The organism is Kovacikia sp. CALU 1929 (genome assembly GCF_056784235.1).
The window spans coordinates 56,245-171,587 of sequence record NZ_JBXBCF010000108.1 but is presented as its reverse complement, the minus strand read 5'-3'; the positions used below and the strand labels follow the sequence as shown (position 1 = coordinate 171,587).

The 115,343-nt window shown below is 49.7% G+C and carries 89 protein-coding genes and 2 pseudogenes (2 of these 91 only partly in view); 38 read left to right on the top strand and 53 right to left on the bottom strand.

All coding sequences use genetic code 11. The features are described 5' to 3' along the window. The 4 genes from AC1S52_RS30700 to apcA all read right to left on the bottom strand — a co-directional run. Positions 1-206, bottom strand: the 5' portion of a protein-coding gene (locus AC1S52_RS30700; RefSeq protein ID WP_482032852.1) for a 4'-phosphopantetheinyl transferase family protein. 589 nt of this gene lie to the left of the window's left edge; the window shows 206 of its 795 coding nt (coding positions 1-206); the start codon lies at positions 204-206; its stop codon lies off the left edge, out of view. 95 nt (positions 207-301) lie between these two features. Next, a complete protein-coding gene (locus tag AC1S52_RS30695) occupies positions 302-508 on the bottom strand; it encodes a phycobilisome linker polypeptide (RefSeq protein WP_482032851.1) in 207 nt (68 codons plus the stop codon). Between the two features lie 386 nt (positions 509-894). Continuing rightward, positions 895-1,383 (bottom strand): allophycocyanin subunit beta, encoded by a 489-nt coding sequence (gene apcB / locus AC1S52_RS30690; RefSeq protein ID WP_482032850.1) that lies wholly within the window; start codon positions 1,381-1,383, stop codon positions 895-897. Between the two features lie 105 nt (positions 1,384-1,488). Beyond that, complete coding sequence (gene apcA, locus AC1S52_RS30685; RefSeq protein ID WP_482032849.1) at positions 1,489-1,974, bottom strand: allophycocyanin subunit alpha; 486 nt, start codon at positions 1,972-1,974, stop codon at positions 1,489-1,491. 520 nt (positions 1,975-2,494) lie between these two features. Between apcA and cbiB the strand changes: the two genes are divergently transcribed. Genes cbiB through AC1S52_RS30670 form a run of 3 tightly spaced genes read left to right on the top strand, consistent with a single transcriptional unit; the run spans position 2,495 to position 4,422 of the window. Further along, on the top strand, positions 2,495-3,454 hold the full coding sequence (gene cbiB / locus AC1S52_RS30680; RefSeq protein ID WP_482032848.1) for an adenosylcobinamide-phosphate synthase CbiB: 960 nt from the start codon (positions 2,495-2,497) through the stop codon (positions 3,452-3,454). Continuing rightward, the gene (locus AC1S52_RS30675) at positions 3,447-3,650 is read left to right on the top strand and encodes a hypothetical protein (protein ID WP_482032847.1); all 204 of its coding nucleotides are present in this window, start codon (positions 3,447-3,449) and stop codon (positions 3,648-3,650) included. The genes cbiB and AC1S52_RS30675 overlap by 8 nt, the downstream gene beginning before the upstream one ends. Further along, positions 3,616-4,422 (top strand): ATP-binding cassette domain-containing protein, encoded by an 807-nt coding sequence (locus AC1S52_RS30670; protein WP_482032846.1) that lies wholly within the window; start codon positions 3,616-3,618, stop codon positions 4,420-4,422. The genes AC1S52_RS30675 and AC1S52_RS30670 overlap by 35 nt, the downstream gene beginning before the upstream one ends. A gap of 203 nt (positions 4,423-4,625) precedes the next feature. Here the strand turns inward: AC1S52_RS30670 and AC1S52_RS30665 are convergent, their stop codons facing one another. Both AC1S52_RS30665 and AC1S52_RS30660 read right to left on the bottom strand, forming a co-directional pair. Then, a complete protein-coding gene (locus tag AC1S52_RS30665; RefSeq protein WP_482032845.1) occupies positions 4,626-5,201 on the bottom strand; it encodes an Npun_F5749 family FMN-dependent PPOX-type flavoprotein in 576 nt (191 codons plus the stop codon). Positions 5,202-5,294: 93 nt separating this feature from the next. Then, positions 5,295-6,005: a M48 family metallopeptidase gene (locus AC1S52_RS30660; RefSeq protein ID WP_482032844.1), complete on the bottom strand. Its 711-nt coding sequence runs from the start codon at positions 6,003-6,005 to the stop codon at positions 5,295-5,297. Positions 6,006-6,321: 316 nt separating this feature from the next. Between AC1S52_RS30660 and AC1S52_RS30655 the strand changes: the two genes are divergently transcribed. From AC1S52_RS30655 to wecB, 3 genes are all read left to right on the top strand, one after another. Continuing rightward, on the top strand, positions 6,322-6,978 hold the full coding sequence (locus AC1S52_RS30655; protein WP_482032843.1) for a GNAT family N-acetyltransferase: 657 nt from the start codon (positions 6,322-6,324) through the stop codon (positions 6,976-6,978). A gap of 736 nt (positions 6,979-7,714) precedes the next feature. Beyond that, the gene (locus AC1S52_RS30650) at positions 7,715-8,089 is read left to right on the top strand and encodes a hypothetical protein (protein WP_482032842.1); all 375 of its coding nucleotides are present in this window, start codon (positions 7,715-7,717) and stop codon (positions 8,087-8,089) included. 157 nt (positions 8,090-8,246) lie between these two features. Next, the gene (gene wecB, locus AC1S52_RS30645) at positions 8,247-9,362 is read left to right on the top strand and encodes a non-hydrolyzing UDP-N-acetylglucosamine 2-epimerase (protein WP_482032841.1); all 1,116 of its coding nucleotides are present in this window, start codon (positions 8,247-8,249) and stop codon (positions 9,360-9,362) included. Here wecB and AC1S52_RS30640 read toward each other — a convergent pair. Together AC1S52_RS30640 and AC1S52_RS30635 are read right to left on the bottom strand one after the other, a co-directional pair. Then, on the bottom strand, positions 9,359-9,643 hold the full coding sequence (locus tag AC1S52_RS30640; RefSeq protein WP_482032840.1) for a DUF7219 family protein: 285 nt from the start codon (positions 9,641-9,643) through the stop codon (positions 9,359-9,361). The genes wecB and AC1S52_RS30640 overlap by 4 nt on opposite strands. Positions 9,644-9,765: 122 nt before the next feature. Continuing rightward, the gene (locus tag AC1S52_RS30635) at positions 9,766-10,281 is read right to left on the bottom strand and encodes a hypothetical protein (RefSeq protein WP_482032839.1); all 516 of its coding nucleotides are present in this window, start codon (positions 10,279-10,281) and stop codon (positions 9,766-9,768) included. 714 nt (positions 10,282-10,995) lie between these two features. Here AC1S52_RS30635 and AC1S52_RS30630 point away from each other — a divergent pair. From AC1S52_RS30630 to AC1S52_RS30620, 3 genes are all read left to right on the top strand, one after another. Further along, positions 10,996-11,334, top strand: a complete 339-nt coding sequence (locus AC1S52_RS30630) for a 2TM domain-containing protein (RefSeq protein WP_482032838.1) — start codon at positions 10,996-10,998, stop codon at positions 11,332-11,334. Positions 11,335-11,397: 63 nt separating this feature from the next. Next, positions 11,398-11,706 (top strand): DUF3181 family protein, encoded by a 309-nt coding sequence (locus AC1S52_RS30625; protein ID WP_482032837.1) that lies wholly within the window; start codon positions 11,398-11,400, stop codon positions 11,704-11,706. Positions 11,707-11,948: 242 nt separating this feature from the next. Then, on the top strand, positions 11,949-12,200 hold the full coding sequence (locus AC1S52_RS30620) for a hypothetical protein (protein ID WP_482032836.1): 252 nt from the start codon (positions 11,949-11,951) through the stop codon (positions 12,198-12,200). Positions 12,201-12,322: 122 nt separating this feature from the next. On the opposite strand, the gene murJ is transcribed toward AC1S52_RS30620, so the two are convergent. The 3 genes from murJ to AC1S52_RS30605 all read right to left on the bottom strand — a co-directional run bounded on the left by murJ (position 12,323) and on the right by AC1S52_RS30605 (position 15,784). After that, entirely contained in the window at positions 12,323-13,993 is a 1,671-nt protein-coding gene (gene murJ, locus AC1S52_RS30615; RefSeq protein WP_482032835.1) for a murein biosynthesis integral membrane protein MurJ, read from the bottom strand. Between the two features lie 105 nt (positions 13,994-14,098). Next, positions 14,099-14,425, bottom strand: coding sequence for an ATP-dependent Clp protease adapter ClpS (clpS, locus tag AC1S52_RS30610; protein ID WP_482032834.1), 327 nt, complete (start codon positions 14,423-14,425; stop codon positions 14,099-14,101). 84 nt (positions 14,426-14,509) lie between these two features. Beyond that, positions 14,510-15,784, bottom strand: coding sequence for an alpha/beta hydrolase fold domain-containing protein (locus tag AC1S52_RS30605; protein WP_482032833.1), 1,275 nt, complete (start codon positions 15,782-15,784; stop codon positions 14,510-14,512). A gap of 307 nt (positions 15,785-16,091) precedes the next feature. Between AC1S52_RS30605 and AC1S52_RS30600 the strand changes: the two genes are divergently transcribed. Then, a complete protein-coding gene (locus AC1S52_RS30600) occupies positions 16,092-16,649 on the top strand; it encodes a PTPA-CTERM sorting domain-containing protein (protein ID WP_482032832.1) in 558 nt (185 codons plus the stop codon). Between the two features lie 138 nt (positions 16,650-16,787). On the opposite strand, the gene AC1S52_RS30595 is transcribed toward AC1S52_RS30600, so the two are convergent. From AC1S52_RS30595 to AC1S52_RS30580, 4 genes are all read right to left on the bottom strand, one after another. Next, positions 16,788-17,690 (bottom strand): cytochrome c biogenesis protein CcdA, encoded by a 903-nt coding sequence (locus tag AC1S52_RS30595; protein ID WP_482032831.1) that lies wholly within the window; start codon positions 17,688-17,690, stop codon positions 16,788-16,790. 2 nt (positions 17,691-17,692) lie between these two features. After that, positions 17,693-18,622, bottom strand: coding sequence for a tetratricopeptide repeat protein (locus AC1S52_RS30590; protein ID WP_482032830.1), 930 nt, complete (start codon positions 18,620-18,622; stop codon positions 17,693-17,695). A 29-nt stretch (positions 18,623-18,651) separates the two neighbouring features. Further along, positions 18,652-20,889 (bottom strand): O-linked N-acetylglucosamine transferase, SPINDLY family protein, encoded by a 2,238-nt coding sequence (locus AC1S52_RS30585; protein ID WP_482032829.1) that lies wholly within the window; start codon positions 20,887-20,889, stop codon positions 18,652-18,654. 330 nt (positions 20,890-21,219) lie between these two features. Then, positions 21,220-21,486, bottom strand: coding sequence for a pentapeptide repeat-containing protein (locus AC1S52_RS30580; protein ID WP_482032828.1), 267 nt, complete (start codon positions 21,484-21,486; stop codon positions 21,220-21,222). 645 nt (positions 21,487-22,131) lie between these two features. Here AC1S52_RS30580 and AC1S52_RS30575 point away from each other — a divergent pair. Then, on the top strand, positions 22,132-22,851 hold the full coding sequence (locus tag AC1S52_RS30575) for a pyridoxine 5'-phosphate synthase (protein ID WP_482032827.1): 720 nt from the start codon (positions 22,132-22,134) through the stop codon (positions 22,849-22,851). 125 nt (positions 22,852-22,976) lie between these two features. Here AC1S52_RS30575 and AC1S52_RS30570 read toward each other — a convergent pair whose 3' ends face one another. The 4 genes from AC1S52_RS30570 to gcvT all read right to left on the bottom strand — a co-directional run bounded on the left by AC1S52_RS30570 (position 22,977) and on the right by gcvT (position 28,603). Further along, positions 22,977-23,654: an HAD family hydrolase gene (locus AC1S52_RS30570; protein WP_482032826.1), complete on the bottom strand. Its 678-nt coding sequence runs from the start codon at positions 23,652-23,654 to the stop codon at positions 22,977-22,979. Beyond that, positions 23,655-26,675 (bottom strand): aminomethyl-transferring glycine dehydrogenase, encoded by a 3,021-nt coding sequence (gene gcvP / locus AC1S52_RS30565; RefSeq protein WP_482032825.1) that lies wholly within the window; start codon positions 26,673-26,675, stop codon positions 23,655-23,657. Between the two features lie 192 nt (positions 26,676-26,867). After that, positions 26,868-27,257: a glycine cleavage system protein GcvH gene (gene gcvH, locus AC1S52_RS30560; protein WP_482032824.1), complete on the bottom strand. Its 390-nt coding sequence runs from the start codon at positions 27,255-27,257 to the stop codon at positions 26,868-26,870. Between the two features lie 227 nt (positions 27,258-27,484). Then, the gene (gene gcvT / locus AC1S52_RS30555; RefSeq protein ID WP_482032823.1) at positions 27,485-28,603 is read right to left on the bottom strand and encodes a glycine cleavage system aminomethyltransferase GcvT; all 1,119 of its coding nucleotides are present in this window, start codon (positions 28,601-28,603) and stop codon (positions 27,485-27,487) included. Between the two features lie 544 nt (positions 28,604-29,147). Here gcvT and AC1S52_RS30550 point away from each other — a divergent pair. The 3 genes from AC1S52_RS30550 to AC1S52_RS30540 all read left to right on the top strand — a co-directional run bounded on the left by AC1S52_RS30550 (position 29,148) and on the right by AC1S52_RS30540 (position 46,897). Further along, positions 29,148-35,132: a trifunctional serine/threonine-protein kinase/ATP-binding protein/sensor histidine kinase gene (locus tag AC1S52_RS30550; protein WP_482032822.1), complete on the top strand. Its 5,985-nt coding sequence runs from the start codon at positions 29,148-29,150 to the stop codon at positions 35,130-35,132. 408 nt (positions 35,133-35,540) lie between these two features. Further along, positions 35,541-40,829, top strand: coding sequence for a diguanylate cyclase domain-containing protein (locus AC1S52_RS30545; RefSeq protein ID WP_482032821.1), 5,289 nt, complete (start codon positions 35,541-35,543; stop codon positions 40,827-40,829). 41 nt (positions 40,830-40,870) lie between these two features. After that, on the top strand, positions 40,871-46,897 hold the full coding sequence (locus AC1S52_RS30540; RefSeq protein ID WP_482032820.1) for an EAL domain-containing protein: 6,027 nt from the start codon (positions 40,871-40,873) through the stop codon (positions 46,895-46,897). Positions 46,898-46,978: 81 nt separating this feature from the next. Here the strand turns inward: AC1S52_RS30540 and AC1S52_RS30535 are convergent, their stop codons facing one another. Then, positions 46,979-50,398, bottom strand: coding sequence for a DUF4347 domain-containing protein (locus AC1S52_RS30535; RefSeq protein ID WP_482032819.1), 3,420 nt, complete (start codon positions 50,396-50,398; stop codon positions 46,979-46,981). 512 nt (positions 50,399-50,910) lie between these two features. Beyond that, positions 50,911-51,225: a hypothetical protein gene (locus AC1S52_RS30530; RefSeq protein WP_482032818.1), complete on the bottom strand. Its 315-nt coding sequence runs from the start codon at positions 51,223-51,225 to the stop codon at positions 50,911-50,913. Between the two features lie 559 nt (positions 51,226-51,784). On the opposite strand from AC1S52_RS30530, the gene AC1S52_RS30525 reads away from it, so the two are divergent. Together AC1S52_RS30525 and AC1S52_RS30520 are read left to right on the top strand one after the other, a co-directional pair. Continuing rightward, a complete protein-coding gene (locus AC1S52_RS30525) occupies positions 51,785-53,230 on the top strand; it encodes a glycoside hydrolase 100 family protein (protein WP_482032817.1) in 1,446 nt (481 codons plus the stop codon). Between the two features lie 293 nt (positions 53,231-53,523). Further along, on the top strand, positions 53,524-54,747 hold the full coding sequence (locus tag AC1S52_RS30520; RefSeq protein WP_482032816.1) for a 1-acyl-sn-glycerol-3-phosphate acyltransferase: 1,224 nt from the start codon (positions 53,524-53,526) through the stop codon (positions 54,745-54,747). 60 nt (positions 54,748-54,807) lie between these two features. Here AC1S52_RS30520 and AC1S52_RS30515 read toward each other — a convergent pair whose 3' ends face one another. Further along, a complete protein-coding gene (locus AC1S52_RS30515; RefSeq protein ID WP_482032815.1) occupies positions 54,808-55,410 on the bottom strand; it encodes a TIGR02466 family protein in 603 nt (200 codons plus the stop codon). A 394-nt stretch (positions 55,411-55,804) separates the two neighbouring features. On the opposite strand from AC1S52_RS30515, the gene AC1S52_RS30510 reads away from it, so the two are divergent. Then, positions 55,805-58,258, top strand: coding sequence for an FG-GAP-like repeat-containing protein (locus AC1S52_RS30510; protein WP_482032814.1), 2,454 nt, complete (start codon positions 55,805-55,807; stop codon positions 58,256-58,258). Positions 58,259-58,416: 158 nt separating this feature from the next. Continuing rightward, positions 58,417-58,908: pseudogene (locus tag AC1S52_RS30505) on the top strand (ISNCY family transposase); the annotation flags it as partial. Positions 58,909-59,016: 108 nt separating this feature from the next. Here AC1S52_RS30505 and AC1S52_RS30500 read toward each other — a convergent pair. The 3 genes from AC1S52_RS30500 to AC1S52_RS30490 form a co-directional block, all read right to left on the bottom strand. Next, entirely contained in the window at positions 59,017-60,093 is a 1,077-nt protein-coding gene (locus AC1S52_RS30500; protein WP_482032813.1) for a glycosyltransferase family 4 protein, read from the bottom strand. Between the two features lie 170 nt (positions 60,094-60,263). Then, a complete protein-coding gene (locus tag AC1S52_RS30495; protein WP_482032812.1) occupies positions 60,264-61,418 on the bottom strand; it encodes a response regulator in 1,155 nt (384 codons plus the stop codon). A 267-nt stretch (positions 61,419-61,685) separates the two neighbouring features. After that, positions 61,686-61,832 carry a hypothetical protein gene (locus AC1S52_RS30490; protein ID WP_482032811.1) on the bottom strand — a complete coding sequence of 49 codons (147 nt, stop codon included), beginning with the start codon at positions 61,830-61,832 and terminating at the stop codon, positions 61,686-61,688. Positions 61,833-61,856: 24 nt separating this feature from the next. On the opposite strand from AC1S52_RS30490, the gene AC1S52_RS30485 reads away from it, so the two are divergent. Beyond that, a complete protein-coding gene (locus tag AC1S52_RS30485) occupies positions 61,857-62,765 on the top strand; it encodes an AAA family ATPase (protein WP_482032810.1) in 909 nt (302 codons plus the stop codon). A gap of 178 nt (positions 62,766-62,943) precedes the next feature. On the opposite strand, the gene AC1S52_RS30480 is transcribed toward AC1S52_RS30485, so the two are convergent. Beyond that, the gene (locus tag AC1S52_RS30480; RefSeq protein WP_482032809.1) at positions 62,944-63,318 is read right to left on the bottom strand and encodes a c-type cytochrome; all 375 of its coding nucleotides are present in this window, start codon (positions 63,316-63,318) and stop codon (positions 62,944-62,946) included. A gap of 427 nt (positions 63,319-63,745) precedes the next feature. Here AC1S52_RS30480 and AC1S52_RS30475 point away from each other — a divergent pair, with 427 nt between their 5' ends. After that, positions 63,746-65,122 carry a sensor histidine kinase gene (locus AC1S52_RS30475; protein WP_482032808.1) on the top strand — a complete coding sequence of 459 codons (1,377 nt, stop codon included), beginning with the start codon at positions 63,746-63,748 and terminating at the stop codon, positions 65,120-65,122. 18 nt (positions 65,123-65,140) lie between these two features. Here the strand turns inward: AC1S52_RS30475 and AC1S52_RS30470 are convergent, their stop codons facing one another. The 6 genes from AC1S52_RS30470 to AC1S52_RS30445 all read right to left on the bottom strand — a co-directional run bounded on the left by AC1S52_RS30470 (position 65,141) and on the right by AC1S52_RS30445 (position 72,825). Then, positions 65,141-66,793 (bottom strand): glycoside hydrolase family 3 protein, encoded by a 1,653-nt coding sequence (locus AC1S52_RS30470; RefSeq protein WP_482032807.1) that lies wholly within the window; start codon positions 66,791-66,793, stop codon positions 65,141-65,143. A 1-nt stretch (position 66,794) separates the two neighbouring features. Beyond that, complete coding sequence (gene rbfA / locus AC1S52_RS30465; protein ID WP_482032806.1) at positions 66,795-67,208, bottom strand: 30S ribosome-binding factor RbfA; 414 nt, start codon at positions 67,206-67,208, stop codon at positions 66,795-66,797. A 119-nt stretch (positions 67,209-67,327) separates the two neighbouring features. Continuing rightward, on the bottom strand, positions 67,328-67,531 hold the full coding sequence (locus AC1S52_RS30460; RefSeq protein ID WP_482032805.1) for a DUF751 domain-containing protein: 204 nt from the start codon (positions 67,529-67,531) through the stop codon (positions 67,328-67,330). Between the two features lie 224 nt (positions 67,532-67,755). Then, the gene (xdhB, locus tag AC1S52_RS30455) at positions 67,756-70,104 is read right to left on the bottom strand and encodes a xanthine dehydrogenase molybdopterin binding subunit (RefSeq protein ID WP_482032804.1); all 2,349 of its coding nucleotides are present in this window, start codon (positions 70,102-70,104) and stop codon (positions 67,756-67,758) included. 143 nt (positions 70,105-70,247) lie between these two features. Continuing rightward, a complete protein-coding gene (gene xdhA / locus AC1S52_RS30450) occupies positions 70,248-71,672 on the bottom strand; it encodes a xanthine dehydrogenase small subunit (protein WP_482032803.1) in 1,425 nt (474 codons plus the stop codon). Positions 71,673-72,444: 772 nt separating this feature from the next. Continuing rightward, positions 72,445-72,825: a cupin domain-containing protein gene (locus AC1S52_RS30445; RefSeq protein WP_482032802.1), complete on the bottom strand. Its 381-nt coding sequence runs from the start codon at positions 72,823-72,825 to the stop codon at positions 72,445-72,447. A gap of 492 nt (positions 72,826-73,317) precedes the next feature. Between AC1S52_RS30445 and dacB the strand changes: the two genes are divergently transcribed. Continuing rightward, a complete protein-coding gene (dacB, locus tag AC1S52_RS30440) occupies positions 73,318-74,805 on the top strand; it encodes a D-alanyl-D-alanine carboxypeptidase/D-alanyl-D-alanine endopeptidase (protein ID WP_482032801.1) in 1,488 nt (495 codons plus the stop codon). Between the two features lie 42 nt (positions 74,806-74,847). Here dacB and AC1S52_RS30435 read toward each other — a convergent pair whose 3' ends face one another. The 4 genes from AC1S52_RS30435 to AC1S52_RS30420 all read right to left on the bottom strand — a co-directional run bounded on the left by AC1S52_RS30435 (position 74,848) and on the right by AC1S52_RS30420 (position 77,955). Next, a complete protein-coding gene (locus AC1S52_RS30435) occupies positions 74,848-75,681 on the bottom strand; it encodes an Rpn family recombination-promoting nuclease/putative transposase (protein WP_482032800.1) in 834 nt (277 codons plus the stop codon). A gap of 65 nt (positions 75,682-75,746) precedes the next feature. Further along, a complete protein-coding gene (locus tag AC1S52_RS30430) occupies positions 75,747-76,088 on the bottom strand; it encodes a DUF952 domain-containing protein (protein WP_482032799.1) in 342 nt (113 codons plus the stop codon). Continuing rightward, a complete protein-coding gene (locus AC1S52_RS30425; protein WP_482032798.1) occupies positions 76,085-76,264 on the bottom strand; it encodes a hypothetical protein in 180 nt (59 codons plus the stop codon). Before AC1S52_RS30425 ends, AC1S52_RS30430 begins: the two co-directional genes overlap by 4 nt. Before the next feature lie 101 nt (positions 76,265-76,365). Next, the gene (locus AC1S52_RS30420) at positions 76,366-77,955 is read right to left on the bottom strand and encodes a gamma-glutamyltransferase family protein (RefSeq protein ID WP_482032797.1); all 1,590 of its coding nucleotides are present in this window, start codon (positions 77,953-77,955) and stop codon (positions 76,366-76,368) included. Between the two features lie 213 nt (positions 77,956-78,168). On the opposite strand from AC1S52_RS30420, the gene AC1S52_RS30415 reads away from it, so the two are divergent. Beyond that, a complete protein-coding gene (locus AC1S52_RS30415; RefSeq protein WP_482032796.1) occupies positions 78,169-78,564 on the top strand; it encodes a peptidoglycan-binding domain-containing protein in 396 nt (131 codons plus the stop codon). A 273-nt stretch (positions 78,565-78,837) separates the two neighbouring features. Here the strand turns inward: AC1S52_RS30415 and AC1S52_RS30410 are convergent, their stop codons facing one another. Both AC1S52_RS30410 and AC1S52_RS30405 read right to left on the bottom strand, forming a co-directional pair. Continuing rightward, entirely contained in the window at positions 78,838-79,035 is a 198-nt protein-coding gene (locus AC1S52_RS30410; protein ID WP_482032795.1) for a hypothetical protein, read from the bottom strand. An 11-nt stretch (positions 79,036-79,046) separates the two neighbouring features. Further along, positions 79,047-79,274: a hypothetical protein gene (locus AC1S52_RS30405; protein ID WP_482032794.1), complete on the bottom strand. Its 228-nt coding sequence runs from the start codon at positions 79,272-79,274 to the stop codon at positions 79,047-79,049. A 108-nt stretch (positions 79,275-79,382) separates the two neighbouring features. Here AC1S52_RS30405 and pdeM point away from each other — a divergent pair, with 108 nt between their 5' ends. From pdeM to AC1S52_RS30390, 3 genes are all read left to right on the top strand, one after another. Then, positions 79,383-80,030, top strand: a complete 648-nt coding sequence (gene pdeM / locus AC1S52_RS30400; protein ID WP_482032793.1) for a ligase-associated DNA damage response endonuclease PdeM — start codon at positions 79,383-79,385, stop codon at positions 80,028-80,030. A gap of 144 nt (positions 80,031-80,174) precedes the next feature. Next, positions 80,175-81,125 (top strand): branched-chain amino acid ABC transporter permease, encoded by a 951-nt coding sequence (locus AC1S52_RS30395; protein WP_482032792.1) that lies wholly within the window; start codon positions 80,175-80,177, stop codon positions 81,123-81,125. A gap of 137 nt (positions 81,126-81,262) precedes the next feature. Continuing rightward, complete coding sequence (locus AC1S52_RS30390) at positions 81,263-83,173, top strand: ABC transporter ATP-binding protein (protein ID WP_482032791.1); 1,911 nt, start codon at positions 81,263-81,265, stop codon at positions 83,171-83,173. Positions 83,174-83,331: 158 nt separating this feature from the next. Here AC1S52_RS30390 and AC1S52_RS30385 read toward each other — a convergent pair. Both AC1S52_RS30385 and AC1S52_RS30380 read right to left on the bottom strand, forming a co-directional pair. Beyond that, positions 83,332-83,445 (bottom strand): annotated as a pseudogene (locus AC1S52_RS30385) (type II toxin-antitoxin system HigB family toxin); the annotation flags it as partial. Positions 83,446-83,470: 25 nt separating this feature from the next. Then, a complete protein-coding gene (locus AC1S52_RS30380; RefSeq protein WP_482032790.1) occupies positions 83,471-83,788 on the bottom strand; it encodes a hypothetical protein in 318 nt (105 codons plus the stop codon). A 389-nt stretch (positions 83,789-84,177) separates the two neighbouring features. On the opposite strand from AC1S52_RS30380, the gene AC1S52_RS30375 reads away from it, so the two are divergent. The 3 genes from AC1S52_RS30375 to AC1S52_RS30365 all read left to right on the top strand — a co-directional run bounded on the left by AC1S52_RS30375 (position 84,178) and on the right by AC1S52_RS30365 (position 89,455). Further along, complete coding sequence (locus AC1S52_RS30375) at positions 84,178-85,827, top strand: NupC/NupG family nucleoside CNT transporter (RefSeq protein ID WP_482032789.1); 1,650 nt, start codon at positions 84,178-84,180, stop codon at positions 85,825-85,827. A gap of 165 nt (positions 85,828-85,992) precedes the next feature. Then, positions 85,993-87,651, top strand: a complete 1,659-nt coding sequence (locus AC1S52_RS30370; protein ID WP_482032788.1) for a DUF2079 domain-containing protein — start codon at positions 85,993-85,995, stop codon at positions 87,649-87,651. Positions 87,652-88,000: 349 nt separating this feature from the next. Further along, the gene (locus AC1S52_RS30365) at positions 88,001-89,455 is read left to right on the top strand and encodes a NupC/NupG family nucleoside CNT transporter (RefSeq protein ID WP_482032787.1); all 1,455 of its coding nucleotides are present in this window, start codon (positions 88,001-88,003) and stop codon (positions 89,453-89,455) included. Positions 89,456-89,520: 65 nt separating this feature from the next. On the opposite strand, the gene AC1S52_RS30360 is transcribed toward AC1S52_RS30365, so the two are convergent. From AC1S52_RS30360 to AC1S52_RS30335, 6 genes are all read right to left on the bottom strand, one after another. After that, a complete protein-coding gene (locus tag AC1S52_RS30360) occupies positions 89,521-90,213 on the bottom strand; it encodes a hypothetical protein (RefSeq protein WP_482032786.1) in 693 nt (230 codons plus the stop codon). Positions 90,214-90,245: 32 nt separating this feature from the next. Beyond that, complete coding sequence (locus AC1S52_RS30355; protein WP_482032785.1) at positions 90,246-92,699, bottom strand: tetratricopeptide repeat protein; 2,454 nt, start codon at positions 92,697-92,699, stop codon at positions 90,246-90,248. A 175-nt stretch (positions 92,700-92,874) separates the two neighbouring features. Beyond that, complete coding sequence (locus tag AC1S52_RS30350) at positions 92,875-93,552, bottom strand: DUF6391 domain-containing protein (protein WP_482032784.1); 678 nt, start codon at positions 93,550-93,552, stop codon at positions 92,875-92,877. Between the two features lie 157 nt (positions 93,553-93,709). After that, positions 93,710-94,522, bottom strand: coding sequence for a hypothetical protein (locus AC1S52_RS30345; protein ID WP_482032783.1), 813 nt, complete (start codon positions 94,520-94,522; stop codon positions 93,710-93,712). Positions 94,523-94,630: 108 nt separating this feature from the next. After that, complete coding sequence (locus AC1S52_RS30340) at positions 94,631-94,888, bottom strand: hypothetical protein (protein WP_482032782.1); 258 nt, start codon at positions 94,886-94,888, stop codon at positions 94,631-94,633. A 14-nt stretch (positions 94,889-94,902) separates the two neighbouring features. After that, positions 94,903-95,478: a hypothetical protein gene (locus AC1S52_RS30335; RefSeq protein ID WP_482032781.1), complete on the bottom strand. Its 576-nt coding sequence runs from the start codon at positions 95,476-95,478 to the stop codon at positions 94,903-94,905. Between the two features lie 948 nt (positions 95,479-96,426). Between AC1S52_RS30335 and AC1S52_RS30330 the strand changes: the two genes are divergently transcribed. The 3 genes from AC1S52_RS30330 (at position 96,427) to AC1S52_RS30320 (ending at position 100,122) form a co-directional block, all read left to right on the top strand. Next, positions 96,427-97,488 (top strand): cytochrome c oxidase subunit II, encoded by a 1,062-nt coding sequence (locus AC1S52_RS30330; protein ID WP_482032780.1) that lies wholly within the window; start codon positions 96,427-96,429, stop codon positions 97,486-97,488. 174 nt (positions 97,489-97,662) lie between these two features. Further along, complete coding sequence (gene ctaD, locus AC1S52_RS30325; protein WP_482032779.1) at positions 97,663-99,330, top strand: cytochrome c oxidase subunit I; 1,668 nt, start codon at positions 97,663-97,665, stop codon at positions 99,328-99,330. 162 nt (positions 99,331-99,492) lie between these two features. Then, a complete protein-coding gene (locus tag AC1S52_RS30320; protein ID WP_482032778.1) occupies positions 99,493-100,122 on the top strand; it encodes a cytochrome c oxidase subunit 3 in 630 nt (209 codons plus the stop codon). Between the two features lie 126 nt (positions 100,123-100,248). Here AC1S52_RS30320 and AC1S52_RS30315 read toward each other — a convergent pair whose 3' ends face one another. The 4 genes from AC1S52_RS30315 to AC1S52_RS30300 form a co-directional block, all read right to left on the bottom strand. Continuing rightward, positions 100,249-101,022, bottom strand: a complete 774-nt coding sequence (locus AC1S52_RS30315; protein WP_482032777.1) for an ABC transporter permease — start codon at positions 101,020-101,022, stop codon at positions 100,249-100,251. 278 nt (positions 101,023-101,300) lie between these two features. Further along, the gene (gene uvrB, locus AC1S52_RS30310; RefSeq protein WP_482032776.1) at positions 101,301-103,364 is read right to left on the bottom strand and encodes an excinuclease ABC subunit UvrB; all 2,064 of its coding nucleotides are present in this window, start codon (positions 103,362-103,364) and stop codon (positions 101,301-101,303) included. A 204-nt stretch (positions 103,365-103,568) separates the two neighbouring features. Continuing rightward, a complete protein-coding gene (locus AC1S52_RS30305) occupies positions 103,569-104,033 on the bottom strand; it encodes a hypothetical protein (protein WP_482032775.1) in 465 nt (154 codons plus the stop codon). A 236-nt stretch (positions 104,034-104,269) separates the two neighbouring features. Continuing rightward, the gene (locus AC1S52_RS30300) at positions 104,270-105,076 is read right to left on the bottom strand and encodes a sensor histidine kinase (protein WP_482032774.1); all 807 of its coding nucleotides are present in this window, start codon (positions 105,074-105,076) and stop codon (positions 104,270-104,272) included. Positions 105,077-105,581: 505 nt separating this feature from the next. On the opposite strand from AC1S52_RS30300, the gene AC1S52_RS30295 reads away from it, so the two are divergent. From AC1S52_RS30295 to AC1S52_RS30275, 5 genes are all read left to right on the top strand, one after another. Next, complete coding sequence (locus AC1S52_RS30295) at positions 105,582-106,253, top strand: ATP-dependent Clp protease proteolytic subunit (protein WP_482032773.1); 672 nt, start codon at positions 105,582-105,584, stop codon at positions 106,251-106,253. 20 nt (positions 106,254-106,273) lie between these two features. Next, positions 106,274-106,939: an ATP-dependent Clp protease proteolytic subunit gene (locus tag AC1S52_RS30290; RefSeq protein ID WP_482032772.1), complete on the top strand. Its 666-nt coding sequence runs from the start codon at positions 106,274-106,276 to the stop codon at positions 106,937-106,939. 122 nt (positions 106,940-107,061) lie between these two features. Next, complete coding sequence (locus tag AC1S52_RS30285; RefSeq protein ID WP_482032771.1) at positions 107,062-107,655, top strand: ATP-dependent Clp protease proteolytic subunit; 594 nt, start codon at positions 107,062-107,064, stop codon at positions 107,653-107,655. Positions 107,656-107,717: 62 nt separating this feature from the next. Further along, positions 107,718-108,353 carry a J domain-containing protein gene (locus AC1S52_RS30280; protein ID WP_482032770.1) on the top strand — a complete coding sequence of 212 codons (636 nt, stop codon included), beginning with the start codon at positions 107,718-107,720 and terminating at the stop codon, positions 108,351-108,353. Between the two features lie 353 nt (positions 108,354-108,706). Then, positions 108,707-109,201, top strand: coding sequence for an ATP-binding protein (locus tag AC1S52_RS30275; RefSeq protein ID WP_482032769.1), 495 nt, complete (start codon positions 108,707-108,709; stop codon positions 109,199-109,201). A gap of 30 nt (positions 109,202-109,231) precedes the next feature. Here AC1S52_RS30275 and AC1S52_RS30270 read toward each other — a convergent pair whose 3' ends face one another. Both AC1S52_RS30270 and AC1S52_RS30265 read right to left on the bottom strand, forming a co-directional pair. Then, a complete protein-coding gene (locus AC1S52_RS30270) occupies positions 109,232-109,915 on the bottom strand; it encodes a GvpL/GvpF family gas vesicle protein (RefSeq protein WP_482032768.1) in 684 nt (227 codons plus the stop codon). Positions 109,916-109,961: 46 nt separating this feature from the next. Beyond that, positions 109,962-111,797: a hypothetical protein gene (locus AC1S52_RS30265; RefSeq protein WP_482032767.1), complete on the bottom strand. Its 1,836-nt coding sequence runs from the start codon at positions 111,795-111,797 to the stop codon at positions 109,962-109,964. A 260-nt stretch (positions 111,798-112,057) separates the two neighbouring features. On the opposite strand from AC1S52_RS30265, the gene lgt reads away from it, so the two are divergent. Both lgt and cobM read left to right on the top strand, forming a co-directional pair. Beyond that, positions 112,058-112,936: a prolipoprotein diacylglyceryl transferase gene (gene lgt, locus AC1S52_RS30260; protein WP_482032766.1), complete on the top strand. Its 879-nt coding sequence runs from the start codon at positions 112,058-112,060 to the stop codon at positions 112,934-112,936. 267 nt (positions 112,937-113,203) lie between these two features. After that, entirely contained in the window at positions 113,204-114,115 is a 912-nt protein-coding gene (gene cobM / locus AC1S52_RS30255) for a precorrin-4 C(11)-methyltransferase (protein WP_482032765.1), read from the top strand. 210 nt (positions 114,116-114,325) lie between these two features. Here the strand turns inward: cobM and AC1S52_RS30250 are convergent, their stop codons facing one another. Then, positions 114,326-115,343 carry the 3' end of a glycerol-3-phosphate acyltransferase gene (locus AC1S52_RS30250; RefSeq protein WP_482032764.1) on the bottom strand. Its footprint extends 1,961 nt past the window's final position, so the window shows 1,018 of its 2,979 coding nt (coding positions 1,962-2,979); the start codon falls outside the window, past its right edge; the stop codon is at positions 114,326-114,328.

The following is a 115,343-nucleotide window of genomic DNA, read 5'->3' as shown; positions in this document are numbered from 1 at the left end:
CCCCGCCCCCCAATAAAGCGATCTCGATCCCGATCAAACCGAAACCTCGCTGCCCGCTGTCTCTCATCGGGTGAAAGTGTTTGAGCAAGTTTCTGAAGGGTGCTTACGGATAAGGCAAGCCCAACTCTCCAGATATGAACATTTTCCCCTGGCAACTCCAAAATATCTGGAGGATTGATCCATTCAGGACAGTTGAGTGAAACCATAAGTCAGCCGGGATCCAACAAAAAAGAGGTCATCAGACCTCTTTCGGTTGCATGATTGAATTGAAATTGAACCCTTGCAACAGCCCCCAATAGAACTACAACAGCCCAGTGTTTGTATAAGGCTTACCCGTTGCCAGTTCTACCTTGACAATCTTTCCACCCATTTTCATGATGCGTTGCTGCTCACGAAACCAGTTGTCAAAGGGCACTAACTTAGTAAAGTAGGTGTTCTGAAGTTCGCGCTGCGTGCGGGTACGGGTCAGGCTGGGAACGCAGGCAGTCACTTTAAAATATCGCGCCATAGGAATGATCTCTCCGGGATAGGGTCAAGAAATTTTGGATGTGAAGGAAAAGGTCAGTATTGGTTGAATTGATTCAATGCCTCTAAAGCAGGAAATCTTGTATTGATTTGCTGCAACCGAATCCAAGAAACTGTTCCAAAACCTACAATTACTATCTCATGTAATTGTCTCATTCAATTAGCCTGGAAAGGTTTCGGGTTAAATCAAAAGCAAGGTCGGAAGTCGAGAGCCAATGTTAGACCGCTAAAGCTAACCTGTTTAACTAAGGAGCCTTTGACGAGCTAACACTCATTCTAGACTTCCAGACCTCACAGAAGAAGGTTTCAGGTTCCAGGTTTCAGGTTTCAGGCTTTCCCTGACACCCGAACCTCACCCCTGACACCTGGTTAGCTCAAGCCAGAGCTAATGTAGTCGAGGTAAACACCCAGTTCTTTACCAGCGTCAGCACCAACCAAACCAGCGGCAACTTCTTTGATTGCTTGAATTGCACCAACGGTAGCACCAACGGGCACGCCCAGGGAGTTGTAGGTTTCTTTCAAGCCATTGAGGACGCGCTCATCCAGAATGGAAGGATCGCCAGCCAACATCGCGTAGGTGGCATAGCGCAGGTAGTAATCGAGGTCGCGGATGCAAGCAGCATAGCGACGGGTGGTGTACATGTTGCCACCGGGACGGGTGATGTCAGAGTACAGGAGAGACTTGGCAACGGCTTCTCTGATGATTGCAGAGGAGTTTGCTGCGATCGTGGCGGCTGCGCGAACACGCAGTTCACCAGTTGAGAAGTAAGCTTTGAGCTTATCCAGAGCAGACGAGTCCAGGTACTTACCCTGAACATCAGAGGAGTTAATAACAGCAGTGATTGCGTCTTGTGCCATGATATTGATTCCTTAAATCACGTAATCTTACAAAGTGCTTTGCGGTCTACTGAGAGTAAAAGGCACAGATAGGTGTCTGATTGCCCGTTACTGATCGCTTGTTGCTTAGCTTAGCGCCCCAATCACGTAATCAAAGTAAGCGCTGGCTTCAGAAGCATCCTCACCAGATAGCAGGGAGCTGGCTGATCCCTTCAGTGCGCGTACACCTTCAGCAACCGCTTCAACCGGGGTGCCGAGAGACTTGTACATTTCCTTAACACCAACGATGCCAATTTCTTCGATGGGGGTGACATCGCCTGCAACCACACCGTAGGTAACCAGGCGCAGGTAGTAGTCCAGGTCACGCAGACAGGTAGCGGTCATTTCTTCGCCGTAAGCGTTTCCACCAGGAGAAACAATATCAGGGCGCTTTTGGAACAGTTGGTCGCCAGCTTGCTTGACGAGACGCTCACGGGAATCGGTCAGAGCTTGAGCGATCCGCAGTCTCTTCTCGCCGGAAGAAACAAAGCTCTTGATCCGGTCGAGTTCACCAGGGCTGAGATAGCGAGCCTCAGCGTCTGCATTCACGATTGACTTCGTGACAATACTCATTGATGGATTCCTCCAGAAGAATGTAACCAATTGTGTTTAAAGGGGAGTTTCCCCAACTGGGTTCCTAAGCATACCTTGAAACCTGACCAAAACCCTGGAGACATTAGGTTTCCCAGACTCCTCCGGGTTTGTTGGGAACACGTTTCTGAACAACCATCAAGCTCAACAGCTTACGACTGCTAAAGCCTGTGTTGACCAGTACAGATGCCCGAATACTGCTAAAAGATAAGTACCCCGGCAACTAAACAGTACAGGAGCTTAAGACTCAGTTACCTTCCGAAAACATTTTGCGGCATTGGGTTCACCGTCCTGATTCTCTCGTAATAGTTTGTAATAATCTTTTTCATGTTCTAAAGGGAGGAAGGCGTTGAAAGTTCAAAGTTTTGAGTTTTCAGTTTTGAAGTTTTAGTCAGGTAATGAGTGTATGGCTTTGCCGTTCCCGGAGGGTAGGCAGAAGGCAGAAGGCAGAAGGGGCTACACCTCACACCTCACACCTCACACCTCACACCTTGTAACCCTTATGAACCCAGCTATCTTAGTTTTAGCGATCGCGTCTCTGTTGGATTTCCTGATCGGTGACCCGGTGGGGTGGTTGCATCCAGTGCAGGTGATGGGGTGGGCGATCGCGGATTACAGTCAAATCGTTCTGGCTCGCCTGAAAACTCCCCTTGCCCAAAGAATCGCGGGTGTTTTGCTGGGTTTGGGTTTGATCCTGGGCAGTGGCTTAATGGGGTGGCTAATGGTTGAAATGGCGCGGCGATCGCATAGCTGGCTGGGGATCGCTGTTGAGAGTATTTTGCTGGCAAGCTGTTTTGCCGCCAGGAGTTTAAGAAACGCAGCAACAGATGTTCTGCGACCTTTGCAGGCAAATGAGTTGGAGGAAGCTCGATCTGTTCTGAGTCGCTATGTGGGGCGCGATACGGAAAATTTGTCGGAGCCGGAAATTTTACGGGCAGTGCTGGAAACCGCGACCGAGAATGCCACAGATGGTGTGATGGCTCCGCTGTTCTATGCTCTGGTCGGTGCTGCCCTGCCAGGAGTGGGCAGCGTTCCGCTGGTACTGGCATACAAAGCCGCCAGCACCCTGGATTCGATGGTGGGCTACCGGGAAGCCCCCTATACTTATCTGGGTTGGTTTAGTGCCAGAGTGGAAGACCTTTTGACCTGGCTACCCTGTCGGCTCACGGTGCTTACCCTGGCATTGCTATCTGGCAGACCATTTCAGGTCTGGAGGCTCTGTCAACGGGATGCTCCTAAGGACCCCAGCCCCAACTCTGGCTGGAGTGAATGTGCCTATGCCGCCGTCTTAGGAGTGCAGGTTGGCGGAGTCAACTGGTATCGAGGAGTCGCAAAGCATAAACCTTTGCTGGGTGATGCCATTTCTCCGATTACTCCCCCGGTAATTCATCGAGCCTTACAACTCACCCGCCATTGTTTCCTGCTCTGGTTAGCAGGAGCGTTTTTGTGGATGAGTGGATGATCCCCCTCTTCCCCCTCTCCCCCCTTCCCATCCCCCATCCCCCATCCCCCATCCCCCATCCCCCATCCCCCATCCCCCCTTCCCATCCCCCATCCCCCATCCCCCATCCCCCATCCCCCATCCCCCATCCCCCTGCGAGAGTGGTAAGTTTGAAGAACTGAATGACTCTGGAACGGTTCATGGATTTAGCGGGTAGGAATAAGCCGGTAGTCAATGGCGCGATCGCTGTCCAGTTCGATCATGTAGGATTTTCAGTTGATGGACGTAGCCTGCTGTCCGGGTTAAACTTTGCCATTGCCACCGGAGATTTTTTGGTACTCCTGGGACGCAGCGGCTCTGGCAAAACCACAACCATGAGGCTAATCAACCACCTGAATCTGCCAACCAGTGGCGAAGTCCAGGTTCAAGGCAAAGCAACCACTGATTGGGATCCGATTCAATTGAGGCGGCAGATTGGTTATGTTATCCAGGAAGTAGGATTGTTCCCTCACTTCACAGTTGAGCGTAATGTCGGGCTGGTACCTGCCCTGCAAGGATGGAAGCCCCTTCAAATCAAGTCTAGAGTCCATGAATTGCTTCATTTAGTTGGGTTAGATCCAGCCCAATTTGCCGATCGCTACCCCCACCAGCTTTCCGGTGGACAGCGGCAGCGGGTTGGTGTTGCCCGTGCCCTGGCAGCCGATCCACCAATTTTGCTCATGGATGAACCCTTTGGCGCACTGGATCCCATTACCCGTCTCGACTTGCAACAGGAATTCAAACGCTTACAACAGGAGTTGGGCAAAACCGTTGTTTTAGTCACCCACGATATCCAGGAAGCATTTGTACTGGCATCTCGAATTGGTTTAATGTGCGCAGGCGAACTGGTATTTTTAGGCTCTCCAAAAGAATTTTTGAACGCAGTTCACCCAGAAGCCCAAACTTTTCTCCGAACCTTACAAACCATAAAACTGACCACTGACTCCTGATTAACAACCATCAACTAACGCGATGTGCAACTAATGTGCCCTCATCCCAACCCTTCTCCCCAAGGAGAAGGGCTTTCGGACATTTCTGGTTCCCTCGCCCTTCGGGAGAGGGCTAGGGTGAGGGTAGTCTTTGCAGGCGTTCTATAAAAGTCGCACATCGCGTAACTAACAACGAACAACTCCCTCCCCATTCCCCTCTTGCTTCAAGGATTGACCTCCTGAACAGTCCAATTTTCTTCCTCATACTGGTAAATCCAACGGTTTTGAGGGTTACCTCTCAACTCCAGGTGATCAACCTGCTCCGGCTCCAGGAGCAACAGGCAAAAGTGAGGCAAGGGAGCCGTCGCTTCGGGGGGAGACACGTCAAACGCTGCATCACTGACTCTGGGTTTTCCAGGGTCTGCCCAGGCAAACTGGCTACGGGCGGCTTCTGAAAGTTCTTGCCAGGAAATCTGCCGCGCTGTTTGCAGCGAAAAGTCAGTATGCTCTTCATTCACCAGGGTGAGATTCCCCCCCAAACGGAACTGTTCACGGGTCTTAGTGAAATACCAGCAAGCTTCTCCCCAGGCACATTCCCTGATTTGGTCTACTTTTTCGCTGCGGGCATCGGTGACAAACCTTAACTGATTGGTGCCCTCTAAAAAGCCACGAAAAACAACCGTGCGATTGGCAGGGCGGTCTCCTGCCCTTACCGTTGCCAGTTGTAAGTAGCGACTGTGGGCAAGGGAACGGTTGCGGTGCAGGGCACGGGCAAGGGGCGATCGCCAGGGAGCAAGCATTTGAAGGCTAAAGGGTGAAGATGAAAACGTAAAGAAACTTTATACTTCATCCTTTATACTTCATCCTTTAGCCTTCCTCCCCACTCCTTTGACTCACTCCTCCATCCAGAGTGGTACATAGCCCCGCGCATCTCTTAAGCCATCGTCAAATTGTTGATAGTCAGGTTCATAGCTATCCACCAGTGCCCAAAATCGCGACGAGTGGTTGAGATGAATGGTATGACACAGCTCATGGATGAACACGTACCGTACCAGTGGATGGGGTAGAAATAAAAGTTTACAGTTCAGGCTAATGGTCTTGGTCGAAGAGCAGCTTCCCCAGCGAGTTTTTTGTTTTCGGATCAGAGCTTTCCCAAAGGGAAGATCCAGTTCTTGACTAATGGAGCGTAGCCAGGGAAACAAGTGAAGCTGAGCTTTGCGGCTTACCCATCGTTGCAGTGCGACTTTGCAGGTTTCTTGATCGCTGATGTTGCCAAATAGGAGCAGGTTAGAATTGGGTTGTTCCACCACTCTAATACCGGGAATTTGGGTCGTGTGGTACTCAACCTGCCAGGTCTCGGCGATCGCTCTTAAATCAATCTGCTCTGGCAGCGCGTTTGTAGTGTCCAGCCCAGCCAGCACTTGCCGGTCTTCCATCCGCCGGGTGACCCGTTCAATCCAACGCTGCTTACGTTGAACAATCGCCGGAATGTGTTTTTGGTCAAAGCCCTGGGGAACAATAACTTCTAGATTGCCTGAAACCGAAATTTTCAGTGAAACATGCTTTGCCTTGCGGCTTTCTCGAACCGTATATCTGGGTAGCATTACCGAATCGTTCAACTTGCTTTGACATTACCAGGACTTACCCTGGTCAGAGGTAATTGGGTAAGAGGAAAGGGTGAGTTTAATCCATGCCCATTACCTGACCTTCAAGACCTTTGTGCATAAGTCCTGCATTCCCCTATTAATGCACAGACCGCTGGCATCGGGTCTCATTTTTTGGGCTGATCTCACCCAAATTTTCCGCCAAATATCCCGTTTGAAAGCCAACTTCTAAAAGATGTCCCTTCAGAACAGGAATTATTGAGCAAGACCCACTAGACTGATTAACGGAAATTTACTAAAAGCATCACCGCTCACCATGAGTTCTTACTCAGCCGCCCATTTGTCCCTGATTCAAAACGTGACTCTGCGTCCGGCGATCGCGGCTGATGTCGATTGGGCAGTTCCCCTCCTACTGGCAACAGGACCAGCCCTGTTTAGCTATGTGTTTGCCTCTGCCCCGGACCAGACAGCCCCCATCCTTCAGAAAGCTTTCACTCGTCCACAGCACGCTTTTAGCTACGAGCACACCCAGGTAGTTGAGGTGCAGAATCAGCCCGCTGGACTGATAGTGAGCTATCCCGGCTTTATCAAACGACAGGCAGACGAAAAAGTACAGCAGGTGATGGCAGGCATTCTACCGTTACGTAAGTTACCTAAAATTTTGGTCAATCTCGCAGACCTGACCCGGATTAAGCAGGATGTTGCCCCTCACGAGTACTACATCTTGGGGCTGAGCATTTTGCCAGAGTTCCGTAATCAGGGTTTAGGCAGTTATTTGCTGAATCAAGCCGAGAAACAATCCCACGCCTATGACTGCTCTAGCCTTTGTCTGGATGTCACATACATCAATACCTCGGCTAGAGCTTTGTTTGAGCGAGTCGGCTATCGCGTAACGTGCAGTAAAACAACTTCCAGGTTTGAACAAATCACCCGGTCTGGTGGAATTCATCGCATGACCAAAACCTTAATCTAGAGTGAAACCCTGATTGACTAGCGAATCTTTTCACCCTGACAGTTGAACCGCTGCTACAACTACAAGACCCATCTTCGCGGATGACCAAAATGGCTGTGGAGTCTGCGAATACAGGCTTTGCTTGTGTAGGCATGGTTTCAACCGCCAGCCCCATCCAAAAAGTCTGAATCATCAGGGCGCGGCAATCACGCAGACAGTTTTTGAGTAGGCTTTGAGCCAATATCAAATCACCTATCCCCTGAGTTGCACGTAGCGAATTCGCAAGACTTTGGAATTGGTTTTGTTTTTTCCACTTTGTAGTTTGATATAAATTCTTAGCCTCCAGATTCAACCAATGACCAAAACTCGTTGAAATCCAGCATTCAATTCTGAGAAAATATATGGATATTCCTAAGAAAAGTTAAGTATCCTTCGGCAATGGCTTTGTATCCAATTGTAGAGAAGTTATACAGTAGAACTTTTGATCGACTCGTAAGGCTGAATCTCTCTCCTGCCTGGACTTTGAGTCAATATGTCTAGACAGGTAAGAAGGACTAATTAACTTAAAAACCAAACTTCTTACCCAAAATCAAGTAAACAATTCACATTGACTGTAAATTTATTCAACAAAGCCTCATCTTTTGGGGTGGTTTCCCTATACTTAATGGAACCAACCCCGATCCCGACTTTGGGGATCGCTAGAAAGCATTCTGAATTAAACACCATTACTGACTAGTTCCCCCCAGGAGGCAGAGGCATGGCATTATCTCAAAGCCAGAGCTTTAGAAAGTTCTATTATCTATTAATGCTCCGGAGTTTCCTTATTTGGGCATTTACACTAGCAGTTTGCTTGCTAGTGATTGGTTTTCCCCTCGTGATTTTGATGGTTACGATTGGTTCGTTGTTGGCGGTTGTTTTGCAATCTGTTTTGCCCGTCAGTGCCGTTCTAGTTGTTGCAGCAAGTATTCTTAGCATCAATCTTTTGGCGGTGATGGTAGGGGCAGCGGCTCTCACATTGAAGGGTGTGCATCCTCAAGAAGTGAGCTGGCTACGGTGGCTACATGGTGAGGAAGACCCTCGTCATACTTCGGTATACGCTTCCTGCCCATTAACCTGTGAGATGAAACGTTAAAAACACGTTAACCCCTTAACTCACCCGGCAAAAGCCGGGTTTTTTCTTTTTGGAAGCTAAGCTTTCAGGTTGACGGAGTTCTTCCAAAGGATATAGCCTGTCTGAGGAGTTTCACTATCGCCATCACCTTCTCAGATTATTTTGGAACCGAACTTCCATGCCACACCAACCCGTCCTTATCAATATCATTTTGGGAACCCGTCCAGAGGCAATTAAACTGGCTCCTGTGATTCAAAAGTTCAAATCCTGCGCCGATTTTGAGACCCAGGTGATTTTGACTGGTCAGCATCGGGAGATGGTGGACCAGGTGATGCAACTGTTTGACCTGGAAGCCGATCGCGACCTGGCAATCATGCAGCCTAACCAAACTCTGACCGATATCACCTGCTGGAGTTTACGCGGTCTGGAAGATCTGTTTCAGCAACTTCACCCCCAAATGGTAATTGTCCAGGGAGACACCACCACTGCCTTTGCCGCAACCCTGGCTGCCTTCTACCATAAAATTCCGGTTGGGCATGTTGAGGCTGGATTGCGTACCAACGATATCTATAATCCCTATCCCGAAGAAGCAAACCGGCGGCTCATCTCCCAACTTACCCAGCTACACTTCGCTCCTACTTCGCTGGCAGTCGAGCACTTGCAGCGATCAGGGGTATTGGGTGAAATCCACCAAACCGGAAACACTGTGATTGATGCTCTGTTAGCCGTTGCCAAGCGCCAGCCAGGCTGTCCTATTCCTGGACTGGACTGGAACCAGTACCGTGTCATTCTGGCTACGGTGCATCGCCGGGAAAACTGGGGACAACCACTCAAGGATATTGCCATGGGCTTTTTGCAAGTCCTGGAAAAGTTTCCTGACACTGCTTTGCTGTTACCTCTCCATCGCAACCCTACCGTGCGTGAGCCTTTAACCGCACTTTTGGGTGAACATCCGAGGGTCTTTTTAACAGAACCCCTGGACTATACTGCTCTGGTCGGTGCCATTCAACGGTGCTACTTGCTACTGACCGATTCCGGTGGCTTACAGGAAGAAGCCCCCAGTCTGGGAAAACCCGTCCTGGTACTGCGAGAAACAACCGAGCGTCCAGAAGCTGTCACAGCGGGCACCGCTAAATTGGTAGGAACAAGCCCGGAGCGCCTTGCCGCTGAAGCGATAGAGCTACTGAGTAATCCAGGCACCTATCAGGAAATGGCAAACGCAGTTAATCCGTTCGGTGATGGACGGGCGAGCGATCGCATTCTGCAAATTGTGAAAACCTACTTCCAGGGCTAATTCCCATCTTCAGGTAAATCGGGTTTCTCACGATTTACCTGATCTAATAACTCCTGCTTCGATTTTTTGAGTTGTTGCCACAGATCCTTAATTTGCTTGTAAGCATCTTTAGAAGAAATCTTACCGCCAGTTTCTAATCCACAAATGAGTACAACTCGTTGGGCAAACTCTTGCAGGTTTGAATTGAACGCTAGATGCTCCGGAGTAAACTCACCCCGATAGCGGCTAGTCGGGTAAAAAAACTTTTCTTTTTCTCTGCTGATATCTTGACTATCTGTCACAGAAGATAACCCCCATAGAGGAACCCTACTATTGGCTAAAGACTGAAGGGCAAACCTTCTATCCAGCCTTATTAATCTTAATACTTCAGCAAAGATTCAACTAGCCATTGAATCAGGACTGGTTAATGAGGACTGGGTGCAGAGTAGTGACTTAAAACCTCCTGTCCCCAGCGAACCAGTTGCTCTGGTCCTTCCATCATCAAAAGGTAGCGTCCCTGGTCGAGATGATGACGATAAATGCTGGCTGTGCTGCCCTCACCCAAGAAGCCAAACAATGCCCCCAGTAATGCGCCACACACTCCACTCAACAGGGCAACTAAAGGCACGAGCGCTAACAGGCTCACCTCCACCCTACCGATGAACGTAATTACCAAGCTAACAGCAGAACCGACAATTGCTGAAACCAGCGCGTAAATCAGCGCTTTACGAACAGCAATCTGGCTTGGCTGCATCAGCCCTACCCGTTCAGGGCTACTGTAGCCAGTTCCCACGATCGCCAGATGCTCTGGTGAAATACCGTGGTAATGAAGCAAGCGATATGCCTGAAAAGCAGCAGCTTCGTTAGGCAGAACAACAACGGCAAGATGGGTTGATCTCCGTTTCAGAGCGCTTCTGCGAAAAAATCGTGCGATAGTCACGAATGGAGTCCGGTGTGAGAAGAGGGGTATGAAAGGAATGCTGTTTGAATTCTAACCTTAGTTTCCAACGGACAGAGCCAATCCTTTAGTGCAACTTAATCAATTCTTATGACTTTGAGGCGCAAGAAAAAGTTTGAGGGGGGAGTTTTGAGTTTTGATACCGATTTAAACGGACTTGTGGGCACATCAAAGTTTAGGAGAGGCTTGGCAGTGCCAAGCCCGTACCGGGATCTGCTGTGGTTTCAATTCAAATTAGTATGAGCTAAGAACTTTGAGTTTTGAGTTGAGGGATTTGTCAAATTTTTGTGTCAAGCCTGAGAGGATGGTTTAACAGCCTATCCCCCTGTCGACTTGGCGACTATTCGCGAAGCGTTCCCGCAGGGTAGTCGCGGCTATACGGACACTAGCGAAGCCCATACTCGCAGGGTTATAACCTGTCGATGCAGGTGACGGAAATCCCTCATTTGCCTAAGTCCCCGTAGGCGGATCTTGTTTGCGTAGGCGCGGTTTTAACCGCCGGACTCTGTTCAAACACCCTATAAAAAGGGAGTCAAGGGAATCAAGGGTGCAAGGATTTGGGGCAATGTTTTTAAGCCTACCCAGTTTAACGTTGCTCATTTCTCCGCGCTTCACTCTCTACTCCTTCTCTTCTCTATTCATTGGGAAGTCAATCCGATATCGTAGAGTTAGAAGATTCATATTTATTTTTGACCTATGCCTCCACGTTGGCCCCGTAAACCTGATCGTAAAGACTCTGCTTACCGTCGTTTAGATGACCGGATGAATTTTGCCTTGCATGTAGCGCTATTTGCACTGGTCAACTCTGGACTCTGGTTCTTCCGGATTCTGGGAGACGCGACTGAATTTGGTGCTCCAGATCGGTTGCTATGGACACCATTGGTAACAGTGGGATGGGGATCGATTTTGGTTGCCCACGCTGTTTTCATCTTTGCGATCGCTAAGTATGAAGACACCCTATCGACTTCTACTCCGAACTCAGGCACAGGTTTTCAACCCAAAATTGAGAAAAAACCTCCCAAAGCGAAACGTTAAATTAGACGAATACTCCCTCTGTCTTAAACTTCTTTGTTCTGATCAAATTTAAGGATGGTTCTGATGGCAAACATTAGCGCGGCTGAAGCGATCGAATCCCTTGCCGCTGAGATTGGAGAAAACATTTATATTGATGTGGCAAAATGGCATCTTTATCTTTCAGATGCTCACTTGCATACCACTCTGGCAGAGCGCCTTTACCCCATGCTGACCTCTCGCTCATTAGATGAGGATGCCGTTCTCAATACCCTACAAAATATTTCCGTCAAGTTGGGTGGGGGCAAGCGCGAGGTGTCACTGGCAGATCTGCTCCCAGTCCAGTGCCAGGTAAACCTGATGGACATTCTCGAAGAGTTTCAACGCAAGATTTAGAGTCTAACAATATTTCAGCATCCCCGAATTTCTTTAATTCAAAACTCAAAATTCTCAACATCTGCCATCCACCATTCCGAAGCAAATCTTGGGTTAAGATCTGGTTAAGAAACGCGAATACCTGCGTTAAGGCTTGAGTTTCCTGAATAGGGAGATTAGAAGCCTCTGATACTTTGGGCTTTTAAAGGGCTAAAGTTTAGTGGCAGAAAATTAAGCGTTTCAGCAACCCAGGAGTTTAGCTGATGAAAATAGGCGACGTTGTGCGCCTCAAGCAACCGTTTAGCCCCCAACTGAATAATCCCAAAGAATACTACTTTGGGATTATTACTGGTCTGGCTCAGGATCGGAGCGAGGGGACAGAACAGCTCACGGGATTAGAACCCAATGAAATTTTGGTTCATCTATACGATCCTGATATGTCCACCGTCTTTACTGATGAGATGGGAGTTGAAGCGATTTTTTCATTCCACCTGAGTGAAGTAATCGTAGAATAATTTTTTCCATACTCAGCAAGGTCAACCCCTCGTTTAAGGGTGGTGCTGAATAGCCGTATGAATTGGAACGAAGTTTCAATTCATACGGCTCTCAATTCATACCCAAATTCAGCAACGCCCGGTTAATTTTGTCTGAAAAAGCGTTGACGCAGGCGATTAACGAGCAAATCTACTTCTGGCAATCGTAGTTGGGTTACAAATAGGGCAAATACAATAAGCCCCATAGACCCAGAAATGAGCAGTTGTGCCAGTTGAATCAGTAAGCCTTCAGTGCCCAACATTTGTTGGGTTGCCCAGAGCGTCCCCCAACAGACAAGCCCGGCGATCGCGCTTCCTGCAACCAAACCCAGTCCAGGAACGCCCCACTCCCGCAGTGGTAGCCCATTCAATCGACGGTTCAAAATCCATAACATAGCGACCATCGAGACCAGGTTAACGCCAACGGTTGCCAGCACCAAACCTGGGGCACCGAACGGTCTGACCAGCAGAAAATCCAGCAATGCATTTAGAAAAATATTTGCAATGCTGATGCGAAATGGAGTGTCGGCATCTCCCAACCCGTAAAACACACGCACCAGCACATCCCGCCCCAGGTAAACAAACATACCAATCGAATAAGCAACCAGTACTGATGCCGTCAGGTAAGAGTCCTCGACCGTGAAAGCATAGCGCTCATAGACAACCCGTGAAATCGGCAGTGCCAGAGCAATCATAAACGCACTTAATGGCAGCATCGTTATAGCTGTCATCATTAAGCCCTGGCGGATGCGCAGCTTCAGTTCGTCCCAATTCTCCGGTGCTGCTAACCGGGCAAAAATGGGCATCAAAGGCACCAGAATCACGTTGGACAGAATGCCCAACGGGGTTTGTACCAGCAATCCGGCATAGCTCATAGCAGATACCGCTGCGGCTGGATTGGGAATGAAAGAGGCAAAAAACAAGTCTGTCCAGACGTTGATTTGCATCATGCCCGATGAGAAGGTGGCAGGTCCCATAATTCGGATGACTTCCTGCACTTCCGGTTGACGAAAGTTAAACCGTGGGCGCAGACTGCCCAACCGAGCCTTCCACTGCACTGGAAGCTGCACTAACCATTGCAATACGGCTCCGCCCAGGGTTGTCCAGGCAAGCACGGCACCTCCCAACAGGGCATACTGAGGCAAGGTGATCTGACTACCCAGGGACAGGGCCAATCCGCCAAGTCCAATCAGAACAGTGACGCTGGAAAACAGGGGGCTAATGGATGGTAGCCAGTACTGATCTGCTGCATTCAGGGTGCCAAAGCCGATGCCAATCAGCCCTGCCAGTACTGCCATGGGAGCCATGATCTTAAACTGCTGGATCGCAATCTCGCGGGTCTGGCGGGTTAGCTCGATCGCGGCTGGCTCTAGCCCCAACTCTTTAGTCTGCTCTGGAGTCAGAAACAACCCAGGAGCCACCAGATGCATCAGAGGTTCTGCAAAAATGATTAAACCAACGGTGACTAGCAGCAAAATGCAGATAACCAGAGTAGTGATGCTCTCGACAATCGGAGCGACTTCTTCCCGCTTTTTCTTTGCCAGGACACTCACGATCGCACTATGAAACGGACCATTGATCCCACCCAGCAAAATCAACAGAAAGCCCGGAATCACATAGGCAAAGTTGAATGCCCCAAAGGCAGGACCGGAACCAAAGGCAGCCGCGATCGCCTGTTGCCGCACCAGCCCAAAGATTTTGCTAATCAATGTGGCAACTGCCACAATTCCAGCAATTCCCATTAGAGAACGGGAAGGTTTGTTCGATTCAGTCACGCGCAGGACAAGAGATTAAGGAACCTTCTTATTTAACCGTGAATTGGCAGGTGGGCGCAGTGGAGTGGAGGGGGCGCGAGGGCGAGGCGACCGGGGATAGGATCACTATGCCGCCTCTAAAGGAGCCATGGTCAACCCCTGCATGCCAAGCTGCATATGATAAAGCTCTGCCTGCTCCTGAGGACCCACCCAAACGATTGCCTGCCCCTCAAAGTGGATCTGGTTGGTCAGTTCCCAGGCGCGATCGGGGGTCATCCCTGGAACATAGGTGACCAGACATTTGGCAACATGCTCAAACGTGTTGAAGTCGTCATTGAGCACAATCACCTTGTAATTGGGATAGCGTTGCGTCGTCACTTGACTGGACTTTTCTGGCGCTACGGTTGGGGCGGCAGAGATTGCATGGGAAACCACAGGAAATGTCCTAGTCATAAGCGATTACCGGAAACACTGATAGTAGGAAAATAGCTTAACTTTGTATCTCATCCTAGCCAATTTGCTGTTTTTTTTCCTGGCTCATTCGTCAATCTGGGCTGGCATCATTGTCTGGGCTAAAAAACGCTCTGTGTAATAAAGCACAAGTTGATTGCTGACCCCAGTAAAAACTGCATCAAAAGCGTGCTCTGCCCACGGGATGTTGAGCCAAACCGCCGTGTTGTTGGTTTGCTGCAAATGATCGTAGAGCCTTTTGCCAAACTTTGGCAGCACGAGATGGTCCCGTTCGCCATACACCAGCAGTGTCGGTGGTAACGATGCCGCCACGTAGGTCATGGGTGATGCCTGCCGATACAAATCAGGCAATTCATCTGGAGTGCCTCCCAGAAATGACCGGAGAACAGCACGGGTATCAATGGGATCGGGAATAGGAGGGTCTTTATAGCCAGCAATCAGATCAACTGGTCCGTAGTAATTCACCACTGCCTGAATTGGCAAAGCTTCCCGTTGATAGGCTACCAGCATTGCCAGATGTGCCCCCGCCGAGCGTCCCATCAACGCCATGCGGGTAATATCAATCTCCCATTCATGCGCATGGTCTTGAATATAGGCGATCGCGGTTTTCACATCCTCCACCTGTGCCGGAAAGCGGTATTGGGGAGCATGGCGGTAGTCAACTGCCACAACTACATAGCCCTGGCCTGCCATGTATTGGCTGAACAACTCGTCATTATCGGGACTGCCCTCTTTCCAGGCTCCGCCGTAAATCACCACAATGACCGGATACTTTCCCCTCGTCAATGGCTGGTAAACATTCAGCTTCAACGCAACTCCATCCGGACTGGCAAACCCAACTCCCTTAAAAGTGCGGACTTCTCTAACGGGGATTCCCTGCCAAATATCTCCCAGAACAAACGGCCGGGGGCGCATCTTGGACTGCATCTCGGCAGGAATTCTGTCCAAATAGTGAGTTCCGAAAGCTCTCTGCATTTCGGTGGCAAAACGGACATTTGTAGACGGTAGCTGAATCAAAGGTAGGCTACTGAAAATTAAGCCCATCAGGCTCAAAATCAACGCAATGCTATATAACCCGCTTTTAGAAAGTCCCAGTATTGCCAGCAGAAGGGCGATCGCATTCACCGCCACCAACCACGGGCTAATTTCCGGTGCGCCCACTCCCAGCGGTAATAGAGACAGCGTCGGAGCCGGAACCACGATCCACAGGCTAAGAAAAAGTCCGACCAGGCTCAAAAGAAAGGGAATAAATAGGGAAGTGGCAACCCCAATCAGCAGGACAATCTTTCGTTTGGCTGGAGGTTTTCGCCGATTGTTAGGGGGTTGAGAGTGGAAAGTCATCGGGTAAAACCGGAATTTTACAGCAGAAAATAGGGTGTTGCTGAATAGCAGTATGAAATGGAATGAAGTTTCAATTCATACAACCTTTAATTCATACCCAAAATCAGCAACGCCACATGGATAAGGTTTAAAAAGGACAATTTGCAAGCTGGTACAAAGATTGCAGTAACCATAAAGATTTATCAACTAGTTTAATTAGAGTAGGTTCGCACCTACCGATTGATGAAATCTTGAGGATTTGCTGATTTTGCTTCCAAAAAAAGGGGACTCTACCACCCAATGTTCATCTTTTTTGGAGGAATCAATAATGACAACCTCAACCATAGTGAAAAAGCTATCGGTTGCTATAACTGGTGCAGCCTGTATTGTACTGGGGACCGCTAATCTGGAAGCCGCACCGGCTCAAGCGGCGATCTTGTCTGCTCCCCTGAGCATCAATATCGACTTAGGGTCAGGATCTGTTAGCAGTACTGCTGGCTCAGTGACTTTCGACGATAGCTTCCTGACAGGTGCAGGGCTTGAATTCTTAACAACTGGAAGCGGATTGCAGAGCTTAAATCTCACCCTTCTGGGGAATGATTACACGGCAGCTTCCGATCCCCGTCCAGCCAGCTTCTTTCCCCGGCTTGTGTTTAACAGCGGGACATTGCTGGGCGTTAACTTCCAGTTCCAAGAGCTGACTACTGGTACCCTTGTCCAGTTAGACGATCTAACCGAGCAGGTATTCACCGCAACTTCTGGTCCGATTGGGACTTACGTGACAGGTGCCCCCACCGCCATCCCAACTCCGGCACTACTGCCAGGACTTATTGGATTGGGCATCAGCATCACCACACTCCGTAAGCGGCAGGCTGAAAAAGCTTAGTAAGCTTAACCCAATCTCCAGGGTGTTTCTCGACGTTTAGGGTGTTTCTCCTTTGCATTCCTGGCTCACCCCAGGAATACGGCAGGTGTAATTTAACGACATTCCGCACCAACGTGGTTGTTGGTGCTTTTTTATGCCCTAAACCATTAGCGTTGCAAATACCCATCGGCTACCATCTACCAGATAGAAGCCGCCGATCAGCAGCAGCAGCACACTGGCAAAACGCACAATCGTTTCTGAATGGGTCAGCAGGCTACGGGTTTGTTTTGCCAATCCTGCAAATAGGCTGGCGAAAAAGATAATCGCGGTATATCCGATCGCATAGCTCACCATTGTCAATACACTCAGCGCTTGAGAGCCAGTCGCCGCCCCAGCAGCCAAAACCGCAAACATGACTGGGCTGGTACAGGGAGAACTAACCAACGCAAAGGTTAACCCCACGCCATAGGGTCCTGCAAATAATGCCCGCACTCGACCCATTAGCCAAAATGGAGTTCTTTGGGATTGGGAGTCTGCTTGATTACCGACACTAACGAACTTTTGACGGGGCAAAGGCAACTTGATGAGTCCCGCAAGACTCAAACCCATGACCAAAATGATGACTCCCACCAGAATGTGAAAATAGCCTCTAAATCGAATGAGGACGATCGCCGCCAGGGAAGAAAACAAACCAAACAGGCTGAGAATGGTGATCACCCCCAGAACAAAAGCCCCCGCCTTAAAAAAGGCATCTCGACGGGATGTAATTTCGCGGGTGCCAATGTAGGTCAGGTTGATTGGTAAAAGGGACAGAATGCAGGGGGAAATGCTGGCAACTAACCCTCCGGCAAAGGATAAAACCAGCAACAGGGGTAGGTTATTGGTATTCTGTTGCTGAAACCACTGGCGGTAATTACTACCAAGAGTCGTCACAAAATAATCAAATGTCCGCAGCGCCCCCATCTGGTTGACCTGTTCTACAACCGCCACCAATAGCGCTACCCCAATACCCAGCAGTAGGAGCAGAAACAGCTTTGTCCACCGGGAAGCCGCCACACTCATCTTTACCCCCCAAAATTACGAGGACCTTGATATTCCGAAATATTTGCAAGCTCCTGTAAAGGATACCCGCCCGGCGAAAACAAGCGACCATTAATTTCCCAGGTAGGGTAGGCAGCAATATTTGCCTGGTTGCATCGGTTGACTTGAGGATTGGCACCCTTCGGATCACACTCAACATAGGTAATCTGGCTGAAAGCCGCTTCGCCAAACTGCTCTCGCTGCCAGTTGCAGACGGAGCACCAGTAGGTGCCATACATTTTTGCGCCTGCCTGTCTCAGGTGCATTGCCAGCGCCATTTTGGGATTGCTGGCTACGGAAACCGCACCCGGTGGAGGGCTGGAGGCAGGGGTGATGGCGGCTGGAGGCGGTTTGAGGTCTTCCATCCGGGCTTGGGCGAAGCGAACATTTGGCTGATTGCCCTGTTGCTGGAAGAGTTGGGCAGCCCGGTCAAAATCTGCGATCGCTTCTTTGCGTTTACCCATTGCGGCATACTCATCTGCCCGATTGAGATATGCCTCGGCAAAATTGGCATCCAGCTTAATTGCCTGATTATAGTTCTGGAAGGCTGCCTGTCTCTGACGCAATCCTGAATGGGCAATTCCTCGACCCAGATAAGCTTCTGCCAAGTTTGTGTCAGCTTGAATTGCCTGGTTAAAGGTCGCCAGCGCCTTACTATAGTCTCCTTTAGCTAGCTGATTGACCGCTTGATTGTTCAAGGCGACGGCTTGCGGGTTAGCCTTTCTGATAGCTTTTACACGAACTTCTGGACTGGCTACTGCGGATGGACTGGCTTCTACTGGAGACGAAACTTGCGGTTGAGGGCTTTGAGGTGTATCCGTCTGCGATACTTCCCCTGGGGTGGAACAGCCCGCGATCACTGCCATTAGACAGATTGCGCCTAGCTTGGGCAAAGGTTTTTTCAGGTACATCATAGGGATTTTAGTACATATTTAGTACACAATTACTGTTTTAACCGATAAATTTCCCACATTTTTTCATAGGCATTCTCCATTTCACGGGTAAACGCCCTGGCATTCCACAAGGGAGAGCTACGCCGTGACTGCCATAGTTTCCAGGTAATTTGTTTACGTAGTTCGGCATCCTGCCCCAAGCGCACGCCCCACTCCACATATTCTTCGTGGGTCCAGGCAATGCCCTCCGTGATGCCTGCGTTCTTCATCATCGTGTAGCTGTTACGGCTGGAAAAATGTTCACCTACCCGTGTCACCATTGGAATTCCCATCCACAAGGTTTCGAGCGTGGTGGTGGCTCCGTTGTAAGGGTAGGTGTCTAGCACAATATCCGCGATTCCCAGGTTTGCCCGGTGAGTTTGCTCCTCTGCCACGTCGCCCAAAAACCTTAAGCGTGATTGTTCTACACCGATCTCGTTGGCTACTTGGAGAAAGGATTGCTGGACTGAGCCTTCGTCATTGATTCCCTTAATCAAGAAATAGCTGTTGGGAACCGCTTTGATAATTTCCAGTTGCGATCGCACCGTATCGGGATGCCGCTTATAAGCACTCTGCCCACTCCAGTAAATTACAGCGTCCTCCGGAATGCCTAGCTGTTCGCGTCGTAGATTTGGAATTCCAACCTCAAATCCATCTACTGCAATATAAGTTTGGGGCAAGCGCCAAATTTTTTCGGCATAGTGGTCTTCGGCATAGTCTGGCAGCACATAGGGATCGGCAATATAGTAGTCCACGGCTGGAATACCAGAGGCATCCCAACCCAGCCAGGTGACCTGGACGGGGGCAGGTTTCAACATCATGACTTCGCAGACAATATCGGCAGTAATACTGTCTAGATCTACCAGGATGTCAATTTCATCCTCGAAGATACGATTAGCAATCTCCTGGCTATCCCGCCCCAAAATCCTGGCATGGTGGACATGCTGCATAAACCACTGTTGCAGAGTATCCCGCACCGGCTCCTGGGAGTTCCAGAAGTAGCCATAGAGGTGAAACTGCTGCCGGTCATGATGTTCAAACAGCCAGCGACTTAACCAGCCAACGGAGTGCCGCCTCATGCAGTGAGACACATAGCCAATCCGGAGGGGACGGGTTCTATCCCGCTGAGTTGGTCTTGTGGCAAACCCCTGCTGATAGCGATCGACCAGGTTATGAGAGTAGGACTGCACACTGGATTGGCACACCTCCATCAGTCGGTTCTGGTTCAGGCGATTTTTGACCAGGGAGTCCCGGATATATGGCTGGCAGAAGGTCGAGGTTGTCAGTTGCAAGATCGTATTGGGATCGAGCGCATCAGGGTGGGTATGGATCAGGTCTTCAATCAGGGTGTCCTGGTGTTCAAAAATTGGGAAAATACGATCCCAGTACCCCCCTGCCCGCAGCAGCGATCGCAGCATGACAAACGCTCCAAAAACCTGGTCAGGTATCGCCCGTGCCAGTGTGCAGTACTGTCTTGCTGTTTCAATTCCTTCCGAGTGCTGGTTTGCATTCTGGTAAAGGTGTGCCAGATGTCCCAAAATTGCCAGATCATCCGGCAACACTTCCAGGCAAAGTTTCATGTAGCGAATCGCAAGTAGAGGGTTGCCCAAGTTATTGCCGATCTCGATCGCCTGATGCATTAACACCAGCACAAACTCCAACGGATCAGAGCTAACCTTCAAGCAAGCCGCTGCAAAGTCAAATGTAATGGCTTCAAAGGGAGCAATGGTTAAAAGGCGTTTGAGCAGCTTGAGCAGGACTGCTGAATCAACAATTTCCTTCGCCGATTCTGACTCAAGCAGGGCAACCACACCCAGGTCAACCATGCCCTCAACGGTAAACCGATCTAATTCGATCAGCAGATCAACCAGATGCAGAAGATTCGTCAGGTCTTCCGGGGCAATTTCTCGCATATGTTGGCGAATGCCACAGGCAACTGAATAATCACCGGCGGACTCGCGCCGCGCCGCCTCAGCCGATAAAACCAGGATTAGCTCTATCGTCCACTGCTGCACCTGGACGGTGTCACCGTCTACCATTGCCAGCATCCAGACTGTTTGAGCCTCGGCTTCCTGCTCTTGCAGCAGCATTGTCAAACCTAAATTCCAGTAATGCTCCCTAACTTCTGGTTCAACCTCAATCAACCCCTGGTAGAGGTCTGCTGCCTGAGCATAATTTTTTGCCTTCAGCCCTGCGGCTGCCTGCCGTTGCCGCTCTTCTACATCAACAGGAACCATCTCAGCCATCATCGTTTTTAGAAAATCTAACTCTACTGGATACAGTTCCCAAATGGCATCAAATTCTTGCTATGGGTGGTTAGGTAATGGCTGTGAAGGGAGTTTCAAAAAAATTTGTCGGTCAACCAGGTTCAGCCAGGAGCGATCGCAGAATGACCTGAATAGGGCAATTCACCCTGCAAAGAGCTATTTCGCAGTGAATGGAAACTAGATACAAATTCAAAAGATCACACAGAGCGCTAGTGTTTTGTCAGGAAATTTTGACGGATTGCAGACCCTCAAAATTCAACCCTGATTAACTTCCTGGGTGTTCCCTAACCGTTAAATTATACTTAACCAGTACTAGCGGCGTATGCCATAAAGATTGGCACCTCTCAGATTGGCACCGGATAAATCAGCCCCTCGGAGATCGGCATATCTTAAATCTGCATTCCTGAGGTCGGCACCTCTTAGATTCGCGCCTCGCAAATCAGCACCACTTAAGTCACAGTTAGGACAGGCGTTGGTATTGAGTAACCGTCTAACATGGTCTGGATTTGCCGCCGCGACAGAACTACCCAGCACAAAGGTAGCGATTAATGCAGTAGTCCCTAGAATGTTTAGCTTCATCTTTACTTAACTCCTTGAGCGAAATACACTCCCATGCTTATGCCTATAGTTCAACTTCAATCTAGCCTTAAGTTGAAGAATTTCACCCAATCCATTCACAATACGGTTCCTTGTCTGAGAACCTTTTTAATTATCCTTTGATAGCTTTTAAGACTCCGCTTAAACGGTTTAAGTTCCTTAGAAGCCTATTCGGAAAGCCTTAGCCGCTCAAGCCCAGTACCGGACCCTGGTGGTTTATGGCAGAAGTCTTGCGCCAGTGGAGTGGATGGAGGATGGGGGATGGGTCATCCTGAGGTGGACCCAATCGGTTGGACAATTCTAGAAACTGATTGAGAAGCCCCCGGCGAGGACATCCGCCTTTGAGGTGGTCACACTCATTAAGCCACCGGCTTCGCGGGGGGTGTCTGACTGGTCAACCTGTTTCCCTATAAGGTAACATGATCCCCCTTGCAGCCTTGGCTCAACCCTCTGCTTAGGTTAAGTATTATTTCGCTAACAGCATTGCGCAGCCGTAACGCATTGTCTTTTAATTCAACCCACCTACTGACCGATTACCGATCGCCCATTACCGATTACCCAAAAACTCAACTCTCAACTCCCTGACCTCGCTTTAAAATCAATCTATCCACCTACGGAGACATACCCTTGCCTACACTCGGCGTAAATATTGACCATGTTGCTACGATTCGGCAGGCTAGACGAACTGTTGAACCTGATCCGGTGGCTGCGGCTGTCCTGGCAGAACTAGGCGGGGCAGACGGGATTACCGTTCATTTACGGGAAGACCGCAGGCACATTCAAGACCGGGATGTGCGTGTTCTGAGGCAGACAGTTCGCACACACCTGAATTTAGAGATGGCGGCAACGGATGAAATGGTGGCGATCGCCCTCGACGTTCAACCCGACTACGTTACTCTGGTTCCTGAACGACGGGAAGAAGTCACCACGGAAGGCGGATTAGATATTGCGGCTCAGACAGACCGGATGACCGATGTGGTAGATACGCTTCAGTCGGCTGGAATTCCTGTCAGTCTGTTTATTGATGCTGATCCGCGCCAAATTGAGACGGCGGCTGAGGTTAGAGCGAAGTTTATTGAATTGCACACGGGGCAATATGCGGAAGCACAGGATGAAGCCAACCAGGAAAAGGAACTAAGGGTTCTGGCGGAGGGATGCCGATTGGCGATCGCAGCAGGTTTACGTGTCAATGCCGGACACGGGCTAACCTACTGGAACGTCTATCCTGTTGCGGCTCTTTCTGGCATGGAAGAACTTAACATTGGGCACACCATCATCAGCCGTGCTGTTCTTGTTGGCTTAGAGCGCGCCGTCCGTGAAATGAAACAGGCAATTCAAGGCAGCTAATATCGTCGCCCAGCAAAACCAGATCCCCGCCTGCTTGATTGATTACGGCAATCTTACCCATGCCAATGAATATACCCAAGACCTGTGCAATTGCTCAAACTCTATCAACCACACCATCCCAACGCTCACCCTTCCCCCAAAAACTCCCACAGTTCCGGTACAGAAAAATCAACCACCACCAGTGCTGCGCCCACCTCATAAAGCCTCTGTGGCTCCTGCGTGGAAGCAATTCCAATGGTTGGGATGCCTGCCCCCACCGCTGACCGCACACCAGAAGGGGAATCTTCAAACGCAATTGCCTGGTTGGGGGCAATGCCAAACTGATCCAGGGCGTATTGGTAAGGAGCAGGGTCAGGCTTGCCAATCCCTAGAAGATCCGCAATCACAATCTGAGCAAACTTACCTTCTAGGTGCAGCGCTTTGAGCGTGTGGTGAACATTTTCAAAAGGAGCATTAGTCACCACTCCCTGCTTCAACCCCCGCTCTTCAGCCCAGGTCACAATATCAGACAGCCCAGCCAAAGGAACCAGATGGGGAGCCAGTTCCCGATAGCGAGCTTCTTTCTGCTCAATAAACTGCCCTTTAGCGTCCGGTGTCAGATGGGGCAGCAAATCATCCACGATCGCCGGGTTTAACCGCCCACTAATCCGGGTTTTGTAAAAGGTTTCATCAATATCAAAGTCATAGTCCTGCAACTGTTCCTTCCAGGCGCGGTAGTGGAAGGGGTCGGTGTTAGCCAGCGTGCCATCCAAATCAAACAGGAGAGCCGCTAAACGAGTAGGGTAGGCGGAAGCGATCATCATTTAACTATACGCTTCCATCGACGGGCAGGTGCAGACCAGGTTGCGATCGCCATACGCCTGATCAATCCGTCCCACGGCTGCCCAGAACTTATTCTCGCGCGTCCAGGCATCGGGATAGACTGCCCGTTGGCGGGAGTAGGGATGGTTCCACTCATCAGCCGCCAGGGCAAACGCCGTATGGGGCGCATTTTTCAGTAGATTGTTTTTCCGATCTGCCTGCCCCTGCTCAATCTCCCGAATCTCCTCCCGAATCGCAATCATGACATCGCAAAAACGGTCTAACTCCTGCTTCGACTCGCTCTCGGTGGGTTCTACCATGATGGTGCCAGCCACGGGCCACGATACTGTGGGTGGGTGAAAGCCATAGTCAATCAGACGCTTGGCAATATCATCGACCTCAATCTCAGCCGTTTTCTTGAACTGGCGCAGGTCAATAATGCACTCATGGGCAACCAAGCCATTTTTCCCTTTATACAGAACGGGATAATGCTCTTCTAACCGCTTGGCAATGTAGTTGGCATTCAGAATCGCAACTTCCGTTGCTTGCTTCAACCCTTCTGCCCCCATCAGTGCAATGTAAACCCAGGAAATCGGCAGGATGCTGGCACTACCCCAGGGGGCTGCCGAAACTGCCCCAATTCCCTGCTTACCCCCGACAGGAACCACTGGATGCTGAGGCAGGAAGGGCACCAGATGGGCAGCGACACCAATCGGACCCATGCCAGGACCGCCGCCGCCGTGGGGAATGCAGAAGGTTTTGTGCAAATTCAGATGACAGACATCTGCCCCAAAGTCGGCAGGACGGCATAGCCCCACCTGGGCATTCATGTTGGCACCATCCATATAAACCTGGCCCCCGTTTGCATGAATCAGGGTGCAGATCTCCTGAATCGGCTCCTCAAACACCCCGTGGGTGGAAGGGTAGGTCACCATCAGGGCAGACAAATTATCTCGATGCTGTTCGGCTTTTGCCTTTAAGTCTGCCAGGTCAATGTTGCCGTCACTATCACAGGCAACTGCCACCACCTGCATGCCTGCCATCACCGCACTGGCGGGGTTGGTGCCGTGGGCTGACTGGGGAATCAGGCAAACATTCCGGTGGCGATCTCCCCGCGACTCGTGATACTGGCGAATCACCAGCAGTCCGGCATACTCCCCCTGGGAACCCGCATTAGGCTGAAGTGAAATACCTGCAAAGCCCGTAATTTCCGCCAGCCATTCCTCCAATTGTTCAAACAGAAGTTGATAGCCCCTGGTCTGGTCTAGCGGTGCAAAGGGATGGAGTTGGCTGAATTCTGGCCAGGTAATGGGCACCATTTCAGCCGTGGCATTCAGCTTCATGGTGCAGGAGCCGAGGGGAATCATTGCCGTGGTCAGCGACAGATCCTTTGACTGTAAGCGGTACAGGTACCGAAGCAACTCCGTTTCCGAATGGTAAGAGTTGAAGACCGGGTGCGTCAGATAGGTACTGGTGCGGCAAAGGGAGGCAGGCAAGCAGGGCACCGGACAGTGGGATAGCACATCTTCCGGGGTGAAGTGGGCAATTTGTTCTCCGGCAAAAATCTGGAACAGGGCAATCAGGTCGTCGGACGAGACGGTTTCATCCAGGGAAATGCCGAAGGTGCGATCGTCAATCTGGCGCAGGTTGACGTGGTGGGAGTGGGCACGTCTGACCACATCCTTTGCTTTTTCAGGGGGAACCGTGACCCGCAGCGTATCGAAGTAGGATTCTGTGCCCAGGGAATAGCCCAACTTGTGCAAGCCTTCTGCCAGAATCCCAGTCATACAGTGAACCCGTTCTGCTATCTGACGCAATCCCTGGGGACCGTGGTAGACCGCGTAGGTACTGGCAATAATTGCCAGCAGCACCTGAGCCGTACAGATATTACTGGTCGCTTTGTCGCGGCGAATGTGCTGTTCGCGGGTTTGAAGTGCCAATCGCAGGGCAGGGTTGCCATGCACATCCTTAGAAACCCCAACTAAACGACCGGGCAACTGGCGTTTGAAGGTTTCTTTGGTGGCAAAGTAAGCCGCATGGGGACCGCCATAGCCCAGGGGCACCCCAAACCGTTGAGTGTTACCCACGGCAATGTCAGCACCAAATTCACCAGGAGGTTTCAGCAGGGTGAGACTGAGCAGATCCGCTGCCACGGTGACCAGTGCCCCGGCAGCATGGGCGCGATCGCAAAACGCCTGGTAATCATAAATCGCCCCGTCGCTGGCAGGGTATTGAAGCAGCACCCCAAACACCGGTTGGTCGAACTGGAAGCTGCGGTGGTCACCGATCACAATCTCGATCCCTAACGGATGGGCGCGGGTTTGCAAGACCTCGATCGTCTGGGGATGGCACTCTGCCGATACCCAGAAGATTTTAGACCCTGTTTTGCTGACCCCGTAGCTCATCGTCATGGCTTCCGCTGTGGCGGTTGCCTCATCCAGTAAAGAAGCGTTGGCAATTTCCAGCCCAGTCAGGTCCGTTACCATAGTCTGGAAGTTAAGCAGCGCCTCCAGACGACCCTGGGCAATTTCAGGTTGATAAGGCGTGTACTGGGTATACCAGCCAGGGTTTTCCAGGATGTTGCGCTGAATCACGGGGGGGGTGATGCAGTTGTAATACCCCATGCCAATGAAGGAGCGATAAACCTGGTTTTCCTGGGCAATTTCCCTTAGCTCTTGCAGCATTTCGTACTCGCTCTTCGCCGACTCCAAATGGAGCGATCGCTGCATCCGAATTGCCGCAGGCACCGTTGCGCTGATCAGAGCTTCCAGACTATCAAACCCCATCAGGGACAACATCTGGTGAATATCATCCGGGCTGGGTCCAATGTGCCTGCGCTCAAAAGCGTCAGTATATGCCAGAGGATTCGCTGGAAACGGAGGGCGCGGTATCGAGTGGGAGGTTTCGGTATGGGGGGAGCCATTGGCAGCACCGGCAGCCCCATTCATTGAGGAGGAATTAAGATTGCCCGTTGTGGAGCCATTCACACTCGCGCCAGTTTGATCCATAGAACGCTCTAGCATAAAAATTGTGGTAAAGAAACAGTCACATTACAGCCGATCAGCGATAACCATCTTCACAGACTTTAACAAATATTCTGTGCTGATCGGCTTGACTACACCATTTAGCCAGTGACCGTTCAATATCACTGATCCTTTGGGCTGCGGTGAGCCTCAACGGTAAATGCGGTTGCTATTTGCCGCGATCGCACCACCCTACTCTCCTTCTACCTGTTCCCGGTACTCGCTGGCAGAAAGGGTATCGTCCAGATCTCCGAGATCATCAACCCGCACTTTAATCAGCCAGCCTTCACCGTAGGGGTCTTCTGCCAGATCTTCTGGGGCATCCATCAGGGGAGTATTGCACTCGATAACCGTTCCCGTAACGGGGGAATTCAAATCTTCAACCGCTTTAACGGACTCAACCGTGCCAAATTTCTCGCCTTTCTCCACCGCATCACCAACTTCAGGCAATTCTAGAAAAACAATATCGCCCAGTTGATCCACCGCAAAGGCGGTAATTCCAAGCGTAGCAATTTCTCCTTCCAGGCGGGCGTACTCGTGGGAGTCCAGATATTTCAGATCATCAGGATATTCAAATGACATTGGGATTCCTTAAAATTTTAGGTAGGAGGTACAGAGTACGGGGTGCGATTTGAGGGTGCGGAGTACAGGGTGGATAGTTCAGGCAGATTTAGAGTTTCGAGTATAGATTTTACGGTAGTTTGCATTGACGCGAAATACGCTTTCTCACCCATCGATTTGAAAGCCTTCCCAGACCTGGGATTTCCAAAAACCTCCCAGGTCTAAGCCTGACGATCTTCCTGAATCACCTACTTCCCTCTCCGATAAAACGGCTTCTTCACGACGATCGCCGGGTAGCGTTTGCCCCGAATTTCCACTTCCAGGCTCTGGTCAGGTTTGGAGAGTGTGGTAGGAACGTAGGCAAGGGCGATCGCCTGTCCCAGGGTAGGGGACTGGGTGCCGCTGGTGACTTCGCCAACAGGTTTGCCATCGTGGAATATGGGATAGCCATGACGGGCAATAGCGCGTCCCTGCATTTGTAACCCAACCAGCCGCCGTTGGACTCCCGCTTGCTTCTGTTGCTCCAGAATGGGTCGCCCAATGAAGTCACCCTTACTATCCAGATGGACAAGCCAGCCCAGTCCCGATTCCAGGGGGGTGGTTGTATCGTCAATGTCCTGCCCATAGAGTGCCATTGCCGCCTCTAATCGCAGGGTATCGCGGGCACCTAAACCACAGGGAGTCACCCCCGCATCAAACAACGTCTGCCACAGATCGACTCCCACAGTTGGAGCGGTCATGACTTCAAACCCATCCTCTCCCGTATAGCCCGTGCGGGCAAGGAAACCGGACTGTCCTAAAACGGTGCCTTCCAGGTGCCCAAAGGGTTTAACGCCTGAGAGGTCTTCCTTAACCAGGGATTGCAGGCGATCAACAGCTTCAGGTCCCTGAACGGCGATCAGCGTTTGGGCAGTGGAGTTATCTTGAAAATGAATCTGGTTCAGGTCTAAATGCTCCAGCATCCAGGACTTATCTTTTTGAGTGGTGGCAGCATTCACAATGACCGTCCAGCGTTGTTGCCCAGTCGGGTCTATTGCCTGGTAGTAGAAAATCAGATCATCGACAATGCCAGCCTGGGGATTCAGTAATACTGTGTACTGTGCCTGACCGGGTTGTAACCGGCTGAGGTCAGAGGGTACAAGTGGTTGGATCTGCCCCAGCACATCGTTCCCGATCAATTGAAATTTGCCCATGTGGGAGATATCAAACATGCCCGCTGAGGTACGGACTGCCTGATGTTCACGGGTAATGCCACTGTACTGTACTGGCATTTCCCAGCCCGAAAACTCAGTCATCCGGGCATTGAGGTTGAGTGAAAGGGTGTAGAGAGGAGTACGCGCCAGTGGGGTCGTTTCAGATGGGGTCACAGTTCTGGGATTTCACAACAGATGGACAGTTTAATCCTACTTCCAATTAAACCCCGACTATAGCCATTATCAAATCAGCACAACTCATCAAGCGGAGCCAGGAAGTTACGGGCTGGGGGGTGATGAATCCTCCTAATGCATATTCAGAAGAGTTTTGTGCAAGCAATCATTCAACCCTCATCCCCAACTCTTTTCCCTCAGGAGAAGGGAGCGATCTTCAAAGTCCCTCACCTGTGGGAGAGGGATTTAGGGTGAGGGCAAGTCAGATTTATGCACAACAGGTTTCCTGAAACTGCACTAAGGAAAACCGTTATATAGCTGTCGCCAGGTTGCTTAGTACATTGGGGGGTTAAAGGGGGTGTGGGGGCAGCGCCCCCAGCCAGGGGTTCCACCCCTGCACCCCGTCCTAAATCAGGTGACTATGGCTATATCTCGAAATCGGTTGGTTTGGGAGCTACTGGAAATGCTTTAGGACTAGAGTAGAAGATTTCTGGGCACTCTAGGAAATAATCTTATATCTCCTACAATCATTTGCCTGGATCCTATGGTAGTCCCAGCAACCCCTACGCCCCAGATTGAGCTTTCCATTTCTGGCTATAACATCGTTGAGCAAATTTATGCAGGTTCTCGAACGATCGTTTATCGTGCCCTGGAAAATTCTTCTCAGCGTTTGGTAGTGATCAAATTACTGCAACAAGCTCATCCTAGCTTCAATGAGTTGTTACAGTTCCGCAATCAGTACACGATTACCAAAAATTTGAACATCGCCAACATTATCTGCCCCTACAATCTGGTACCGTGCGGCAATAGTTATGCCTTAGTGATGGAAGACTTTGGTGGTATTTCCTTGAGGCAGTATGTCCAGCAGCATTCGCTGTCCTTGCTGGAGATATTAGGAATCGCCCTGCAACTGACTCATATTCTGCACGATCTGCACCAGGCGCGGATCATTCACAAAGACATTAAACCAGCCAATATTTTGATTCAGCCAGCGTCTCAGCAGGTCAAATTAATTGACTTCAGCATTGCTTCGCGGTTACCCAAGGAAACTCAGGAAATCAAAAACCCGGGTGGATTGGAGGGAACTTTAGCCTATCTGGCACCGGAACAGACTGGTCGGATGAACCGGGGGATCGATTACCGGGCAGACTTCTACGCCCTGGGTGTAACCCTGTTTGAGTTATTGACAGGGCAATTACCCTTTCCATCCATTCACCCAATGGAATTGGTTCATTGCCATATTGCTAAGCAGCCGCCTGCTTTACAAAAACTCAACCTTAAAAATTCAAAATTCCCAGTTCCAGTGACGATCGCACAAATCGTGCTGAAACTGATGGCGAAAAATGCTGAAGACCGTTATCAGAGTGCATTGGGATTAAAGCATGATTTGCAGAATTGCCTGACGCAATTCCAAGAAACCGGGGCAATCCAACCATTTGAACCGGGGGCACGGGATGTCTGCGATCGTTTCCTGATTCCTGAACGGCTCTACGGTCGAGCCACCGAAGTGCAAACCCTACTGAATGCCTTTGACCGGGTTGCCAAGGGCAGATCGGAAATGATGGTGGTGGCTGGTTTTTCGGGAATTGGCAAAACCGCTGTTGTGAATGAAGTTCACAAACCAATTACCCATCACCGGGGTTACTTCGCCAAAGGCAAGTTTGACCAATTCAATCGCAACCGTCCCTTTTCTGCCTTTGTGCAAGCCTTACAAGATTTGATTGGGCAATTACTATCAGAATCTGATGCCCAACTAACCCAATGGCGCACTCAGATTCTGGAAGCTTTGGGAGACAATGGGCAGATTTTAATTGAGGTGATGCCAGAGCTAGAGCGCATCATTGGCAAACAACTGCCAGTTCCAGAATTGTCGGGAGTCGCTGCCCAAAATCGATTTAATTTATCGTTCCAAAAGTTTATTGCAGTTTTTACAACACCAGACCATCCGTTAGTGATATTTTTGGATGACTTACAATGGGCAGATCTGGCTTCGCTTCAGTTGATTAAACTGCTGATGGAAGACGAAAGCCATCTGTTCCTATTGGGAGCTTATCGAGACAATGAGGTGTCACCGACCCATCCATTGATCCTGACATTGGAAGAACTGAAGCAAGCGGGGAAGACGGTCAATGCAATTTCCCTCACTCCCCTGAGCTTCCAGGATACAAATAAGCTATTGGCTGATACATTGCATTGCTCAACCGAGCGATCGCGTCCCCTAACAGAACTGCTCAATCTGAAAACCCAGGGGAATCCCTTTTTTACGATCCAATCTCTCAAAGCGTTACATAACGATGGCTGGATTACCTTCAACCCTGACCAGGGCTGCTGGGAATGTGATATGACCCAACTTCATGCCAGTTCACTCACAGACGACGTGGTGGAACTGATGGCGCAGCAATTGCAGAAACTTCCATCGCAGACGCAGCAGGTGTTAAAGCTAGCGGCTTGTATTGGCAATCAGTTTAATTTAAAGACTCTGGCGATCGTTTCTGAGCAATCTCAAACGGAAACCACTGCGGCACTATGGCAGGCACTTCAGGAAGGTCTGGTTCTTCCCATCTCTGAAACCTATAAATTCTTTCTCGATGCGGCAGGGGAGGAGTCAGACGACGATCTATCCATTCTCTACCGCTTCTTTCACGATCGCATTCAACAGGCTGCCTATTCATTAATTCCAGAGGCAGAGAAACAACGGACCCATCTCACCATTGGACAATTGCTGTTGCAGAGTTTGGATGAAACGCAGCAAGATGAACCTATTTTTGAACTGGTTAATCAACTCAACTGTGGCATTTCACTGATTACTTCCCTTGCCCAGCGGCAGCAGTATGCTCAGCTCAATCTCAGCGCAGGTCGCAAAGCCAAAGAATCCACTGCCTATGGAGCCGCTGCCCATTACCTTGACTATGGTATGCAGTTTTTAATGCCAGGTGGTTGGCAAACGGATGCCGATCTGATGCACCGCTTACATGAGGAAGCGGCAGAGGTTGCCCTACTGACGGGTAATTTTGAGCAGATGGAGGCGCTGATTCAGGAGGTGTTGCAACATAGCAGCACCTTACTGGATCAACTAAAAGTTTATGAACTCAAACTTCAGGCATATCAGATACAAAATCAGCAACTTCAGGCAATTACCGTTGGGCGAGAAATTCTTCAAAAGTTGGGCGTTATGCTGCCTGAATCGGTTAGCCCATCTGCAATTAAACGCTTTGTAGAGAGAACCTTGGCGGCAATACCGGATGGGGCGATCGCGAACCTGGTGAACTTACCCCAAATACAGGACATCAATGCTTTAGCGGCATTGCGAATCATGATCAGTCTGGTTCCATCCATTCATCAGGCGGCTCCCCATCTTTTCCCCATCATTGCTTGTGAAGAAGTCAATTTATCACTGAAGTATGGGAATTCACCCCTGTCCGCACCGGGCTATGCCGATTTTGGAATTGTAGTCAGCACCGTATTAAATCAGTTGGAAACAGGCTATCAAGTGGGTCAATTAGCCCTCCGCATCATGGATCAATATTCCGAGAAATCGGTTAAAAGTATGGTGCAATTTAAAGTTGCAGCCTTTAATCAATCAAATCGACAAAATATTCAGCAGGCAATTCAGTTATTAAAGGAATCCTACCAGGTGGGTTTAGAAACAGGGGATTCAGTTCATGCGCTGGTTTCTACTTCGTTTAGATTGCTCTACACCTACTTATGTGGAGCAGAAGATTTAGAAGCCTTGTTAGAAGAAGTAGAAATTTATCAGTCAAGATTTTCGACCAGTCAGCATTTCTTAACCTGGGCACACATCCTGCGGTGTTCGATCAAAACCCTGATCCAGTTCAGTGAAACCCCAGCCTATCTGGGTCGAGACGCTGAAGATGAAGAGCAACGCCTATCAGCCCTGCTTCAAGAAAATGATGAGCTGACACTCCATCTGTTTTACCTGAACAAGTTAATTCTGAATTACACATTCGGGCATACTGCGGCGGCAGTTGAGACAGCAAACCAGGGAGCAACATACCTGAAAGCGGGTATGGGAATGCCTTCTGCTCCAGTTTACTACTATTACGATGCATTAGTTCATCTTAGCCTTTACCCCACGGCTGAGCCTCCGCAGCAGCAAGAACTCCTCTCCCAAGTGGTCGCAACTCAAGAAAAACTGAGAATTTATGCCACTGCTGCGCCCATGAATTATCAACACAAATATGATTTGGTAGAGGCGGTGCGATGTCATTGCTCAGGGAATCGCCTGGAGGCTATTGATGCCTACGATCACGCCATAGCAGGAGCTAAGGCTAACGGCTATTTCCAGGACGAAGCCCTTGCCAACGAACTTGCGGCACAATTTTACCTGGACTGGGGCAAAGCAAAAGTTGCCGCTGGCTACATGCAGGAAGCCTACTACGGTTACACTCGCTGGGGTGCCAAAGGCAAAACCGATGACTTAAAAAATCGCTATCCCGATTTGCTGCACCCCATTCTCCAGTCGGCTACGCAACCGGTGAAGGTACTCGAAACGCTGGCAACCATTGCCTCTCCCAATCTCTCGATTCATCAGTCCACTGATTTGAGTGATTCTTCCAGTACGAACATTAATACTGCCCTGGATTTTGTCACTATCTTAAAAGCCTCCCATAGCTTTTCTGGAACGATTCAACTGGATGAACTACTGCATCAACTGAGTCAGGTGATTTTGCAAAATTCGGGAGGCGATCGCTGTGCCTTGATTTTACCCAACCATGCGAATGAATGGGAAGTGAAAGCGATTGCCACGCCTGAGACGACAGAGCTATGTGCAGAACCGCTGGAGGGCAACGCTAATCTGCCCCTCAAACTGATTCAATATGTCAAAAACACCCAAGCTGTGGTGATGATTGATGACCTCTACACCGACTTGCCTGTCATTGACGACTATCTCCGCCAACGACAGCCCAGAAGCTTACTTTGTCTACCCATTCTCAATCAAGGACAATTAATTGGAATTCTGTATTTGAAAAATCGATCAACCAGCGGTGTATTTACCAGCGATCGCATTCTGATTCTTAACTTCCTCTGTACCCAGGCTGCCATTTCCCTGGAAAACGCCCGCCTTTATCAAGCATCTCAAGCGAATGCACAGCAACTAGAACAATCACTGGTGCAACAAAAAATCCTGTTTAAAGTGGTTACTCAGATGCGAAAGTCTTTAGATTTAGAGACTATCTTTCAGTCTGTAACCCAGAACGTTCGCTCAACTCTCAAGGCTGATCGGGTCGGTATTTATCAGTTTCATCCAGAGCAAAATTATGAATACGGTGAGTTTATTGCTGAGGATGTGCAGCCTGAATTTCCTTCTGCCTTAGCCACCCAGGTTCGCGATCATTGCTTTGGGGAAGACTACGCGGTTCTCTATCAGCAGGGACGTATCTGCGCCCTGAGTAATGTGCAAGCAAAGGAGATACCGGACTGCCACCGGGCAATTTTACAGCAATTTGCGATTCAAGCTTCCCTGGTGGTACCAATCCTGCAAGATGAAAAACTGTGGGGGTTACTCTGCATTCACCAATGCGATCGCCCGCGCACCTGGCAACCAACAGAGATTCAATTTGCCCAACAAGTCGCTGCCCAGATGGGAATCGCGTTGCAACAAACCGGGTTACTCCTTGAAACTCGTCGTCAGGCAACTCAGCTTGAACAAACCTTACAGGATTTGCGGCAAACCCAACTTCAAATGGTGCAAAAAGAAAAAATGGCATCCTTAGGCAACCTGGTGGCAGGAGTTGCCCACGAAATCAATAACCCAATTGGTTTTCTGAATGGCAGCATTAACAATGCTACCGAGTATGTGCAAGACCTGCTCGAGCATCTGACACTCTATCAGGAAAACTATCCTCAGGCAGCCGCAACCGTACAAGCTCATGCAGCAGACATTGATCTGGATTTCTTGCAGGAAGATTTGCCCAAACTGCTAAACTCAATGAAAGGCGCGACCGATCGCATCAAGGCGATCAGCACCAGCCTTCGTACTTTCTCCCGTGCCGACACCGAACATAAAGTCAGCGCCAACCTGCATGAAGGCATTGATAGCGCCCTGCTAATTCTCAAATATCGGCTTCAAGCCAATCAGCATCGTCCTGAAATATCGGTCATCAAGGACTACGGTGAGTTGCCACCAATTGAATGTTTTCCGGGACAGTTGAACCAGGTATTTATGAATATTCTGGCAAACGCGATCGATATGTTTGATGAGATGGCAAAAACTGAAATCTGTACAAATCTGGAAGCGCGTCCTCAACAAATTACAATTCGCAGCAGAACCAGTTTAGACCAGGTTCAAATTCAAATTGGTGACAATGGTAAAGGAATACCTGAAGACATCAAAGCGAAGGTTTTTGACCATCTGTTTACGACCAAGGGAGTCGGTCAGGGGACAGGGTTGGGATTAGCGATCGCCCGTCAAATCGTGGTAGAAAAGCACCAGGGGAACTTGTGGTGTGACTCTGTACCTGGGCAAGGAACTCAGTTTTTCCTTGAAATCCCACTGTATTCAAACTAATCTTTAGTTGTAATTTCACCCCCCTAATCCTTCAATTCTGAGGGGACTGTGAATGGTTTGGTTCCCAGAATTGGGGGTTTGGGGAGCAGTTCGCCAGCCATTTGGCTGGATTTGATCACTTGGGTGTATGCGGTAGCTACTATGTTTGGTGCCTTGCCGGAGCCAGGGCTTGATACGCAGATCCGGCATCCATTAAGACGTGAAGAAATACCCTTATCGAATAGATAAAAGACTCCCATTGGGTATCCTTTGGTATGAGGGACTGATATATGGGGCAACCTGCCGGTTGCGAAAGCAAGGCAGCACCATCACAGTGGACTGTCCCATCTAGCAGAAACCTGAACCCATCTCTTTCTCTGAAACCATGTATGCATAGCAAATATTTATGCTTAGTTCTTTAGCGTCACTATGGATACGGACACAGGTTTAACTCATGCCATTCCAGGCTACTATCTGCACGAACCCATTTATTGCAGCTTTAAGACCGTGATTTATCGTGCAGTTCGTGAGTGTGATCAAAGCCCGGTTGCGATCAAACTGCTGAGACCAGAATGTGCTGCTTTCAATCAATTATTTCAGGTGTGGAAGCAGCAGATCCGGAACCACTACGCGATCGCCAAAAACATCCACCATGCAGGCATCATCCATCCCTACCATCTGGAGCCTTTTCGCAACAGCCACGCGCTGGTGATGGACCACTTTGATGGCATTTCTTTAAGGCAGGTTACCCAGGAGCGATCGCTACCCCTGGCAGAACTGCTAGACATCGCCCTGCAACTTGCCGACATTCTCGACGGGTTATATCAGCATCAAATTATTCACAAAGATATTCAACCGGCTAACATCCTGATTCACCCAGAAACCAGGCAGGTTAAGCTCACCGACTTCTCCCTTGCTTCGCGCTTGCCTAAGGAAGTGGGGGAAATTCAAAACCCAAATCTGTTAGAAGGAACCCTCGCCTACCTATCTCCCGAACAAACTGGACGAATGAACCGGGGGATAGACTACCGTACTGATTTCTACGCCCTGGGAGTGACGCTATATGAGTTGTTCACTGGACAGTTGCCCTTCCAGTCAGAGGATCCGATCGAACTGGTTTACTGTCACATTGCCAGACAACCCATTCCTCCCTATCAGATTGCACGGCAGTCAGCCGCGAAACCGGGCGATCGCCCAACGCAATCCCAAATCCCAGCGCTGCCCAAGCCCATTTCGGACATTGTCCTCAAACTGATGGCAAAGAATGCGGAAGATCGTTACCAGAGTGCGTTAGGACTGAAACACGATTTAGCAATCTGTCTCCACCAATTCCAGGCAACGCACCAGATCGTCCCCTTTACCATTGGTACCCAGGACATCAGCCATCGCTTCCTCATTCCCGAAAAACTCTATGGACGGGAAGATCCGGTTGCCGAGTTACTGGCAGCGTTTGAACGGGTGGCAGGGAATGGGGCAACCGGGACACAGGAGAACGAAGCAAAAGCCTGTCCTCACGTCCCCATCCCCTCTGGCTCACACAGCGAATTTATCCTGGTTGCAGGCTGCGCTGGTGTGGGCAAAACGGCTGTCGTCAACGAAGTTCACAAGCCCATTGTGCGCCAGCGCGGGTATTTCATTAAGGGAAAATTTGATCAATTTCAACGTCATCTGCCCTTATCGGCATTTGTCCAAACCTTGCGAGATTTGATGGGCTATTTGCTATCTGAAAGTGATGCCCGTCTGGCTGAATGGAAACATGAAATACTGGCTGCCCTGGCGAATAATGCCCAGGTGATCATTGAACTGATTCCCGAACTAGAACAGATTATTGGGCAACAACCTGCGGTACCGCAACTGTCAGGCAACGCTGTACAAAACCGCTTCAATTTATTATTTCAAAGGTTTATTCAAGTCTTTGCGACTAAAGAGCATCCGTTAGTGATCTTTTTCGATGATTTGCAATGGGCAGATTCTGCCTCTTTGCAGTTAATTCAGGTTTTGCTCAACACTTGTGATACGGTCCATCTGTTGTTAATTGGCGCTTATCGGGATAATGAAGTTTCCCCGGCTCATCCACTCATGCTGAAATTGGATGAACTCAGGCATGCAGGGATTCCGCTCTATACCGTTACCCTGCCCCCCCTGCAGGAATCTCACCTGAATCAGTTAATCGCCGAGACCCATGCCTGTGACCGTGAACGGGCATTGCCTCTAACCCAACTGGTGTATCAAAAAACCAGTGGGAATCCCTTTTTTGCCGTGCAATTTCTGAAGGCACTGCATGACGAGGGACTGATTGTCTTTAACAAAAGTGAGGGGCACTGGCAATGCGACATTACTGAAATCAGGGCAAAGGCGTTAACTGATGATGTGATTGAATTGATCACGTTGCAATTGCAGAAACTACCATTTCAGACTCAAACAATCCTTAAGCTAGCCGCCTGTATTGGCAACCAGTTTGACTTGAAAACATTAGCTATCATTTCACAGCAAACGCCATCCCAAACCGCTACGGATTTGTGGAACACCTTAGAGGCAGGGTTGATTCTGCCAATGAGCGAAATCTACAAGTTCTTTGACGATGAATTGGCAGCAGATGAATGGCAGGAACCTGCTTATCCGGCTGTTGCATCCCCTATTCCAGCGATCGCCTATAAGTTTCTCCACGATCGCGTCCAGCAAGCCGCCTATTCGCTGATTCCTGAGGACCAAAAACAACTGACGCACCTCAAAATTGGTCGTTGCTTATTCAGTCACTGCTCAGAATCAGAACTGGAAGAACGCATTTTCGATATTGTGAATCAGTTCAATTATGGTTCTGCCCTACTGACCCAGTGCCAGGAGCGAGAACAACTGGTGCGGTTGAATCTAATGGCTGGACGCAAAGCCAGAGCTACCACCGCCTACACCGTTGCTGTCGAGTACTTCAAAACTGGAATCGCATTTCTGCCCGGTCACAGTTGGGAAACCGATTACCCTTTAACGTTAAGCCTCTATGAGCAGGCGATTGAAGCGGCTTACCTGGCAGGCGATTTTCAACAGATGGAATGCTGGCAGGAGCAACTGTTGGCAAAGGTTGAGACAGTGCTCGATCGCGTCACCACCTATGAAGTGCAAATTGCGGCATGTATTGCCCAAAATCAACTGCGCCAGGGAATTGATATTGCCCTGTCAGTCCTGAGTCAACTCGGTATCCACTTTCCCACCCAGCCCAGCCCAGCGGACTGGATAGCGGGCATTGAGGAAGTGACTCGCCATTTAGGAGACCAATCCATTGCCAGTGCTCTGGATTTACCCCCGATGAGCGATTCCCATAGTCAGGCGGCACTGCGCCTGCTGTTAAGCATCGATGCACCCGCCTACCTCTGCTTCCCAGACATTTTGCCCCTCACCATTTGTAAGCAAGTCAGCCTCTCGCTTGAGTTTGGTAACACCGTCGGCACGGCTAAAACCTATGCCAACTATGGGTTGCTGCTCTGTTCTGGGCTGGGAGATCTGGAGACGGGCTATCAATCTGGACAGGTGGCACTGAAGCTGCTGGAAACCTTGGATGCCAGAGAAATCTATGCCCGCACCTCTTTCTTAGTTAATTTTTTAGTTCGCCATTGGAAAGAGCCTTTACGCCACACCCTGCCATCACTCCAGAATGCCTATAGTATTGGGCTGGAAACGGGAGATTTAATTCATGCTGCGATTGCGGCTGAAAAATATTGCTACCATGCCTATTTTGCTGGACAGGAACTCACTTCTCTGGCGCAGGATATGAGCATCTACGCCGAAAAAATGGTGCAGCTTAAACAAGATGTGGCGTTATGTACCCATAAAATTCACTGGCAGTCCATTCTCAATTTGTTAGGGAAAGCCCAGGATCCCTGTTGTCTAGCAGGTCAGGTTTTAGATGAAGCGGTTTGTTTACCCTGTTTTTTAGAAACGAATGCCAGAACCGCGGTTTATTACCTCTATTTCAATCAACTCCTGCTCTCTTACCTGTTCAGTGATTATACCCGTGCGCTAGAACAGGCAACCCTGGCTGAGCAATATTTGGATGGAGGTAGAGGTCAATTTATTTTTGCCCTGTTTTACTTCTACGATTCCCTAACCCAACTGGCGGTCTATTCCGATCTGCCAGCCCAGCAGGCGGAGCAAATTCTGACCAGAGTCGCTGAGAATCAAGAAAAACTACACCATTGGGCGCACCATGCTCCTATGAACTTTCAGCACAAGTATGACCTGGTACAGGCAGAATGGCATCGAGTTTCAGGACAAAAAAGTGAAGCGATTGAACAGTATGATGCGGCGATCGCAGGGGCAAAACAGAACCAATACCTTCAAGAAGAAGCCCTGGCAAATGAACTGGCTGCCAGGTTTTACCTGGGGTGGGGCAAAGAAAAAATTGCCCAAAGCTATTTACTCACCGCCTATGACAGCTATACCCGCTGGGGCGCAACCGCCAAATTAGCTGATTTAGAAACCCGTTACCCCCATTTGCTTCAGCCCATTCTGCAACAAAAACACTCCCATCCCCCCACTCTCCCAATCATGGCTCCCTTCCCTCCAGCAGGGAACCTGCTTTACTCCTCACCCCAACAATTTACCTTTAGCAGCAGTTTGATTGCCCTGGATTATGCAGCCGTATTCAAAGCAGCCTACGCTCTATCCAGTGAAATTCATTTAGATCAATTGCTTACCACCCTACTCAATATTGTCATCGCCAATGCTGGAGCCAGCAAATGTGCCCTGATGTTGCTATGGAATAATCATTTACGCATAGAGGCGGTGACTCAATTAGGACAGCATCCTAAAGTATTACAAACTACACCCGTCGATGATAGTGCCGATATTCCGATTAGTCTGATTTACCGGGTCAAACACAATTTAAAACCTATTGTAATCAACAATGCCGAGCAGGAAGCGACTCTGCTGGCAGATCCCTATATCATTCAACACCAGCCCAAAAGCCTCCTGTGTACTCCGATTCTGAATCGGGGCAAATTAATTGGCATTTTGTACCTGGAAAACGAGCAAACCACTGGAGCCTTTACCGAAGGACGGGTGGAAATTCTCAATCTCCTTTGCCGTCAAGCCGCTATTTCTCTGGAAAATGCCCGACTCTACGAACAGTTAAAAGACTATTCCCGCCAATTGGAAGTCAAAGTTACCGAACGCACCAGGGAGTTGGAGAAGGTAAACCAGGAGCTTTACCGGATGGCGACCCTGGACGGTTTAACCTTAATTGCCAATCGCCATCATTTTGATGTCTATTTACAGGAGCAATGGCAGTGGCTTTTGTTAGCCCAGCAGCCTCTAGGGCTGCTATTGTGTGATGTGGACTATTTCAAGCGTTACAACGATTATTATGGGCATCAGGCAGGTGATGAATGTTTGAAGTTGGTTGCCCAATTGTTGAGCCAGCTTGCTCAGCGACCAGGGGATCTGGTTGCCCGTTATGGGGGAGAAGAGTTTGCCATGATTTTGCCCAATACGGATGAAGCAGGAGCCAGCCATGTAGCGGAACGGATTCGGTTAGAAACCCAACGCCTGCAATTTCCCCATGCCAACTCCCCGATCGCAAGCCACATTACCGTCAGCGTTGGGGTATCCAGTTTCATTCCCTGCTCTGGCAAACATCCGGAAACTTTGATTTCCAAAGCCGATCTTGCGTTATATAAAGCGAAGGAAATGGGGCGAAATCAATATTGTATCTATGGACATTTTTAACCTACAAACTCATTACTGATTAGGATGCTAACGACTACAAGATGACAACTTCTATGGTGGAACTGATTGGTTATCAAATGCTTGAACCGCTTTACGCTAGTGCTAAAACACTGGTCTATCGAGGTAAGCGGCACTCCGATTCCCAGTCAGTTATCATCAAACTGCTCCGCAACGAGTATCCCAGTGTGGGGGAGTTAGTCAAGTTTCGTAACCAGTATCATATTGCTAAAACCCTGAACCTGCCAGGGATTATTCAACCCTACAGCCTGGAACCTTACCTGAATGGGTATGCCCTGATCATGGAGGACTTTGGCGGAATTTCCCTCAAACAGTGGTTGGGCAACCGATTGCAGAAAGAGCAAACAAATTACTTCCGGCATCTGGATGGGTTTTTCAATACCGCTCTCCAACTGGTGGAAATTCTGAATGAACTCTACTATAACCAGGTCATTCATAAAGACATTAAACCCAGTAACATTCTGATTAATCCAGAAACTCAGCAAGTTAAACTGACTGACTTTAGCCTTGCCTCCTTGCTGGCGCGAGAAACTCAAATCCTGCAAACCCTCAATACCCTGGAAGGAACGCTGTCCTATCTGTCACCCGAACAAACCGGACGCATGAACCGGGGAATTGATTACCGGACAGATTTTTACTCGCTGGGTGTGACGTTTTACGAATTATTGACTGGAGAGTTACCCTTCCCATCCCACGACCCGATGGAGTTGGTTCATTGCCACATTGCTAAGCGGACTCCCCCTCTGCAAAGCCACAATCCCAACATTCCCCTGGCTTTATCGGCGATCGTCAGCAAATTAATGGCGAAGAATGCAGAAGATCGCTATCAGAGTGCACTGGGACTCAAATACGACTTAGAGCAGTGTCAGAGGTTCTGGCGAGAGCACCGCATTATTCCTGAATTTGCAGTAGGGCAGCGGGATGTCAGCGATCGCTTTCTCATTCCCGAAAAGCTTTATGGGCGAGAGCAAGAAGTTGCTGAACTCCTGGCAGCGTTTGAACGGGTGACGGCAAGTGAAGCTGTTGAGCATGGGCAAGGGGAAGAAAGAAGGGAGCAAGAGAGCGGATCAGAAAGGGATGAATCACCATCTCCACCGCTATCCCGCAGTGAACTCGTCCTGGTGACAGGCTACTCTGGCGTGGGCAAAACAGCGGTTGTGAATGAAGTACATAAACCGATCGCCCGACAGCGGGGCTACTTCATCAAAGGTAAATTCGATCAATTCAATCGCAACCTCCCTTTTTTTGCATTCGTGCAAGCCTTTCGCGGCTTAATGGAACAATTGCTGAGTGAACCTGAGACAGAACTGCAAAACTGGAAAACCAGAATTTTGCTCGTATTGGGAGATAACGGGCAGGTCATTATTGAAGTCATTCCAGAATTAGAACGAATTATTGGATCGCAACCGCCAGTAACGGATCTGGGCGGAACTGCCGCTCAAAATCGGTTTAACCTGCTGTTCCAAAAATTTATCCAGGTTTTTACCACGCCAGCACATCCCCTGGTCATCTTTTTAGATGACTTGCAATGGGCAGACTCGGCTTCTTTACGGTTGATGCAGTTGTTGCTGGATGAGTCTGCCAGGGGCTATTTACTGCTTATTGGTGCCTACCGAGATAACGAAGTCTCTGCTGCCCACCCCCTCCTGGCAGCCATTCAGGAAATTTGCAAAACAGCCGCCCCGATTCATAGAATTGGACTGGCTCCATTGAGCGAAGCCAGCCTGAACCAACTGGTGGCAGATACGCTCCATTGTTCGCCCACCATTGCCCAACCCTTCACAGAGTTGGTTTATCAAAAAACGAAGGGCAACCCCTTCTTTAGCACTCAGTTTCTCAAAGCCTTGTATGAGGAGGCGTTGATCAGTTTCAACTCTGAACTGGGTTACTGGCAATGCGATCTGGTACAGATAAAAGCCTTAGCTTTAACGAATGATGTGGTTGAGTTAATGGCAATGCAATTACAGAAGTTGCCAGTCCAGACTCAAGCGGTGCTTAAATTTGCCGCTTGCATTGGCAATCAATTTGACCTGGCGACGCTGGCGATCGTCTGTGAGCAATCAGACCGTGACATTGCAACGGTGCTATGGCAGGCGTTACAGGACGGGTTGATCCTGCCCCAAAGTGAAGTCTACAAGTTCTTTAGTCATGGATTGGAAACCAGCCAGATCGATAGTGTAGTTGGATCGTCTGATTTACCCGTGACTTCTACGATTGTCTATCAGTTTCTCCACGATCGCGTCCAACAGGCAGCTTATTCCCTCATTCCAGAAACCGAGCGGGCGATCGCCCATTACCGGATTGGACAACTCCTACTGCAACGCATTTCGCCCGCCGCCCGGGAAGAACGCATTTTTGAACTGGTGAATCAACTCAACTATGGCATTCCCTTGATGACAGCGCCTTCGCAGTGCGATCAACTTGCCCAGTTAAACCTGCTGGCGGCGCGTAAAGCCAGAGGGGCAACTGCCTACCAGTCTGCCTATGAATATGCAACGGTGGGACTGTCTCTGCTGGGAAGTGACTCCTGGCAAGCTGATTATGAAATGTCCTTAGCCCTGCATGAACTGGCTGCCGAAGTCGCCTCGTTAAAGGGGGATTTTGAGCAGATGGATCGCTGGCTTGAAACGGTGATGCGTCAAGCCCAAACCCCGCTTGATCGGGTGCAGTCTTACCAGATCAAAATCCAGGCGTTGAACACTCGTAATGACTTTTTAGCGGCGATCTCCACCGGGCTATCCGTTCTGCAATCGCTGGGGGTGTCCTTGTCTGAGCAGCCTACACCCGCAGATATACAACAAGCGAAGCAGGACATTGACCAACTGATTGGCGATCGCCCCATCGCTGAATTAATTCATCTGCCTAAAATGGCAAACCCTGAGCAGCTTGCCATTGTCAGAATCGCCGATAGCATCTCCCCTTCGTGCTACATGACTGGCTCATCCCTCTATTTCTTAGTGATCGCCCTCCAGGTGAAGCTGTCGATTCAATATGGGAACAGTCCCTTTTCTCCGGTAGGGTATGTCAGCTATGCCTTTCAACTCCACATCCGCTGGCAGGAGATGGCTCAGGTGCAGCAGTTTGGGCAATTAGCCTATCAACTGGCGGCGGAACCCCAGGCAAAAAACACACGAGCAGCAACTTTTAATATATTTGCGGGATATATTCACCACTGCACTGCCCATCTCAAAGAAACACTACCTATTTTTCAAGATGCCTATCAAGCTGCACTGGAAACGGGCGATCTTGAATTCATTGTTTACATTGTCCAGGTATTTTCTTTAAACGCCTTCTGGTTGGGGCAACCGCTGACAGAACTGGCGACTCACATTCGCACCTATCATCAGCATTTACAAGAACTTAAACGAGACACCAGTGCCAAGCATTATTTAATTTACTGGGAAACTGCCCTGATTTTATTGGGAGAATCGGAGGACGAGTTTACCCTGCGCCAGAAATCCTATGAAGACAGGCTGATTGCTGAAGTCAACCTTTCCAGGGATGGGTTCCGGCTCTGTATTTTTTATCTGCACCGATTTATCTTAAATTTCTGGCTGGGGAACCTGGATCAGGCAGAACAGGATGCCGCTCAAACCCGACAGAATTTAACCGGATGTGTGGGTACGATGATTGAACCCGTTTTTTACTTTTATGATTCTCTGTTAGCCCTTGCCCTATTCACCGAAGCAACCACTGAGGAGGGCGATTCTCCTTTGGAGAGGCTTCGCCAACGCTGGCAGCGGATAGAGGAAAATCAAGCCGCTCTTCAGCATTGGGCACACCATGCCCCCATGAATCATCTGCATAAGTGGCAACTAGTGGAAGCTGAGCGATACCGGGTGCTGAAGCAACCGAAGGAGGCAATTGAACTCTATGATCTGGCAATTCAGGGATCTCAAACTAACGAGTATGTCAATGATGAAGCCCTGGCAAATGAACTGGCAGCGAAATTTTATCTGAAGTGGGGGAAGGAACGAATTGCTCAAGATTACCTGCTCAATGCCTACTATTGCTACGCCCGTTGGGAGGCGAAAGCAAAATCGCAGGATCTAGAACAACGGTATTCCCATCTCCTCCAACCGGTTCTAACTTCAGGTAAAAATCGTTCAGAGCACCAACCCAATCCGCGATCGCAGGTTTCCAGTGGTTCGAGTGGTTCGAGAGAGGTTTTAGACTTGGCGGCTGTGATTAAAGCTTCCCAGGCTATTTCCGGAGAACTTAAGCCCGATGTTCTAACCATCACACTAATGCAAATTGTGCTGGAAAATGCCGGAGCCGAACAGGGATCATTGATTCTGCTGAAGTCAGACCAGTTAGTCATCATGGCTCAATGCATTAGTGGTCAACGGTGTGAGCTACAATCCACTCCCCTTGAAACCAGTCAAACCGTTCCCATTGCCCCCATCCACTATGCCTTTCGCACAGCGGAAGTCGTCGTCATTGATGACATCAAGACAGAGACGCGCTTTGCTGCCGATCCCTACCTGATTCAGCAGCAACCAAAATCGGTGTTGTGTCTGCCGCTGCTTAAACAAAGCCGACCAATGGGTGTGATTTGTTTGGAAAATTATTTAACAATGGGCGCTTTCACCAGTGATCACGTTCAAGTTTTAAATCTCCTGTGTGCTCAAGCGGTCATTTCCTTTGAAAATGCCAGCTTGTATGAGAATTTACAAACATCAAATCAGTCTTTACACCGGTCATTAGAAATTCTGCAACAAACTCAAGCACAGTTAGTCCAGGCAACTGAAAAACTCCAGTATGATGCTTTGCACGATACACTGACCCATTTACCCAATCGCTCCTGGTTCGTCAATCTGCTAGATCATGCGATTCAATTCAGCAAGCGTCACCCCAACATGCTCTATGCGGTACTATTTATCGATCTGGATCGATTTAAAATGATCAACGATAGTTTGGGGCACGCAATTGGCGATGAGTTTCTTAAATGTGTGGCTCAACGACTACAAACCTGTGTACGAGCTTCTGATGCCATTGCTCGATTTGGGGGAGATGAGTTTGCCATCTTGTTGGAGGATTTGAATCAGGCAACCGAAGCGATCGAAGTCGCTAAACGCATTCATCACCAGGTTTCCTTACCTTTTCAGGTGGAGGGATATGAAGTCTTCACGGCAGCCAGTATTGGCATTGTTCTGAATACAACAGACTATCAAGAAGCCGCACAGGTTCTACGGGATGCAGATACTGCAATGTATCACGCTAAAACCCAGGGAAGAAATTGCTACGCTATATTTGATCCGGCAATGCAAACCCATGTCACGGTTCGATTGCAATTAGAAAGCGATCTGCGGCGGGCGATCGAAGCCAGGGAATTTCACCTCCAGTATCAACCGATTATTGCGCTACCCAGCGGAAACTTAAGAGGATTTGAAGCACTGGTGCGATGGCATCATCCCACACGGGGAATCATTTCCCCGGCTGAATTTATTCCCGTTGCCGAAGAAACTGGCTTGATCGTGCCTTTAGGTTGGTGGATTTTGCAGGAAGCCTGTGAAAAGTTAAGTACTTGGCTCGTTCAATTCCCCCAGACTTTTCCGCTGATGATGAATGTCAATCTTTCAGCGATTCAACTAAAACAAACCGATTTATTAGAACAACTAGATGCCATATTGCAAGCCACTCAAATCCCCAGGGATTGCTTAAAACTCGAAATTACCGAAAGCTGTATTCTGGAACCGCTGACCCCCGAAGCTCAGCGCTTGAAACAATTAAAAGACCTGGGTGTTCGGTTATGTATCGATGACTTTGGCACGGGCTATTCCTCTCTCACCCGTTTGCGTGAATTTCCCATCGATACCTTGAAAATTGACCGCATTTTTGTCCATCGTCTCACAACAAATTCTAATCAGATGGTTCAAATGATCATCTCTCTGGCTCACAGCCTGGGAATCGATGTTGTGGCTGAGGGAATAGAGACTGAAACTGAACTAGAGACTCTTAAAGAACTGAGATGTGAGTTTGGGCAGGGATACTTGTTCTCTCCTCCAATCCATCCCCAAGAGGCAGAACAGTGGATAAGGAAAGGATGAGACATCAGTACTCCACAGCACAAGTCTGGCAGAGCTATTATTCTGGGGTTTTCAAGCTATCAAACAATTTTTGGCAGCCTATTAGCGCGATCGCCAATTCCTATCTACCGTTGGCAACGTTGCAATCGAGAAAATGGACAGCTCATCCAGCAGCCAGATGCCATTCTCTCCCGTTTCATCATTGCGCCAGAAAAGATCTAATTCACCATCGCGATTATAGTCTGCAATACCTGCCACTCGCCAGGTCTGGTCTGGAACGGTGGGTAACACACCAATTGAACTAAGGGAGATGCCATTCATAAACCAAACACCATTTTGTCCATCGTTCTTGTTGCGCCAGAGGATGTCTACTGTGCCATCACCGTTAAAATCTCCGACACCTTCAATCTCCCAATCGAGGGGAACGGCAGGAGTTAGCACGTCGATCGACGCAATGGTGGTGCCATTCAAAAACCAGAAGCCTGTACTGCCACTGGCGGTATCGCGCCAGAGTAGATCCAGAAAACCGTCTTGATTGAAGTCACCCACACCGTAAATTTGCCAATCAGAAGGTGCTGAAGGGAGCACCGCTATCGAACTGATTGACAACCCATCCATCAACCAGATGCCAGTTACCCCAGCGGTCCGGTTGCGCCAGAGAATATCAACCTGCCCATCTTGATTGAAGTCGCCGGTTCCCCGAATTTCATAATTCAGGTCACTAACGGTTGGCAGCAGGGCGATCGACGCAATGGTGGTGCCATTCATGAGCCAGATACCGTTTTCTCCGCTGACTGTGTTGCGCCAGAGTAGGTCAGTGAAGCCATCGCCATTAAAATCGGAATGCACCACTGGTGAGAACAACGTGGGATCAATTGTAATGGTGAAGATCTGGGAGAAGGAGGTATCCTGTCCACCATTGGCAGTACCGCCACTATCTCGAACGGTCACCTCAAAGGTGGTCGTTCCCGCAGCACCTGTTGCTGGGGTGTAGGTAAGGGTGCCATTGGGGGCGATCGCCGGTCCCCCGCCTGTGGCAAACAGGGCAGGATTGGAAATATTACTCACCAGGTAAGTTGCTGTCTGGTTGGACTCATTCGCAGCCCCCGGATTAAAGACTGCCCAGTTGGGAACCACCTGGGACCTTAGACCAGAGCCAACAGGTGGATTGGTGGCAGTGAAACTGGGGCGATCGTTGACGGGGTTAACCGTAATCGTGATCGTGCGGATTGCCGTTTGTGGGATACCACCTGTTACACCACCATCATTGGCAGTCACGGTCAGGGTATCGGTACCAAAGTAGTTGGGGGTTCCCTGATAGGTAAGGGCATTGGCACTGATCAGAGTCCGGTTAATCTGGGTCAGAGTACCGCTCAGGGTGACGGTTGAGGTGCCGTTGTTGGTCAGGTTGACACTAGTCAACCCACCGGAAATGCCTGGATTTACGGTTAAAACTCCGTTGGCGGCAGCGAGGGTAACGCTAATAGGGCTGGCATTGGCATCAATGTCGCCTATGTAGCCAATAGGAAACGTCAGCGGTGTATCCTCATTTACACTGCGGGCAGATAAAGGACTATTGGTCGCCACGGAAATCCCATTAATTCGGACTGCTGCTTCAGCCGAGGGGGTGCCATCTCCCAAAAAGATGAAATTGCTCAGTTCATAGGGATTGGGTAAGGTAACACTAGTTTGCAGAGGTCCCACGGTTAGGGTAGGGGGAATAAATGCTGTGTAATCGCGTAACTGACCGCTCAGGATCGGGGTGCCATTGCCAAACAGGGTATACAGGTTGCCCAGAATTGCCAGGTCGTAATTGATCAGAGTCGTTGTGTTGATATTGACAAACTCTGCCTGGGTAAACAGGGTTCGGGAGTTGCTGGCGGGTGGACTGTCTGGCTCTAATGCCGGATTACTCTGGGTGGTGCCGTCTTCCTGTGCCCAGATCCGGTCTTCCCAGAAGCCCAATTCGATGCCTCTCCGGTCATTGCCAAGCACAGTGACGCTGAAACCGGCGCGATCGTCTTTGCCATCGTTGTTCTTATTGGCAGTTGCCGTGCGGTTTTCGTCAATTACCTGGGCGGTAAAACTGAGGACATAACCCGCTGTGCGATCGAGCGTGGGAAAAGCAGCGCCATTAATTGGCTCAGGTGTAAATGTTATGCCGGTCAACACATTACCGCTTTGGTTAAATCGGTAGTTGCTGTACCCAGCATAGATTGGAAAGTCGGTCGTGAGGGTGGTGCCTCCTCCACTCGCAAATTGGGTCGCACTACCACTCAGGAGGGAGGTATCCCGGTAGGCAAACCAGGGTCCACCTGGAGCGGAACCAGCGGTGGTTGGCAACAGGTTGGTGCTACCGTCGTACAGCGTCAGTTTATTACCAATAAATGGAGCATCATTGACACCCGTTACACTAACGGTCTTTGTTGCTGGCAGGCTGATTTCCCCAGTTCCATCATTCAGAACGATCGAGATCGTGCGGCTTCCAGTGGCAGGTAAATTATCGGAAACGCTGGCGTAGGTGAGGTTCCGCAACAATGCCTCAACTGCTGTGGGCGTAGCAGCACTGTTGAGTGAAATAACCAGGTTTTCGTTGCTGATACCGCCTGTGAAGGTGCCAATTTGGGTTCCGCCAAAGTTAATGATTCTACCATCCAGCCCAATCTGTCCGGCACCGTTGCCCTGATGACGAATGGCAAGGCGATCGGAGGCAATTCCACCCCCGGTGAAGCTGACCGTCAGGATGCCGTTGTTGAAATTAGCGGGGTTGTCGGCATCGATCACCGTTGCGTTGCTATCAACTAAAACGGCAGCGGCATTTTCGGTATAGGCGATCGTTCCACCTGGTAAGGTAATCACCGGACTCACCAGCAGGTACCCGTACATCGACCGGGCAGCAGCACTCAAGACTAAGGAAGATGCGATCGCCCCAGTGGCAACTTCCAGTTCCCAATTGCCGCCCAGGTCATGGTTTCCAGTGGGGTCAATACTGGCAGCAATATCGGCTCCCGTCAGTTGCGCCAGTTGTTGCACAAAGGCTAACCCCAGTTCCCCCTGTGCCACATTGCAACCGTAGAGCAGAATATCGGCATCGGTAGTCAGCGCTTCCGCCCAGGACTGTAACTCGCTGGTGTAATGACTCAAGTTATCCCAACTCAGCCCGGTTGCACCCAATTGCAAACTGCCAGAGGCTCCGTGGGAAAGAATATGCAGGCTAGAAATTCCCCTGTACTGAAATAACGTCTGAGTGATTTGCTGCACGGCATCCTGAAGTGGGTCGAGGACATAGACTGCCGTACCGGGTTCCACATCAGCAAGCAAATTCTGATAATGGATGACTTCAGGATCGACAAAAATAAGCTGGGAGGGTGAACCACTGCTACTGGAAGAAAACCAACCTGCTTTGAAGGATGACAGCGCCTCTGCCGGATTGGTCAAGCCGTTGAATGTAGCACTGGAAACAGACAGCAAATCTCCGGTAACGGAAGGGGCTACTGAAAGACCTAATTTATTGATTTCCATAACCACATTCCTTAAAAACTGCAAATAGGGGCACCGAAAAGGGGATGGACTACGAACGTTATGAGCCTTTTAATGAATACTCTCCTTTCCATCCCTGCCTCTCATCCCTGAACCCGATCGCTTGCTCCCTTAATTTCTCTTGCCTGGTTCCTTTCTAGGTGTATTCCTCCGTTCAGTAAAAGAAAAGTCAATTCAGGATGTCTTGTCAGTAAATTCACGGAAAATTCATAAATCAATCCAGTAGCTTTCTAAACTCGAATGAGATTAACAACCAAAGTTCCTTTAGTGAACCATCAGTAGAGCAATCTAAAAGTTCTGCAACGTAGGTTAGGGAAGCGCCAACGAAACCCAACATTTTCAACATTCAGGGGCTGTAAAATTAAATACTCACTGCACTAGCGCTCCTAAGTGGATTGTGAGAAAGCATGGCTGAAAAATCTTCACCGTATTTTTTTAGATCCAGGCATGTCCTGATAAAAACTTTACTGTGCGGAACTTTCGGAGGGATTAGGCTAAATATATGCAGATTTAGTAAATTTTGCTTCTACTCTAAGTAATTCTAAGGAAACGGGGTTAATAAAGAATAGTACCGACTCCAGCAAGTTAGGTTGCTGGAGTTGGCTACTTTGAGAAAGGATGAAACTTTCTGGAAACGTTTGTCCCCTCGTTCTTGATGCTTGACAGCCGATTTCATTGGCATAAACTACAGCCGATACCGAACATCCGTTCCCAAGATCGGTCGTTAATCCATTTGAGAAATCAGTGTAATGAGGTAGTGGCAAATTGCTCAGATTTTGAGCAACCGTTTGAACCGTTAGAAGTATCATCCTGTCACTTCCTTTTCAAAGGAGCGTTGCTGAACAGGATGATGAACCTCATCCCCACCCCTTCTTCCAATAGAGGAAGGCGCTAGAACTCTTCCTCGTCCTTTGGGAAAAGGTTAGGGCGTAGCTTGAATCCTCGGCAATCTGGTACTTTCGTTCAGGGTGACGATCACAACTTCTCAATTAGTAGTCTGCCAAGCAAATTTTGAAGGGGGTTGCAACCCCTTCAAATCCTCGCAAATTGGTTTTTCTGAGTTTAGATTACCAGGCAAAGTTCCTTTGGTGAACCACTAGTGTTCCGTCAGGAAATTTTGATGGGTCGTAGACCCCCAAAATTCAGCCATCATTAACCTCCTGGGTATTCGCTACCTGTCAAATTTAATTTGACAGAGCGTTAGTACTCACAGGCGGAAATCTGGATACGCTGATCTACTGCGCACTCCGACTCTCTGGACTGGCTGAACCAGGGGTGCCGCACTTCGCCTTGCTGCGCTAGATCCTGCTCTAAACAGCTAGGGTTTCACACCTTATTTTTGCCCAATTTTGTAACTGTACACATCCTATGGTTGTTGATAAGAGCATCCGAGTCGAACCGGATTTACAAGCGGAAACCCCTCTGATAAAAGAGGCTTGGGAGTTGTTAGAGGATTCGATTGTTTACTACCGGGGTCGTCCGGTGGGAACAGTAGCCGCACGGGATCCCTATGTGGAAGCGCTGAACTATGATCAGTGCTTTGTGCGTGATTTTGTTCCCTCTGCGCTGCTATTTCTGATCAAGGGACAAACGGAAATTGTTCGCAACTTTTTGATTGAAACCCTGGGGTTACAGAGCAGTGATAAGCAGATGGATTGTTTCAATGCCGGTCAGGGATTAATGCCGGCTAGTTTTAAGGTTGAAACCTGGGAAGGACAGCAGTATTTAACGGCAGACTTTGGGGAACACGCGATCGGGCGGGTCACACCGGTAGACTCCTGCCTCTGGTGGTTGATCCTGTTGCGGGCGTATGTGAAAACAACGGGAGATCTGGATCTGGCTCACCGACCCGATTTTCAGCAGGGCATTGTGTTGATTCTGAAATTGTGCCTTGCCGATCGCTTTGATATGTATCCCACGATGCTGGTGCCGGATGGCGCATTTATGATCGATCGCCGCCTGGGCGTATCTGGTCATCCCCTGGAAATTCAAGCCTTGTTTTATGCAGCTTTGCGATCGGCGCGGGAATTGCTATTGCCGAACCGGCGGGGTGAGGTTTATGCCCAGTTCCTCAACCAGCGGTTAAGCACACTAAACTATCACATTCGTGAATATTATTGGCTTGACCTGCGGCGGTTAAATGAAATCTACCGTTATCGGGGGGAGGAGTTTGGTGCAGCGGCGGTCAATAAGTTTAATATTTATCCCGATTCCATTCCCCTATGGCTAACTGAGTGGATGCCAGAACAGGGTGGCTATTTGGCAGGTAACCTGGGTCCAGCCCAAATGGACTTTCGTTTCTTTACCCTGGGCAATTTGATGTCGATTGTGTCGTCCCTGGCGAGCGATCGCGAATCCCTCTCCATCATGGATTTGATTGAACAGCGCTGGCATGACCTGATTGGTTATATGCCGATGAAAATTTGCTTTCCCGCCGTTGAGGATTTAGAATGGCGCATTCTGACTGGATGTGACCCTAAAAACGTTCCCTGGTCATACCACAATGGCGGCAATTGGCCCGTCCTGCTGTGGGCACTGGCCGCGGCGGCTCAAAAAACTGGCAGACCAGAACTGGGCTGGCGGGCAATTGAAATTGCCGAACATCGTCTCAGCCAGGATGAGTGGCCCGAATATTACGACGGCAGAAATGGCAGATTAGTGGGCAAAGCTTCTCGCAAATATCAAACCTGGACAATCACCGGATATCTGCTAGCGCGGGAGATTATGACCAATCCAAATCATATTGACCTGTTCAGTTTTAACGAAGATCAGGAGATGATGGAATGGATGGGCATGATTCGCGAAATTAAATAGCCCATGAAATCCTGGAGATTAATTTCTCTCCCATTTCTTAAGTTATACGAAGGAATGAGAATTAAATAACATCTACTTTTGGTAAGTTGCGGTTGAGTTTACGAAACCCAACATCTACGGGAGCGTTGGGTTATCCTGTGGGAAGCAAGCTACATCCTTCAACCCATCCTACGCAAGTTAATTGATCTACAATCCCAAAGGCTTGTCATGAAATAACTACCAACGCCTAACACCAAACCCAGGAAGTTTTCGGATAGGCTTTAAGTAGATTCTCGATTTGAGTGAATGTTTTAATGCCTGCCCCATCTGAAGCTTCTGGCTTTTATTCCATTCGGCTAAATCCCTTCCTGCTTTGGTTTATTCAAACGATCGCGGGTTTTGGCTCCCAATGGCGTTATCAGCTCAATTTACAAGTTGAGCCAGAGGATTTAAAGCGTCTACAAGAACTGAAGGGCAAACAACGGCTGCTTTTACCAAACCACCCCACTTTTCAAGACCCGATCGTGGTTTTCCTGCTGTCAGCTAAGTTAAACCAAACGTTCTACTATCTGGCAGCCTATGAGTCGTTTAAGGGACTTTTAGGATGGTTTTTGCAGCATATAGGTGCTTACTCTATCCGACGTGGGATTGCCGATCGCCCCAGCATTGCCTACACATTAGAGTTGATGGCGCTGCCAGACTGTTGCCTGGTTATCTTTCCAGAGGGCGGCTGCTCCTTTCAAAACGACACCGTTATGCCGTTTCGAGTGGGTGGAGTACAGATTGCATTCCAGGCAATGAGTCGATTTGCAAAACGAGGCGAAACTCCGCCTGATTTTTTTGTAGTGCCCATCAGTATCAAGTATCACTACACCGAGGATATGACCCCAGCAATTCAGGCAAGTCTCAACCAGTTAGAAACCCAACTGGGCTTACCCAAAAAGGGAAGTGCGTATGAGCGGTTACGGGCGATCGGGAAACAGGTATTGATCAATCTGGAACAGGAATATGGTCTCCAGACTCCCCAGGCTGAGCAGGAGTCCTGGGATGACCGCATTGCCGCCCTTAAAACCCATGTTTTGCAGGAATGTCAGCAGCGTCTGTCGATTCAGCCCTCACCAGGGGAACCGATCCGGGAGCAGGTTTACCGAATTCAGTACGCGATTCAGACAAAGGACGAACTGTTAGAGGATAGCAATGATCAAGAAGCGGTTCAGGAAACTATCTGGACACTAGAAGCGGTTCAAAAGGCAATGTTTCGGCTGCTCAACTTTGATGCTATTCAGGATAGCTATGTGGCAGAAAACCCAACTCAGGAACGTTTTTTGGATACGCTCACCCGTCTGGAGCGAGAAGTATTTAACATTGATCAACCTTCTCCCAAGGGACATCGCCAAGCCAGAGTGAAAATTGGCAACCCGATTAATCTCAAAGACTATTTTGAAGACTACCAACAAAATCGTAGCCGCACTATTAATCAACTTGTGCTAGCAGTACAGCAGACTGTTCAAAGAAATCTAAATCAATTGAATGAATAATGAATTCAGGGCTAGGGTGGATAATACCCATCAGCCATTTTCCATCCCAAACCCTCAGCTTTAACCAAAGACATAGTTAAAGCTAATGCTTACCCGTTCCTCATCACTCAAATTAGGCTCCACTCCATGCTTTAACCAGCTTGGAAAAATAAGCAGTAGTCCTGCTTCGGCAACATGGGCAACGGCATCTGCGGTATAAGCTGTAAAGGTTTGAACGTTAGGCTTGTAAAATGTCCTTGCACTACGGGGGTCATAAAACATCAAACTACCACTGTCTTTTGGAGTTTTAACGTAATAAACGCCACTGAAAAGGCAATTGGCATGATCGTGAATTTTGTTACTGGCATATTTTGGATTCACATTTGCCCAGCAATTAGCCGCAGCAATCCTGACATTTCCATAGCCAACAGCCTGAGCAACCTGGGCGATCGCTTCATCCACAAGCTGCTTAAATGGCTTCACTTCTTCCAAATCGAACAGATTTGATTTGCTATGCCAACCTAAAACATTAGAAGCCACATACCCTGGATCGGACTGCTTCAAACCGAAAATTGTCTTTAGCAACTGCTGGTCAAGCTTCTCATGGTCTTTGAGATTAAATACAAATAGAGCCGTTGGAAATAGATTGTGGCAGGAAGCAATCCATTTCTCTTGATCAGTCATATTCCCACTCGCTTAACAACTTAGATCCGTAGCTACCCTATATCAATCAAGTAAGAACCATCAAAAAAATTTTAAAGTTGTCACCAAAGTAAATTCTGATTCCCATTATTAGGCTACTCAAGTTGGTATTCAAATTTTTAGCAGGACTTATGAACTTATCAGTATGCCTGTAATCAAGTCCTGGTGTTCTAAAGAACCAACCCCAGGAAAGCAGTATATTCCGCAATAAAGTCCTGATTTCAGTGTATCCTAAGCAAAGAAAGTTTAAGTATAAACACTGCCGGAGCCGAAAAAATCAGGCATTTTCAAAGTTCCTGTAAACTTATTGTTGCAGTGCTCATTAATTTACCGTCATTGGGAAAGCTAGCTTTGCGATCGCCGGAGGCAAAAGTAAATGGCTGACAATCCTCAGTTTCCTGATAATAGTCTTGCAACCACCCGAATTATTAATTCGAGTTCTACGTCTCAACTTTTTTCTAACTCTGGAGCAGATACCAGCTATTCCCTTGACCCCGGTGACACCCAGGACTACTTCCTGCTTCGACTCAGTCAGCGCAGCAGCGTCGTCCTTGCCCTAAATAATTTGACTGACAATGCCGATCTAGAACTTCTAGATAGCGGTGGAGTTTTGGTCGGCTCCTATAATACTGGAACCCTGGCAGATGCGCTTACAACAGAGCCTCTAAACGCTGGTGACTACTACATTCGGGTTTTCCTGCCTGACCCCAGTAGTTCCACCAACTACTCCCTGAGCGTCAGTACAATTAGCGGTGCGCGCGCTGATCTGCTGTGGCGCAACTACTCTACTGGACAGAACGGTGTCTGGCTAATGGATAACACCAGCATCGGGAGCGTGCAGCTTACCACGACCGTTAGCGATGTCAGTTGGGTGATTGAGGCTGCCGCCGATATGGATGGGGATTCCATCCCTGATTACATTTGGAGAAACTACTCAAGCGGTCAAATCGGAATTTGGATGATGGATGGCAATGGTGCTATTCGCTCTGTCCAAGCCTTGACACCCCTGACTGATCTGAACTGGAGGATTGAAGGAGCCGCAGACTTTAATGGTGACGGCAAAAACGATCTGCTCTTGCGCAACTATTCTACATTTGATAATGGTATCTGGTTCATGAACGGTACGGTCTATAGCTCTGCTACCTTCATCCAATCAGTAGCAGGTGTCTTTATGAAACCTTCTGCCATAGCGGATTTTAATGGAGATGGGAATCCAGACATTTTGTGGCGCAACCTCTTTACAGGGGACAATTTCATCTGGATGATGAATGGAATCGAAGTAGAATCTACAGTTTCAATTTCATCCGGCGATGCCAGCTATGATATTGCTGGAGCCGGAGACTTTGATAGAGATGGCAACCCAGACCTGATCTGGCGTCATCGCACTACAGGTGACAACTTTGTCTGGTACATGAACGGAACTTCCCTTGCCAGTGTTGGGGTACTGCCTCCAATTGGTGACTTAAACTGGCAAATTGGGGCAGTTGTAACCAGTACCCCAAAAGTTGATCTGGGCGGTGATACCATGACTTCCGCCCTTGACATTGGTACGGTTGGGAACGCGACCGGCATCTATAGCGATAAAATAGGCGGTGCCACTGACAGAAATGACTACTACAAGTTCACCCTGGGAGCACCCACGACTTTTAACCTGGCACTGACCGGATTGACTGGTAATGCAGATGTATGGCTGATTCAAGACCTTAACAACAATGGCATTGTTGATAGTCAAGCCGAGATTGTTGCTACTTCAGTTAATCTGGGGACTGCCAATGAGCAGATTAGCAACTTGTCCCTTGGTGCTGGTGCCTACTTCCTGCGGATTTTCTCACCAACGGGTGAATCTACAGAATATGCTCTAAACATTGGCGGCATTCCTGCCCAGCAAATTGACCTGCTCGTCCCAACCACGAACCCGGCTTCATTCAGAGTCACCAGAACTAATAACAACGCGTTACCCACTCAAGTGAGTCTTACAGTCGGGAACTCAAACTATCTACCGACTATTCGCGTGTATTATGGGGTACGCAACAATAGTGTCAACGTGACTCCAGGGGAGTTTCGGGTCTCCTTCTACATATCACGGGATAACGTGATTACATCCAGCGATCGCCTCCTGGGCACCACTGACCCTAATACTGGCTTCAGCAACCTGGATGTCCTCATTAGTGGACTGGCATCCGGTCAGACTCGCAGTGGTTTTGTCGATATTCCGATGCTTCTAGCAGAAGATCAGTGGTGGGGAGGAGACCAGACCTACTATATTGGGATGATCATTGACTCAACGGGTTTGGTTGCCGAGTCAAACGAAATTAATAATGCGGTTGCCTTCGCCATTGGAATTAGGGATACCATCCGACCAGACATCCTGGGCGATGGGCTGAATGCTGTCCAAACCGTGTCATCACCTGGTCAGGCAATCCGTTTGACAGGTGCAATTAAGAACATTGGCAACGTTTCTACAGGGTCAAGTAGAATTATTGTTAACTACTTTCTATCGAATGACGACATCTACGACGGTAGTGACTACTTTATTGCTCAATCCAGTATCGCCCCACTTGCTAGAAGAGGCACTACAGGTGACCGGATTGTCTTCGATAGCAACATTACAACTATCGGTTCTACTGCCTACTTCACTGTGCAACCTACGTTGCCCAACCTGCAAGACTGGGAAGGATGGCAGGGGAATGGACGGTACTACATCATGATGCGAATTGATATCTTAAGTTCAGTGCAGGAAGGTTCAGGTGGTAAGGAAAACAACTCCAACTACGGTAGGTTGATTGGTTCGTATATTGATTACGATTTCATTGACATTACGGGATTGTAGAAATCGTTAAGAAAGCATTCCAGCATCGAGATCCAAAGGCTTTCCGTAGAATTTCGTGCTGGGATGTTTTATGGGGTAGTGTTTCAAATATGTGGTTGGATCTGGTAGGAGCATTGCAGTGCAATGCTCCTACGGAATATAAACAACAGGTCTAGAACACTACCCGCTATCTCAACGGAGTGCCTCTGAAGAATAGCGATGATGCCCTGTTGGTTAACTGGTGTGAACTCACGGTAAGCCGTCCTGACGGTAAGGTAACTTACAAAAATTCGTTTGCCACCAATCACTTCATTAACGATGACACTGTAGCAGCAGTCGTCTTGGCAGGTCGTACCCGATGGAAGGTGGAGAACGAGAATAACAACACCCTCAAGACCAAGGGCTATAACCTGGAACACAATTTTGGGCACGGAAAGCAGCATCTTGCCTCGTTCCTGGCGACCCTCAACATCCTGTCTCTCCTATTTCATACGTTGCTAGAGTTGCTCGACCAGAAGTACAAGCTATTACGAGCGCACCTGCCCACGCGCAAGTCCTTTTTCGATGATCTGCGGGCTTTAACTCGTTACATATATTTCGATAGTTGGGATCATTTACTCACCTTCATGCTTAAAGGACTAGAGCTAAATATCCCACCGAATACCAGTTGAATTTCCATAATGAGAATTGCTGGTGAGAGGTGTAGTGTTGGATATTTTGTTTGCCCAGTGATATCCTTCAGCCTGTTGGTGAGTTTCAGAATCATTTGCTGAAGTAGCTTACGCCCTATCTTCGTACTTGCGTAGTATTTCAGCCGTTGCCTGTCCGGTCTTTTGCCAACTGAATTGCTGGGATCTGGCAAGACCGGCGTTACGAAGGGCTGAACCCAGGTTGGAACTGGTTGCCAGGGTGTTCATAGCTTCTGCGATCGCCCCAATTTGATAGGGATCCACCAGAATGGCAGCATCTCCGGCAACCTCTGGCAGAGATGCCAGATTGGACGTAATCACAGGCGTTCCACATGCCATGGCTTCTAGCACAGGCAACCCAAACCCCTCCCATAAACTGGGAAAAACCAGGGCGATCGCCTGATTCAGGATGATGGGCAACGCTTGATAGGGCACATAATCCAGAAATTTGACCCGATGATTTAACCCCAGTTCGTCTATCTGGGACTGGAGTAGCGGTCGATAGCGCCTGTCTGAGGGACCAGCCAGCCACAGTTCATAGTCCAGGCGATCGGGCAGTGCCGCAAAGGCAGCAATCAGCCGCTGTAGGTTTTTGTATGGAGTAATTCGCCCCAAGTACAGGAAATAATTTTGGGTTGGCAGATCAAGAAACTGAAAGTTTTCTGCGTCATAAGCTAAGGGAATGGGGGTAATTTGGGTTGCCGGAATTCCACAGAAATGAATGATGTCACTGGCGGTCGCTTCTGAGTTGCAGATAATGTGTTGTGCCTGCTGCAACACCTGGGGAATGTAGTGTCGGTTATACAAGGTGGCAGGGGACAGGCGTTTGAAAAACCGCAGCGGAATCAGGTCATGAACAGTCACCACAAAGCGGCAATTAGACCAGAGGGGGGCTTCGGGGATAGGGGAAAATAGCAGCCGCGAAGTCAACTGGCGATAAAGTTTGGGTAGTTGGAACTGCGTCCAGAGCAGGCGCTTTAAGTGCCCTTTCAGTCCATAGTCAGCCGTCAGGTCGGGGGGCGATGGATGAAAGCGGTGCCCGCTCACTTCAAATGGAGCCACAATATCCAGATCCAGTGCGCCAAATTCTTTCACTAAGTTGAGGCTATAGGTCGCCAGTCCAGTCGGTTTTGGCAGAACTGAAGCCAGGTTGATCAGAATCGTCATGGCGATCGCGCACTCACACCGCAAACAGCAACACTTGCTAAAGAGTCTATAGCGAGTCAGCAGCCAGCGGCCAGCAGAACAGAAACTCTCTGCTACTGGCTCCTCAATTCTCACTGCCAAAAATTCCCTATGCCGGAGAATGGCTATCTAATCAAGATTTGAATCTACAGTCAATTAACTGGCATTACCGATCCCAGATGACTTTGAACCAGGTTGATCATGGTTTGCGGCTCTGGCGGTTTGCTTAGAAAATCAGTCGCACCAGCTAACCGGGCGCGGGTGCGGTCTAGAATTCCATCCTGGCTGGTAAGAATAATGATGGGGGTATTTTGGAACGTGGGGGTTTTGCGCAGAAAGTTACAAAGGTTGTAGCCACTGGTATCGGGCATGATCAGATCGAGAAAGATTAGATCGGGTTTATGTTTAACCAATGTGGCAATTCCCGACAGCGGGTCCTGGATATTTACAACCCGATACCCGGCAGGCTCCAAAATAGCTGCCAAAACCTGACCGACTGTGGGGCTGTCATCAATACAAGCAATCACAGGTCGGGATTTTCGCTTTCCAGCCATAGAAGGACAGGCGGCTTGTCTAAGGGGAAGGGGAAAATCAGGTATCTCTTCTAAGGCGATCGCCCCCTGGTGCAGCCAGGGCAGCAAAAAGCGGGTCACTGCCGTGATCGGACGCTGGGCATGGGCAGCAATATCCCAAACGGTATGTTGTCCAGCCAAAAACGGGTTGAGTTTATCCGGTAAAGGGGGCAGGTTAGCCTGATCGACGAGGGCAGACTGCCTTAAAATCGGCGATCGATAGGGACTAAGGGCATCCAGTTCGAGCGCCTTCCATTGTTTCCAGAGATCCTGCGATCGCTGCAACACCTGTTCCACTTGAGGCGAAGACAGCAACAGACTCAGGGCAGCATTATCCTTCAGGGCAAAGCGCTGCATGGCAAGCCAGTCGCTGGTCATGACTGGATTGCTGACCAGGGAAAATAGCACTTCTTCCAAGCTGGTCTTAATCACCGTTTGAGCCTGGACAACATTGAGATGATTCTGAGCGACACGATGGCTCAACAGGTGATATTCCCAGGGTTCTTCCTGGGAAATGCAGGAGACATTCCAATTAGGCTGATATTGCTTAATCGCCCGATACCACCGCCTGACCCGGTGAAGACTGCCCGTTCCATATACCAGCCGCCCATGAAAAAAGTACAGCTTCCACTGGCGATCGCCACTACTCAGCGTTAATTCACCCGTTGCTCTCTGTTGGGTTAGTGATGCCAAAGTACGGGCAGCATTGGCATATCCAATCGATGCAGAAGTCATCACCCCAAATATCGCCTGATTGGTTACAAAATGAAATCCCACTAAAACCTATCCGAAAAACCTCAACCGCTAAAGCCCAGGGCTAAACCCAGGAAATTTTCGGACAGCCTTTACTTAACGCAGTTTAATCATTCCTGAACATCCCAATAATGGGAATTTCCCTGAAATACAAAACGGAAGGAAAAAATTCTAACGGTACGCCCTGCTCCCTCTCAACGGGCAAAAACAGAATAATGAAGCAAGACTGGCGCTGGCAGACGAATCTAATCAGTAATAGATCGGAGTCAGTAAGCCTGTATTTTTACGGATGCTATCCATCAAAACGGTGGGTTGACTGCCCAACCAGTACTTACATTTTCTGAAAATGCGTCCATCGCTCTCTAGAGAGGGCACACTGAAGGAGCAGCTATTCATCCCTCCTGAGAGATTACATCCAGCATGAGAGACCGTATTCAGTTACTCATCGAAAACCTGGGTCAAACCATTGTCGGCAAGCAAGAAGCCATTCGTCTGGTGCTCGTTGCACTGATCGCCGGTGGTCATACTCTTTTAGAAGATGTACCCGGTGTTGGCAAAACATTACTTGCCAAGTCTCTGGCACGCTCCATCGATGGTAAATTTCAGCGGATCCAATGCACGCCTGATCTGATGCCTACCGATGTGACTGGAACCAATATCTGGAATCAGCGGACGGGAGAATTTGAGTTTTTAATGGGTCCAGTGTTTACCAATGTGCTGCTGGCAGATGAGATTAATCGGGCAACTCCCCGGACCCAGTCTGCTCTGCTAGAGGTCATGGAAGAACATCAGGTCACTGTGGACGGAGTGACCCGTAAAGTACCCAGTCCCTTTTTTGTGATTGCCACTCAAAACCCGGTGGAGTATCAGGGTACTTTTCCTCTGCCAGAAGCACAAATGGATCGGTTTACCCTATCCCTGTCCCTGGGATACCCCACTGAAGGGGAAGAATTACAAATGCTACAACGGCTTCAAGAGGGTTTAGGGGTAAGTGAATTACATCCCTGCATTTCCCTGGAGGAGATTCAGGAACTTCAGCGGCTCAGCTCGCTGGTGCGGGTAGAGGCATCGCTGCAACAGTACATGCTGAATCTGGTACGGGCAACCCGCCATGACGAAGAGATTACGCTTGGTATTAGTCCCAGGGGATCTGTGGCTCTGTTTCGGGCGGCTCAAGCCCATGCCTACCTGGAGAACCGAGATTACACCATTCCCGATGATGTCAAGTATCTTGCACCCCACGTCCTTTCTCACCGAATGATCCCGGCGGGGGGACGACGGGCAAAGGCGATTGTTGACCGGCTACTGCACTCGATTCCAATTCCCTAAAAGCCTTTCCGATAAACCACAACGGCGCGTGGATGAGTCGAAGGTGGTGCTGAATAGCCGGATGAATTGGAACGAAGTTTCAATTCATCCAACTCCCAATTCATACCCAAAATCAGCAACGCCACGGCTAAAGGCAAATTGTGGGAACGTTTTACGAATAGCCGCCCATGCACCTGCCTCAAAGACTTTCCAAATAACTCAATAAATCTGCCATTTCCTGGGGCGTAGGCTGAAACTGGGGCATTGGGGGTGTTTGACCACTAATAACCTGGTGGATCAGGTTAAATTTTGATTTTCGTTCAGAAACACTAAGCAGGCTGGGACCAACCTGACCATCTGCCTCTAGCCCATGGCAACCTGCACAATTCATCTGAAAAATGGCATGACCCTGCACAGCATCTCCTTGTAAGGAAAGAACAGTGCGGATATAAGGGTCTGAGAGGCGAACCTGGTGAACTCCAAGCAAAACCAAGCCAACAGCAAGCAGGATTGCTAAAACTGCCAGGGCAATCCGCTGAATCAAACCTTCGTTTTTAAGCAGTTGGTTATCCAAAAGAGTTTGTCAAAAAAATCGGCAGAAAAAACTTTGACTTCAGGTTTCTGTTATTCAAAGGCTTTGGCTAATAGACTTCTATACTTTAAAGCTTCTTTAGATAACTTTGCAATTTCGTAAAGGCTTGTGTGACTCAAAAATTTACACAGGGTGGATAGGGTAAGGGGGAAGGGGATAAGAGGCTATAAGAAACTTGACCGTTAAGGGTTATTCATGTAGAACGATTAACCTTCTTCTAGAAAAACTCATTTTGCACCTGGAGAGCAGGTTGACTTAGACTATGCTGCGCTAACTAACCGCAGTCTCGCCGACCTGGGCGCAAATTTTTGATTTAAACGAAGGGTGGCATTAGCCAAATCCGCTTAAGGAGTGCTATAGAACGAGAGATGGTGATCAATTTCATTGCATTATCGCTCAGTGGTGAAAGATGAATAGCAATCTAGCTGCCAGCCCCAATATTGATATTTTGATTGTGGATGATACTCCTGATAACATCCGCTTTCTGTCTGCCATGTTGGTAGAGCAGGGGTACAGCGTTCGGAAGGCACTGAATGGAGCGATGGCATTGATTGCAGTTCAAACCCTACCTCCCGACCTGATTTTGCTGGATATTACGATGCCCGCCATGGATGGCTATGAGGTTTGCAAAAAGCTGAAGGAAAACCCTCAAACCCAATCTATTCCAATTATTTTCCTGAGCGCGCTAGATGATGTGATGGATAAAGTTAAAGCCTTTCAGGCGGGGGCTGTCGATTATGTGACTAAGCCCTTTCAGTTTGAAGAAGTGCTGGTTAGGATTCAAACCCAGGTTACGATCCGGAGTTTGCAATATCAGCTTCAAGCTCAAAATGCTCAACTGCAAACGGCATTAAATGATCTCAAACAGACCCAGGCAGAACTGATTCAGAAAGAAAAGATGGTGGGTTTGGGGCAGTTAGTTGCGGGGGTGGCACACGAAATTAATAATCCCATTAGTTTTATTGGGGGCAATCTTTCCCACGCTAACCGATACATTGAGGATTTACTGCACTTAATTAGCTTGTATCAGGAAACTTACCCCCATCCGGCGGTTGCGATTCAGGAGGCGATCGCAAACATGGACCTGGATTTTCTGATTCACGATTTACATAAACTGATGGGATCGATGCGGACGGGGGTTGACCGCATCTGCACCATCCTGCTTGCCCTGCGCATCTTTTCTCGCCTGGATGAATCAGACATTAAACTGATCAATATTCATGAGGGCATAGACAGTGCTCTGTTATTTCTACAGCATCGTCTGCGATCCCAGGAAGCCAACCCGGAGATCAAGGTGATCAAGGAGTATGGTGATATTCCGCCGATTGCCTGCTACGCCAGCCAATTGAATCAGGTGTTTTTAAATGTGCTAAATAACGCGGTGGATGCCCTGCGAGGTCAGTTTGGACTCGTTTCCAAGCTGCAAATGAATACGTCAATCGTTCAGGGAGAAGCGTCTCTACCCCTGCCAGATGGGCAAAGCTATCCCCTATCCCAAATCCCAACGGATCCCTGGATCCGGATTCAAACAGAATTGACGGATGCCGAAATGGTCGTGATCCGAATTCAAGATAACGGTGCCGGGATTCCGGAGGAGTGGCGATCGCGCATATTTGAACCTTTTTTCACCAGCAAGCCCGTTGGCAAAGGCTCTGGCTTAGGACTATCAACCAGCTTTCAAATTATTGTCAACAAGCACAACGGCAAGCTCACCTATCACTCATCCCCTGGGCAGGGAACAGAATTTGTGATTGAGCTTCCTTTGCATGAATTTCAAGTCACTTGATCTGTTTATTTTCGCCCTTCACGATGTTCCCCTGCCTGCAAACAATGTCTTGAGGGCGATCGCCTGGGCAGTGGGCATTTGTCCGTAGCTAAACACATAGGGAACGTCTGCTGGCAAAGCAGGCAAAAACTTTTCCAGAATGTAGGGACTGCCGTAGATAATCAATGCCTGCAATTGCTGAGATTTCAGCAGGAACTGAAACCAGTTGTGGGCAGTGTGGGTGAGTCCTGCACTACCCCGGAAAGGGTTCCCCCGGATGAACAGTTGCAGTAGGGTTGGCTGGGGCTGCCAGTTCTGACCATTCACTTCCACGGAAATGTTGGGGGTATGACGGTCAATGATTTGAAGCTGATAGCCGAGGGTTTTGGGATAGGCGATCGCCGGAGTATGCCGCCCCAAAAAATCACAGCCCAGGGCATCATCCACCAGAATCAGGTTTTGCCCATTGCCCACGGTTTCACCAACCAGACGAGAGGGCACAGGGCAATGAACCCGCATTGAATCGCGCAAAACAGCATCAACTACCTGAATAGCCTGGGGTTGCGCTAGCCGAGAGGTCAACGATTGCGCCTCCAGATTGGGTGGCAAGGTTTCCCAGGCATGGGAAGTATCTGCATCGGGCAAGGGGAAACAGACCTTTTGCTTGGCTTTCCAGATGCGCTCGACCGATGCTTGAATCCGTTCGGGCAGGATGCGCCCCGCTTCAACTGCCTGACATACAGCCTGTATAGTTCCCACAGGGTCAACCGGCATCAGGAGAATATCTGCCCCAGCTTCCACCGCTAGCACCGGAGCCAGATTGGCACCATAGCGGTTGGAGATCGCCCCCATTACCAGCGCATCAGTCACCACCAAGCCATCGAACCCAAGCGCTAATCTCAACTCCTCACTCAAAACCCGGTAAGACAGAGTTGCTGGATAATCCGGGTCATAGGCTGGAATTTGCAGATGGGCACTCATGACGGCATCGACCCCCGCGGCGATCGCCGCCTTGAACGGTGGCAACTCAACCTGTTGCAAGCGCTCTAGAGAGTGATTGAGTACCGGCAACTCCAGATGGGAATCCACAGCCGTATCCCCATGACCGGGAAAATGCTTGGCTGCCGTTAGTACCGGATACCGTTGGCTTCCCCGAATAAAGGCAGTCGCCAGTCTGCTGACCATGTCAGGCTGATCACCAAAAGCCCGGACATTGATCACAGGATTGTCCGGATTGTTGTTCACATCGACCACCGGAGCCAGCACCCAGTTTAATCCGATTGCCTCTGCCTCCTGGGCTATAAACGTTCCCATCTGTTCTGCGTACTGCTCTGCCAGCCCCAGATCCTTCTCTGCAACTGCCGCCAGTGCCATCGGTGGCGGAAACCAGGTTGCTCCAGCAAACCGCTGCCCCACCCCTTCTTCCACATCGGCTGATAGCAGCAGCGGTAGGTTTGCCCATTCTTGAAGTTGCTGAGTCCGCAGGGCAATTTCCCCTGCACTGCCTCCCAGCAAAATCACACCACCCATGCCCCAGTCCTGCAACCACGAGCGCAAAGTTTCAGCCTCAGGTTCCCACTGAGGGTACTGAATCTGGTGGTCAAATAAATAGCCAGAAGCCCGCACCACAACCATTTGGGCTACCTGTTCTGCGAGAGAAAGAGACTGGATGTCAGGCAGGAAGGAGGACATGTTAATCTTCCTCGGCGGAAACCCCATCCCAATCCTCATCCTCTTGTGATTCAGATGTGTTCCGTTCGTGGTTAATGCGGCTTAAAAGGTTAAGCACGCGATCGCCCCGTTCCAGGGAGTGGTCTTCCAGAAAGAGGACTTCCGGCGTGCGGCGGAGGCGAACGCGCTGCCCTAGCTCGCTGCGAACAAAGCCTGTGGCAGACTTTAAGCCTGCCATTGTTTCTGCCTTAGCTTCATCAGAGCCGTAAATGCTAACAAAAATTTTGGCGTGTTGCAGGTCGCCGGAAACATTGACATCGGTTACGCTGACCATCCCAGCACCGACCCGATCATCTTTAATCCCAGAGAGTAGCATCTGACTGACCTCGCGCCTGATCAGTTCGGCAACACGGGCAACCCGACGATTCGTAGCCATAAAACAACGCCCTTCCTTTTGATTAGCGATTAGCTGTCAGCAATGGGTAGCCGAAACAACAGCCAATAGCTCAATGCTAACAGCTTTGCAGAGGATAACCGAGTCGGAGCTTGAGGCGACTAAACCACGTCTAGCCCTAACATGGCACGCAGGGTAAAGGCAACAAAGGCAAGCCCTCCAACCACAATGCCAACCAGGGCGATCGCCGTCACGGGATTCTTAAACAAGGGCACCAGCGGTTTGACCGCATTCAAAAAGACACCCAGAATTGTACCCAGAACGAACACGGGCCATTTAGAAACATTATTCCAAAGGTTTTGCATGACTCAACAACAGTTACTTGATTAAACGAGTTTGGATTAGGACATCGGCGGCTGGTACTTGGAGGCGTAAGTTCACATCCAATCAGGTGTCAGGTGCCACGAGTAGTAAATAGACTTACGCCACGCAGTCCTGGTGTCCCCATTCATATTAAAGAATAAAGGGGGCTATTGGTGAGTTCTATAGCCATTCTCAAAGGACCAACGTCCGGGCAAGTTTCAGCTCATTATCCTTTCAGGACGGGTTCAGGCTGGCTGGGAGCTTCGAGGCTGGTGGGAGTACTGGCACGTACAGAGTCGATCGCCATCAAAGTTGCTTCTGGGGTTGCTGGAGAGGTTAGGAACACCTGGCTGGGTTGACCGAAGGCGGCGATCGCGGCTCGAATTGCCTCCCGAACGGACATTGCCAGCATAAACGGGGGTTCACCCACGGCTTTGCTGCCGTAAATCACACCGTCCTGAGCCGCCCGCTCCAGCAGATGCACATTAAAGACTTCAGGAACTTCACTGATGGTCGGAATTTTGTAGGTACTGGGGGCATCGGTGCGTAGCCGTCCCTGGTTGTCCCAGACCAGTTCTTCCATCGTTAGCCAACCCATGCCCTGCACAAATGCGCCTTCCACCTGTCCCTGATCCACCAGGGGATTGAGGGATTCGCCCACATCATGCACAATGTCTACCCGGTGCAATTTGAAGCTGCCCGTGAAGCCATCCACTTCTACTTCACTGATGGCGGCACCGTAGGCAAAGTAGTAGAAGGGTCTACCCTGAAGTTTTTCCACATCCCAGAAAATGCTGGGGGTGCGGTAAAAGCCTGTGGCAGAGAGGCTAATGCGATCGCTGTACGTCTGCTTTACCACCTCCTCAAACGGCACTCGCGCACTCGGATAGGTGCGGCAGTAGATCCAGTCATCCTCAAACACCAGATCTTCGGTTCCGCCCAGGTTCAGCAGACTGGCAGCCACCGGAGCCAGCCGGGACTTAATGGTCTCACAGGCATCTTTGACTGCCTGTCCGTTTAAATCCGCGCCACTGGAGGCAGCGGTCGCCGAGGTATTGGGAACCTTATCCGTACTGGTGGGCATCATCCGAAACCGACTGAGGCTGACCCCCAAAGACCGGGCAGCCACTTGCAGCATTTTTGTATGCAAACCCTGCCCCATTTCGGTGCCCCCGTGGTTCAGTTGAATACTGCCATCCGTATAGACCAGAATCAGTGCCCCAGCCTGGTTGTACTGGAGTTTATTGAAGGAAATGCCAAATTTGACTGGAGTAATTGCCAGCCCCCGTTTTTTGTAGGTATGGGTCTGATTGAACTGGGCGATCGCCGCTTTGCGGGTAGCAAATTCAGCCTTTGTCAGTACCTCACTCCAGACGCGGGCGATCCGGTTATCAACAATTTCCTGTCCATAATGGGTGGTGTTGGTTTCGCCACTACCGTGGTAAAAGTTGCGTTCCCGCACCACTTCCGGAGGCAGGTTCAGCGATCGGGCAATCCGGTCCAGGATGTCTTCAATCACAATCATCCCCTGGGGTCCGCCAAACCCTCGGAATGCGGTATTGGAGACTTTGTTAGTTTTGGCAATCAGCCCCCTCACTTCCACATTGGGTAGATAGTAGGCGTTATCCACATGCAGCATTGCCCGCAGCAGTACCGGGGGAGATAAATCCAGACTCCATCCTCCATCCGCGTAGAGGGAAACTACCAGTGCAGTAATTTTGCCTTCATTCGTAAAACCGACTTGATATTGACCCAGAAAGCCATGCCGCTTGCCGGTCAGAATCATGTCATGCTGGCGATTGAGTTTAACGCGCACCGGATGTCCGGTTTTGTGAGCGGCGATCGCCGCCACTGCCGCAAACGGATTTGCCTGGGACTCCTTGCCCCCAAATCCACCCCCCATCCGTAAACAGGTCACCACCACCTGATTCGAGGGCACTCCCAGAACTCGCGCCACAATCACCTGAGTTTCCGTCGGGTGTTGAGTTGAGGAATAGACCTGGTAGTGCCCCTCCCCATCGGGAATCACCCAACTCGTCTGGGTTTCTAGATAGAAGTGGTCCTGCCCGTTCATTTCCACTTCGCCATCCAGGCAAAAGTCCGCCATTTCCATTGCCACGATGGGATCACCCCGCTTTACAACTTGGGGCAGACTGAAAAAGCTGTGGGCGGCGATCGCCTCTTTAACGGACAGAATTGGTTCCAGCGGTTCATACTCAACCACCACTTTCTGTGCTGCCAACCGCGCCGCTTCCTCTGTCTCACCCACCGTCCAGACCACCGCCTGCCCCCAATGGCTGACTTCCTCCGTGGGGAACAAAACCTCATCGTGAACAATGACTCCCGTGTTATTTTCCCCCGCCACGTCCGCCGCTGTCAGCACCGTGATCAGCCCTTCCACCTCATAGGCAGGTGACACATCTATCTTGACAATCCGCGCCCTGGCATAGGGAGATAACACCGGATAAACCGACAGCATCCCCACCGGAGGACGCTGCTCATCGGTGTAGACGGCTTTGCCAGTCACATGCCCTGCTGCACTTTCATGGCTTCTGTAGTTTTCGGCTCGGTTCATGGGAGTGACTCCTTGGGGGGGTGAGGGGTGAGGGGGTTATTAGCTGTTAGCTGTTGGTAGAGCCTCCAGACCTCGGAGGTTTTCAAAACCTCCGAGGTCTAAGCCTGACGAAGTATTATCTTTAACTCTCAACGCTTTCCCCCTTACTCCAAGCCTGTCATCTCAGCAAAAAACTTCTCAAACAGGTTGGCAACCAGACGTTTGCGGTACTCTGCACTACCGCGCAGATCGGTCAAGGGGGTAAAGGTTGCTTGCAACAGGGGTTTTACTTGCTGCACGGTTTCAAGCGCCCAGGGTTGACCAATGAGATCTTGTTCAATGGCAACGGCACGAATTGGAGTGGCTGCGACTCCTCCATAAGCCAGACGGGCATGGAGAATCTGGTCTGTCTCATCCAAGTCAACTGTAAAAGCGGCTGCCACAATGCTGATATCGTCGGTTCCCCGTTTACCGACCTTATAGGACTGGGAAAAACGGCGTGAGGCTCCGGTAGTCATCGTTTTAGGAATTTTGACTGAGGCAATGATTTCTCCCGGTTGTAGATCGGTTTGGCGGTAGCCTTTGAAAAAGGTTGCCAGCGGAATCGTTCGTTCGCCTTGGAGGCTGATGAGTTTAATATCAGCATCCAGTGCCAGCAGTACCGGGGGCAGATCGCCAATGGGAGAGGCGGTACCAATATTGCCACCGATCGTTGCCCGGTTGCGCACCTGACGGGCTGCAAACCAGAACAACATTTCATCTAATGCCGGGAATACCCCATGCAGGGTGTCTTCAATCTGGCTGAGGGGAACCGCTGCACCAATTTCGACGAATTCAGGGGTTTGTTCAATTTGCTTCAGGTCTGCCACAGCTTCCAGGGAAACCAGTACAGAGAAATGGCGACGATGATGGCTCATTTCCAGTCCCAGATCCGTGGCACCCGCTACCAGGGTTGCATCAGGATGTTGCTGAAGTAATTCTAAAACCTGATTGATCTGGGTGGGGCGATAAAACTTCTGGGTTGCGCCGGCATAGCTCAAAGGTTGAGACTCTGGCGTGGTGCTTGAGAGTGCGGCTGCAAAAGGATCGTTGGGCTGTGCCTCCGTGACAAGCTGAGCGGCTCTGCGAATGGACTGGTAACCCGTACAACGGCATAAGTTACCCTCCACAGAAGCATCATCGACTTTGCCATCGTAATAGGCGGCAAACATGCTCATGATGAAGCCCGGTGTGCAGTACCCACATTGGGAACCACCCGTCTTGACCATCGCTGCCTGCACCGGATGGAGCTGTCCGTTGGCGATCCCTTCCACCGTCATCATGGTGCATCCTGCGATCGCCCCCAGGGGAATCAGGCAGCTATTCATTGCCTGATAATGGCGATCGCCGCCATAATCCTGACCCAGTACTGCAACTGTACAGGCTCCACAATCTCCATCACCGCACCCCTCTTTGGTTCCCGTCCGTCCACTTTGCTGGAGGTATTGCAACAGCGTCATTGTGGGTGAGAAGTCTTTGAGTCGAACCGTCTCGCCGTTAAGGGTGAAGGCTAAAACATTATCTAAAGCGTTATCTAAGGCTGGAGTCATTCTTGTAAGGGGGATCAATGATTGTGATGAAAACCTATTTTTGCTGTCAATTGCGATCGTGCCTATTGGTTAAGCTTAACAACGATTGATATACTGTCCGTTGCAGCACAGGATTAGGTGGCTGACAACTGCTTATCTCTGCTCTTTATCCTGTCTATTGTTTGCACGATTCTCCACTTCCATTCAGATAAATTTATTTTTAATTAATTTGATGACTAAAATAATCGATAGAAACAAAATACAACATAGTAGTGCTATCAACGTTTCATGGCTTTTGGGTGAGATAAATACAATAAATCCCTGATCTTTAATTAAAGCAGAAAAGCTTGAGACGCAGAATGGCATGAGATATAACCTGAATGTCTGCCAATGATCTCTTTTGCCCGCTTTGCCAGAAGAAACACTGAATAATAGACCTGTACCGATTACAGCACTGATGCCAATTGAATTACTCCATATCTTAAACGAAGGATCAAAATAGAAATAAACGATGACAAGGTACCAAATGAGATAGCACCAGAGAATTGCCTTGGCTAACTTGATTTCATAAAAATATTGAATCAACCATTTCATACATCTAAAGCAGCTTTTCCATCTCTATTGGTTATATAAGTAGGTAGGTGGAATCAAATGTAGGATGGGTTAGCGATAGCGTAACCCATGTGGGTGTTGGGTTTCGTACCTCAACCCAACCTACACAGGTCTTATATTTAATTAGTTCCACCTATTTAGAAGACAATCGCAAATAAAGACACTTTGACGAATTAGATAGTCACGAATGGAATGCCAAAGAATCTTTTAAGGAAACAAGTTGATACCCTGCATCGGATGGTGATACCACTGAAATAAAAACCAATGGTTCATCGCCATTGTTCAAAACCCCATGCACACATCCGATCTGAGCCACTACCACATCCCCTGCAACAATCGTTTTCTTGGTGCCTGCCTCATTCAGGTAATATTCCCCCTTCCCATTCAGAATCGTCCAGGTATCTTGCCCATTCGGGTGGATATGGGGGGAGATTTCTTGCCCTGGCTTAATGTGCCAGGCGACAACGACAGCATCTTTAGATTCAGTCACGACCGAACGAATAGGCTCCCCATCCGTTGGCTGCAAAAATTGGGAACTATTAAATATTCTGGTCGTACTCATCTCAACCTTCTCTGTCACTTTTTGCTCTCTGTCACTACCGCAACCAGATTTAACCGGCAAACCACTAGTAGAGTAATCTAAAAATTCCGCAACGTAGCAACGTAGGTTAGGTAGAGCGCCAGCGAAACCCAACATTTTCAACGGTCAGATGTTGAAAAATTAATGACTCACTGCACTGTACCTTTAGATACTGACTTTAGGAATCTCAGGAACTTAATCGTCTCATCAATTGTTCCAGAGCATTGTCTCATCGATAACATTACATCAGTTCGGCTCTGGACAATTCGACGCTAAAACAATGACAGAGGCGATCGCGGCTACCGTCCCTACCAATAATGCAACCCTCTCGACCTTCCCCCGTAATATTTTTATCTCGATGGACAATTGGCAAAAGTTTTTGCTGAACACCTTATAATCGGGCAGGGAAAGTTTCTCAGGCTAATGGAGTGTATTCATTCGCCCCTAAAACAACTCTGTACGAATGGATTGGAAATGCCAACCCGATTAATGCCAACATTATTTACTGCCACGACATTCCTGGCGCTGACGGGATCTTTTTTCCCTTCCCAGGTGGTTGCCCAGGGAGCGCAAAGTCGAGGGCTTTGCCCAGCACAGTTGAATGGGGCGATCGCCCCCATCCTTAATCGCTCTGCGGTTAGAAACGCCCGCTGGGGCGTTCTGGTTCAGACCCTATCGGCGGATTCCAGAAATCGTCAAACTCTGTTTGCCCGTAACCCAGCGACCCTGCTGATTCCTGCTTCCAACAACAAATTATTTACGACCGCTGCCGCGCTGACCCAACTGGGACAACATTATCAAATTCGCACTTCGGTAACTGGTAATAGTGAGCAGCCAACCTTAGAAACCCTCAGAATCATAGGTCGTGGCGATCCCAGCCTGAGTACTACTCACCTGAACACATTGGCTCAACAACTAAGCCAGAAAGGGATTCGTCGAATCAACCAACTGATTGGAGATGACACCTACTTCCAGGGTAATGCAGTCAACCCCAACTGGAAACGGGAGGATACCCTGGAAGGCTATGGTGCAGCAGTGAATAGCCTGATGTTGAACCAGAATGGAATTGGGCTAACTTTGTTCCCTCAGCGAGTTGGTCAGCCCTTACGCATTCAATGGGATGACCCAACCGATGCCAGTCAGTGGCGTGTCACCAATCGCTCGGTTACTGTCTCGGCAAAGGCAGAAGAGTTTGTCAGTGCTTACCGAATCGGGAATCAAACGGCAATGGAGATTGAGGCTCAACTGCGAGTTGGTTCTGAGCCAGAATCCGCTTCCGTATCCGTCCCCAATCCTGGGAATTACCTGATCCAAAAATTCCGCACTGCCCTGGAAAATGCAGGGATTTCGGTGATCGGTGCAACAGTAGTGAAAACAACTCCGGCACCACCCGGAGAAGTTGAACTGGCAGCAATAGAATCCCCCTTACTGCGGGAATTAATCATTGAAACCAATCTGGAGAGTAATAATATCTATGCAGAAGCCCTTCTGAAAACCCTGGGACAGGTTCAATCCCCCAACAATGGCAATGCAACCATCAGTGGAGTGGCGGCAGTAAAAGCAACCTTGGCAACGCGGGGAGTCAATCCTAATGGCTACCAGATGGTTGATGGGTCAGGATTGGCAGACCGTAACCGGGCAAGTGCTGAGGCATTGGTGCAAACCCTCCAAACAATGACCAGTGCCCCAGAAGATGGTCAAGCCTTCCGTAATACTCTGGCGATCGCTGGAGAAAGTGGCACGTTAAAGCGGCGATTTCGTAACACTCCCGCAGAAAGAAGAGTCTCAGCCAAGACTGGCTATATATCGGGGGTGGTTGCGCTTTCGGGCTATGTTTCTCCACCGAATTACACTCCGTTGGTGTTCAGCATTCTGGTGAATCAACCCGGTGGTTCGGTCGCGGCAATGCGGGGTGCCGTCGATGATCTGGTCGTGGTGCTAACGCGGTTGCAAGATTGTTAATGAACTGAAATTCGTGGGATTGATGGACAATCAGGCGATCGCTCACAAATGCTTTTGCCCTAACCAGTCCGTCAGATCTGAAACCTGAGAGAAATTCAGTAAGGCAACGGCTAATCCCTCAAGCTGTGGTAAATCGAGAGTGGAAAGGCGATCGCGCACTTCGTCCGGTAGCTGCCCAACCCGCTGTTCCAGCAACAGCAGTACCAGGGCTAATCCTTCTTCTCGCCTGCCTTCCTGTCTGCCTTCCTGTAAAATTTCTTGATAGATGACTGACTCTCGCATAACGCCCTCCATAAAGATTTGCCGAATCAACTGTTTCTCAAACTTTAACCCTGCCAGTAATTGAGTATAGCCAGAGACTTCCTGTCGCTGTTGAGTTGATTTTATCCCACTGATCACCTGTGCAACCTGGTGAAGTAGCTGATCAGGATCAGATGTGGCTGCCAGGGAGGCAAAGGGTAATAAAGCTGGATCATTCAGAAAAATGGCGGGATCTTGTTCCCATAGCTTTATGACCTGATACTCATGGCGCGTTGATTCCACGCTAAAAACGGTTTCAATTTCGATTGCATCGGATGGGGGCAGCAGTAGAATAACAATCTGCGTGACGGGTAGCCTGTAAAGTCGGTGTAGCCGAATCCAGTAATCCAGCATTCTGAGCGGAAGCGGAGGGGTGGACTCGATTCGGGTTTGAAATTCCAGGTGAACGATGCGCTGATCAGTTTGCAAAAAGGTAACGGAATCAGCTCGAATCGGTTCAATGCTCAGTTCAGTCTTCAGGACTGTTACGGATTGAGGGGTTTCTCCTAGAAGCCAGTTCACGAAGCGATCAGGGTATTTTTCTGACAATAGCTTACAGAGATTGTCAAAAGACATGGGATAGGCATTTGAACAATCGTCTCATTTTAAATGCCTTCGCATTCAATCCATATCTTTTCCCTTCAACCGATCGCCCCTGGCAATTCAAACCTACCTTCGGAGTTAGGTTCAAAATCAACTGCCTGAACCACTGCATCCAAATTTAAAGCGCCGTAAAGATGGGGAAACTCCTGATTGCCTTCGACTTCTTCGTAAATCAATTCTGCATTCAGTTTTTCAGGATCAATGCACAGCAATACCAGGTCTGACTGCCCCCGATAAAACGAGTTAGCTACCCAAGCCACCTGTGCCGGAGTTGAACAGTGGATAAAGCCTTCAATATCCAGGCTATCTGCATGGTAGGAACCTGTTTGTTGTGCCTGCTGCCAGTGCGATCGCGGTGTAATATGTAAAATCCAGTTCATTGCCTCACCAATGCTTTGCGACTCCAGGCAAATGGATCTAGCAGGGGATTTCGCGCAAAATGCACAGGCGCATTCTTAACGCCCGCTGAGGTTTGGGAGATTTTAAGGGACTGACCACTTGCCATTAAGCTCAGTAAAAGAGTGATAACCGCTGCTTGAAAGAGTCTATTTAGCATTTTTCTCCTCCCTCACACACACTCTCACCTTCGGCATACTTTACCTGATAAATCATGACTACGCCCCACACTTTTGGGTTCCCCCAATTGGGTGACTTCAGTTACCACGCTAAAGCCACTCCATCGGCACGGGGTTCTGAAGCGGCAACCAGAACGTCATCCTGACGCAAAATCATTTGACCTCTGCCAAAGAACTTACCGGGTTGAATTTGGTGTCCTCGCTGTGTCAGGGCGGCGGCGATCGCTGGGTCTACGGTGGGTTCCAGCAGAACTAAATGATTGCGCACAAACTGCCAGCGGGGGGCATCCAGGGCAGTCTGGGGGTTCATCCCATAGTCAACCAGATTCACAACGACCTGGAGGTGTCCCTGGGGTTGCATCGGTCCACCCATGACACCAAAGGGTCCTAAGGGCTGCTGATCTTGGCTGAGGAAACCAGGGATGATGGTATGAAAGGGACGCTTTCCGGGCGCAAGCTGGTTTGGATGTCCGGCAGCTAACGAGAAACCGATCGCCCGATTGTGCAGGGCAATACCGGTTCCTGGAATCAGAATCCCACTGCCAAAACCCAAATAATTGGACTGAATAAAGGACACCATCAAATCTTGATCGGCAGCGGCAAGATAGACGGTGCCGCCTTGGGGAAGTCCCGGTTCGGCGATGGGAAGGGCGCTACTGCGGATCTGTTGGCGGCGATCGCGGGCGTACTCCTGGCTCAGAAGATGATGACTGGCAACCTGCATCCAGTCAGGATCGCCGACATAGCGATGGACATCGGCAAACGCCAACTTCATGGCTTCGATTTGCCAGTGGTAGCTTTCCACTGACTCGCGGGGATAACTTACCAGATCAACCCCTGCCAGGATATTGAGTGCCATTAAAGCCGCGATGCCTTGAGTGTTGGGTGGAATTTCCCACACGGTCACGTCCCGATAAGGGGTAGAAATGGGTTCAACCCAGTCAGGCTGATGGGTTGCCAGATCGGTGAGGGTGAGCAGTCCCCCCGTAGCCGCTGCAAAAGCCGCAATGTGTTCTGCTAACTTACCCCGGTAGAAACTTTCGCCCTGACTGTGGGCGATCGCTCGCAAGGTTTCGGCGTGAGCCGCACTACTCCACACCTCTCCCACCCTGGGAGCGCGATCATGGGGAAAAAAGACAGACTTAAATGCCTGAAATTCTGGTTGGTCGAGCGGGAGAAATTGGGATTCTGCTTGCTTCCATGCTAGGGCAGTTTCCGGCGAGACGGGATACCCCTGTTCCGCATAGCGAATCGCCGGTTCAAACAACTGTTCAAACGGCAGCTTACCCCATCGTTTCCAGAGCGCCTGCCATGCCGAAACCGCTCCCGGTACTGTCACACTTGACCACCCCCGCGGTGGAATTCGTTCCAGTCCAGTGAACTGCTCTAGCGTAACCGCTTGAGGAATTCTACCAGAAGCATTGAGACCGTGTAACTGTCCATCCCAAACCAGGGCAAAGGCATCTCCCCCGATGCCATTGGAACAAGGTTCTACGACAGTCAGCGCGATCGCCATTGCCAATGCAGCATCGACGGCGTTTCCTCCCTGCCACAGCATTTCCATTCCTGCCAGGGATGCCAGGGGTTGGCTGGTTGCGACGGCTCCTCGATTGCCCAACACCACCCGGCGACCTGAAGCATAGGGATAATTTGTTAGGGAAGAGAACATCATGCGATCGGGTGAGCCAGCAGGATGAGGTGACGTTTACACTCCTGACTCTACTCTATTATTTATGCCGGACTTACATGGAAATCGGGTTTCATCAGCATTTATTTCTGGTGGCAGCAATGCCCGAAACCCGATTTCTTTCATCCCTTTTTCTGGAGTTCTCGTTTTGTTTCTTTACTACTCTCCCATTTGCCCAGTTTCTCAGGAGTAGTTGCGATGGCATATTCGCTTAGTCAGTTTAAAGAAGTTTTAGATGGTTTAGGGTTTCACCTGGGACCGGATGGACTGAATGGGAATAATGGCAATATTTTGGATGTCTACACTCAATCAGCAATCCGGGAATTTCAATATCAGTATAAGCTGCCAATTAGTGGCAAATTAGACTTTGCTACTGATGATAAAGCCCAGAAGATTATGCGAAATCTGCAATATAGTCTTAACCTGACCGTAGATGCTCAGCTTCCGGTGAATGAGTATTATGATTCGTTGACCCTGCAAGCGGTGAAAGCTTTTCAGAAGTCATATGGCTTACCACCAACTGGAATTGCAGCTCTCATAGTACGTCAAACCATTGATCAGGAAGCGAGGAAAAGAACCGCTACCACTGCTTAGGAGCATGGATTTAATTGCATACCGATTGCATTGCGGATGTTGTTAATTGCACCATATAGCGTTTCCTTTCTGGGTGAGGTATATCTCATCTGTTTGACTCAAGGGTTCTACGGATATCCGTATACCTCACTGGATTCAAAAACGCTATAGGCAGATTGTTTCCGGAACGAGCCAGTTGTTGATTGATTCATTAGATAGTTAATGGTTTCCTCTGCCTGTGGAGCGCGCGTCTTCTCCACAGGTTTTTTGTATGAATCCATTAGATTCCTTGATTTAGCCAGGGAAGTCAACAATTGTAAAATAGAGGGGAAACTGATCTCGTCGTGAGGACGGATTGGACAGTAGATACTTTCTCCACTCTCCCTCAAACTGGTAGAACTCGGCGGCCACCTCTGGTGGGATTTGACCTGCAACATTGAAGCGATCGATCCCATAGGGAAGTCCACCGGAACCCAGGGACGGACCGCTCATCAAATGTAAGTTTAAATGGGGAGCGGATGTGTTCCCTGTATTTGGTATTTACTATCAACACCCAGAACTGCATCAGTTTTGGGCATCAGGGTGGACACGACTAATGGTGTCCACTGGTTATTTGCTGGAGTTGATTGAAGTCCGCTGGCTGTTTGAATAGTGGTTACGACAGCCACAACAATGAGAGCGATCGCCACTGGTACGAACCGTCTCCAGGACAATAGAAAACGCAATATCATAAATTTCTTGAATGAATGAGCTAAAAAATTCCTCTACAAAAAATTATGCTGCTAGCTGGTCAGGTTATATTCAACGAAATGTGAAGTCAGGCATATATTTTGCAAAGTATGGAGATTAACGTTCTGGGTATTCCGCTTCAACTTTTACCTGAAAAGGGGATTTATATTGAACCGCTTAAAACTTTGCTGATTGCTGATGTGCATTTAGGCAAATCTGAAACCTTCCAGTCACAAGGAATTCCCATCTCTAATCAGGTAAATCAGGTGACGCTTGATCGCCTGCAAAACCTTTGCGATCGCCTGCAACCTGAAACTTTATGGATATTGGGCGATCTGTTTCACTCCAAATATGCTTTGGTGGATGAAGTATTGAATCGTTGGGCAACCTTTCTCAATAGCATTGGCGCAGACGTGCAACTGGTTGTTGGCAATCACGATCGCTCCCTGGTTCCAATCCTTAATCAGTTTTCGATCAATGGCTTCATGGATGCGGTTCAAATTAAGAACTTAGTTCTAAGCCATGAACCTCAACCCAAACAAAATTGCCTTAACATCTGTGGTCATATCCATCCTTGCATTCGGATTAAAACCCGATTAGACAACTTGCGATTACCCTGTTTTTACTTGGAATTGCCTCAAAATGTATTAATGCTACCCTCCTTCGGAGAGTTCACGGGGGGCTATGACCTATCCCTGAAACCAAACTCCAGAGCGTATGTAGTAGTTGATAACACAGTCATTCCATTCAAAGCTTAATAGCTTGAATGAGTAGCTTTTAGATCGAAGCTTTAGATCCCCAGAATCGTGGAGACTCCGGGGATCTTGGCGGATATTACGAAAGGTTTTGTGCTTAAATCAGTTCCATCTATTCATATTTGCTACAAATCCTAACCTTAGCGGATGAATTTCACTCTTTTCTTACAGAACTTTCTCAATGGGCTTTCCATCGGCAGCATCTACGCAATCTTTGCCCTGGGTTATACACTGATCTTCTCCATTCTGGGAATTATCAACTTTGCACATGGAGCCGTATTTACCCTGGGAGCCTATTTTACCTATGCGCTGATGGGGGGGGCATTTGGGTTTAACGGCTTACTGGCAAATGCCCAATTACCATTCAGTTTGCCATTCTGGTTGGCAACGCTACTGAGTGCGGTGCTGGCAGGGCTAGTGGGAGTTGCGATCGAGCGGTTGGCGTTCCGTCCCCTCCGCCGAAAACGGGCAGATCCCTTGCTAACGGTTGTTTCTAGCCTGGGTGTGGCATTGGTGATTGTGAATGTCATTCAGTACCTGGTGGGTGCTGAAAACTATACTTTTCCAGCCAATACCTATGGCAATCTGCCGCCTGCCATTAACTTTGGTACCACGGACAATCCGATTCCCATTCGCACCGTTCAAATTGTGATTTTTCTAATTTCAGGGGTGATTCTAGGCATTCTGACTTATCTGATTAATGCCACTAAGTATGGCAAAGCCATGCGGGCAGTGGCAGAAGACCCGACGACAGCCAGCTTGTTGGGAATTAATACCGATCGCTTCATCGTCTTTACTTTCTTTGTGAGTAGTTTTCTGGCGGCATTGGCAGGCACTTTAGTGGGTTCCAGTGTCAGCATTGCGGGTCCCTACTTTGGGATTGGCTTTGGGCTGAAGGGATTGGCTGTGATTGTGTTGGGTGGCTTGGGTAGTATCCCCGGTGCAGTGGTGGGTGGGTTGTTGATTGGACTGGTGGAAGCTTTTGTTCCCGGAGAATACTCCGCCTATAAGGATGCGGTCGCCTTTGGGATTTTATTTATTGTGTTGTTGGTTAGACCCCAGGGATTGCTAGGGCGAACATTCATCCAAAAGGTTTAGGGAAGGAGGAAGGATGGAGAGCAAGGGGGAGGGGTAAAATCCTGCAAAAGTATAGATGCGATCGCGCTTCCATCCAGCAAATCGTGTTAACTCTGGGAGAAGGCTGTTAAGATCGCTAAAAATCTGTTCCTGCCCCCATGAGTGACACTGTTCTACACGTCAAAGACCTGGAAGTTCAATTTCTAACCGACGAAAAATTGCTTCGCGCTGTTGATGGGATTTCTTTTGAGATCAAACGCGGGCAGACTCTTGGAATTGTGGGAGAGTCAGGTTCAGGTAAATCAGTGACCGCTCTCTCAGTCATGAGGCTGGTACCTCCTCCCGGTCGCATCGCTAAAGGGGAATCCCTCTTTTGGGGGGCAGAAGGGGGGCAGCCTGTTGACCTGCTGAGATTACCCAACCGCCAGATGGAAGACTATCGAGGGGGCGAGATCTCCATGATCTTTCAGGAGCCGATGAGTTCCCTCAACCCGGTATATACGATTGGGTTTCAACTGGTAGAGGCAATTCAACTGCACAAGCGGTTAACCAAGGCAGAAGCCGAGCAATCCGCGATCGCCCGGCTCCAGGAAGTGCGCCTTCTTCCCGACGACAGCGAGATGCGGCAGCGGCTTGTGGATGAATTGCGTCAAACCGATGCGCCTTTACCCGGTGAGCGTGAAATTGACCGCCAGATTAACCGGCAGAAAATGGCGTTTCTCAACCGCTACCCCCACGAACTATCCGGGGGACAGATGCAGCGGGTGATGATTGCAATGGCGATCGCCTGTGACCCAGCATTACTGATTGCAGACGAACCGACTACTGCCCTGGATGTCACTGTCCAGGCAACCATTCTAAATTTGCTGCGGGATTTGCGCGATCGGCGGGGCATGTCCATCATGTTCATTACCCATGACCTGGGCATCATTGCTGAAATTGCCGACTATGTTGCCGTCATGTACCAGGGCAAAATCGTCGAAACCGGTCCGGTCTGGGAGATCTTTTCGAATCCCCAACATCCCTACACGAAGGGGTTACTCACCTGCCGCCCGCAGCCCCAACGCCGCCTGCGCCGCTTGCCTACCGTTTCAGACTTTATGCAGGTCAGCACCAGTCCGACTGGAGAGCTAGTGATTGAAAAACGGGACACTGACGTAGAGCAGGCATTAAAACTGGCAGAAGAAGTCAGCGATTCAGATCTGGAGCAGCGATTGTCCTCGCTTCAAAAGAAGGAGCCACTGCTATCTGTCCGCAACCTCCAGGTTGCCTTTCCGATTCGGGGGGTGTTTGGTCAAACTCGACGCTATCTGATGGCAGTGAATGGGATCACCTTTGATGTCCACCCAGGGGAAACCCTGGGACTGGTGGGAGAGTCAGGCTGCGGTAAATCGACCCTGGCACGGGCAATTCTGCAACTGATTAAACCCAGTGGGGGTCAGGTCATTTTTGATGGAGATGAGGTCACGACCCTACCCCATAACCAATTGCGACTGCTGCGACGAGAGATGCAAATTATCTTCCAGAATCCTTTTGGGGCGCTCGATCCCCGGATGTCGGTTGGGGCAGCGATCATGGAACCCATGCGGATTCACCAAAAGCCTGCCAATCGCCGGGAGCAGCGGGATCGAGCCGTGTACTTGTTAGAACGGGTGGGGTTGGGTGCAGATGCCTTGAACCGTTACCCTCACGAGTTTTCTGGTGGTCAGCGCCAGCGGATCTGTATTGCCCGATCGCTGGCATTGAACCCCAAATTTATTATTTGTGATGAGTCAGTTTCAGCCCTTGATGTATCGGTTCAGGCGCAGGTGCTTAACCTGCTGAAAGAGCTACAGGGCGAGTTTAATCTGACCTACATCTTCATTTCCCATGACCTGAGTGTAGTCAAGTTCATGAGCGATCGCATTATGGTGATGAACCGGGGCGAGATTGAAGAGATCGGTCCCTCAGAACGGGTTTATCGCCAACCCCAAAGGGCATATACCCAGCAACTCATTTCTGCGATTCCGGTAGGTAGCTTAGACCGAATCCGTGAACGCCAGGCACAGCGAGGGATTTCAGTCAGTTAGGCTGTACTTTTATTGCGTCAATATTTTACAAGGCGAGCAGCTTTTTCCTGAAACTCTATTTGGAAATTCTGATAAAAGATCGCTGGATGTTTTCCTGTTAAAAGCAAAGGTCATTTTTCCAGTTGCCTTTGTCGTATTCAGCGTGAGTCAGGAAGTACTTATAATAAACCACTTGAGTTTTGTAGTTTAATGTCTACGGTCAAGCGGTAATGATGACCTTTGATATTGAAGATTGTAAAATTGCCAACTCCTTCAGCCGATGGATACATCTGTTGGACATCATGTCAACAGCGCAGTCTATTGGTCATCAAAGGGGTTGAACCAGCCTCTTAAGGGCGGAGGTACTTCCCGCTCCTCGTTTACCAGTTCGGAAGGGGGGCGATCGCTACTCCATGCCCACCAGGCACTCCCACACTGGCACTGATAAAACTCTTGCCACTTGCGGCGATGGTCTTCCGTAAATACAGGCGATCGGCGATTAATCCAGACCCGCTGCGCCGCTTTAGTAGACTCACGGCAGGTTGGACAACAAAATCCATTCGCGTGGATAGCTGAAACAGTCCAAGCCGGTGGAGTCAGGTCAAAAGCTTCCATGCGTTCATCGGTAAGGGTCAATTCCCCTATTATCAATGCTTTATCAGTATTTCAACCAGATGGAATTAGCCTTTCACAGACAGTTATACAGACGGTAATACAGCGGTTCTCATGCTGATGTGGTACAAGCTAGTGGTTTGTTATGAGTCATTAGTCATTAGTCCTTTGTGGGCGACCAATGACCAAAAACGACCAAAATGTGCCTCACAAAGCTGAGAATTGCTATTAGCCCTTAACGACTGCCTCCCCCTCTTCCTCCTGTCAATTATGAAAACTTAACAGCCATTGTGTTGCTGTAAATGCCCTGATGTCGCGTACTCTGTATATTGTCTTGATTGTGACAATCCTTATCTGAAGGCGTTCTACCCGAAAATTGCTGAAGCCTGGTTCCTGCCGAGGATATTTAATCCATGACTTATCTCAACGCTATTTCCTTCTTCGGTATTTTTGGTCTATGCCTGATCGCTTGGCTAGGTTCAGAAGACCGGCGGGTCATTCCCTGGCGGGTGATTATAGGGGGGATTGGGTTACAGCTAGTGCTGGGCTTCTTTGTCTTTCGGTTTGAAGCGACTAGAGAGATTTTAAGAATATTCAGTCAACTGCTAGACGGCATTTTCACCGCTGCCGATGCGGGTGCCCGCTTCGTATTTGGTCCCAATATTGTCCCCCTGCCAGGACAAGATCCGTTCGTTGTGCGTCCTTTGCCGCCCGGTGCCGAAACCTGCCCTCCTCCTCAAATCCCCTTTATTCCAGGCTACTGCACCACCGATAAGCTGAACTATGCTCTGGCTTTTCGGGCTTTGCCTGCGGTCATCTTTTTCTCTGGGTTGATGGGGTTGCTGTATAACCTGGGCGTGATTCAGGCAATTACAGGGGTGTTTGCCAAGATGTTTTACAAATCGATGCGCCTGAGTGGGGCAGAGTCGTTGAGTGGAGCCGCCAATATTTTTGTTGGGATTGAGGCGGCGATCGCGGTCAAACCCTACATCGCCAAAATGACCCGCAGTGAAATTGCAGCGATTCTGTCATGCTGTTTTGGAACGGCTGCTTCCTCCACCCTGGCAATTTATGTCAGTTATCTCAGACCCGTCTTTCCTAATATTCTGGGTCACCTGGTTTCTGCCTCGATCATGGCGATTCCCGCCTGCTTTGTGCTGTCCAAAATTCTAGTGCCAGAAACGGGGGTACCAGAAACGATGGGCGGCATTCCCGAAGAGAAAAAGAAGATTCGGGGCACTGACTTGGAGGCAGTGGAAGAAGCCGAACGGCGAGATAATATTGCCGACAACATTGACGATCGCTACCCCAACCCCAAACAAACCGTCGAAGCGGAGCCGGTGGAGGAGGCACCCACGGAAACCGTGGGTGGGGAGCCAATTGAACGAGTTAGTCCGATGGATGCGGCAATTCTGGGCGCACTGGACGGTGTGAAGATGGCGGTCGCGATCGCCGCTGTGCTGATCCTGATTGTGGGTTTTGTTTCGCTAATTAACCAGGGATTTGCGGGGTTGGCAGGGCTACCTGCCCCGATTGGCCCTTTTTTCAAAGTGGTGACTCTGCAAAATATTCTGGGATTCCTGTTTGTGCCGGTCACTTTTCTGACAGGAGTTTCCCTGGATCCTAACGAACTGTGGAGATCGTCGGTGATTATTGGACGGCGACTGTTTGAAACGGCGATTCCCCCTTATCAGGAATTGGGACGGGCAGCGGCAGCCGGAGAGCTGAGCGATCGCGCCATTTTGATTATTAGTTATGCCCTCTCTGGCTTTGCCCACATTGCCTCGGTTGGCATCTTTGTCGGGGGCACGATTGCGCTGGCTCCTTCCCGCCGCAAAGATATTTCTCAACTGGGTTGGAAAGCGTTGTTCATCGGCACCCTGGCAACGATTATGATTGCCTGCGTCGCCGGTTTTTATGACAATGGCAGCCCCAGCATTTTAGGAGAGAAACCGCCGCCAACCCCTGTAGTCAGTCCTTCTCCTTCGCCCACAGCCGTTCCTGCCAGTCCCAGCCCTATCGTTTCACCCACTGCTCCTATTGCCTCTCCGTCACCGGAGTAGGGTAACCAGATGATGGCTTTACGGGCTGCGGTGGTTAAGGTATTGTCTTTAATTGTTTCTTCAACCTCTGGGATGGAAACCTGGAGCATTATTCCTTGATTGGGATAAGCACCAGCTCACGACTTCCTGGGATTTCATCAACTGACTAGAGAGCTTTTCTGCTGCATGGTTCAGCCCAAATTGCCAGTTTTCAAGCAGTTTCCTCTGCGCAACCCCTCGACGGAGACGCGGCTGGCGATTCTTGTGGCGGCACTGTTTTTTGCGATCGCCCTTGCATTCGGCTTAAACCGCTATTTCACCTTTTTTGCTTCTTACGACCAGGGTATTTTTAACCAGGTCTTTTGGAATAATCTGCATGGGCGCTTCTTTCAGAGTTCGCTGTCATCCGTCCTTTCTACGAACGTCGTCCATGACGGTCAGGTGCCAGAGGTTTATTACCACCGATTGGGACAGCATTTTACTCCGGCGTTGCTGCTGTGGCTGCCTATTTATGCTCTGGCTCCCAATGCAGCCACATTGGTTTTGCTTCAGGTCAGCTTGATTACGGCTGGGGGCATCGTTCTCTATGCCCTGGCGAGACATTACCTGCAACCTGCCCTGTCCTTGATGATCATGGTGGGTTACTACGGGGCAAATGCGGTCCTGGGTCCACTTTTTTCCAACTTTCATGACCTTTCCCAGATTCCCCTGTTTATCTTTACGCTCTTGCTGGCGATGGAGAAGCGGGTCTGGTGGCTGGTCTGGCTGATGGCAGCCCTGACCCTGATCGTTCGGGAAGATACGGGGATTGTGTTATTTGGGGTGGGGGTTTACATGGTCGTGAGCCGCCGCTTTCCCAGGGCGGGACTGGCGATGTGCATTCTGGCATTTAGCTATGTGGTACTTGCCACCAATGTTTTGATGGCAGCCTTTTCAGAAGATGTTTCCCGTCGGTTTATGATGGAGCGCTTCGGTCATTTTGCCGATGGAGATAGCGCCTCGACCCTGGAAACCCTGTGGGCAATTTTGAGCAATCCGGTGCGGTTAATTGGGCAAATTCTCAGCAAACCGCAGGTGAAGATCTTCTACTTACTGGTGCAGGCGTTGCCCCTGGCATTTATTCCGTTTTTGTCACCCTATGCCTGGGCGATCGCGGGCTTTCCCTTGTTCCAACTCCTGGTGCAGCAGGGCGAGTCTCCCCTTGCGATTCATATTCGTTACGCCCTCACCCTTGTACCGGGCTTGTTCTACGGTAGTATCCTCTGGTGGTCAGAGCATACCCACCGCTTCAAGCCAGGATTTCGTCGGTTCTGGATCGGTTGTATTGTGGTATCGCTGCTAATCATGATTCCTTACAACCCGCACCAGGTCTTTTACTTTGCCATCCCTACCTCCTTCAAACCCTGGATTTACGTCTCCTTGCCACGTCAGTGGGAACATGCCAGCCACATTCGCAATTTGGTCAACCAGATCCCCACAGAAGCCAGTGTTTCAGCCACAACCTACGTGGTACCGCACCTTTCCAGCCGTCGAGAACTTCTGCGGCTACCCTTTTTGCAAGTCCGCAATGACCAGAAACAGGTAGTCGATGTCGATTATCTGATTGCCGATCTGTGGCAACTAGAGCGTTACCGGGTTGCCTTTCCCTTAGAACGTACCCACTTTGTCCAGATTGTGCCCCTGGTTGATTCCCTGTTAGCCCAAAATCAGTACGGAATTGTGGGGCTAGAGGACAAGGTAATTCTGATGCAAAAGGGCATTTCCACCTCAGCAGAAACTTTGTCAGCCTGGAAAACTCTCCGTCAGGAATACGAACCACTACTGAAAGAAGTGAAGGGTAAATAGTTGAGAGCAAATAGTTGAGGTAAATATTTGACAGTTAGAAGTTGATACCAAATTCAATGGGATGATGCATAAAATTAACCCTACCGCCTATGACACCTTCCCTAGTAAAGGTAGGTTAAGAACTGTGTGACTGACGAATCTTCTGAAATCCAAGATTCTTGCGTAAACAACTCGTTGCCAGGTTCTACCTGGCAATGCTCCAAGTGGCTCCGCCACTGCTAATTAGGCGGCGGAGCCTCCTTCCTCCCATTTCAATGCAGAGCATTGAAACGAGATATATCAGCCAACCTGGGTTGGGAGGGGGCGAAATTCTCAACTTTAAACTTACAACTCTCAACTTGCTTCCCCCATGCCCTGGTTAAATTTACTCTCCCTGATTGGAATCTTTGCCTTTTGTGGAATTGCCTGGTTAGGGTCTGAAAACCGACGGGTCATTCCCTGGAAGGCGATTTTCTGGGGAATTGGAATCCAATTGTTGCTAGGGTTTCTGGTGTTTCTGGTTCCGTTTACGCGGGATGCGATCGTGGCATTGAATGAAGGGGCAAACGCAGTGCTGGATGCCACCGAACAGGGAGCCAGGTTTGTGTTTGGCTCCGTTCTGGTTCCGGATCGCACGGTTGTCCCAGGTCCACTCCTGGCAGGACGCTGGATTGCGCGGGCAATTACGCCGCCCTATGTGCCCGTACCAGGAGACTACCTCAGTGCCGACAACATCAGTCTGGGTTACATTCTGGCGTTCCGGGCGCTGCCAAGTGTGATCTTTTTCTCGGCACTGATGGCGCTATGCTACGCTTTGGGCTTAATCCAACCCATGGTCAACCTGTTTGCCCATCTCTTCCGCCGCACTATGAACCTGAGTGGAGCAGAGTCGCTCAGTGGTGCCGCCAATATTTTTGTTGGGATTGAGGCAACCCTGGTGGTGCGCCCCTACCTGGCAGAAATGACTCGGAGTGAACTTTGTGCCATTCTCACCTCCTGCTTTGGCAGCATTGCTTCCACGGTTCTGGCAGCCTATGCAGGTTTCCTGCGTCCGGTGTTTCCTAACATCACCGGGCACCTGGTTTCCGCCTCGATCATGGCAATTCCAGCTTGCTTTGTGATCTCCAAAATTCTGGTGCCCGAAACCGAAGTGCCCAAAACCCTGGGCATGATCGTTGAAGAAACCGATGAGCCAACAAGCGACGAAGTCAATGCTTCAGCAAGAGAAGGAACCGTCTGGCTCAGTCCGATGGAGAGCCTGGTCGTTGGTGCCATGGATGGAGCAAAACTGGCGATCGCGATCGCCGCCCTACTGATTGCTGTTCTAGGTTTGGTTGCGATTGTTAACCTGTTTTTTGCCAATCTGGCTTCCCTCGCCCTCAGCCAAAATCCTCTGCTTCAAGGAATCGGTCGCCTATTCCAGGTGATTACCTTACAAAACATCGTTGGTGTGCTATTCATGCCACTGACGTTTTTGACCGGCGTTTCCTTCAATCCCCAGGAAATCTGGCAGGCATCTCGGCTGATTGGACAGCGGCTTCTGGAAACAGAAATTCCTTCCTACCTGCAACTGGCAGCTTTGTCAAAACAGGGATTGATTGGCAATCGTGCCCTCCTGGTCGTCAGCTACGCCCTCTGTGGTTTTGCCCACCTGGCATCCGTTGGCATCTTCGTCGGGGGCTTAGTCGGACTCGTCCCCTCCCGCCGCAAAGACATCACTGAACTCGGCTGGAAAGCGCTCTGGGGAGCAACTCTGGCAACCCTGATGATTGGCGCAGTCGCAGGACTGTTTGACTTTGGCAATCCGACGATTATTGGCAATTGAAAGAGCAGCAGAGGAGGGATGGAGAAGCTGTTAAAAGAATGGACTGGACCCAATCGACCCTTAGCTCACAGAGCTTGCAGACTACCAGCCAGGGCTGAAACCGCGCCAGGGACCTGGTCGGTGGCGGCTTGAGTGGAGGTGATCAGGAGAAGCAAAATGTTTTTGGGCGCTGGGCGTACCAGAATCACACCACCTACGGGCTGAGAATTGCCACCGATGGTCAGGGTGCCTGTCCAGTTGATGACTGCGCCGCCACCCGCTTCGGCTGAAGCCGGTCCAGGTTGAAACCCTTCCCCGCGCTGAAAGACCGTAGCAGCAACTTTTGCCAAACTTTCGCTGTTTAAGCCTGGACCCAAGCCAATCGGGTTTCCAGGCGGTTGAGATTGAGCCACCACAGAATATGCCAGGTTGCCATCGGGGGATTCGATCAACACTGAACCGGCTAAGGGGCTAACTTTGTAACCTTTTAAGATCCCTACCCTGAACCGACCAGTGGAATCCCGATAGTCCCCTTCGAGGGGCAGGGGAGGCGCAGTAGAAGCCGGGGGAGGAGTGGGAGCAGAAGGGAGCGGGAGAACAGGAACGGAGGGGAGCAGGGAGGGCGGCGGTGACGATGGTGAGGGTGGGGGGGAAGATTGGGCGAGGGTGGTGGAGAAAGGAAGGGACGCCGTCAAAGATAGGAGGGGTTGTCCGGCGATCGCGACCAGAATCGCTACGGCGACTCCGAGGATAATGAGCCAGCGCTGTTTGGGGGGCATGGGTAGAACCAATCAGAAGTGAGTAGCCATCATTACGCAGGCGGCAGTGGGGTGCTATTGGGGGCGTTTTGTTGAAGGGTCGTTGCTCTTCTCTCCGCTTCTTCCGCCAAATTAAAGGCATTTTGTTCCCGATAGAACTTTGCCGCGTTCTGAAAGTCGCTAATGGCATTGGTTATATCATTCTGCCGCTCATGCACCAAGCCCCGGTTAAAGTAAGCATCGGCATAATTATTCCTTAGTACCAACGCCTGGTTATAATCAGCCAGGGCTGCCTGGATATTGTCTTGAGAAAAGTAAACATTGCCCCGATTATTGTAAATACCTGCCTGCAAAGGAGCATCGGGGTTCATTTCTAACGCCTGGTTATACTCTTGAATGGCTTCTGCGCGATCGCCCTGCATAAACCGGGCATTTGCCAGATTAATTTGAGCTTCAGCCAGTTTGGAGTCTAGGACAATGGCAGAGTTGGCATCGTTTAATGCCTGATTATAGTTCTGCAAATTGAAGTAGGAATAGCTCCGGTTACTGTAAGCTCGTGCCAACAGTTGACATTGGGATGTCTGAGTATTGGTATTGGGTTGACAGATGTCAGCCAGAACCCGAACTGCCTGGTCGTAGTACCTGACGGCACCGTTGTAGTCGCCAATTCCATGCGCCGTCACACCCAGATTGATATCTGTTGCTGCCTGCTGAAGCGGAGTCTGTTCGTTTGGGTTATCCGCCGCCGGAGGGGAGGAAGTTCGGTTGAAGGGATTGACCATATTCCTGGACGACAAAACCGCTGCCCCCACTCCAATCAGGATTGCCAGCAGAATTGCCGGAAAAATTAATACGCCAAAGGTCCAGCGAGATTGGTTAGGGGGCCTGCTCATAGGCGCAGGTGCGGATGGGGGATCGGCTGCATCTAAAGACTGAACCCTCGTCGCGGGTCCTGGGTCAGCCGCTCCTGGAGGGATTGGGGAGGGACTGGGGGAGACAAGGGGAGGGGGTAAGGAGCTGGCAGTCTCTACTGGCGGGACGGTTCCTGAAGGCGTGTAAGAGGCGGGCACTGGCTGAGGAGATGGCCTTTCATTCACCTGTGGACGGGATTGCATAGATGCCCAATCAGGAAAAGATGCAGATGGCGCGGTGGCGGGTGGCTGACCGGGGTAGGGTTCAGCCGGGGGTCTGGTCATTGATGCGGGATCTGACTGGGGATCGGGGGGTGTTCCCCGGCGATGCAGCCGTGTGGCAAGCTCAGATTCAATCATTTGGACATCGTTGTCTCTGAGTTGGAGTGCCGTTTGCAGATGATTCAACAGGCGGCGATCGCCCTCCAACAGAGGGTACTGGCGTTGCATCACTGTCAGTAATACCTGCTCATATTTCACGAGATTGCGTTGGTACTGCTCTCGCTCTTGCTGCTGTTGCATAATCTCAGGTACAGCCTCAATTGGAGCGGTATTGTCATCCGTCAAGCCAAACGCCTGACGATACCGCTTTAAATCGTCATTGTTCTGGTGATTAGGTCCCACGTTTCCTAGTTTAATCGCTGAAAATTTTTCCTGGTAAGCCTGTTGCCTTTGCCGGTAATCCCGTAAAGGTTGAAGGCTGGCAGCTTCAAGCTCTGCCGCCTCCTGGGCAGACAACCCAAAGCGATGTTTGATCTCATCAAGCAAGCTACGATCTTCCAACAAAATAGTCGCTGTTGCATTGGTTTGGCATCGTCGTTCAACCAGATCATCCAGCACCTTGCGGTAGACCACCCGCCTATCCTGCACTGGCACACTCAACAACGGCAGGCTTGCCGATTCTCGGCTACCGTAAATTTGGGGACTCATGGCAGGAGCGGCGATCGCCAATTTGCGTCGAGCATACTCATGTATATCGTCTGCTGACACAACCCCATTACTGTCTGTATCTGCCACCGAGGTTTCAATGCCCTCTACCAAATAGCGTGTGTAGCTCCAGGCATCGAAGTCACTGGTTTCCACCGCATGATGGGTAAAGATGGAAGCTGCCAGAATCACTCGCCCGTTGCCATCAAGCTGGGCAGAGAGGTCAATTGGGTTATCATCATCCGCTGTGTTGCCAAAGCCTTGCTGGAACTGGCAATCCAGAATCATCACCTGATGCTTTGCCGGACTACTGTTCATCACATCCCGCACAAAGCTGGCTGAAATTGCCCTGGACTTGATCAACCTGCCCTGGTTATCAGCCGCCGTTTCCGGCGTTGCGAAATAGAGTTTTCCGTCTCCATCCTGAATCCCATAACCAGTAAATAAAAACAAAATTTGGTCATCAGGAGCACGGTCTTTAAAGAAAGTTTCAATTGCCTCCTGCATCTCTTGCAGGGATGCATTGCAGAAACATTCCACCGATTCAAACCCAAACTGCGGCTGTCTTAGAACGCGCCTCATGACCTCCACGTCTTTCTGCGCCCTCAGCAGCGGGTTCAAACCTGGTGGATACCTGCTCACTCCTATCAGCAGCGCCACCGTGGACATTGATAATTTTTTTACACCTCTGGCACCACTTTATATACCATTCAACAGAATCTATGTAAGGATAATCCCTAATAGAAAAAGTGGCTTAAAAAAGAAGCGATCGCCCATCCATACGGGGCGATCGCTTCTTTTGTTAAAAAGACTAAAGGATGGATTTTATGCCGCACTATACCCGTTATTCAACCCAGCGGACTTGAACAAAGTGTGCTGATCGTCCCAAAGCATCATGGACTAATTGGACACTGTCAACCGCCAGGTTAAACGGAATTGCCGTTGTCACATACCGTTGAGCCAGGCTACCCAGGTCAGGCGCAAGTTGAGCGGCAGTGGTGGCAGCAAGCCCCAGTCCAAGAATTTGACCAATTGGTTCACGCGGTAGCAGCATAGATGCCCCAACGGCAAATCCAGCAGTTAATAGCATACCCACAGATAGGTTAGTCCCACAGCGAGGATGGACTGCCAAATCCCACTCTCCCGATGTGATTCGCTGAAGGGCAGTGTGTACGGCTCGTTTTAATTCTTCAGAATTCACCTGCCCATAGAGATAAAATCCCCGGTCAGTAGACATGCCTCCAAGCAAGTCCCCATCTGCTGAACTATCTGGCGAGTAAGGATTGACATTTTTGTTGGGAGGCGATTTTTTGCTCAAAATCCAGACCGTGGCATGTTCTAGAGCATGAACCTGTCGCACCATCAAAAGTTCCCTCAGCCCTGGGACAAAACTGAGCTGGTGCAACAGATCAGCATCCTGAGTCCGGAGCGGGTCCTGCTGTTGGGTGGGCGAAAAGAAAAAGTCAATCAGGTCAGTTTGCCAGAAGCCTGGGGCAGATTGCCCGGAGGTCGAGTGGGTCATACTGAATCAAGTCCGAGTGCCTAAGTTCGTAGAATTAAGTCCGCAAAAAACTGAGTTTCTATCATGAAAAAAACTCAACCCAGCGGTAGAAATATCTATCCACTCTATCCCGTGCGATGGCAACTCCAGGTCAGTCTTTGCAAATTGTTGCCTATCGCTACGCTGAAGCAGATCGCCCACTCGCTTGTTGAGGCTGTGCGCCCCCTTCACCAACAGCCCGCAGCACCTCAACGCCATTTTCTTCCAGCACTACAATTGGGTCAGACCCCCTATTCATTTCGATGCGCTTCACCAGCACCTGCCCGTCAGACAACCGCTGACCTACTCTGACATAACGGCTGGTTGCCTCATTGGGAGCTTTGACAATGGCTTGAGCTCTACCACCCACATAAACAACACCGGAAACCTCCACGGCATTCGCCAGGTTAGCACTAGGCGGTGGGGGAACGGGTTTAACAGGAACAGTGGTAGGAACTGTCGCTGGATTAGCCGCAGTTCTGCCAGGTGGAAAAGGGCTACTGGGACGGGGTGGAACGGATACGATTGTAATGGGTGGTAATCCTGGCTGAGGGGCACCCGGTAAGGCAGGAACTCGCTGTCCAGGAAGGGTCTGCTGAGGCGATGTAGCAGACCCTTGAGGACCTGTCGGTTTTATCAACACGGGAGGCAGACTGGCAAAGGGATCTTTTTTCGTCTGCTGGGCATTAATGCGTGCCTGCACTTGCTTCGCTCGTTCGTCGGAATTGGTTGGTTGAATCAGTCCGGGCACAGCCTGAGTCGTTCCAGGCTTCTGAGCCACCAGTGGTTGAGCAAAGGGCTGACCTGCCGTTGCACCCGGTGAAGGGGATGCCTCTGGAGCAGATGCCTCTGGAGCGGGAGATGGGGTAGTCTCTACAACTTCTTCAGATGCACAACCACCTACCGCAATCGCGATCGCGCCGACAACGACGAGTAACAGACGTGGACGCATACCCAATCTCCACAAAGTAGTAAATCTACTCCAAGATAGCTCTAATTTATAAAAATGATGTCAATAACTTTCATAACGATTACACCACTCGAAACACTTCAATCCGGGCTAATTTTCTTCTACGACGCTTTCTTCATCAATTGCTTCCTGGATAAATAAGCGTGCCAGACGGTTGTAAGTGCCTGCGCCAATATATTGCGGATATTTATACTCCCTGCTATAGAGCCAGATCAGTTCGTCACACAGGTAAATGCGAATGTCTTGCGTCAGGTTTTTGCATTGGGGCATCAGGGACTTGGCAGTGTTGAGGGCATCCGTCCAGCGCTCAAATTCTTGGGAGAAATTAGTTGTAATGACTTTGAACATAAACTTGACAATGCTCAATCGGGAAAGGCAACGCCGGTGGCGGGATCTCGAATATAAAGTCCCAGGGTGAGCGATCGCAGCACTGTATCCCACACTGGTGTTAGCTCAGGGGCATCATCAGCCCAATAGTCGAACGTAATCAGGCATTGAATCCCCGATCCCAACCCAATGCAGATGCGGGAGTATGCCTCCCGCTGCTCCTCGGAGTCGATGAACTTAAATTCTGTCCAGACAATACGGGCAGTCTGGCGTTTGACGGTGACAATTTCCCCTTTTTCCAGAATGTCCCGCTTGTCTCTTTCTACCACGTCTTTCAGTAGTTTAGGCAGGGGAAACATGCTCCAATCAGCGGCAGGCAATCGGTTGTAGGAGACTTCTAACCGACAGTTATCATTGGGTGGTTTGCGATCGACAAACCGAAAGGACTTGGTGTCCGGTTCAAAAAACCAATCTCCGGGCACCTCAAATCGCACGGCTCCCCGGTCAGCGACAAACACTTTATTGCCGGGACTAGCCTGCCAGCGGTGGTTGGGTTGCAGGTCTAGGACTTCCTTAATCCACTTGTGGGAGCCTTTATTGTGCTTTGCCATGACCGTGTGCCTTTCCCTTAATTATTTTTAGTGTTCTGTCCCATTAAATTTGACAGGTAGCGAATACCCAGGAAGTTTATGATGGTTAAATTTTGAGGGTCTGTGACCCGTCAAAATTTTCCTGGGGGATTAGTAGTGGTTTGTCAACTTTGTGTTTGTGAGTTTGGGATAGGAAAGAGATTATTATTTGGGGGTTTTCGACCCAGAACATAATTTCTGACAGATCACAAGTTTTGTCGTCTGCCTCAATCCATGCCAAGATTCTGGCTCTACGTTAAAATTTCAATGTCAATCGATAATCGGCTAAATCCCATTAAACCTCACTAACTTAAAACCTGTGGTTTCCCTGGGAGAAATCTCCCCTTCTTACAGCGATTTTCATTTGGTTAAGCCACACGATTCCCCACTCCCCACTCCCTATTCCCTGTTCTTGCTGTGGTCTACGCATCTGAAAACTGCTGTAACTTGCAATGTTTATAAGCTGGCGCACATTTCTTTCACAGTTTTGATCCCCAGGTAGCCGACACTACAACGGTTTCAACTGTTAACTGTTTCGATTTAGAAAGTCAAGGCTGATTTTCAAAGGATAACAAACTGACACTGCGCCCAATTCTTCATCTTTTGTGTTAAGAGGCGTGAGGCAGATCGGAGAGGAGCCTACTTATTAAGCTCGCTTGTTTCGAGCTAGCTCTCAGGAATGTCCTAAAGTCAAGCGATTTAGGAGTTGATCAGTCTTTAAAGAAGACAAAGAATACTTCCAGCGAAAAGGGCATGTGATTTACTGAGGGCATATTCCTGGTATCTTGTGCCAGTTGAACTCTACACCGAACTCAACGTTATGAATTTGCCACATCATCTCAGTTTTTAGTCAAGATTTAATTGTCGAGGGTTTTATTTCTCCATTGCGATCGCTGTTTTTGTTATTTTCATCGCTGCTACAGGTAACTTATGTCACAAGTTCCAGCTTCATTACTGACCCTGATCGCTGGCATTGTCATTACGCTTCTGAGCGTCTGGATAGGGTTAAATCATGGACTGTTGCCAGAACAGGTATCAGAGCAAGCACCCCTGGTTGATAACCTGTTCAGTATTATGCTTGCGATTGCTTTTGCTTTTTTCCTGGTAATCCAGGGAGCCATTCTGATCTTTGCGATCAAATATCGTCGTCCGCCAGGAGATGACACGGATGGGGTTTATTTGGAAGGAAATTTCCCGCTGGAAATTGTCTGGACAGCGATCCCAGCCTTGATCGTCATTGCTTTGGGAATCTATAGTGTGGATGTCTACCAGCGGATGGGAGGGTTTGCCCCATCGACGGGAATGATGATGGCGCACAGCCATCCCGCCGCCCATGTTGCCCATAAGCCTGCCCATCAACCGGGAAGTGCGATCGCGGCTCCGCTCATTGCCGATGCTGCCGTGGCTTCGCCTGACTTATCCACACCTGACTCATCTACAGGCATTCCCAAACCTGAAGAGGCATATAAGCTGCCGGTCTATGGCTTTGGTGCGCCCCCGGAGGCGAAGGATAAAGCCGATGTCACCGTCAACGTCCTGGGATTGCAGTACGCCTGGCTCTTTACTTACCCGGATGATGGAGTGACCACCGGGGAGCTTCATGTTCCAGTAGGCAAAAGTGTGCAGCTTAACATTACGGCTCAGGATGTCATCCATTCCTTCTGGTTACCCCAATTCCGGCTTAAGCAGGATGCTCTACCAGGGGAAAAATCCCAGCTAAACTTTGTCGCCACTAAGACTGGAACCTACCCGGTTGTTTGCGCTGAACTGTGTGGTTCCTATCATGGCAGTATGAGAACCCAGATTATTGTTCATAACCCGGAAGAGTATCAAGCGTGGCTGCAAGAAAACAAAGTGGCTCAGGCGGATCCCTTGAACCAGGCAATTGCGACAAATCCTGCCGAAATGTCAGCTTCCGAGTTTATGGCTCCTTACACCGAGGAGATGGGCATTAATGCTGAAGCTTTAAACCAGCTTCATCCCAAGCATTAAGCGACGAACGATTGGTTTTTACTTGTTAGCTCGTTGTTAAAAAATAATCGTTGCTTTGCAACAGTCCCCAGCTAATAACCAATCACTAAACAGCCCACAACTGACAACCCTTTCTAAACTGGCAGTCCTCAATACCCAAGCATCTTGCAATTCCCCCAACATTAATAACGGTTTATGACTCAAGCACAAATCCCTGTCGAAGAAGCTCCGGTTTTTGAACCCAGTGAGCCCAAGAAAGCGTGGAAATGGTATGAGTACTTTACCTTCAACGTTGACCACAAGGTCATTGGGATTCAATACCTGGTCACGGCTTTCATCTTTTACCTGATTGGGGGATTGATGGCGGTTGCTATGCGAACAGAATTGGCAACGGCTCAATCTGACTTTATTGACCCCAGTCTTTACAACGCATTTATGACCAACCACGGCACGATCATGATTTTCCTATGGATCGTGCCCAGTGCCATTGGTGGATTTGGTAACTTTCTGGTGCCTCTGATGGTGGGTGCCAGGGATATGGCGTTTCCCAAGCTGAATGCGATCGCCTTCTGGCTTAACCCGCCCGCAGGCGCACTATTACTGGGCAGCTTCATCTTTGGTGGTGCCCAGGCGGGCTGGACTTCCTACCCTCCCTTGAGTGAAATTACCGCTCCCACTGCTCAGAGCATGTGGATTCTGAGCATTTTGCTGGTGGGAACGTCCTCCATTTTGGGATCGGTCAACTTTATTATCACCACGCTCAAGATGAAGGTTCCCAGCATGAAGTGGGATCAACTGCCCTTATTTTGCTGGGCTATTTTAGCAACCTCTCTGCTGGCGTTGGTGTCTACTCCTGTGCTGGCGGCTGGTTTAGCGCTGCTGCTGTTTGATATTAACTTCGGCACGTCCTTCTTTAAGCCAGATGCCAATGGAAACGTGGTGCTTTATCAACATCTGTTCTGGTTTTACTCTCACCCGGCAGTGTATCTGATGATCCTGCCCATTTTTGGGATTATGTCTGAGGTGATTCCGGTTCATTCCCGCAAATCAATTTTTGGCTATAAGGCGATCGCCTACTCCAGTCTGGCAATCTGTCTGGTGGGTTTGTTTGTCTGGGTTCACCACATGTTTACCAGCGGTACCCCTCCCTGGATGCGGCTATTCTTCACCATCTCTACCCTGATTGTTGCCGTTCCTACCGGCATTAAGATCTTTAGCTGGGTAGCAACCCTCTGGGGCGGCAAAATCCGCTATACCAGTGCCATGTTGTTTGCCCTGGGTTTACTATCCATGTTTGTGATTGGTGGTTTGAGCGGTGTCACCCTGGGTGTTGTTCCGTTTGATGTCCACGTCCACGACACTTACTACATCGTGGCTCACTTCCACTACGTTCTGTTTGGTGGCTCAGTGTTTGGCATCTACTCTGGAATTTACCACTGGTTCCCCAAAATGACCGGGCGGATGATGAATGAAACCCTGGGCAAAATTCACTTTGGGCTGACCTTTATTGGTACCCACCTCACCTTCCTGCCCATGCACCAACTGGGTTTACAGGGAATGCCACGCCGGGTTGCTATGTATGACCCTACATTTGAACCGCTTAACCAGCTCTGCACCTTTGGAGCTTACGTGCTGGCGATTTCGGTCATTCCCTTTACCGTCAATGCCATTTGGAGTTGGATTGCGGGCGAAAAGGCAGGCGATAACCCCTGGCAGGCAATGACTCTGGAGTGGACCACCGAGTCACCCCCTATCATTGAAAACTGGGAAGTTCTGCCTGTTGTCACCCACGGACCCTATGACTATGGTTTAAACGGACGTAGCCCCATGTCTGAGGAAAGACCCGCTGCTCCAGTCAGCTAAACAAGGATAAAGGATGAAGGATGAAGGATGAGGTATGAAGGATAAAAAAGAAAATTGATTCTTATCCTTTCGCCAACTTCCTTTCTCTATCCTTTAGCCCTGCTTCATCCTTTCTCCTATTCTTCCCCCTTCATCCTTATATCCTTCTACAAGAGCCATGCCATGCAAGGATCAACCGTTGAAACTCCCGATTCCCTCACGCCCCCAGTCGAAACGATTACCGTGGGTGGGCATCACGAAGAACATGCCGATCTACGGGTCTGGGGGTTATTGACCTTTTTGATTTCGGAATCCCTGATGTTTGGGGGCTTCTTTGCCGCCTACCTGTTCTTACGGGGACTTGCCTATGAGTGGCCTCCCGAAGGGACTGAGGTGGAACTACTAGTACCTGCAATCAACACAATCATCCTGGTATCCAGCAGTTTTGTGATTCACCTGGGCGATACTGCAATCAAAAAGAATGACGTTAAAGGCTTGCGCAAGTGGTATCTCGTCACCGCGCTGATGGGGGCTGTGTTCCTGGCGGGTCAGGTGTATGAGTACTCGACGCTGGGCTATGGGCTGACAACCAATGTCTTCTCGAATTGTTTTTACCTGATGACCGGGTTCCACGGACTACACGTATTCATTGGACTGGTGTTGATTTTGGGTGTGTTGTGGCGATCGCGCCGCCCCAATCACTACAATGCCACCAAGCATACTGGCGTGGAGATGGCAGAAATTTACTGGCACTTTGTAGACATTATCTGGATTGTATTGTTTACACTGCTGTACATTCTGACGATGTTCTAAAAGGCAGAAAGCTGTACGGCTCCGCCGTTCTCGAAGGGTAGGATGAAAGCTGTGGTTAAGAGTTGAAAGTAACCAGTGATCTAACAACTAAAAACCAACAACTAAAAACCTTTCTGCCTTCCGCTTCTAATATCCGCCCAACTTGCCCCGGTGTTTGGCAACCTGCTCTGCTTTGCGGAAGAAAAACAATCCCAAAGTAAGGTAGGTTGCTCCATTGATCAGGGCGATCGCAAGTCCCGTCCAGCTAAGGGCTTCTCCCCTTGCCATCAGGTTTCGCAAAAGTTCAGCACCTGGTGTCATGGGTAGCACCAATCCCAGTAGTTGAAACGGTCCTGTCCAGCTTTCGACGGGCACCATTAGCATCAGTACCAGACCAAATGGTAAAAAGCCAAGTAACTGCTGCACCCGCTTCAGCAGCAGCGCCAGGGAGCCGACTGCCAGCGCCAACCCATAGGCACCCAACAGCACGGTTAATAAAGGTAAAACCAGGGTGGGCGGAAAGGACAATTGGGTACCCGTCAGCACTATGATGATCACCAGGATGACTATGTTCTGGACAAGCTGAATCGCCAGGTTTGCGATCGCCCGCATCATAAACACCTGCCGTGCTCCGTAGGGAGTCAAAAAAATCTGCTCCAGGGTACCAGTAAATGCCTCCTGCTGAAGCCCACCAGCAATACTACTGACAATAAAGACCACCAGCGACCAGAGGACATACCCCACCACAATGGAGTCCAGGCGATCGCCAAACGTGGGCAATGGACCCGCCACATATTTTGTCGTCAAAAATATGCCATAGAAGGCGATCGTGATCCCAACGATCCCTGCCACCATCTCGGTCGTATAGCGTCGTAGCAAAATCCACTCACGTTTGAGTTCTGCCAGGAAGAGTTTGAGCATCAGGCGTGGGGAAAAAGGAGTTATTTAAGGGCTTTTGAGCCGAATCTGGGGAGGGAGAAAGCGGCAGAGAGATTGGTCTCAAACCCAATTGCTTGCGGCAATTGATTCACTAAGGAATGAGAATTAAATAAGTTCGGAATTGGGTAGGGGCGGATTTTGCCGTCAAATCCATCGCGTCAGGCAAATTGGACTGCTAAACCCGCCCGTACAGTTTGCGGGGTTATTAAATCCAGGATTCTAAGTCCTTAACCTATCACCATTGCCTATCCCTAACTCCTTCAATTTCGGTGCCCCAGCAACTTGTCCCGCAAATGCTTGATTTTATCCCGGAACTCAGCCGCCTTCTCAAACTCAAGTTTCTTTGCGGCTTCCTTCATCTGTGCTTCTAATTGAGTGATCAATTCAGGAATGTTTTCCAGGGGCAGGTCTGCGGATTGATCGTAAGCCACATCTAGCTCCTGAGCATTGAGCCGCCGGGAGACTTCCAGAAATGAAAGAATCGAGTTGCTCGATTTTTTAATAATTGACTGGGGTGTGATGCCATGCTTTTCATTGTATGCCTGCTGAATGGCACGCCGCCGATTGGTTTCGCTGATCGCTCGATCCATACTATCGGTCAGGTTATCCGCATAGAGGACTGCCTGCCCCTGAATATGACGGGCTGCCCGTCCAATCGTCTGAATCAGCGATCGCTCTGCCCGCAGATACCCCTCCTTGTCCGCATCCAGAATTGCCACCAGCGACACTTCCGGCAAATCCAACCCTTCCCGCAGCAGGTTAACTCCAATCAGGACATCGAAGATACCATCCCGCAAATCTTGCAGAATCTCAATTCGCTCGATCGAGTTAATTTCTGAATGCAAGTAGCGCACTCGGACAGCCCGTTCTTGAAAATACTCGGTTAAGTCTTCTGCCATGCGTTTGGTCAGAGTAGTGACCAATACCCGTTCTTTCCGCTGCACCCTCTCCTGAATTTCGCCATAGAGGTCATCAACCTGCCCCTGAGTCGGACGGACAAAAATTTCGGGATCCAGAACACCCGTTGGGCGAATCACCTGTTCTATCACTCGCCCGGTACCGGGAATATAGCGCTTAATTTGTTTCTTATCGTCTCCTTCCACATTAAATTTGCCGCCGGAAACTTCCAACTCCCAGTTACCGGGGGTGGCTGACACAAAGACACACTGGTTCATCTTTTGCCAGAACTCTTCTGCCTTCAGGGGGCGGTTATCAGCAGCACTGGGTAGTCGGAAACCATGTTCAATCAGGGTCATTTTGCGGGAGCGATCGCCGTTATACATGCCCTGCAACTGCGGCAGGGTGACATGGGATTCATCAATGACCAACAACCAATCCTTCGGAAAGTAATCGAGCAAACATTCGGGGGGTGCCCCAGGCGCACGTCCTGCCAGGTGGCGGGAATAGTTTTCCACACCATTGCAGAAGCCAACTTCCCGCAACACCTCCAGATCGTAACGGGTACGTTGCTCCAGGCGTTGTGCCTCTAACAGCTTGCCATTTTTTTCCAGTTCTTCCAGTCGTTCCTTGAGTTCGGCTTCAATCGCCTCGCAGGCTTCGACTAAACGCTCTTCTGGGGTAACAAAGTGGCGAGCTGGATACACATTGATAGCTTCCAAACTTTGCAATGTTCCACCCGTAACGGGATCAACATAGCGAATGGCATCAATCTCATCGCCAAAAAATTCCACCCGGATAATTCGATCTTCGTAAGCAGGTCCAATTTCAAGTACATCCCCTTTGACCCGGAACCGTCCTCGCCCCAGATCCAGGTCATTGCGGCTGTATTGCACCGAAACCAGATCCCGGATGATTTGACGGGGGTTAATCTCAGCCCCCACTCGCAAGGGAATGGAGGCTTTCAAATATTCAGAGGGGATCCCTAAACCATAGATGCAACTAATCGATGCTACGACTATTACATCCCGTCGTTCAAACAGCGATCGCGTGGCTGAGTGCCGCAGCATATCAATCTCATCATTAATGGATGCCGTTTTCTCAATATAGGTATCGGTAACCGGAATGTATGCCTCTGGCTGGTAATAGTCGTAATAGCTTATGAAGTATTCAACGGCGTTGTTGGGGAAAAACTCGCGCAGCTCGTTACACAACTGTGCCGCCAGGGTTTTATTGTGCGCCAGCAACAGAGTCGGTCTGCCCAACTGTTCAATCACACGGGCAATGGTATGGGTTTTCCCGGTTCCGGTTGCGCCAAGCAATGTTTGATAGGGGTGCTCGGCGTGAATCGATTGGGTCAGTTCAGCGATCGCCCTGGGCTGGTCTCCAGTCGGTTCAAAGGGAGCTTGAATTTGAAATTTGGGCATAGGAGTTGGAGAGTTCTGGGGATGAACCACATACTCCTACAGTGTAGCGGTCGGAAAGGGGAGGGATGGGGTGGGAGGAGGGAAGAGTTTTGAGTTGAAAGTTTTGAAGCTTATCGACAATGGGTAATGGGTTGTTAGTGCTAGATTGCCCTTCTCAAAGACTAAAAACCAACAGCTATATTACCTGACACCTGACACCTCTAACTAACGGGATTCAATTAGACGAATCTGATTAGCCGCAGGTTGATCAAACGGAGCGATGATTGGGTGGGGGGAGAGTTCTGGGAATCCTTCCACTAAAAGGTTAGACCTGGTTCGTAATTCCACAAAGTCTTCCCTGGAACCGGGTGGCAGTTTGACATCCAAGGATGCTGGTGCATCACTACCGCCTCGCCACAAACCGAATGGAGATCGGTAGTATTCGGGAAAGATTGTGCCGCCCAAATCTCTGGCACTGCCGGGGTTATTGGGCAGATTTGAGGCGAGTTCCGGTGGAGCTTGATTGGGGAGTGGCGTTTGCCTGAGAGGTTCCGCGATCGCCCACGAGGGTACAAGGACTGAGACTGCGATCACCAGAGTTGTGAGAAATGCTCCACGCGAACCTACTCTTCCGTTGGAAACTTGCCGCAGTAACCGAGGCAGCAAATTTTGTAATGAACAGTAATACATAAGCCTGATCCCCCTTAGCGTGAATAGACAGGCTAGAGATCAACGAAAAAACTATCAGGCTTGAACTTTGAAGGATGCAGGGCAGACTAGCCGGCCTTGCCCACCTGTAGAGTCTGCATCAGGGACGGTAATTCAGCCTGCTAATATTTCCACCTTCAGAGTAACCCCAGTCTCATCCAGCGAAGCATTTGTCGGGCAAAACTTAAATTTTGATTCAACAGGTTTGTTTCAAACCCTTACCGATTTGCCCCCTGGGCGGTTGGCAGGGTGAAATAAAAGCGGCTTCCCTCACCATGAACTGAATCAAAGTCCATGTGACCACCCTGGTTTTCAACCAGCAACTTACACAAAGAAAGCCCCAGTCCAGTGCCCTGGATATGGTGGCGATCGCGATGTCTGACTCGGTAAAACTGCTCAAACAGGTGGGGACGGTCTGCTTCAGGAATGCCCAGACCATAATCCCTTACCCAAACCTCTACCCATCCTGACGACAACAAATCTGCCCCCACCTCAACCGGGCTACCTTCCGGTGAGTACTTAATCGCATTCGACAGGAGATTGACCAGAACTTGAGAAACCTGCCAGTGATCACCCCACACCAGGGGCAAATCAGGATTCAAGTCATTGGCGATCGGGTAGGGGCGGAATGAATCAACCACTTCCTCAACCAGACTGAGCAGGCTAAAGTCAGATGTATTGGTTTCCAGTGCCCCCGTTTCAAGACTCCGGATAGCCGTCAGATCTGCCAACAAGTCCTGCAATCGGCGTACCTGCTGCTTCACCACACCCAAAAACTCGTGCCGATGAACTGTATCGAGTGCGGGTTCAGCCAAAAGATCAACCGATCCGCTTAAAGATGTCAACGGGGTTGCCAACTGGTGAGTGAGTAAATGCATAAACTGAGTCTGACTGGCAATCTGCTCCTTCAGTGTCTGGTTCTCTACCAACGCCTGGATCAATTCAGGGTCGTTGTGGTCAACACTATCCGGCTCCAGTGAACCCGACCGGGGAAACAGCGACTCATTGTTAAAAGCAGAAGACATGAGACAGCCTTGAACACGGTAAGTACTTGAACATAGCCAGTAGCCGCTAACCTACTACAGCAAAACGAAAGTTTTGTAAGGGGTGAAGGGGTGGAACCCCTTCTTAGGGCGAAGCCCCCAAACCCCCCATGTTGCAAAATTTAGTGTTTGCAACACTAGTAAAGCGATTGAAAAAAGAAGCATGCCAGAACATCAAATTTGTCTCGTTGCGGCAAATCTAATCGTTTCCTGATCACTCCCATCTAGAATCTTTACATAAATTTACAAATCTCACCGAAACGGATTCTTTGCCCTTTGCTCCACATCGGAGTCACCGGATGACATTGTTGATTCTAAGGATAAAAAAGATACGGGAGGATTGAACCTTTGTTTCCATTCATCCTGCTTTTCAGCAATGTCCACCCGATCAACTGTCACGCTAGTATGGATAAGCAGCGTCTTTCGCTACAAAAAAAATCAGGCAACCCGTATTAGGTGACACCCTGTTATGAGGTCTATCCAAGCTATGCAGTCTCAATACTACGGTGATGCGTACTACCGCACTCCACCCCCTGATCTAGCTTCCCTATTGCTAAAGGAGCGGATTATTTATCTGGGGTTGCCCCTGGTTTCGTCTGATGACTTTAAGCGCCAGCTAGGGGTTGATGTCACCAAGTTGATCATTGCCCAATTGCTCTTTTTGCAGTTTTCCGACCCCGAAAAACCCATTTATTTCTATATCAATTCCACAGGCACATCCTGGTACACGGGAGATGCGATCGGGCAAGAAACCGAGGCATTTGCAATTTGCGACACAATTAACTATGTCAAGCCTCCGGTGCACACGATCTGTATTGGTCAGGCAATGGGAACAGCGGCTATGATTCTTTCTTCTGGAACGAAGGGGTATCGTGCCAGTCTGCCTCACGCCACGATTGTGCTGAATCAACCGCGCATCGGCATGGGGCGGGGACAGGCAACCGATATCCAAATTCGGGCAAAGGAAGTTCTGGCAAACAAAGCAGCGATGCTGGATATTCTGGCCAAAAATACAGGGCAACCCCCTGAAAAGATTGCGAAAGAGACAGACCGTATGCTCTATATGACTCCTCAAGTCGCAAAGGAATACGGGCTAATCGATCGCGTCTTAGAAAGCATGAAAGATTTGCCTAAGCCCCTGCCTGCTGGTGTCTCATAAGGTTTTTTGCCACTTTTCCTATGGATGAAATCCTGCGCGTCCCCTACAACGTTCCTGGTAGCCCCTATTGGCAGTGGATTAACATCTACACCCGGTTGAGCCAGGAGCGAATTATTTTTCTGAATCAGCCAGTTTCTACTGGACTGGCAAATTCAATTGTCTCTGCGTTACTGTACCTGGACTCTGATGACCAGACCAAACCCATCTACCTCTACATCAATTCCTATGGAGATCCAGTAGCAGCAGGGATGGCAAACGAGATGTCTGGGATCATGTCAGTGGCGGCTGCCCTGGCAGTGTATGACACGATGCAGCACATTAAATCAGAAATCGTGACTATTTGCCTGGGACAATCGATCGGAATTGCCTCAATGCTACTGTCTTCTGGGACCAAAGGTAAGCGAGGTAGCCTACCCCATTCTATGATTGCCCTGAGCCATCCTCGGACGGCAAGCCAGGGACAGGCAACGGATATTCAAATCAACGCTGAAGAAGTCCTGTCAAAGCAGGCACTCGTTTTAGAAATCCTGTCCCAAAATACGGGTCAACCCAAGGAAAAGATTGCCAAGGATATGGATCGTATGTTTTATATGACTCCCCATCAGGCACAGGAGTATGGGCTAATTGATCGGGTTTTAGAAAGCCCGAAAGATCTGCCTCAGCCAGTGGCGGCGATCGCGGGTTAAGGGGTGAGAAGTTGTTAGCTGTTAGCCTTTATCCCTTACCCACCTCCTAATTCTTCCCTTCTCCTTCTCCCCTCTCCCATTCCTCCTTTCTTCCCCTTTTATCACTTTTCAGGAGTTTCCCTATGCCGATCGGTATTCCGAGCGTTCCCTACCGGCTTCCCGGTAGTCCCTATGAGCAGTGGATCAATATCTACGAACGCCTATTTCGGGAACGCATCATTTTCCTATCTGAAGAAGTTGATGATGGGATTGCCAATGCGATCGTGGCTTATTTGCTCTATCTTGATTCGGATGATCAAACCAAGCCAATTTACCTCTATATCAATTCTCCAGGGGGCTCGGTCACGGCTGGCATGGCGATTTATGACACCATGCAACACATTAAATCAGAGGTTGTGACCATCTGTGTTGGGCTGGCAGCTTCCATGGGCGCGTTCCTGTTAACCGCTGGCAGCAAAGGCAAACGGCTGGCACTCCCCCATGCCCGCATCATGATTCACCAACCTTTGGGGGGAACCCGTGGGCAGGCAACGGACATTGATATTGAAGCCAAAGAGATTCTGCGCATCCGGCGGCAACTGAACGAAATCATGGCAGAGCGCACCGGGCAGCCGCTTGAAAAAATTGAAAAGGACACCGATCGCGACTACTTCATGTCCGCTGAAGAGGCTAAAAACTACGGTTTGATTGACCGAGTGATCGAGAATGTGGGCTAGACCCCTTACTAAATTAGTATGACAATGGCAGAATGCTAATTATTTTGCCATTGTCACCTGTAATGAAACTTGCCGAATGTTACCGATTACTGGGGTTGCAAGCTAGTGCATCATTTGACGACATCAAGGCGTCTTATCGCCGTTTGGCAAGACGATATCACCCGGATGTCAATCCTGGAGACGAACGGGCAAGGGACAAGTTCATGGCAGTGACGGAGGCTTACAAATTCCTGCTATCTACTAGTCTCCGTTCTGAGACGAGTGGCAAAACCGATGCAGTAACTATTGCCCGGACGCAGGCAACCTCAGTCACTGTCAGTCAATCTGGGATGGCGGAGGCTACTCGAGTCGGGGAGCCACGTAAACCAGCCGCCATTCGTCACAACCCTGATCTGTCTCCCTTAGAGCAACAACTGAAGGTCAGTTCCTACCAACAGCTACAGCGGTTATTAAAGGAACAGCGATTTCCCAGGGCGATCGCGCTGGTTGAAGGGCTGGCTCGACGAATCCCCCAGGATCCAGAAGTGTCTCAATGGCAGGCCATTATTTACCAGCGCTGGGGACGGCATCTGATCCAGGAACGCCAGCTTGACAAAGCCCGGAATTACTTAAAGAAAGCTCTGCGTACCGATCCGCACAATCGCTCCCTTTGGGCAGAAGTTGAAAAAGATTTTCGGTATATGGAGCAACTTTTTTAGGGCGATCGCACCGTATCAATCAAAAAGGTTCAAAATGCAGATAAAACACCCCTCCAACGATTGAAAATTCGTATCAAACCTGTTTTTTCGGAGGTACTTTGATACTATAGAAATGGAGGGAATACTTATTGTATTGGTTCCCGATTCAGATTAAACATCTTTTGAATATTTATTTTTTTTGCTTTGCCTCAGAGTTTCTGGGTTATTTAGGATCGACGATATCAATGCCTTAAAAGGTAACTTACCAAGCCGTTGTTAGCTTTGGTATAGCGACAGGTTGATTCTACCGTTTTTCGTCAGGCGATTTTTTTGTTGAATACATCTGTCCACTTGAAAGCTACGGGGTTTTTTGAGTGATTGCTGTCTCATCTCGTCCCGTTAGACGCCAATGGAATACAGTTAGTTTCGCTTCCACGCTCTATCTGATTCCAGTTTTGGATCTGTTGTTAGCTGAAATTCCTCCCCGATGGCGGGCGGAAATACGCCTCGGTCTTCAAGAAGCGCTGGTTAACGCTGCTAAGCATGGCAACAAGCTAGATCCCAGCAAAACTGTCTTGGTTCGTTTTTCCTCTGTGTCAAACCATTATTGGTGGGTGATATCAGATCAGGGGGATGGGTTTAATTTACCCCATGATTGTTGTACGGATCCTGGCAGCGCTAATTTTAGTTCTGCTAGTTCTAGTGATGGTAGTCCCAGTAAGCACCTTCCCTGTGACGAATGGGAATGTGGTCGAGGGATGTACATTTTGTACCAGGTTTTTGACCAGGTTCAGTGGAATTCTAAAGGAACCGAGCTTCGTCTCTCTAAACGGGTTGCAGAAGCTGCGCGCACTCCGCTAGTTACCTGAAAATCTGGTTAGCTGAAAGTGGGTGGTGCTTTAGTTCTCCAGAAAGTGGTAGGGGGGCAACGCTTCTCCCAGACTTAGTTTCCAGTAGGAACACTGATTCTGCCAGTGATCGATCTGTTCAAACAACTGGAATGCCTTTTCTCGGTTGGTAAGCAGGTAAACTTTGACATCACCAGTTTGTTGATGGCTGAATCGATACTGTAAAGAGACCCTGGCTAATTGTTGAAGCAGAGCAGCCTGCTCTGCCTGTTGCAGTGCTTTTTGTTCTAACTGGGTTTGATACTGCTTCTTCTTTGCCATAAAGTAGTCTTTCCCTTTCACCTCGGAAGGAATAGAGTCTTCTAGCGCTTCCATGGGGGTCAGTTTGAGGATGTACTCTGCTTTGCCGTCAAAACGGGACAGGGTTTCTAAATAGTCCTGCTGACGAGCATCCAGATGGGTCAGTAGCCCCTGTAAGGAAGCAAAATGAGTGCCAAACCGTAGCGGTAAGATGGTCGTTTGTAGGAATAGTTCTCGAATGACGCGATCGTGGGATATGACCGCTTGCATTAAGCTCTCGTCCTTTTCCTGCAAAATGCCGAGTTTGGTTTCAGAGAGTTCAAGTTCCACCGCCGCAAACAGAGAGTCTGTTCCAACAATCTGAACTTGATCTTCAATGCCTTTGGGCAAGTCTAGCGATGGGCTGGGCTGGGTGAGAAAAGCGTAGGTATACATCAATCGCTATCAGGGGGTACGGGCTAGGGAATGGTGGTTCACAATCCTAGGGCAGTCTCCATTGGTTTGGAATCAATTCCAGATTGAGAGACAGTTTAAGGGTTCCAGGTTGCCACTCCCGGTCTGTTTCAAGCCATTCAATGGGAGTGACATCCATAAACTGCCCAACTTCTGGGGCAGTGGTACGGATTTGTTGTTGTAAATGACTTATTACTGTTTCAGCTTGGACAGGCGACTGCCAGGAAAAAGTAGACGTTAAATGTTCACCTAAGCCCGATCGCAGGCATAACTGGCAGAGGGTTGTTGGATCTAGCAGGGTTGTTTCAGGGGTAAGGCGTCGTCCTGTTATCAGGTCAATGGTGTATTGAATTGCAGTTGCCTGGATCTGTAAAGCGACGATCAATCTCAGGGTGCCAGATTCCCAGTCTAGCCCTGGTCGAAGCGCTGTAACCTCAACTCCACCAATCAGTTGGGTAATTTCGTAGGAACTGCGGGTGACCTGCCAGAGCATTTTGGGCATCAGTTCGTCGATTAACAGCGTGGGTTGCCCCAGGTCAATCGTTGAGTCCATCCGATAGTTGGCTCGGTCCATTGCCCGCCACGCTTCCTGCACTATCAGCAGCAATCCCTGATCGGTATTTCCGTTGATCGGGGTTGCCTGGAGACGAGCAATCGATCGAGCAAGTTGTTGCTGGAGGATAGTATGGCTCCGATGTTCCGGGGTGCCCTGGTCAGCTAACTGGATGCGGATGGTAGGGGTAGGAATCTGGCGGGGTAATTCAACTACTGACACCCGCATCAGAGGAGATAGATTTTCAACTCTAGGGGCATTTTTGCTCTGGGAGCGTTGGGCAGAGGTATCGTCTTCCAATAGTTCTGCTTCAACCAGGTCTGCGGTAACCAGGGTTGAAAATACCTGGGAGGGTTGGTGGGCGATCGCATCCGGTGGCTGGGGTATAAATTCAACCCCCATTTTGAGCTGAAGTTGTCCGGGTTGCCAAGGCTGTCCGGGTTGCAACAGATTGACCAATAGACCTTCTAGTAGAGGTTGGAGTGCAGGCATTTCTTCTTGAATGGATTGCCCGAACTCTTCTAGCAGGCTCCTGACCTGTCCCATGCTGCCGGATGGGCGATCGAGATCGAGGAGGGTGGGCATTGAGGCTGACTGGTTGGCTTGGGTTGCTGGCAGTATGGGTTCATCGGACTGGAGCCAGTCCTCGTCGTCCAGGAGATTTCCCGGCAGGCAGCCCGTCGCCAGGTCAACACACCAGCCAAACGTAGGTGTGGTTGCTTCCAGCATCACTACCAGGCGCAGCATTCCCGGCACCCAGGTTTGGTTGAACTGGTAATGGTGGGCGTAGATCCCTTCAATCAGATGCATCACCGGGTAAGAACTGCGGGCAACTGCCCAAAGCAGGTAGGAAACCAGCGTTTCAACCGTGACAAACAATGGGGAAAGGTTCGGTACAGGATCGATCACAGGCTGTCCTTTCCCCCCGGACCCCTGTCCTGCCACCGTTGGGTTTCCTGTTGCTGGCGTTTCCAGGGCATCCAGCACCTCATAGGTTTCTTCGCTGACATAGGGCAGGAGCGCTGCTGGAGTCAGAGACACTTCAGGATTCCAACTGTCTGTTGGAGGATCATCTGCTGCCAATGCCGTTGACCGTAAGGAGTGAATCATGGCAACCAGTTGCTCCATTGCCGCTAAGGTGGGGGCAGGCGGAAGGGGGCGATCGACTCCTTCCCTGAACAGAGAACGGTCGGCAAACTTGAATACGGTCTTGCCGATGACTTCACGCCCAGGCGACCCTGAGGCAGGACAATTGTGGTTGTTGCTGGCAGAGGATGTATCAAGAGATGGGGAAGACTGGATCATCACCATTAGGGGTTGAGCAAGGTGGTTACTGAAATCCGACCCTTATAAGGGGGACGCTCACTTTAAGCATTCCCATTTTGCTCCCCTGTCACCCAACACCTGTCCACCAGGCTTTGCTGATTCCGGGTAGAAATTAAAAGTTCAATGGGTCGCGATCGCATCGGAAAGGGGTTATTATTTTGGGGTTTTCAACTCATAAATAATTCTTGACAGATCCCTAGAGCGAATCCTCTGTCGCTGGTTTAATCGTCTCGCTGTTGATTTCTATGCTTTCTCTTGCTGATTTGCCGTTGGCGACTCAATTCACGTCTCCAGGACCGATTATGGTTGACTGGGGACCCCTTTCAATTCGCTGGTACGGGTTCCTGATTGCTTCTGCTGTGTTAATTGGGGTCACCCTGTCCCAAGTACTGGCAAAGCGTCGCCATGTGAACCCTGATCTGATCAGCGACCTGGCTATCTGGCTGGTGATTGCCGCGATCCCCAGTGCCCGTCTTTACTATGTCCTGTTCCAGTGGCAGGAATATGCTCAACAACCAGATCAGATCTTTGCCATCTGGAGAGGGGGGATTGCGATTCACGGTGCTGTGATTGGTGGGTTGATTGCCAGCCTGATTTTCTGCTGGGTAAAGCGCGTTCCTTTCTGGCAGATGGCAGATCTGGTCGCACCGTCCCTGATTTTGGGGCAAGCGATCGGACGATGGGGTAATTTTTTCAATTCAGAGGCATTTGGGCGTCCTACCGATTTACCCTGGAAGCTCTATATTCCTCTAGACCGCCGCCCACCGGGCTATGAAGGATTTGACTATTTCCACCCGACATTTCTCTATGAGTCTCTATGGAATCTCATGGTATTTGCCATTCTCTTGGGATTGTTTTTTTGGGGATTAAAAGCAGGCTCGAAGCTCAAGCTCGGAACATTGTTTCTGGTTTATCTGGTGGCGTACAGTTGCGGGCGGTTCTGGATTGAGGGACTGCGAATGGACAGTCTGATGCTGGGACCGCTGCGGATCGCCCAGGTCGTGAGTCTGGTTCAGATTTCGTTAGGGATTGTGGGTTTGGTCTGGTTATATGGACTGAGGCGATCGCTGCCAGATGTCGTCAATGTGCAAAACTCTGAGGTTAATTCGGACACCTCACCCTAGCGACCCCCCCCTTTTTACTTGAAACAACACCTACTCTCCGAAGGCTTTATACCAAAAGAAAAAACCCTGGAGTGTCCTCCAGGGCTAAATCAGGGTGCATCTACCACTCTATTCTTCTGCTGTTGAGAGAACCATCCGGAAAATTTCAGCCAGGTAGCAAATTTTTCTGGTTTGTTCTTAGGTGTCAGATGTTAGGTGTCAGGTGTCAGGTGTTCCCGCCCTCCCCTCTCCCTATCTCCCCCTCTCCCCTCACTCCCTACCCCTTCTATGAATCATCCATCTGACCATTCTCGTTCTGAGTCTTCTTTGCCTGCTGCGGTATACATTGTGGGGGCGGGTCCCGGTGACCCTGAGTTGTTGACGGTTAAGGCTCAACGGCTGCTGGCACAGGCAGATGTGATTTTGTTTGCCGATTCACTGGTACCAAAGCAAGTTTTACAGGAAGTCCGTTCTGGGGCGGAGTTAGTTCGCACAGCACACAAAACTCTGGAGGAAATTTTACCTCTGATGATTGAGCGGGTGCGGGCGGGGCGATCAGTTGTTCGCCTGCACTCAGGGGATCCCAGTCTTTACGGAGCGGTGCAGGAGCAGATGCAGGCATTGGTCGAGGCGAATATTCCGTTTGAGGTTGTGCCAGGGATTAGCGCATTTCAAGCCGCCGCCGCCCGGTTGCGGGTAGAACTGACGGTTCCAGGGTTGGTGCAATCGATTATTTTAAGCCGCATTAGTGGACGAACCGAGGTGCCAGAGGCTGAAGAACTGGAAACGCTGGCAGCCCATCAGGCGAGTTTGTGTCTTTACTTGAGTGCCCGCCATGTTGAACAGGTGCAGGCTAAACTGCTGCGCCACTACCTGCCCACTACGCCAGTTGCCATCTGTTTTCGATTGGGCTGGCAGGATGAGAAGATCTGGCTGGTGCGTCTGGAACAAATGGCAGAGGTGACGCAGCAGCAGAATTTGATCCGCACCACCCTATATGTGATTAGTCCAGTGCTGGCAGCCGCAACCGTACCAGAGGAATTTTCCTTGCTGGATGCGGAGCAGGACTTGAATAGTCGGCGATCGCAACTCTACAACCCAACCCACTCTCACCTTTTCCGCCCAAAGAATTCCGAGAACCGAGGATATAGTGATTCTCAGACGAGGGCGGTACAAGCTAATCCCGAAACCTCTTACTGAATCAGCAGTTTGCCTGTACACACAAATGAGAACTGCGATAGGCACTTGGAGATCATCGGGATAGCATGGTGTCGGAATAGGATTGATCAAAAAATCCGGATTCGATGCCCTTGAAGGTGTGGTTCTTCTATGAAGCACTCATAGGTACATAACCCGCCGTAAATTTACAGGCGGGTTTTTTGTTGCCTGCTATAGCGTGGTTGCCCCTGGCTACAAAATTTCGACCGTGCCTTGCTGACCGTCGATTCGCACGTTCTGCCCATCTTTGAGCAAGTGAGTGGCATTGTGGATATCCATCACAGCGGGAATGCGGTACTCTCGCGCCACGATCGCCCCATGGGACAATCGCCCCCCCACCTCGGCAATCAGCCCTCCTGCCCTGGCAAGTAAGGGTGCCCAACCAGAATCGGTGTAGGGCACAACCAGAATCGTATCTTTACTAATTTCTGGCGCTGACTCCAGAGAGCGGATAATTCGCACCCGTCCCTCTACCTGTCCCGGACTTGCCCCAATTCCCTGTAGCTGATGGGATGCTTGCCAGGTATGGAGCATGACTGGCGCAGGTGGGTCTTCTCCATACACCAAAAACGGCACCGCCTCCAATTGATGATCTTTCTCTAACTGAGCGCGACGACGGGCAATCAACCCTGCAATCGACTCTCCATCACCGATCGCCTGTTCCGCTTCAATCAGTCCCCGAATTTCATCAAACTCTAAAAAGAAAATATCCCCTTTGGTTGCCAGCAACCCAGACTCCAGCCAGAGTTTTTCTACCGCCACAAAGCTCCAGCGCAACTCCGCCAGCAACCGACTGTAAACCTCCGTCACCCGACCTTTAAGCGTGATTCGACGCTGCACTCGCCTGGTTTTACCCCTCGGTTGTAAGGGCGGGTTTGCCAGCGGTGCTGGATTGAGGCAGAACTGCTTAAACAGTTCCCACATGGGTTCAGGGTTTTCGCTCCAAGTCGGGACCGCAATATCAGTTCCCACTTCGCTGAGGAACCCATAGCGATCGAGCAATTGGTTCAGTTGATCGAGAATAGCCTGTCCACGGGGCGTTTCAGCCAAAGCTGCCAACGGTGAGTCAGCCAGAAAATGCGCCAATGGCGTTACATTGGGTCGCTCCTCTACCCCGCCGCCCCCCTGCTCCTCTACTCCCCCGCTTCCCTGCTCCTCCAACACCTGCCGCGCAGAAAGGGCAAGCTCCTGGAGCGATCGCAACGCTGCC

Bases quoted from the DNA above. Each gene is read 5' to 3' on its own strand.
- gcvP (WP_482032825.1), bottom strand. From the start codon at position 26,675: ATGCTAGAGCGTTCTATGGATCAAACTGGCGCGAGTGTGAATGGCTCC.
- AC1S52_RS30580 (WP_482032828.1), bottom strand. From the start codon at position 21,486: ATGAAGCTAAACATTCTAGGGACTACTGCATTAATCGCTACCTTTGTG.
- AC1S52_RS30500 (WP_482032813.1), bottom strand. From the start codon at position 60,093: ATGACGATTCTGATCAACCTGGCTTCAGTTCTGCCAAAACCGACTGGA.
- AC1S52_RS30595 (WP_482032831.1), bottom strand. From the start codon at position 17,690: ATGAGTGTGGCGGCTTCCCGGTGGACAAAGCTGTTTCTGCTCCTACTG.
- AC1S52_RS30435 (WP_482032800.1), bottom strand. From the start codon at position 75,681: ATGTCTTTTGACAATCTCTGTAAGCTATTGTCAGAAAAATACCCTGAT.
- AC1S52_RS30550 (WP_482032822.1), top strand. From the start codon at position 29,148: ATGGTAGTCCCAGCAACCCCTACGCCCCAGATTGAGCTTTCCATTTCT.
- AC1S52_RS30345 (WP_482032783.1), bottom strand. From the start codon at position 94,522: ATGCGTCCACGTCTGTTACTCGTCGTTGTCGGCGCGATCGCGATTGCG.
- AC1S52_RS30395 (WP_482032792.1), top strand. From the start codon at position 80,175: ATGAATTTCACTCTTTTCTTACAGAACTTTCTCAATGGGCTTTCCATC.
- xdhA (WP_482032803.1), bottom strand. From the start codon at position 71,672: ATGACTCCAGCCTTAGATAACGCTTTAGATAATGTTTTAGCCTTCACC.
- cbiB (WP_482032848.1), top strand. From the start codon at position 2,495: ATGAACCCAGCTATCTTAGTTTTAGCGATCGCGTCTCTGTTGGATTTC.
- AC1S52_RS30490 (WP_482032811.1), bottom strand. From the start codon at position 61,832: ATGAATAGCTGCTCCTTCAGTGTGCCCTCTCTAGAGAGCGATGGACGC.
- AC1S52_RS30495 (WP_482032812.1), bottom strand. From the start codon at position 61,418: ATGACTTCTGCATCGATTGGATATGCCAATGCTGCCCGTACTTTGGCA.
- AC1S52_RS30515 (WP_482032815.1), bottom strand. From the start codon at position 55,410: ATGACTGATCAAGAGAAATGGATTGCTTCCTGCCACAATCTATTTCCA.
- AC1S52_RS30425 (WP_482032798.1), bottom strand. From the start codon at position 76,264: ATGCTAAATAGACTCTTTCAAGCAGCGGTTATCACTCTTTTACTGAGC.
- AC1S52_RS30285 (WP_482032771.1), top strand. From the start codon at position 107,062: ATGCCGATCGGTATTCCGAGCGTTCCCTACCGGCTTCCCGGTAGTCCC.
- clpS (WP_482032834.1), bottom strand. From the start codon at position 14,425: ATGACTAGGACATTTCCTGTGGTTTCCCATGCAATCTCTGCCGCCCCA.
- AC1S52_RS30300 (WP_482032774.1), bottom strand. From the start codon at position 105,076: ATGTCTTCTGCTTTTAACAATGAGTCGCTGTTTCCCCGGTCGGGTTCA.
- AC1S52_RS30540 (WP_482032820.1), top strand. From the start codon at position 40,871: ATGACAACTTCTATGGTGGAACTGATTGGTTATCAAATGCTTGAACCG.
- AC1S52_RS30525 (WP_482032817.1), top strand. From the start codon at position 51,785: ATGGTTGTTGATAAGAGCATCCGAGTCGAACCGGATTTACAAGCGGAA.
- AC1S52_RS30350 (WP_482032784.1), bottom strand. From the start codon at position 93,552: ATGACCCACTCGACCTCCGGGCAATCTGCCCCAGGCTTCTGGCAAACT.
- AC1S52_RS30655 (WP_482032843.1), top strand. From the start codon at position 6,322: ATGAGTTCTTACTCAGCCGCCCATTTGTCCCTGATTCAAAACGTGACT.
- AC1S52_RS30430 (WP_482032799.1), bottom strand. From the start codon at position 76,088: ATGAACTGGATTTTACATATTACACCGCGATCGCACTGGCAGCAGGCA.
- AC1S52_RS30315 (WP_482032777.1), bottom strand. From the start codon at position 101,022: ATGCTCAAACTCTTCCTGGCAGAACTCAAACGTGAGTGGATTTTGCTA.
- AC1S52_RS30370 (WP_482032788.1), top strand. From the start codon at position 85,993: ATGGTTCAGCCCAAATTGCCAGTTTTCAAGCAGTTTCCTCTGCGCAAC.
- AC1S52_RS30320 (WP_482032778.1), top strand. From the start codon at position 99,493: ATGCAAGGATCAACCGTTGAAACTCCCGATTCCCTCACGCCCCCAGTC.
- AC1S52_RS30290 (WP_482032772.1), top strand. From the start codon at position 106,274: ATGGATGAAATCCTGCGCGTCCCCTACAACGTTCCTGGTAGCCCCTAT.
- ctaD (WP_482032779.1), top strand. From the start codon at position 97,663: ATGACTCAAGCACAAATCCCTGTCGAAGAAGCTCCGGTTTTTGAACCC.
- AC1S52_RS30665 (WP_482032845.1), bottom strand. From the start codon at position 5,201: ATGCTTGCTCCCTGGCGATCGCCCCTTGCCCGTGCCCTGCACCGCAAC.
- AC1S52_RS30280 (WP_482032770.1), top strand. From the start codon at position 107,718: ATGAAACTTGCCGAATGTTACCGATTACTGGGGTTGCAAGCTAGTGCA.
- AC1S52_RS30295 (WP_482032773.1), top strand. From the start codon at position 105,582: ATGCAGTCTCAATACTACGGTGATGCGTACTACCGCACTCCACCCCCT.
- apcA (WP_482032849.1), bottom strand. From the start codon at position 1,974: ATGAGTATTGTCACGAAGTCAATCGTGAATGCAGACGCTGAGGCTCGC.
- AC1S52_RS30625 (WP_482032837.1), top strand. From the start codon at position 11,398: ATGGCAAACATTAGCGCGGCTGAAGCGATCGAATCCCTTGCCGCTGAG.
- rbfA (WP_482032806.1), bottom strand. From the start codon at position 67,208: ATGGCTACGAATCGTCGGGTTGCCCGTGTTGCCGAACTGATCAGGCGC.
- xdhB (WP_482032804.1), bottom strand. From the start codon at position 70,104: ATGAACCGAGCCGAAAACTACAGAAGCCATGAAAGTGCAGCAGGGCAT.
- lgt (WP_482032766.1), top strand. From the start codon at position 112,058: ATGCTTTCTCTTGCTGATTTGCCGTTGGCGACTCAATTCACGTCTCCA.
- AC1S52_RS30660 (WP_482032844.1), bottom strand. From the start codon at position 6,005: ATGCTACCCAGATATACGGTTCGAGAAAGCCGCAAGGCAAAGCATGTT.
- AC1S52_RS30360 (WP_482032786.1), bottom strand. From the start codon at position 90,213: ATGCCCCCCAAACAGCGCTGGCTCATTATCCTCGGAGTCGCCGTAGCG.
- AC1S52_RS30445 (WP_482032802.1), bottom strand. From the start codon at position 72,825: ATGAGTACGACCAGAATATTTAATAGTTCCCAATTTTTGCAGCCAACG.
- AC1S52_RS30410 (WP_482032795.1), bottom strand. From the start codon at position 79,035: ATGAGCGGTCCGTCCCTGGGTTCCGGTGGACTTCCCTATGGGATCGAT.
- AC1S52_RS30605 (WP_482032833.1), bottom strand. From the start codon at position 15,784: ATGACTTTCCACTCTCAACCCCCTAACAATCGGCGAAAACCTCCAGCC.
- AC1S52_RS30340 (WP_482032782.1), bottom strand. From the start codon at position 94,888: ATGTTCAAAGTCATTACAACTAATTTCTCCCAAGAATTTGAGCGCTGG.
- AC1S52_RS30590 (WP_482032830.1), bottom strand. From the start codon at position 18,622: ATGATGTACCTGAAAAAACCTTTGCCCAAGCTAGGCGCAATCTGTCTA.
- AC1S52_RS30305 (WP_482032775.1), bottom strand. From the start codon at position 104,033: ATGTATTACTGTTCATTACAAAATTTGCTGCCTCGGTTACTGCGGCAA.
- AC1S52_RS30405 (WP_482032794.1), bottom strand. From the start codon at position 79,274: ATGATATTGCGTTTTCTATTGTCCTGGAGACGGTTCGTACCAGTGGCG.
- uvrB (WP_482032776.1), bottom strand. From the start codon at position 103,364: ATGCCCAAATTTCAAATTCAAGCTCCCTTTGAACCGACTGGAGACCAG.
- AC1S52_RS30630 (WP_482032838.1), top strand. From the start codon at position 10,996: ATGCCTCCACGTTGGCCCCGTAAACCTGATCGTAAAGACTCTGCTTAC.
- AC1S52_RS30545 (WP_482032821.1), top strand. From the start codon at position 35,541: ATGGATACGGACACAGGTTTAACTCATGCCATTCCAGGCTACTATCTG.
- AC1S52_RS30670 (WP_482032846.1), top strand. From the start codon at position 3,616: ATGACTCTGGAACGGTTCATGGATTTAGCGGGTAGGAATAAGCCGGTA.
- AC1S52_RS30420 (WP_482032797.1), bottom strand. From the start codon at position 77,955: ATGATGTTCTCTTCCCTAACAAATTATCCCTATGCTTCAGGTCGCCGG.
- AC1S52_RS30265 (WP_482032767.1), bottom strand. From the start codon at position 111,797: ATGGTGATGATCCAGTCTTCCCCATCTCTTGATACATCCTCTGCCAGC.
- AC1S52_RS30390 (WP_482032791.1), top strand. From the start codon at position 81,263: ATGAGTGACACTGTTCTACACGTCAAAGACCTGGAAGTTCAATTTCTA.
- AC1S52_RS30330 (WP_482032780.1), top strand. From the start codon at position 96,427: ATGTCACAAGTTCCAGCTTCATTACTGACCCTGATCGCTGGCATTGTC.
- AC1S52_RS30600 (WP_482032832.1), top strand. From the start codon at position 16,092: ATGACAACCTCAACCATAGTGAAAAAGCTATCGGTTGCTATAACTGGT.
- AC1S52_RS30335 (WP_482032781.1), bottom strand. From the start codon at position 95,478: ATGGCAAAGCACAATAAAGGCTCCCACAAGTGGATTAAGGAAGTCCTA.
- AC1S52_RS30520 (WP_482032816.1), top strand. From the start codon at position 53,524: ATGCCTGCCCCATCTGAAGCTTCTGGCTTTTATTCCATTCGGCTAAAT.
- AC1S52_RS30535 (WP_482032819.1), bottom strand. From the start codon at position 50,398: ATGGAAATCAATAAATTAGGTCTTTCAGTAGCCCCTTCCGTTACCGGA.
- wecB (WP_482032841.1), top strand. From the start codon at position 8,247: ATGCCACACCAACCCGTCCTTATCAATATCATTTTGGGAACCCGTCCA.
- AC1S52_RS30510 (WP_482032814.1), top strand. From the start codon at position 55,805: ATGGCTGACAATCCTCAGTTTCCTGATAATAGTCTTGCAACCACCCGA.
- gcvH (WP_482032824.1), bottom strand. From the start codon at position 27,257: ATGTCATTTGAATATCCTGATGATCTGAAATATCTGGACTCCCACGAG.
- cobM (WP_482032765.1), top strand. From the start codon at position 113,204: ATGAATCATCCATCTGACCATTCTCGTTCTGAGTCTTCTTTGCCTGCT.
- AC1S52_RS30355 (WP_482032785.1), bottom strand. From the start codon at position 92,699: ATGTCCACGGTGGCGCTGCTGATAGGAGTGAGCAGGTATCCACCAGGT.
- AC1S52_RS30650 (WP_482032842.1), top strand. From the start codon at position 7,715: ATGGCATTATCTCAAAGCCAGAGCTTTAGAAAGTTCTATTATCTATTA.
- apcB (WP_482032850.1), bottom strand. From the start codon at position 1,383: ATGGCACAAGACGCAATCACTGCTGTTATTAACTCCTCTGATGTTCAG.
- AC1S52_RS30620 (WP_482032836.1), top strand. From the start codon at position 11,949: ATGAAAATAGGCGACGTTGTGCGCCTCAAGCAACCGTTTAGCCCCCAA.
- pdeM (WP_482032793.1), top strand. From the start codon at position 79,383: ATGGAGATTAACGTTCTGGGTATTCCGCTTCAACTTTTACCTGAAAAG.
- AC1S52_RS30530 (WP_482032818.1), bottom strand. From the start codon at position 51,225: ATGATACTTCTAACGGTTCAAACGGTTGCTCAAAATCTGAGCAATTTG.
- AC1S52_RS30365 (WP_482032787.1), top strand. From the start codon at position 88,001: ATGCCCTGGTTAAATTTACTCTCCCTGATTGGAATCTTTGCCTTTTGT.
- AC1S52_RS30460 (WP_482032805.1), bottom strand. From the start codon at position 67,531: ATGCAAAACCTTTGGAATAATGTTTCTAAATGGCCCGTGTTCGTTCTG.
- AC1S52_RS30475 (WP_482032808.1), top strand. From the start codon at position 63,746: ATGAATAGCAATCTAGCTGCCAGCCCCAATATTGATATTTTGATTGTG.
- AC1S52_RS30485 (WP_482032810.1), top strand. From the start codon at position 61,857: ATGAGAGACCGTATTCAGTTACTCATCGAAAACCTGGGTCAAACCATT.
- AC1S52_RS30470 (WP_482032807.1), bottom strand. From the start codon at position 66,793: ATGTCCTCCTTCCTGCCTGACATCCAGTCTCTTTCTCTCGCAGAACAG.
- AC1S52_RS30585 (WP_482032829.1), bottom strand. From the start codon at position 20,889: ATGATGGCTGAGATGGTTCCTGTTGATGTAGAAGAGCGGCAACGGCAG.
- AC1S52_RS30270 (WP_482032768.1), bottom strand. From the start codon at position 109,915: ATGTATACCTACGCTTTTCTCACCCAGCCCAGCCCATCGCTAGACTTG.
- AC1S52_RS30375 (WP_482032789.1), top strand. From the start codon at position 84,178: ATGACTTATCTCAACGCTATTTCCTTCTTCGGTATTTTTGGTCTATGC.
- dacB (WP_482032801.1), top strand. From the start codon at position 73,318: ATGCCAACCCGATTAATGCCAACATTATTTACTGCCACGACATTCCTG.
- AC1S52_RS30570 (WP_482032826.1), bottom strand. From the start codon at position 23,654: ATGATGATCGCTTCCGCCTACCCTACTCGTTTAGCGGCTCTCCTGTTT.
- AC1S52_RS30695 (WP_482032851.1), bottom strand. From the start codon at position 508: ATGGCGCGATATTTTAAAGTGACTGCCTGCGTTCCCAGCCTGACCCGT.
- AC1S52_RS30415 (WP_482032796.1), top strand. From the start codon at position 78,169: ATGGCATATTCGCTTAGTCAGTTTAAAGAAGTTTTAGATGGTTTAGGG.